Genomic DNA, 115,343 nt, shown 5'->3' on the forward strand with positions numbered 1-115,343 from the left:
AATGCGCTATCACCTAATACTCGAATTTCATAATGTGCTGTTAAGGTTTTTGGCAGAGTTTTTAGCAATCTTTGACCAAGTTTTATTGGCGCAAACTCTCCCTTGCCCCGATAGACTCGGAACCCCCAAGGTACTCGACTTCTTCCCACAAGTATGTAGAGGACTAACAGGTGCAATCCTCGTTTACCATTATAGACTCTAATTAGTTTTCCTAACCCTGAGAACTTACCAATTTTTTCGAGGGTGGTCATATCCAAAATTACCGTCAAAATTGGTCGCCTCCCAACCCCTCTTTCGGCTTTGACTTGCCTGATAATTTCGGTTCGCACAACTCGCATTACTGCCCGCACTGACCATTGGTAATGATTGAGGAAGCGACTAATCGCGCTGGCACTTACGGTTTGAGAGAGAAACGGTAAACTTTGTCCTGTTGCTTCCAGAAATAGACCTAGCAAGGCTCGCAGACTTTTTTGTTGATATTTGCTTGGCATTACATCCATCAAGGTATAGACTAATGCTTGAGCGTAATTAAGGATGGTTAACATTAACTTATCACATTGTTTATACGTCCTTTCTTTTACATTTTGGCACAAAATGCAAGGGCTAATTGAGAATGGTGCAAGATCTCAGTTGAAACCGACTGAAGAATGGTGACAAATAATCGATTATGGTGACAAATACTTGATTGTTGATTTAATTTGCTTTTCAGTCCTCTTGAGAGGACTTTCGCTATGAGACGGGGGTTGAAACCCCCGGCGGACTTGTGGGGTAGCGTCGGGGATTTTGGTGGCGGGGATTTTGGTAGCCCGAATGTGCGATCGACTTTTGGTAAAATTAGGGTTAGGGGCGATCTAATGTTTGTCCTTGGGTGGAGGCGGGTTTATTTATATTGTCAACGATCGCGATTATTCCTCTTTCGCCCGAAACACCTTTTCTACCGACTTCACCAAAAGTTCTCGCGGCATCAATCGAGGCAGATTGGCGATGATTTGATTGGGAATTCCCCCTGTCACAACATTAGACTCATTTTTCTCTAAAGCTTTCAAAGCATCTCGCACTACTTCCGCTGCGGGAACGAGTTTTTGCCCGCTGCTGGATGCCATAGCTTTCGGAAATTCAGCTACTGCAAAAAAGTCCGATTCTGTGGGCCCTGGACAAAGGCACAAAACGCCAATTCCTAAATCTTTGTTTTCCGCCCAAAGTGCCTCGCTGAAACTCAAAACAAAGGCTTTAGTAGCTGCATACATTGACAAGTACGGCATGGGTTGAAAAGCTGCGATGGAGGCAACATTGATAATACTTCCTGATTTTCGCTGCCGCATTCCCTGCAAAAATAAGTGCGAGAGTTCTACTAATGCTACAATATTTAGTTGCACCATTGTTAGTTGTTTCGCAAGCGGGCGATCGGCAAAAACTCCGTAATCTCCAAATCCCGCATTGTTAACCAACAAATCCACCGTCCAACCTTTTTTAACAACCGTATCAAATACAGCAGTTCCAGCGCCCGGTGCGCTCAAATCTTGCACGATTACTTCTACCAGAACATTGAATTGTTGTTGCAGTGTAGCAGCTAGCTGGTGCAATTTGTCTTCGGAACGAGCTACCAAAATTAGATTGTGCTGGCGTTTGGCTAATTCGGCGGCAAAGGCTGCACCAATTCCGCCAGAAGCACCGGTGATTAAAGCAGTCGGCATGAAATTAATTCGGATATTTGATGTGGGCTTTATATATTTTAACAATTATTTTGAGGGGAACCTGTAAAATAATTAAAAGGGAATAGGTGAGTTTTATGGCGCGTCTTACCGATCGAGCTTTTGAAATTTTGCGGGCCGAAGTTGACAAGTGCGCGGCGGCTGATAGTCTAGCCGGTGATGTCTACCGACGGATGGTAATCAAGCGGTTAGAGAAATTACGATCGCAAAACGGTACTTTCGCCTCAAGAGAAGAAATCCGCGATACCTTCAAAGACGAATTTCCCAACTTCAGCGAACAAGCTCTCAAAGCTGCAGTCAAAGCCAATCGCCCGCCCGGATTGTTCGGTAAAATCATCTTTGCTGGGAGTTTGCTGGGAAGTGCTGCGGGAATAATTTGGCTGATTAATCTACCTTTTCCGATGATTCGTTGGCCCGTGGCGAAAACAATGCCGATATTATTGCTGCCGAGTTTTATCAGTATGGATCACAATTACCGGCAGGCGATCGCCCTTGTGGAACAATCCGATCAACTGGTGAATAAAGCCACGGCTGTCGCTGATTTTGACTTGGGCGAAATTAAAGCAAAAGAGGCCCAAAAACACCTCGACGCCTTGCCAGTGTGGTTCCTAGGCTATTACCCACAAACTTACTGCAATTTTTTTGGCTGCAGTTGGCGGTTTACAGTCGATGAATTTCAAGCCGCCCGCAAAAATGTGGGGCGGATGGAGGCTCAGATTTTCCAGCAAAAAAATGCTTTTACTCAGTTAAATCAAGTCGAACAAACTCTCAACGCGGCGAAACAGCAGTACCAGCAAGCCAAAACTGCCGCAGATAGACAAAAAGCGACGGTAAATTGGCAAAGTGCGATCGACCAACTCAATCAAATTCCCGCCGAAACCCTCGCGGGAGAAACGGCTAAGAAAACACTCCAAGCAGCAGAAAGAGACTTTCAAGCAATGGGTGGCGTCGCCACTGGTTCCGTGCGCGCCGACAACTTAATCGAAGCAGCCAAAGAATTTGCCTTAACTGCCGCCGTCGCATCCCAGAAACCGCCCCATTCAGCAGAAAGTTGGCAAAAAATAGCAGATTTGTGGCAAGCTGCCATTGAGAGACTCAGCCAAATTACATTTGATAATCCGGGCTATCTTGACGCTCAAACAAAACTAGCTGAATATCAAAATAATTTAGGCACTACAAAGATTCGACTGACAGCAGAGAGAGAGTCAGTGGAAGCTTTGAACCAGGCTAAGAGCTTGTTTGCTTCCTTGCAAAATAATGTAAATTCTCCCCGTCAAAATCCCGGTTACGCCCTCGGCCAATTGCAAGAAATTATCAATCAATTAGAATCCGTCAAACCAGGCACAACTGTTTATCCCGAGTCCCAAAAATGGCTGCAATCTGCTCGCAAGAAACAGCAAGAATGGCAAAAAACTTAGCTGTTGACGGTTGACGGTTGACTGTTGACTGTTAACTAATGACTAATGACTAATGCCAACAACCAACTGCCAACTGGCAACTGCTAAGTGACAAATTACCAAGTGGGGTCAACATACAGATTAATTGTCACTTGCTTCTTCCCCGAAGGGATGGCGGAAATACAAGCACAAATCGTATCTCCGCCATCAATTTCTACTTCGCAAGCGTGACAAGAACCCATGAGGCAGCCAGTAGGAATAGAAACCCCTGCACGTTTGGCTACATCTAATAAAAGCTCTCCCGGTTCAGCTTCAACTGTCACGTTATCGGGTAAAAAACACACTTTTGGCATTGAATGTGAACCTCAACTCTAATAAACAATAATCAACAGTCAACAGTCAACAGTTAACTAATTAACCTAAAATATGCTTGATATCTAAATGCTTTTCCACTGTATCTGCTAGAGAGTCTAACAGAGCTTCTCGGTGTTCTCGGTAATTAGGAATACCTGTAGGCAATGCGCGAAGTCCCCGCTGCTGCCGCAAGTGATTTAACCAAGCTCGGCGCCAAGCTCCGTTGTCAAATATGCCGTGCAGGTATGTACCCCAAATTGATTGAGAAGTATTGACAATTCCTAAACTAGCATCGTCAAATAGCGGTTGAGTCAACTCTGACTCTAGGATTTGCGTTTTTCCTTGATGAATTTCGTAACCGGAAACGGGCAAACCCGGTTGAGGATAGTTAGATGTTACGATGCGTTGGCGGGCAATTTTGTTCGGTGCCATCGCAGTTTTCAAAGGTAGCAATCCCAATCCTGGAAATTCTCCCTTTTCTCCCTCAATGCCTTCTCTATCGGTGATACTTTCTCCCAGCATCTGAAAGCCACCGCAAACTCCCATAACTGTACCGCCAGCTACTAAATAATTTTGAATAGCTTTTGCCATACCTGTTTGGCGCAGCACCTGCAAATCGGAAATTGTAGTTTTAGAGCCTGGTAAAATCACGGCGTCTGGATGGCCTAAATTGTCTTTTGGGCTGACATATTTGACAGTGACGGAAGTTTCCGACTCTAGGGGGTCAAAGTCTGTAAAATTGGAAATTCGGGGCAGGCGGATGACTGAAATATTGATGTCGGTTTGAGAATTGGGAGAACGCCGATCGAGCAAATCGAGAGAATCTTCTGAGGGAAACACTTCGTCTATCCAAGGAATCACCCCAACTACCGGGATTCCCGTCCTTTCTTCTAGCCAAGTCAGGCCCGGATCTAAGATCGATTTTTGCCCTCGGAACTTATTAATAATGAATCCTTTAATTAAAGCTCGTTCGTCGGGATCGAGCAATTCCAAAGTACCGATGATGTGAGCAAAAGCACCGCCGCGATCGATATCAACTACTAGCAAAGTTCGAGCCTTTAAATATTTAGCTACCCGCATATTTGTTAAATCGCGGTGTTTGAGATTAATCTCAGCAGGGCTGCCGGCTCCCTCACACACAATCATGTCAAATTCTTGCTTGAGAAATTCTAAAGATTCCCGAATAGCTTGCCAGCCGATATCGAAATACTGTTCATAATATTGAGATGCTCGCACATTGGCGATCGCCCGACCCTTGACAATTAATTGAGAAGTCATGTCTCCTTGTGGCTTGAGCAAAATCGGATTCATTTCTACCCAAGGTGCCACGCCCGCAGCCCAAGCTTGCACTGCTTGAGCGTAACCAATCTCTCCGCCGGCCGCTGTGACATAGGAATTCAGTGCCATATTCTGACCTTTAAACGGAGTTACCCGCCAGCCCCGCCGAGAAAAGATTCGACACAAAGCTGCCACGAGTAAAGATTTCCCTGCGTGAGATGTTGTTCCCACGACCATAATTGCTTTCATAATATTAAGGGAGAAGGAAGAAGGAAGAGGGAAGAAGGAAGAAGGAAGAGGGAAGAGGGAAGAAGGCAGAAGTAAAAAGTAAGAGGGAAGAGGGAAGAAGAAAGAAGTAAAAAGTAAGAAGTAAAAAGTAAGAAGAAAGAAGTAAAAAGTAAGAAGGCAGAAGGCAGAATCAAAAAAAATTCTGGTTTCTACCTTTTGCTTTTTGGGTCAAGATGACGGGTTATCTTCGCCGGATACCTTCTCCGACTTGGATTCAGTGGCCGGTTTAGCAGTTTCGACTAGATTCGGATCGGGGTGATTCGGGGGACTCAATTCAGTTTGTTCTGCCTCAGAAGAGAGTTCTTCACCTGTAGATTCGATCGAGATCACTGATACTGAAACCGTTTCCACCTGCACGCTCAACCCAGGTTCTCCCGGTACTTCTATCTCTACAGGCGCTGCCATTTCCACCACAGTCATTTCCAGAGATACAGCAGGGGCTTCTGCTTCCGTTACGCCTGCTGCAGCTTCCGGTTCACCAACGGCAGCCAGCGGTGTCTGGGTTTCCAGAGACACAGCAGGGGCTTCTGCTTCTGGTAGGCCTGCTGCAGCTTCCGGTTCACCAACGGCAGCCAGAGGTGTCTGGGTGTCAGCGGACGATCGATCTTCGATCGGAGTTTCCCCTATTTTGTCAAAACTCGCGATGTCTGCCGCCATCAACTCGGCCATTGCTTCAACATCGGTGGGAAACGGCACTCCCAGGCTTGTTTCAACAGCAGTGTTGCTGCTTTCGGCTGCCACTTCCGCAGCCGCCTCGGCTAATTCGGATTCGAGAATTTGGTCTATACCCGGTGCAGGAGTTGCCGTTATTTTAGATTCAGGTGCGATCGATTCTGGAGTCGCTGAAGGTTTTGGCGTCTGGGGAGTTGCATCAGACTTGTTTTTACCCGCACCGAGTCCCAACATACCGCCGAGACTATTTTTGAAATTACCGAACAGACTTCCGAAACCGCCGGATTTTTTAGCTGCTTTAGGAGGAGTAGGGGCCGCCGCCGCTGCCGCCGCTTGCGACTCTTTAACGGCTGTCCTCCATTCTGTTTCCTCGTCAAAATCATCTGCTTCTGCCTGCTGTGGAAGCTCTGGCTGAGCCTCTGCTGGCTCCACAATTGGTGGAACGGCAATTTCTGAAATTTCTAGAGGTAAAGGTAGAGGAGTGAAGCTGCTGGCTAATTCGGCTGGGGTTGGTGAAGTCTCAGCTGCAGGAGTTTCGACTGAAAACACTGGTATTTCTGCAATGGCAGGTGGTTTCGAGTCGGGAATTCTCCACTCAGGGGCGATCGCACTTTCAGTCATCGAAGCGATCGAACTTTCAGGAATACTTTCAGCTATGGGGGGAATCGTCGGCTGTTCCTCTAGCTTTACCTCGCCCTTATCTAGAGTGGGTGCTGAAACCACATCAGTTTTCGGTTTGGGCGATCGAACAAACTTAGGTTTTTTGGCTGCGGGTTCTTTTTTCTTGGCAAACAAGCCAGCAAACGGCACGCCTGCTGCAGCCAAACTCGCCGACTGAGGAATCGGCGTTTGCTCCGCAACGGGCGTCAACTGCCGGCGCAAAGTCAGAGTTTCCCAGGCAAACCAGCCCAACATCGCCACGCCCGCCATTTGACCAAGCAGGAGAGCACCAGTAATTCGTCCCGCACAAGCCCATAAAATTAACGCATAAAAAAGCCCTACCCCGCTCCACGTAAAATCACTTTTGCGGTGCACTTCTGGAAAAAAGAAGGCTGCCATGTAAATACTGAAGCTGCCTAGACCGACCGCCAACGCCAGAATGTATGCAAGCATATTGTCGGTACCTCCGCTGTGTCAAATAACTTCTACGCGCTAATTCTACCTTTGAGAGAGACTCAACGGCTTCTTTCTCTCGGATCATTCTCGATTTGTAGGGAAGTTTGGCAACGAACCAGTGTAAGGAATTTAACACGTTCAACGGATGTTGACGGTAGAAGTGCGAGGAAAGATTTCCCACTCTCCCCACTTCCCTAGGGCCCATCACCCCCTATCCCCACACCCCCTATCCCCATCACCCCCTTCTCAGTGGTGATAGATGTCACTTAAACTATGCCCGTGCGATCGCACCAAGCGACTGAGGATGTTTATATGTTGTAGGTGTAAGAGGAATTATGCCCTAGGGCGTATGTATTGGAGACAGTGCCATGTTAGAAAAACTATTGTTAGCTGCCGGCTTAACCTTATCGCTTCACATATTTCCCGGACTCAGCACTTCCGCGCCGTTACCGAAAAATTTGGTATTGCGATCGAGCGATCGGCCGGCTCAAACCCAGAAACTTCCCATCGTTGCAGTACCGGCAGACGCCAAGCCGAACGTCGAATCCTAATGATACCTGCCAGATCATACGTGCAAGTGCGATCGAACTTAGGCAGAGTCTGTCTAATATTTTTTTCGAGCTCTTCTTTTTTCTATGTGACTGTTCACAACTCATCAGTTTGTAGTCAGGGCTTTAGTTCTCATTAATATCAGCTAATAAGGACTAAAGCCCTTACTACAAACCGTAGGCCAATAATTAGTAGTAGATAGAACATTAATTCCCATAAAATACTAAACAAATCTCAACATCAGGCTGTCTTATAGAGACATTCAAACCTTAAAAAACTTCGGAAACCTTGAGTAAAGGCTCAAAATAGATATATGATGTCAGATTGAGCTTAAAGCTAATAAGCACATTGACTATTAAATCAAGGAAAGTAAAAATGGGACTTAGTGATATTCTCTTGAATGAAAACCACAGAGAAACTTTTGTGGATGACTGTGTGAAGTTGATAGACCAACAAGTTGCGGCAGCGCCAGGATTGAGTGGTATGGCTCTTAAAGCTGCCTACTCTACTGTCAAGGGGATACGGGCTGACTATTGCGCCCAAGTCGTCGATCAACTTCTGCCAGAAATCTCGATCGCACTCGATCCGATGTGGACTGAAGCCGTAAACAATGGCAACCCAGTAGAATATCTCGCCCAAAGAAAAGGTGAAGTAGCAGACGAATTGCTCCAGATAAGTGACAAAAGGGTCGAGAAAAGCACAAGAGCGATGGTTAAAGGCGCCTATGCCAAACTCCGCCCCTCAGCTAAGACTTACGTGGAAAAGGGAGTACCGGATTTAGCCGAAATTATTAATAAATATAGTGCGGCCTGATAAGTGAGCAACGGCTAAAAAACACAATACCCAGATACCCGGCTTGTTCAAAAAATCGGGTATCTAAAATCCGACTTATTCGTAAGTTTGTAGTTAGGAGAGAGATTCCTAATTTTATGCTTATCCATTGCCAATTACCCATTGATTTGCAGCCAATATTTTCAACATCGCTTGTCCGGTAATTCCCAACCCCAAAAACATTACAAACATCGCACTAATCGCCGGCATAAATTTGACTGCTGTGATCTGTTTGGGCAGTTTATCAAAATTCCGTTTGGCATAAACTAAGATTAATCCGATCGCACTCAGCACTAAAGCCAATCCCAAACTAAACGCTACCACTAGCGTCATCCCCAAACCAATATTGCCCAAAGCAGACGCGCTCAGCAACATTACCAAAGCGGAAGGACAAGGCAACAAACCCCCGGAAATTCCCAACGCTAATAAGCTTTTCCAAGTAATAGGATCACCGTCAGCACCGGGCGGCAAATGTGAGTGAATCCGGCCGTCTCCGTGATGGTGGTAGTGGTGAGATATATCGGGTTTTACAGGCTTAAATTCTCGCTCCCAACTTCCTCTACTCAAAAGGTTTACTGGCTCTTCACATTCCGCAGTAAAGACTTTACTCCTTAAAAACCAGTTTTTATTAAAAATTTTAGTTTTAATTTTTTTGAGAACTTCAGTCCGCACTACCAACCTAGTCTTAATTTTTGATAAGAGTAAGTTAAACCCGATTAAGGCTACTAATAAACCTGAGATTAAACTGAGCCAAGGATCTAATTTGTCGGGAGCGATTAAGTTAGAAGCAAACAAAGTAATTCCGCCCACAGCAAACACGCCGGCGGTGTGAGTAATTGTAGTCGTCGCTGCTAAAAACAAAGCGTGTAGGGGAGTCGCCCGCGAACCTACTAAATAAGCGCCTACTATTGTTTTTCCGTGTCCGGGGGACATCGAGTGCACGCATCCCCAAGCAAATGCTCCCGCTACTGCTAGCAGCAAACTCCAACCTGAATCCCAGATAGATTCATTTCCTGCCAACAAAAACTCCCGGTTTTGCGTCGTAAACATAAAGCTTTTTACAGCACCGGCTTGCACAATAGTAGCTTGACAGGTAGCTGTTACCACTCCGGGCAAAAACAGATTGTAATTAATCCGCAATTGGTCGTGTTTTGATATGGGAATTGAATCAGGTAAACCGCGGGTTTTATCTTGAGGAGGTGCGGGCCAGGTGTAGTCTAAAATTAAGGTGCTGTGGGTATTTGGCTGCTGGATTAAGCTGGCGGTTTTAGCTGCTATTTCTAGCGGGTGTACTGTTAGGGAGCCTTGAATCTTGCTACTGTTGGTGATGCGAATTTGTTGGCTGAAAAACTTTTCTAGCTGTGTTTTGTGGCTGCGAACTTCAGCAGGTTGTAGCTGGCCGTCTCGATTGTCGTCGGCGAAGCTTGTTAAGCCAGTTGGGAAAGTTAATGCTACTTCGGTTTGCAAATCGTTGACTACTATTTCTGCTACGGATAAGTCTGACCAGTGCGAGTAAACGGGTCTGGTTGAGGTTGTTAATAAGAAGGAAATTGTCAGAAAAAATAGGATAAATGATTTTGAAATTCGGTTCAGTTTGTACTGCATAAATACATTTTTTTCGGTATTTTGTTTGGTGGTTTGTGATTTTTTAGGCGCGCGATATTTTGGTGAGTCCCACAGTCCGCCGGGGATTGAAATCCCCGTCTCATAGCGAAACTCGGTTGAAACCAACTGAATAGCTAATCAAATTCAACAATTGGGGATTTCAGTCCTATGGAAGAGCACTTAAGCTTTGAGGCAGGGTTTTCAACCCCTGGCGGATTGACGGAGTGCCGAACTTGGCCGAGTTGCAGCTATTAGCTAATCTCAAAATTCATAGCTTCCCAAGCCCAATGCTTGGCGAGCTCGATCGTCAAAACTCGGGTCAATTTCCTTGGACTTTTGAAAATAAGCGTGAGATTCGGTATCCTTACCCAAAGTACGGGCGATCGCACCAGCCCGGTAAAACATACCCGCATCGCGAATCCCCGATCGCACTATTTCGGCCATCACTAGATCGGCCTTTTGCCATTCCCCAGAGGCGGAAAGGGCCCAGGCTAAAGTATCCAGCGTCACCGCATCCCGCCGAATTTTCACCTCATCCTGCATTAACGCCAGCGCTTCGGCGACATCCTGCGATCGACCTTTTTCTAGCAGCAAACTCGCCAAATCCCTGCGGTGTCCAAAACCCCCAGCAGCCTGTTCCTGTCGCAGCCCCGCTTCTGCTTTGTCGCGAAGTCGCCGGGATTCGATCGCATCTCCCTGCAAATCCTTCACCCTCGCCATACCGCGATCGACAATGCGATCGAACACAGTCGCAACCCCGCCCGAATACGCAGAAACCTTGCTGTAATAGCCTTCTGCCTCCCGATAATTACCCTGCCGCGTCTCCAAATCCGCCAAATAAATCAGCGCTAGCGGGTATCGCGGAAGCAACCGCAGCGCCTCCAAAAACAGCGCTTTCGCCTGCACAAACTGCCCGCGACGCGCGTAAAATCGACCCAAGAGCGATCGGGCCCGCGCCGAACCCGCCACCTCTCCCGGTTCCTCCGCCACCATTGCTTGCTGGTAATCCTGCAAAACCTCAGCATCTCGGCCCTGAGACTCTCTCACCAAAGCTCTCAAAGTGAGAGAACCCAAGTTAGGAATCCGGTTAACTAAGACTTCTGCGGCTGCATTTGCCTCGCTCACTTTACCCATCGCTAAGTGAGATGTAACTGAAAGGGCGATCGCATCTTCATTATCAGAACCCACCTGTTTAGCCAAGCGCAAAGCAGTAGCAAAATCGTGTCTGGCCTCGGCAATGCGAGCTAAAACTAACAGCGCACCTTTGTTGTCAAAAGGTAAATCGGCGATCGACCTTTCAGCCGCCTGTTCTGCCAATAAAAACCAACCTCCCTCCCCAGTAGCGCGAGCCATTTTCAAATAACATCCCGCCAGTGCCGCCCGATTCAAACCGCTGCGGGAATCTACAGCCAATCGCTGCTGGTAAAAAGCAATCTCTTGCTGAATAGCTTCCTTTTGATTAGGATTATTTCTCAAGGTTTCCGAGAAATTATAGCGGTAATTAGCATCGAGATTTTCGGGGCTTCTGTTAGAAAATTTATCGGCAATAAAACGCCAATTAGGAGATAAATTTACTACTCCCATCCCAACTAAAGGAACCACTATCAGCAGCCACCACCAGAAAATATCCGATTTTATTTCATGTTTAGTTTTAGTTTTCATACATCCGCGTTAATCAGCGTTCATCTGCGGTTAAAAAAAGTATTTTACATCTGTCATTAGTCAATAAGCCATAACTAATGACAGATGACTAATGACTAATTAGGCAAAGCCAAATAAGGAAAATTCGGTTCTAAAGGTTTGTGTCCCTGAGCCGGATTTCCCGGAGTTCCGTTATATGAAACGTTATCGCCAACCGGAGAACCCACCAAAGCTCCCAGAGTGATATCAATAACGTCGTCCATCAGCATACGACCTCCGATCAAACTTCCTTGAGAATTTGTAGCGCTAGCGTAGCCGCTGGTTTTTGTGGTATCGATCCGCATAACATCGGGCAAGAAAGCTCCGGCGATCGCATTTGGATCGACATTATCCTTGCCATCCAAAAGATCCACAGCATTCAGAGTAGCAACAGCTTCCTGCCGCACCGGAGCAGCAGCAGCGCTCAAATCCAATCTCGGAGGAATATTATTAAATGCCTCCAGATAAGCGGGAGAAACTATCAAACCCTCATTAATTGCAGGTCTCGCCAAACGCTCGAATTGTTTGAAACCGCCAGCTCCATCCCGGATCGAAACAGTTGACCAAACATCAAAAGTATTCGCCCCAGTTCCTGCTTGCAAAAATGCTTTCGGAACGCGCACAGCAATTGTATTGACGTTGTAACCTTTTGTAAAGTCGATCGCTTGATTCGGTTGCTTGAAACCTACTTTCGGCCCCGTTCCCAAAGCTCCAGCGCGGACTCGGAAAAATTGTTCCACATCAAAGAAAAACGGGTCTTCCCGCAAACCTGCAAATACAGTCAAGTTAGAACCGCCCACAGGTACTGTATTCAAAACAGCATTAGAATTCAACGGAGTTGTGGCAATTAGCCCGCCATTAACTGTAGTCTTAGTAGTTGTCTCCGAGCCGCCGCGAACAACAGTTACAGCTACCGCTTGCATACCTTGATTGTTAGGCGGACTGAAGGCAAACCGCAAGATAATATCAGCGCGTCCAGTCGGGGTAGAATTCACGTCACCCACCTGCGTGATGTGAAATTGGTAGAGGGCTGTAGTGCTGAAATAATATTGATAGCGGGCTACAGACCGGGGATTTGAATTCATTGTAAAGACTAAATCCCCGTCCGCAGCACTGGAGTTTTGGTCTTTTTCTCGATATACGTAGAGGTCGGTTAAATTGACAGCGCGACCTTTGATATCCACTTCGCCGTCGTCGTGGTCGGAAGCGGCAATTATCCCGGGAGTTAATACAACAATTAGAGCTACTTCAATAGCTAGTATGGTTCGGCGAATTTTTTTTGTGAGCTTCACTCTTAGCACCTTTATTTCAATGATATTTTTGCACAAATCAATGGTAAATAACCTGCATTCGCGGGTTTTACTTTTGTAGCAACAGGTTGAAATCTGTCAACCTGTCGGGCTTTTGCGCTGTTGCTGAGCCTTCTCCTATTGGTGGTATACGAAGGTTTGGCAATTTTGGATCTGTGCTGCCAGATTAATTTATGTAAAAAAGTGCGTTATTGAGGATTTATTCGTTCCGGGAGTATTCTTGGGAATGCCTGCTCAAAGACAGAGCCTGCCTCGATCTAGTGGAGCCAGAGCCTTGCTTATATGATGAATTTCCCGGCTCTTCTTGGGAGCGAGCGAACAGAGCTTAGGAACGAGTGCAGGGCGCAATTTTGACTGTTCAGGCTCAGGGATTTCTTGGTTCTGCATAAAGCGGATGGCTAAGTCTCAAAAAAATCACTAATTAGGTGGTAAAATTCAAGCTGACTTGGGATTTTTACAATTCAAAGCACGAGAAAATGAGCCCTAAAAGGCCTATTCTAGCTGGTACCCCCAACTTTAAACTTACAATTATGTTCTGTAGTGATATACGCCGAAATTTTAATTTTGGATCTGTGCCGTCAAAACAAAAATTTTGGGTACACTGAAATGACAGGCCAGAAGTCAGGCGATGAATCGCTGCTTTTAGTGCAGATTGCCCAGAAAGACCAAACGGCATTAGCTAAACTTTACGATCGCTACGGTCGCCCAAGTTACGCTCTCGCTTACAAAATTCTGGGTTCGGTAGAAGAAGCTGAAGAAGTTGTACTCGATGTTTTTTCCCAAATTTGGCAAAAAGCAGCAACTTACGATCCTTCTCGCAGTCGAGCAGATACCTGGTTGTTCATGCTTACGCGCAGTCGTTCCCTCGATCGCCTGCGAGCGATGCAGCGAACAGTTCGGGCTGCTGAAGCTTGTCTGGAAGATGCGAAAATACCCATCTCTAGCGTTGCAGAACCGATGGAAGATGCAATGTTTAAAGAACGCAGCGAACAAGTCAAAGCAGCCTTAGAAAAACTGCCAAAAGAACAGCAAGAGGCGATCGAACTCGCCTACTACCAAGGGCTGACTTGCACGGCGATCGCAGCTAAAACTGGTATCCCGACAGGTACAATCAAAACCAGAATTCGATTGGGTATTTCCAAATTGCGTCAAGCTTTGAGCGAACAATTTTTTTAGACTGTCAAAAAACTTAAATTTTGTTTTTTAACAATCTAAAATTCTACCATTTCCCATCATCTATCTTGAGTGCGAGGGCAGCCGACCAATCTCAAATTTAAAATCAACTTAGGCTGAATTACAATTAATGGCGGAAAACAGATGGAAATGATGCCAGACGAGGAGTATAAAATCCTTGCAGCCCTTCAAGCTCTCGATACCCTCGACGAGTCAGAACGCGGCGCATTTGCAGAGAAATTGAAAGAGTCCGCAGAACTGACAAGTGAATTAGCAGCTTTTGAAGCGGCAATTGCCGCGATCGCCTACACAGCCCTCCCAGTTCCCGTCCCACCCGACCTCAAAAACCGCCTGTTCCAGCGCATAGCCGAACAGCAGCCAACCCCGACAGAATCAGTCAATTTAAAGCCCATTGTGACCTGCCCAACGGAAAACAATGCTCCCTCTTTAATCGTGCGATCGCACGAGGTCAAATGGCAATCTTATAAAGTTCCGGGAGTTTCGTTCGGCAAGCTTTACATTGACAAAAAAAAGCGCGAACTTACCTGCTTGATGCGACTAGAACCTGGAGTAACATTTCCCCTGCACCGACACGCTGCCTCGGAGGAAGTGCTTGTATTAGAAGGAGACTTAATTGTAGAAGGGGAAATTTGCCATCAAGGCGACTACATTCGATCGGTTCCCGGTTCCACACATTCGCCCCTCACACGAGGGGGATGTTTGCTGTTAATGAAAACTTCCCTAGACAACGAAATGTTCGTCTGATATTATGTCGGTTGATTTCCCTGCAATGATTTCTTTTCGCTTAGTCGGGGCTGGTTTATGTATGCCGATTTTTAGTAGAAATTATAGAGGGTTGCTGAAACTAGCCTTTCCAAGTATTTCGGTTAATTTACCGGACACGCTCTAACTCAATAACGCCATATTGCTCCGCATTATGCGGTTAAAAATTCCCAATATATCACGTAATTCCCATGCTAAAACACTCCTGTTTAACTGCTGTTCTGTCCGCCGTTATTATACAATTTGTACCCAGCAACCAAAGCGCGATCGCCCAAGAACGCGAAGGATGTTTTCTTGTTAATTCAGCGGGCGAAGTAATTAACTTAAATTTGTTGTGTTCGCCTCAAGAATCCGACATTAAGCTGACAGGAAACGATGGGAAATTTCTCGAAGACTACAAACGCTTAGCAAAAAGCTACTCTCCCGAAGCAACGGACAATTTACTGCAAGCAATCCAAAGGGCGCCCGGTCAAAAAATTGCGGCCGCTAAAAGAATGTGTGCGGAAGCAAAATCTGGAGTTTCTCTGCCGGAAGTTAAATTAAAAGCGATCGGGCAAGCTGCCAGTATCGACAATCCAAGTCTCAAAGAAAGTTTTCTCGCCGATGCCGATATTATTACCACCCTTGCCGCCAATCATTATTGCCCGGAATTAGCCAGTAAGTAATATCATGAAATCTGTAGGGACATGGTAAGGCATATTAGTGTCAACTTAAGCTTTTAGTCCGCCATTCCTCCCGTTCACCCGGCATTCCGCCAGGGAATGAATTCCCTGTCTCATAGCTAAAGTCCTCTGAAGAGGACTAATAAGAATAAGTTTAAAAGTATTTTTCTCAGTCCTATGCAAGAGGACTTTCGCTTTGAGGTAGGGGTTTCAAGCGCTGCGAGACTGAGGGTTTAACGTGTTTGTTGACACGCCTTGGGTAAGGCTGCATCTCAGTTTGGATTTTACAGGAGTGCAAGGACGATCGCACTCCTAAAAAACCCTTTTTACAAAACTGAGATTCTCCCACGGTAATACGGCGTCTTCACTTGCAGCTACAATATGAATTGTCCTCTTGTCGCGCAACGATTAATGAAATTACCGGACATGAGATGAAACATTTAAAATCAAGTTCCGCCGACTTGCGGGATTTATTCAAAGATAGCATTACAGTTAAATACCTCGCGGAACCGTTGAAATCTGTCCCAGCTTGCGATGATGCAGCCAAATTGCGATCGTGGATGGAAGCCCGCGATTTTGACGTGATCGGGATCGAAGAAAACGGCACGGTTTGCGGCTATGTAGAACGATCGCACTTAGGTAAAGGCAGGTGCAGCGACTACCAGCAAATTTTTCACCCCTCACAATTAATCGCCGCCGCCACTCCTTTGATGGAATTGCTGCCGCTGTTGCGAGAAAAACCGAGATTATTTGTATTGGAAAGCAACAGGATCAACGGGATTGTTACCTGTGGCGATTTGCAAAAAGCACCGGTTCGGATGCTGCTGTTTGGATTAGTGACGCTTTTGGAAATGAATTTATTGCGGATCGTGCGGATTTATTTTCCCCAAGATTCTTGGCAGAAATTGCTGAAAGCCGATCGCATCTTAGCAGCAAAACACCTTTGGGAATTGGGGCGATCGCGAAATGAAGCAATTGACTTAATCGATTACCTGCAATTCTGCGACAAGCGAGATTTAATCCTGACTTCTGCTGAAATAGTCGATCGGCTGGGGCTCAAATCCAAACGCTATGGGGAGCGTTTTTTAAAGTCAGCAGAAGCATTGAGAAACAAATTAGCTCACGCTCAAGATTTAATTAACGGCTCTTCTTGGCCGGAAGTGATTTTTTTGGCTCAGGAAATAGAAGCGCTTTTGCAGCGTTGCGAAGAAATTGAAATGGCCACACCTCATGAAGCAGAGAGCATTTAATCTTAGTCTCTTAGAGAGAGATTTTGTTTGTTGAGTCCCCATTTTAATTGCCTATTTTGATACAGGAAGGTGCGCCGAAGCGCACCCTACATTTAGTTTTTAATTTTTAGTTTCCTGTTAGTATACTGAGGAACCCAACCTTGAGCAGTGGTGTAATACTGCAAGGCTTTCAAGTACAGAGACGGAGTGAGATAAAACCAATGTTCGGTATTGGCAGGAACTTTAATGTATTCTTCAGCTTGCAGCATTAATTGTACCTGAAAGCCGTTAGAATACACAAACCCAAAAACGCATTCCCCAGCTAAAATGTGAAGAACTTCTGCATCTGTGTGGGTATGAGTGCGATCGCTTTGAGTCATCAGCGCGTAAATCTGCTGCGAACCTGGATGCAGCACTTTTAAGTCGCACCACCGATATCCGCTGGCGCGCTTGAACTGTTCAAACTCGCTATTAAAGGCTGCGAGAATCTGCTGTTTTTCTGTAACATTGAGAATGTCTTGAACGAGCAGTTCTTGAAACGCCGGATTTTCGTTTGTGGGCAGGGAATCGATCTCAATATTTAAAACTGCCAGTTGACTCGCGATCGCCCGGATATCCGTATATGTTCTACCGTCTTCTAGTTGCAGAACAGCCATATTACCACCTAATGTGTTGAGCTTTGAGGGAAATTTAGTTTCCATTTTTAAGCTGCTGTTTTAAGCTTTCGTCAAAAACTAAACTCCTGCTTATTTCCAATAATAGCCGATCGCTAAAATCCTATATCTACCTTCACAATCATCAAAGAATTACCAAACATGAGATGATTTGTTGAGTTATTTAAGTTTTATTTCTAATTCTCAGAGTCTGGCTGGGAATGCAGATCCATAGGATGTGGCTATTTTTTAGGGTTCGATGTTTAAACGGGCGATCGGTAAAACAGCGCCTACAGCATGAAAAGACAGAAACACAGGCTCAATCTATAAAATTCCGGTCAGATTAGCTTACAATACAAGACTAAACCTCAAAATTACGGCGCAGCCTAATTGCTGCTACTTTTATGTCTCTACCTATAGTTGCTATTATTGGACGCCCCAATGTAGGCAAATCGACGATCGTCAACCGTTTAGCCAACACCCAAGACGCGATCGTCCACGACGAACCAGGAATCACGCGCGATCGCACTTACAGACCAGCATACTGGGGCGATCGGGAATATCAAGTCGTAGACACCGGCGGGCTAGTATTCGACGACGAGACAGAATTTTTGCCTTTAATTCGCGAACAAGCAATGGCAGCCCTCGCAGAAGCCAGCGCAGCCATTTTCGTAGTAGATGGAAAAACCGGCCTCACCGGCGGCGACGAATCGATCGCATCTTGGCTGAGACTGCAAAAAGTCCCAGTCATTCTCGCCGTCAACAAGTGCGAATCCGAAAATACAGGACTCACCCAAGCAGCAGACTTTTGGCAATTGGGACTAGGAGAACCTTACCCAATTTCAGGCATTCACGGCAACGGCACCGGCGAATTGCTTGACAAATTAATTACTTACCTTCCCACAGAAGTATTACCAGAAGTTGAGGAAATTAAAGTAGCCATTATCGGTCGTCCCAACGTCGGCAAATCGAGTTTGTTAAACGCATTTCTCGGAGAAAATCGCGCCATAGTCAGCCCGATTTCCGGCACAACCCGCGACGCGATCGACACCTTAGTAGAACGGAACGGTAAAACCTACCGCCTGATCGACACAGCAGGAATCCGCAAAAAGAAAAACGTCGAATACGGCGCAGAATTTTTCGGGATCAACCGCGCTTTCAAAGCCATCCGCCGCGCCAACGTCATACTGTTAGTAATTGACGCAATTGACGGCGTTACGGATCAAGACCAAAAATTAGCCGATCGCATCAGCCAAGAAGGTCGCGCTTGCATCATAGTCGTCAACAAATGGGATGCCGTAGAAAAAGACTCCGACACCATCTACGAGTACGAAAGAGAAGTAAGAACCAGACTTTATTTCCTCGACTGGGCAGAAATGATTTTTGTTAGCGCCATGACTGGACAGCGAGTTGAAAAAATCATTGAATTAGTAGACAAAGCCTCCGACGAACACAAGCGCCGCGTCACTACCGCCGTGATTAACGAAGTCATAGAAGAAGCCACAAGCTGGCACTCAGCCCCAGTTACCCGCCAAGGAAAACAAGGCAAAATCTATTACGGTACTCAAGTGCGATCGCAGCCACCGACAATCGCCCTATTTGTCAACGATCCCAAACGCTTCACCGAAAATTACCGCCGCTACATGGAAAGCCAATTCCGAAAACACCTAGGCTTTACCGGTACACCAATGCGGCTACTTTGGAGAGGCAAAAAAGTTCGTGCTACCGAAATGAGCACAACCAACAGAGCACTGCGCGTGAAGTAATTCTCGACTCTAGATTAAAGAAAAAACGCAGTTTAATGATATAAGCAAATTGCGTTTTTTTCTTTTCTCTTCCTTCTTTGTCTTCCTACCCTTCGGGAACGGCTTCGCCGAACGCGTCCTTAGCGTCTTCGCGGTTCAATAAATTAGAACTATTGTAGAAGTCCTTTTTTGCTACAGAAACCGCAGATGTAAGGCAGATAAACACAGACAAACGCAGATAATTTCCAGATGATTTTGGAATGAATGCAAGAGGTCTATTAATTTTATTAAAAATCTCAAATTGACCACATGGATTTACTTCGCTCGCTTCCCATAGGACTCTACCTAGAACAACCTGTAACCTGGCTTCACCGGCTAGACTCCCGCGTAAAACTCGCCTGGTTGATGACATTTCTGATTGCGCCAATACTCGCCAATCCCATTTGGCGGTTGATCCTAGTAGGAATGTTAATCGTACTGACACTAATTGCAGCAATTCCCTGGCGCGTGTGGAAACAGCAAATGGGACTGCTGCTGCTATTCTGCCTATTAGTATTTGGTCTCAGCGCGATCGCCCCCGACGGACTCTCCTCAGAACACCAGCCCCGCATCCCCGCCGACGAATTAACCTTTTCCCAACAGCCCGCAACTCTTCCACCCCCTCAAAAGCCCAAATCCTGGTACCAATCTTTTAACTTAGGCTCAAACTCCCTAATCCCCAATCCCAAAGCCCAAAGCCCAAATCAACTCCCCCAACCCACAAACTACCGTTACGTTGTATTCAAACAAGGCCCGATTAAAATCACCCGCAAATCCCTAGATTTAGCTATCAACGTCAGCACCCTATTTTTCACAGTAATTTACAGCACCAACCTCTACCTTCTCACCACAGCCAGCGAAGAAATCACCGCCGCGATTGAAAACTTAATGCAGCCCCTGCGCCGCTTGAATTGGCCTGTTACCGAAATAGCATTAACATTAACTCTATCTTTGCGATTCATTCCCCTAGTATTAGAAGAAATACAAAATTTAGTGCGATCGGTGAGTACCCGAGCGATAAACTGGAAAAAACTAGGATTTCGTCGCGCCGCTCAAGTTTGGTTGATGATAGCCGAGCGGCTGTTAGAAAACTTGCTCCTGCGAGCTGAACAAATTGCCAGCGCCATGAAAGTTCGCGGCTTCACCAGTCCCGATCGACACCGTGTAGAATGGCACCAGTTGCAATTGAAAATCCGAGACTGGATCGCCCTCGGCTGCTTGCTTGTCCTCTGGAGCGCCCGCTTGGTTTGGGGTTGGGACAGTTAAGATTTTAGATTTTAGATTTTAGATTTTAGATTGAATAATATTGAAAAATTGGGAATGACTGATTCTAGCTGGGTTTCAAGCACTGGCCTACATTTGAGTCAGTTTTGTCTGGTGGGCCACAGTCCTGCTAAAGTAATGGAGACAAATATTTAGAGAACCAAGACCTTGAACATCTATCTTGGGACAGATATCGTATACGTTCCGCGCATACAAGCGGCATTAGATCGATTTGGCGATCGCTTCCTCGAAAAAGTTTACACGCCCGCCGAACAAAGGGATTGCGGGCAACTAAATTCTCAACAGAGCAGCATTAAAGGTAAAATGAATCGAGTTTCCTGCAACCAACTAGCGGGGCGCTGGGCAGCAAAAGAAGCCGTTGTCAAAGCTTTAGGCACGGGATGGCGGGGAATACGGTATGCAGATGTGGAGATTCGGCGCTCCGCAAACGGTGCTCCCAATGTGCAACTGCACGGAACCGCAGCAGCGCACGCCTCTGTTTGGGGAAATTGCCAGTGGCAATTGAGCCTCAGCCACGACGGAGACTATTGCACGGCTACGGCGATCGCCCTTTGTAGCCCGCTGTCAAACAACGCCGTCGGGCGATCGAGCGAAACTAAAATCTAAAATCTAAATCTTTAATCTAAAATTGATCGATTGTGAGCGTGAATGACTACCGAAACTTACCTGAATCATCCAAACTTTGGCCTCCTCTTCAGGGTATCCCAGGTTGAAGACAGCCAAGAATTATTTACCACCCTATACGCCCAGCGCCTGTTTTTTTTGGTGACAAACGGCCCTGGCGGGCTGAGATTTGAACCAATCAGCCGCTCCGACGCTCGCCTCATGGTCGAAATTCGCCTGCGAACCCTGCGTCGCAGCGGTCAATATCAGGAGTACGACCAATTGCAGACCATTCACCAGCGCACATTTCAATAAGGAAAATCAGTAATTTGGTAATTGGTAACTGTCTTAATTTTCCTTCCCTCCAGTCAAGAGCGTTGAGTAACCATGACCATTGCCTCTCGAATTCACAGCATTCGCCAACACTTGCCGGAATCAGTGCGGTTAATTGCCGTTACCAAACAGGTACAGACTGATGCTATCCGCGAAGCATACGACGCCGGTATCCGGGATTTTGGCGAGAGTAAGGTTCAAGAGACAGCCGAAAAACAAAGCCAACTGCAAGATTTACCGGATATCAACTGGCACTTGATCGGGCACTTGCAAGCCAACAAAGCTGCCAAAGCCCTAGAGCATTTCCAGTGGATTCACTCTCTTGACAATTTAAAACTCGCTCAGCGACTTTCGCGCTTGGCGGGCGAAATGTCTTGCTCTCCCCAAGTCTGCCTGCAAGTCAAAATGTTGCCCGACCCGGACAAATACGGCTGGAGCGTTCCAGAACTGCTTGCCGACCTTTCAGAACTCAACAAATGTCAGCATATCAAAATTCAAGGTTTGATGACAATACCCCCACTCGGGTTAAATGACTCGCAAATCCTAGAATTATTTAACAGCACCCGCGAACTTGCTGACAAAATTCAGCAGCAAAATTTGCCCTGCATTCAAATGCAGCAGCTCTCGATGGGGATGTCGGGGGATTATCATTTGGCAATTCAAGCAGGTGCTACTATGGTACGGCTAGGACAAACCTTATTTGGCTCTAGGAGGGGATAAATAATTGAAATCTTCTAATAAAGACAATTTAGGTTAAATATAGAGTAGTCAGCCACCCGCGACTAACGCGCAACGCGAGTATAGTCGGGGCAGCCAAGTCGTGAAGGAGCGTGAATCATGAATATTTTTTCTAAACTGCGAGATTTTGTAGGCATCAACAATGAGCCTGAGTACGATGACGTGTACGACGAAACCGAAGGCGAGCGCTATCAGAACTTCTACCAAGCGCCTGAACCGAACCCCGCTGCCGTCGCAGCAGCAGAAGAAGAACGTCGTCAAAATCGTAGAATGCGGGAGCGGTCAGTAGTAGGATCGACAGGTATGGATGTCGTTGCACCAACCGGCGGAGTAGGGTCAGTAATGAATAACGTGATAGGAATGCCTGGAGCTATGAACGGGATTTCGGAAGTTGTAGTAATGGAGCCGCGCACTTTTGAAGAGATGCCGGCAGCAATTCGAGCCCTTAAGGAACGGAAGTCTGTGGTTTTGAACCTGACGGTGATGGACCCAGACCAAGCGCAAAGAGCTGTGGACTTTGTGGCGGGCGGTACTTATGCCCTTGACGGTCATCAAGAGCGAATTGGCGAAAGTATTTTCTTGTTTACGCCTAGCTGCGTGCAGGTGAGAACTCAGTCTGGTGTTGTTCACGAAGTGCCTCCTGCTCAAGGACGCCCTCGTCCTGCTGCTCCAGCACCGACAGTCTGGCCGGCAGAACAAGCTCCAATCGCTCAGTAGTCAGTAGTTAGTAGTCAGTTGACAGTGGTGAGTAGTCAGTAGTCAGTAGTCAGTAGTCAATAGTTAACAACTAATAACTGTGGAATAAACACTGCGGATTAATAACCTTAGCTAACAACTAAGTAACCAATGACAACTGACAACTGACAACTGACAACTGATAACTCAAAAGTGACAAGTGACAACTGACTAATGACAAACATAAAATTTGGTACGATCGGCGGCGGGGTAATGGGGGAAGCTCTCTTATCCCGCTTAATTGCACAAAAAGTTTATTTGCCTTCAGAAATATTGGTGAGCGACCCACAGCTTCAACGGCGCCAATTTTTGACGGAAGCCTACGGGATTGGAACAACAGCCAGCAATCTAGAAGTTGCTGTCGCTACGGAAGTGCTGTTTTTGGCGATTAAACCGCAAGTTTTTGATACGGTAGCTTTGGAGTTGGCGGTGGCGGCCGATCGCAAACATGGAAATAATGGAGAAACGGCTAATTCCGAGCCAGAAGCTGTGGTAGTGTCGATTTTGGCAGGAGTGCCACTCAGCAAGCTAGAACCAGCTTTTCCCGGGCGGGGAGTGCTGCGTGTGATGCCGAATACTCCAGCAACGGTAGGAGCGGGAATGAGCGCGATCGCCCCGGGAAAACTCGTGCAACCAGCTCATTTAGAATTGGTAAAGCGCATCTTTCAGGCAGTGGGAGAAGTGGTAGAAGTACCTGAGAGTATGCTGGATGCGGTGACTGGGCTTTCGGGTTCCGGGCCTGGTTATGTAGCAATTTTGATAGAGGCCTTGACAGATGGCGGAGTTTGTGCAGGTTTGCCACGGGCGATCGCCTCTCAATTAGCTTTGCAAACTGTATTCGGTACGGCGAAGCTAATGCAAGAAACGGGAATGCACCCGGCACAATTGAAAGATCAAGTTACAAGTCCCGGCGGCACGACTATTGCGGGAATTGCTAAATTAGAGAGTAGCGGCTTTCGATCGGCCCTAATCGAAGCAGTGAAAGCAGCTTGTGTGCGTTCTCAAGAATTGGGCAAATAAGTCAGGAATAACGCACAGAAACTATCACAAATGAGTTCAATCGCACTTTAAACCTGCCGCTTTTGCCGTCGGATATTTGACGGGAACAAAAGCTACACCAAACTGTTCTTTTCGACACTTGACAATATGCACTAACTCCGGTCGAAAATTTTGGCGCTCGCCCTTCGGATCAAACTCAATAGTTCCGGTTGCTCCTTTGGCGCTAAAATTCGGACTCGCAATAGTTTTCTGCATCCCTTCGCGGCTGGGTTGCGGTTGGCTTTCTATTGCTGTAATTAGCGTCCGAGTTGCATCGTAGGTTAAAGCTGTGCGGTGGTTGACGTTTCCTCCCCAAAGCTTTCGAGCATTTTCGGCAAATGTGGGGTTGGGAGCAGCTAAGGGGTGCCAAGAGGATGATGTCACCAGTTTCTCAAAAGACTGTAACTGGGAGGCAGTTTCTAAGGTTTTCTGGCTGTAGATTCCCCCGGTTCCCACTACCCAATTGCGATCGCCATTGGCTTTAATAAGTGCCATCGCATTTTTGACTGCATCCGGGACATGGCTCGTACTTAAGACGATCGCTGTTTTCTCCGTTCGCTCGATTTCTTGTAATGCTAGTTCAACGTTAAAATTTTTCTTACACACATCGTATTCAGTGATGCTTAAAATATTTCCTCCTGCTTGTCTAAACTGTTTTCTGAATTCTTCCCACAATGAAGAAGTAGCTTGAATCTCAGGACAGTAGAAACCCACCGCTTTTTTGGAACCTGCGTTTTCAATCAGATAGTTCTTGAAGTTTTCAGCAGTAATTTGATGTCTAGGGACAGTGCGAAAGAAAAACTTCCGACGTTGTTCTGTTAATTGTTCCGTTGTAGTCCCAGGCGAAATTAAAACTAAGTGATTTTTGTCATAAATATCGACTGCATGCACAGTCATCTCGCTCGTATAGTGACCGACGACCCCCAAAATCTCGGTTTGTTTGACGAATGAAGAGGCCCTAGCTTTTGCGTCTGCTTTCAGATTGGCATCGTCAGCGATAATGACCCTAATACCCTTGCCCTTAATGGCTTTCGCTGCTAAAAAACCTTGACCGGGAAAGTCGTTATTGCGATCGGAATTAAAGAGTCCTAGGTTGACTTCTGTTTGGGCCTGGGCAATGCCGCGCAACATTTCTCTAGCCAAATCTGAATTGACAGTACCTCCTTCGCTGTTGCTAATGGGAACGGCAACGGCAAGGGTGTAGTAATCAGCTTTTTTTGCCTTCAAAAGGGCATTATTCATGTAAATTAAAGTTTCTGGATCTTTGCGTTCTTCTTCGTTCCACGATTGTTTTAATAAAGTAAAAGCTGATTGATAATTTCCATTAAAAAAATCATTTACCCCCCCTTGTTTTAATCGAGAAGCAGATGTTTTGATGAGGATTTCCTCGCCGCAACTCACAGCATCTCCCTGGATTAAAGGACAAGTTTTAGGTGTAAAAATTTTGTGTATTAAAAATGCTGCTAGCCCGAGGAATCCTGCGCTCGCGATCGGCAAGCAGACTCTCAATTTACCTTGCCATGGGCGTTGAGGCTTCGGCAGCAGAGGTTGTTGTGAAGGGGGCGCAGGTGAGTGCAACGCTGTTAGCGATTCCCTACGGGATAGCTTCGCTTCACGCAAATCCTGCAACACTTCAGCAACAGATTGATAGCGATCGTTAAAGTGGTAGCGCACCATCTTATTTAAAACTTTTTTCAGCTTGTTGCTAATTTGTACCATCGGGCGATCGTCAGTTGAGTAGTGCCAGACGAGTTCCCCAGTTTTTTTATCATTAAAAAAGTCTTGAATATCTAAACCTGCGATCGCTTGAATGCCGATGATTCCCACAGCATAGATATCGCTGTTAAATCTTGGCTGATTTTTCCACTGTTCGGCCGGCATATAACCGTCTGTACCGATGACGCGAGTTTGAGTTATGTGACCGCCCTGAATCGCCAAATTGCTAATACCTTTGACTGCCCCAAAGTCAATCACGGCAATTTTGCCGGAGCGGTTGCACCGGATTAAGTTTGACGGTTTAATATCGCGGTGAATAATATGTTTTTTGTGGACGCAATCTAAAACTTCTAAAATGTCCTGCAATAAATCAATAACTTCTGATTCCCTAAACTGCCTGCCTGAACCGATCTCTTTGTTCAGCGGATTTCCTTCAATATATTCTTGAATTAAGTAAAATCTTCCCTGTTCTTGAAAGTGCTCGAATAACCTGGGAATGCGCGAACACTGCTCCAGAGATATCAGGGATTCAGCTTCTGTTTCAAATTGCACCTGTGCCCTGTGCAAAACCTCGGGATCGTTCGATTGAGGCGGCTCAATTTCCTTAACAACGCACGGGGAATTTTCGGGGCTGCCCAAAACATTAGCCGTATAGGTTGTGGCAAACCCTCCCTTACCTAATATATCGATAATTTGGTAGCAATCGCGCAGAATATCCCCTGGATTCAGACACATAAATTGTTCCATCCCCTTAACTCGCTGCACTCGTTGGTGCCGAGCGTACCACAAATATGACTTTTATGAACTCAAAGTTATGACTTTTATGAACTCAAAGTTATGAATATATGAATTGATTTTGAGAGTGGCTTATTTAATAATCTTGGCATCTGAGATTTTACGCGGACATTTTTTATGGCTTTAAAACCCGATCCGTCAGAACAGCGGCGATTAATTGGCGACAATACATCCGAAGTCGTTACTTTGTCGATCGCAGATGCAACTAATTTTCCTTTGGGAGGTTGGATGCTCGGAGGTGACGATCTAGTCACCGGCTCAACAGCTAATGATTTGATATTTGGCAACGAAGGGGAAGATCTTATGAGCGGGGAGTTGGGCAACGATTCTTTACTCGGAGGAAAAAGTAAAGACTTCCTGTCTGGAGATCAGGGAAATGACTCTCTCAGCGGCGGTCAAGATGCAGATTTTGTGATGGGTGGTGCGGGAAACGATATTCTCTTGGGCGGTAGAGGCAATGATTTTTTACTCAGCGGTAACGGAAATGACACTCTGGTTGGAGGTTTGGGTCGCGACATTTTACTAAGTGCGGATGATAATAATACTTCACTCAAAATCGGGGGCAGCAACTTGTACGTCCTCCAAGCAGAACCCGGAGTTACAGATGTCAATAATGCCGATTTTATTTTAGGTTTCAGACCCGCTTTCGATCGAATTGGATTGGCAGGCGGTTTGACTGCTAGCGATGTAGATTTGCAATACGTGACAAACGTGACAGTCTTATTTGGGTTTGATGCACCAGAAAGTATCAAACCATTTGTCCCGCCAGGTGCATTCGATACTCAACCGATACAGAGTCAAGGCACTCTAATTAAAGTTAGGAATTCCGGTGACATAGTAGGGTTTGTGGCAAATGTAAGAGTGGCTGAGGTTCAAGGGAGTATTATCTCGGTTCAGGGATTCTAAGCTGTATAATGGGCTGCAATGCCTCCTGCAAAAGCTTAAATCGAAGATTGGACAGAGAAATAGTAATCTGCAACCAGCGTTACAACAATAATAATTATCAATCGCTAGCTGCTGTTTCCAATTTCTCCCCAATCCTCGGTTCCGTACCCTTCAACAGTCGCTGAATATTGCTCCGATGCCGCACAATTACAAACACACCGCCCGCAATTCCAAACAATACATAAGCTAGCGGCTGATGTAAAGCAAACATCAATCCAGCAACGCTAATTGCTCCGATAATCGAACTTAAAGAAACAATTCGCGATACCGCAAATACTATCCCGAAAATTCCGAAAGTTCCCAAACCAACTGGCCAGTACAAACCGAGCAACACTCCCAAACTCGTAGCCACAGATTTACCGCCGGTAAACCCCAGCCAAATAGATTTGCTGTGACCCAAAACAGCCGAGAAACCTGCCAAAGTTGCCATCCAAGGGAGGACTGTTTCAGTATTTTCTAAACCTGCGGCGGTTGCTAGCTGCTGGGTAAAACTGAGAGAGTAAATGTAGCGGATTAGGACGATCGCACTTACCCCCTTCAACACGTCAACCAGCAACACCCCCAACCCCGGCCACTTCCCCAAAGTCCTCAGTACGTTAGTCGCACCAGTCGAACCAGAACCAACCTCTCGAATATCAATTCCCAGCATCCATTTCCCCAAGGCGTACCCAGTAGGAATCGAGCCCAGCAGATAAGCTGCTATTAACAGTGCGCCATTTAAAATTATCCAGCTAGCCATTTTTTAATTTGAGATTTCGTGTACTTTTAAAATTTGCAACCTTTTCCATAGCATAATTAGCAATTAGCAATTACTAATTAGCAATTACCAATTACCAATTACCAATTACTCAATCAAAAATCCTTAGCATTCGTCAAAGTTTGCGGATCAGCAGCAAATGCCAGCCATAGCGGAAATTGCAGGATTGACAAACTAATTAAATCCTCAGTTTCATCAATGACAATTAGCGGCAATTTGCCATCTTTCACCAGTCGATCGGCTTTTTGAGCTAAAGCTTCGGCAGACTCAAACATAATAATCCCCCGTTCCGGGCCAAAATCGCTGCGAGTAATCCCCAAACAGTCCTGCAAACCCCGGCGCCACTCTCCCAAACGTTCGGGACTGTTGGCAAGCACCAAAGTCCGCACCCGTCCACCGTATACGCTTCTGAGTACAGAAATAATAGTCGAAGTAATCAAGATATTTTGCAAGCGCGAACCCATAGTCCGCAAAGCACCCCTTCCTCCTTGGGTGAAAAACCAATTAGAAACTCGTTCCGCGTGGATGGGTTCAAAAGTGCGGCGAAGTTGCCAAGGCGGCCCGTAGTAGTCAGGAAGAGTGCGGTATTGATCGAGGGTGCGGCGAATTTGTTTGGCTTGTTCTTGAAATCCCTGTTCGGCAAATTTGGGATTTACTGGTGCTGAGGATTGAGACTCCTCAGCAGGAATTTGCTTGGGCGTCTCTTGCATCGGTGGCGTCAAATCTAAGAGTTCGGCGGTGGCTGCCAAATCTTGCAAACTGCCTACTAGATAGTCTTTGAAACCCTGGACTCGAATTGCTAAATCTTGGGAAACGCCGGCAAAAGTGGTTCGCATTTCCTTTTGAATTCGATCGCGCCGGCGTTCGAGTTTTTCTACTTCGATTTGCAGCGCTTGTTTGCGCTGATCTAGTTGAATCAAGCCGTCTTGTACCAAACGCCCGATCGAGGCTTGAGCGGAACCCAACGCTTCTATAGCATTGGCTTTGTCGGCTTCCAAGGCGGCAATTTTTTCTGTCAAAGCTTGTTCTTGCTGCTGCAATTCTTTGACTCTCTCTGCCAACTGTTCGGTAACATTTTCTGGGATGTGCGTTACCATTTCTGCGGTTGCTGTTGGCTGGGAGTCTGTTTGAAGCTCAATTTGAGCGATCGGGCTTTCTGATTCGCCATCCTCGGTGTTGGGCGGAATTTGGGCGATTGCGCCTGCTTCGTCCACGAATTGGGCGATTTCGGCATCTTCCTCGCCCAGGGGCGGGTCGGTTTCGGCTGGGATTTGGGCTTGAAGTTCATTTTGGTCGAGCCACAAATCCTCTGTTTGAGATGGAAGTTGGTACTCCGTCTCATTTACGGGTAAATCGACTTCGCCGGCACCGCTTGGGGCGGCTGGTTGTGGTTGCGGTTCTTGGGTTGGAGATTCGTCTGAATTCATGGGAAATTTGGTTCGGCGTAGGGCACGGAAAAGTTAAAAATTAAAAATTAACAACTTTTTTAGTCTTGACGGGGACAGCGCTGTTCTAAGCAGGTCTGTAGCATTTTACGATCGAACAGAACCGGCAGAAAGTGAATGCTGTTAATTTCTTTGAAATAGAACAAAATCGGCACAGCGGGCCAAAATATCCGCCAATTTTGCCATTCTCGGTAAGGAAAGCGACGGATTAAGTTGGACGATCGATAAATGTCCAAATCTGTTGGGGTAAATTGTAGCCGGATGGTGGCGGCTTGGTACATCAGAAACAAGCCGAACACAGAAAGTGGCAAACTTACCCACTTCTGCACGAAAAGCAGTGGTACGGCCGCCAGTACCAGGACTAGGGGAATCGCATAACTCGGAGCGAGTTCGATTGTACTTGTCGGCGCAGTAGCAGAGGCAGTTGTATTCACGAGTTTAAATCAAGGGTAGTAAACGAATGTTGCCAATTATTCATATTTTATCTGTTTCCTAGCTTACAAGCCTTTGAGTACGCTAGAACCCGTCCCCTGAAACATCAGCCATGTCATGAAAAAGTTCACAATAAAAATAGCCAGTAAAGCCGTCACCACCGCCGTAGTAGTCGATTGACCGACGCCTTTTGCGCCGCCGGTGGTGGTCAAACCCCAGCTAGTGCCGATTACAGCAATCAAGCCACCGAATACAAAAGCCTTAATTGCCGCGCTGCAAATATCCCACAGACTCAGGAAATTGCGGACTGATTCTAAAAACACGCTTTCAGAGATGCCGTACATCGTCGTAGCAATCAGCAGTCCGCCGAGGATGCCGGTGACGAGACACATGATGGTTAAAATTGGCAGCATCAAGCAGCAAGCAATGACTCGGGGAATGACTAAATAGTCGATCGGGTCTGTTCTGAGCATCAGCAGGGCATCTATCTGTTCTGTTACCTGCATCGTACCGATTTCCGCTGCAAAAGCCGAACCTACTCGTCCCGTCACGATGACGGCTGTTAAGACGGGGCCGAGTTCGCGAGTCAAAGACAAAGCCAAAACGCCACCGACGACATTGCCGGCCCCGAGGTTAATAAACTCCCTCGCTACCTGAATAGTAAATACCATGCCGACAAAACCCGCAGTCAGCAAAGCAATCAGCAGAGATTCCGGGCCGACTGCTGCCATTTGGTCGAGGGTGTTGCGGCGGTGAATTTTGCCCTTCAGCAAGTGCAGCATGACTTGGCCGCCCAATAAAATTGCTGCCAGCAACCGCTGACTCCATAAACTGAGGCTCGATGGTGTAGTTGTGCTCAAAGGATTTCGACTCTAGAACAACTGCCAAAAATGAAATCTCTCTACAAATCTTAAACAAGTTTTTTCTATAACATTTAAGATTTCTGACAGAACCGCCCACTGAGGGCGATCGCTGCCTATCGTAGAAAAGGACAAGTTTTGTTTGCTTGTACCTTTCGGCAGTTTAGCTGAATTTACCGACCCTTATGAGCATTTTTCCCAATTTTCTTCGCTCTGTACTGCTGACCAGCCTGTTGAGCTTTGTCGCCCCCATATTGTTAATCGGCGCGGGATTGACTAGCTTTTCGCTGATCGGCTTCGTCCCTGCTCTCCAAGGAGTTGGTCGTTCTGGAGAAGACCTGATTTTGCAGTTCTTAGCTACTTTCGGCAGCGGCTGTCCCCTCCAGGGTTTTTTCGTGATCGGTCTAACTTTTGGTTTGGTGGGTGCTTTGTTTGATACCTACGCTTCTTATCAGCATTCGCGGTGGAGTTAACCGATCTGAAATTGGAGATCTTAAATTTTAGATTTTAGGTTGGAACTTCTAGATGCAATCTAAAATCTAAAAGTGTTTGGCTGCAGTGCGATCGGATACCCGCACCTGCAATGATTTAGAAGTATCGATCGCGAATGTTCGGAAATGCGATCGGTCTTTTTGCGGAAAACCGAATCCCCCTGTTTCTGGAGCGGGAATATATTAAATACAGGTTGAGTCAAGTGTTTCTCAACCCCTAAAAACTTCAGATAGTCGAGGTATTAGTTATGGCACTTATTCGTTGGGAACCTTTGCGGGAAATGGACTCCTTGCAGCGAGAAATGAATCGGTTGTTTGATAGCTTGACTCCGGCAACCGATCGCGCATCTAACGGTGTTGCTTTTGTACCCGCCGCCGAACTCGATGAAACTCCCGAAGCCATCCACCTTAAATTAGAAGTTCCAGGCATGGAAGCTAAGGATTTGGATGTACAAGTAACCGCAGAAGCTGTTGCTATCAGCGGCGAACGCCATCAGGAAACTAAGACTGAAGATAAAGGCATGACTCGCTCTGAGTTCCGCTACGGTTCGTTCCGCCGGGTGATTCCCCTACCCGCACGGGTTCAAAATGACAGCGTACAAGCTGAGTACAAAAATGGAGTTTTGCACCTGAATTTACCCAAAGCAGAAGCTGAAAAAAACCGCGTGGTGAAAGTGCAAATCGGCGGCCAATAAGTGTTGGCTAATTGCTGATAGATAGGGATAGGGCGTGCGGTGTGCGCCCTATTTGTTTGGGGAATTGGTAATTGGTAATTGGTAATTGAGCCCAAAAGCAGGGAACCTTGGTAATTGGCTATTGCGAGTTTGAAGAATGATTCTTCCTTTTTCCTTCTTCCTTCTTCCTTCTTCCATCCATCCGTTACATCCTCAGAAAGCGAATCCGTTGCCGCACTTCCTTTTTCCCATTCTCCAACTGTCTGTGCTAAACTCGAAAATGCAATGGTTGGTGAGGAGACTTGCGTGCCGAGTCAGGGAGTTGGAGGAAATGGAATTGCATCGGAGTTTGGAGACTTAACCGGGATGAATCGCCAAGAAATCGATGATTTTTTGCGTGGCTTGGGTGCAGAAATCAGAACTACTAGAGATGGTTATGTTGAATATAAATTTTTTGATAAGTCAACAGTAATGATCCGTCCTAACGGTGAAGTGATTAGAACGCCTGCACCGAAATATGGATCAGATGGAAAAAATCTCAACAAAGGTTTGCGTCTCGATAGAGATGGTAAATTATTGCGAACGAGAGACGAATTTGGTAATTTAATTATAGGTACTCACAATACGGGAGAAAAATTAAATGAGTGATTGGAAGGATGACTATAACTTGCTTGGGTTGGGGGGTCTTACATCTTTAATCACAAAAGTCAACGTATCTTCATGGGGAAACGAAGTATTAATTGAATGCGTCTACAATCCAGAAGAAAGATTGCCTTATATCCTGGCATTCAAAGACTGTCGCGATATCAGTTGGACTGTACACGATGAAGAGGCAGTTGGCGAACTGGAAGCTGAATTCTTCGGAATTTCTTTGGGCGATGCCGAACACCGCAAGCCTGCGGTGATTACTACAGACATTTTTGAAATTTCAATTTTGTACGGCAGTTTTAGCATTCAAAAGGGAGAAAACCTAAATGCTGAAGTAGCAAATTCAGAAACAGAGAATTGGGGTATCACAATCGCCCGCAGCAGTATTGTAGAAATTGTAAACCCCCGCGCGGTTAAAATGCCAAGCGGTTAGTAATATTATGTCGGGTAAAATAACTATTACAGTCCTGGACGCACTCCGACTCCTCGAAACTGGGCTTTTCACCTAATCTGCGGGTTTTAACAAAGTATTTTCGTAAAAAACCAGGTTTCAAGGCCCCCATGCGTAAGTCCTATATTATTAGGTTTGTAGTGAGGACTTCAGTCCTCATCAAAAATCTGAGGATTGAAGTCCTCACTACAAAATAATTACCAATTTTTCAAAAAAGACAGTAGGTATTGTTGCCCGCCTCAGTTTACGATACTTAATAGAACTTTTTTCCCAGATGAGGTAAAACACAATGCCTGATATTGTTGATATTGCCGTAGGTGCGGGTTCGTTCCAAACCCTGGTAACAGCCGTGCAAGTAGCTAATTTAGTAGATGCGCTCAAAAGTCCGGGCCCTTTTACTGTCTTTGCACCCACTGACGATGCTTTTGCGAAATTGCCGCCGGGAACTATCACCACCCTAGTGCAGAACGTTCCCCAACTGACTAGGATTTTGATGTTTCATGTCGTATCGGGCAAGTTTATGAAAGCTGATTTGGCCAAACTCGGTTTTGTTAGTTCCTTGGAAGGTTCGCCGATTAAAATTGATTGTTCTGACGGTTTTGAGGTGAAAAATGCTACAGTTGTCGCTGCGGATATCGAAGCTGATAACGGCGTGATCCATGTGATCGATAACGTGATTTTAATGGGATAACTTCGCTGCCCAATCTCGCTGCGGGAGCAAACCAGGTGCCTTGCTGTGCCGCTTTGCTCCCGATCGCACGCTTTTTTTTAATCGGTTGAAGGTAATTTAAATATAAAAAAGTTGTCTTTTCGGCGGATGTATTTTAAGATCATTGTTTGAAAAAGTTTAAAAATCAATAATTATAATATAAGCAAACCAGTTTGGTGAGCACTATGCAAATCCTAGCCGCCAGCCTCAAAGCACAAGTCCGCCAGCGTACCTTGGAACTGCAAGTTCTCAACGAACTTACGGCAAAAGTTCAAGCCGCTCTCAGTGCTGATGAAATTTGGTCGGCGTGTCTGGCACATCTCGATCGCCTCATTCCCACAGATGCGATCACAATTTTGACGTTACCGGACGATCGACTATATCTCCAACACCTACAGCCGTTAAGTGCTAGCACCAGAGCCGAAATTGAAGGGCGCTTGCAAGCTGCTCGCGCTCAATGGCTTGCTGGCAATCGGGACTGGGCGCACAATATCGCTCCTCCACCAATTGCTGAGTTTCAGTCGGTCTTGATGGCACCAGCAAACCCCGATGAAAGTGAAGAATTGTTGGGAGTATTTTTCATTGGTGCACAGCAGGCTACTGCTTTTAATTTGGAGCACCTTGGTTTGCTTCACACTGTAGCTCAAATTTGTGCAAAACAGTTAATAGCTTTAGCGCGTCAAACGACCAGTGTTAAGGATAAATTTCAAAATAATTTTGCTCTGGATTCGGAAAGTCAAGAACTATTGTTGCGGGCTGTAATTGACGAGGCGCCGGATCGAGTTTTTGCGAAAGATAGAAACTTTAGATACATTTTTGTCAATCAAAGTTTTGCTGAATATGTGGGAAAAAATGTTGAGGAAATTATCGGCAAAGATGATATTGAATTAGGGTTTTCATCCGAATTAGTATTTGGCGATCGCAACAACTCAATTAGGAGCATCCGTGAGGAAGATCGAGCTGTGCTGGCTGGGGAGAGGGTTCGCAATCCCTACCAGGCGATCCTCTTTGAAGCTGGCAAACAGCACATCTTTGATACGCAAAAAGTGCCGCTATGCGATACACAGGGTAATATATTTGGGGTTTTGGGTTTTTCTAGAGAGATTGGTCAATTGCAGACCACAGATGAAGCCAGGAATCACAGCCAAGCCAAACTGCAAAAAATTACTGCTAGCGTACCGGGTACGGTATATCAAATTGACTTGCAGCCAGACGGATCGATGGCTTTCTCGTTTGTGAGCGCGGGCTGCAGAGAATTGTATGAAATAGAACCAGAGGCTGCTCAGCAGGATTTTAATGTAATTGTTGAGATGATTCATCCCGAAGATCGAGATGATTTTCTCAACTCTGTCACGCTTTCTGCTGAAAATTTGCAGCCTTGGCGGTGGGAAGGAAGAATTGTCACTCCGTCAGGAAAACTTAAATGGGTGCAAGGAGCTTCCCAGCCCGAATTTCAAGCATCGGGGGAGATAGTTTACTACGGCTTGTTCACGGATATTAGCGCCCGGAAACAAGCTGAACGGAAGCTGCAACTTTATCAACAAATCTTTTTGAAATCCAACGATGCGATCGCGATCTTAGACCCCCAAGGCTATTACTTAGAAACAAATCAAGCTCACACGGCTTTGCTGGGTCACAGCGCGTCAAAATTGTGGGGAAAAACGCCTGCCACTAACATGGGAGAACAGACATTTGCGTCGGTGCTGCAAAGCTTGGCCTCTTCCGGGAGTTACCGAGGCGAAATGACTTGTATTAAGGCTGGGCAAATGGGAACAGTTGAGGTCGAGCTTTCGGCTTTTGCGGTTCTCAATGATGCTGGGGATGTAGTTTGTTACGTAACTGTCAAAAGAGACATCACTGAACGCAAGCGAGCTGAGGAAAAACTAAAGCTTTACCGAGAAATATTTTTAAACTCCAATGATGCGATCGTCATTATCGATGCAGACGGGTTTTTCCTCGAACAAAATCTTGCTCACCAAACGCTTCTAGAATACACAGACGCGGAATTAGAAGCAGAAGCTTCGCCGCTGGTTGCCGGGGAGCGTTTTTCGGCAATTGCCCAAAGTTTAGCGAAAACAGGAAGTTTTCGGGGCGAAATTACTAACTCCACTAAAAAAGGCCAGACGCTGGCGATCGACGTTGCGGCATACTCTGTGATTAACAACGCCGACGATGTAATTTGTCATGTGTGCGTCAAACGCGACATTACCGAACGCAAAAAAGGAGAAGAAGAACGGCAAAAATTTGTGTCGCTGATTGAAAACAGCAGCGATTTTATCGGTATGGCTACTCTGAAAGGCAAAACACTGTTTGTCAACGAAGCCGGACGAAAACTGGTGGGTGTAGAGAATCTTTCGGCAGTGCTTTATACGGAGATATGGGATTATATTGGGCCCTATTTTCAACAGAAATTCAGTCAAGAGATTTTACCAACAATTATCAGTCAGGGCCAGTGGCAAGGCGAAGGTCAAATGCAGCACTTGGGCAACGGACAACCCATTGATGTTGTGATGAATGCTTTTCTGGTCAAGCACCCTCAAACCACCGAACCGCTGTGCTTTGCTGCGGTAATCCGCGATGTCACCGAACGCAAGCAAGCTGAGAGAATGCTGCGAGAACAAGCAGAACAAGAACGGCTGGTTTCGGCGATCGCCCAGCGAGTCCGGCAATCTCTCAACCTGACTCAAACTCTGAGCACTGCTGTACAAGAAGTGCGACAGTTGCTGGCAACTGACCGCACAGTAATTTATCGTTTTGAGTCCGAGGAAACAGCGCTTGTTGTGGTGGAATCTGTAGGGGATGATTGGATGCCACTGCTGGGAAGAGAAGTTCCAATGACATCCTTTGGGGAAAATTATGTATCCCTGTACAGCACCGGGAAAATTCAAGCAATGGCAGATATTTATACGGCCAGTTTGAGTGAAACACACCGAGATTTACTGGCGAGTTTGCAGGTAAGGGCTAATTTAGTGGTACCAATTTTCATAGGTGATGAAAGTCAGGATTTGGCAGCCGAATATTCGCCGGCAACGGGAATGGGGCCGGCGGGAAATAGTTTGGAAACGAGTCAAAATCGGTTGTGGGGATTGCTGATTGCCCATCAGTGCAGATCTCCGCGCGTTTGGACTGATTCTGAGGTGGATTTGCTGGGAAGGTTGAGCGTGCAGTTGGCGATCGCCATTCAGCAATCTACTCTTTTTGAACAAGCGCAGCAGGCCCGAGAAGCAGCCCTAGAAGCGTCTCGAATGAAGTCATTATTTTTAGCAAATATGAGTCACGAAATCCGTACTCCGATGAATGGAGTGATGGGGATGACTGATTTGCTGCTGAAAACGAACCTTACTCCCGAACAGGTTGACTTTGTACAGACGCTGAAACTCAGCGGTCAAAATTTACTCTCCATCATTAACGATATTCTGGATCTATCCAAACTGGAAGCCGGAGAAATGCGCTTAGAAATACTAGAATTTAACCTCAGTATCTGTGTGAATGAAGTGCTGGATTTGTTGGCAACTCCCGCACAAGAAAAAGGTATAGAAGTGGTGGCACTGATTGACAGCGACGTGCCGCTGCAAATTAAAGGTGATGCAGCGCGGTTGCGGCAAATACTCACTAATTTGATTAACAATGCTATTAAGTTTACAGAAGCAGGAGAAGTGGTAATTGAGGTGGCTAATGCTAGTAATCCTGGGTTATGGGCAGCCAGCGATAATCAGAAAATTTTCGAGAATATCGAACCCTTAAAAATAGAAAACAAGGACTCCATGCTCCTGCTGTTTAAAGTCACAGATACAGGAATTGGGATTGCTCCAGAAGACAAAAGAAAGCTGTTCCAATCTTTTACTCAAGTTGATGCCTCTACGACAAGAAAATATGGTGGTACAGGTTTGGGGCTGGCTATTTCTAAGGAGTTGGTGGAGTTAATGGGTGGCCAAATCGGTGTGGAAAGTACCCCTGGCCAAGGCTCGACTTTTTGGTTTACTGTGCCGACAGTTAAGGAAAATTTAACTGCTGTCGGGACAGCGTGCGAAGTGAATTTAGAAACGGTGCTGGCGGGGAGAAAAATGTTAATTGCTAGCGACAAGCCGACAGTGCGAAAAGTGCTAGTGAGAATGGCTGTTTTGTGGGGAATGGAGGTTGAGGAGGTTGAGAACGGTTGGATGACGATCGCATCTCTGTACAAAGCTGTCAGCCTTAATTCCCCTTACGATATTGTTTTGGTTGATATTCAGTTGCCGGAAATGGTGGCGGGAAGTCTCGAACGCTTGAGGATTTCTGAGCCGGCAATGCAGCAGACAAAGTGGGTGGTGCTGACTTCAATGACTCAGCTTGGAGAGGCGAAACGCTTGGTAGATAGCGGTTTTAGTGGCTATTTAACTAAACCTGTGAAAGCTCACCGACTATTTGATTGCTTGGCAAATGCGATCGCCCCGAGTACGCTGATTGATGAGCCGCGAGCAAATCCAACGTCCAATCGAGCCTCAGCTATTGACAACCGGGACTTAGCAAGTTTAAAGATTTTGTTAGTTGAAGATACTCCAATCAATCAAAAAGTTGGTCTGAATCAACTCAGAGTTTTGGGATGCGCGGCGGATGTTGCCAATAACGGTGCAGAGGCTGTATCTATGGTTGCTCTGAAAAAGTATGACATTGTGTTGATGGACTGTCAGATGCCGGTTTTGGACGGTTACGAAGCAACGCTGCAATTGCGCCGCCTAGAAGCGGCAGATGTTGCTGCTGGCAAGATGCAGCCGCATCAAAAGACGGTGGTGATTGCGATGACTGCGAATGCTTTGAAGGGCGATCGGGAAAAGTGTCTGGCGGCGGGCATGGACGATTATATTAGCAAACCTATTGCGATTGAAAAGTTAAAATCGGTACTAGAAAATTGGTCCGCCAAGCTAAAAATTGAAACTCCCCAGTTTAATGGTGAGGAACTTCCACACTCTGAGCCAGATCTCGAATCGGTAGTCGATATGGCACGTTTGCACGAAATTTCGGGCGCTGATTTAGAGTTTGAGCGGGAAATACTGCAAACTTTTGTGGTGGATACTGCTAGTTATTTAGAAGCTGCTAAGGAGGCGATCGCCTCGGGAGATATGGAGACACTGGCCCGCCAGGCTCATCAAATTAAAGGTGTCAGCGCTACGGCGGCGGTGCGGTTAATGCCCGAGATGGCAGATCAGGTTCAAAGTCGAGCCGAATCAAATGATTTGGAGGGGGCTACAAAAATCATCGCTGAATTAGAAATAATTCTGGCGCGGGTTCAAAAGGGGCTAGCCCCTGAGTAAGCTGCTGCTATGTTCGAGAGGGAGAGGGGGAGAGGATTTGACGAGTGGGGAATACGCCATTGAAATATATAATTTACAGCAATTTCCAGGTTTATGGAGTACGGTTGCAAGGGTTTGTCAACCATTTTGGTAAGTGCTTGGGATTAAGGTGTACTTTATTTGCCTGGAATCTGCTGTAAATTCGCTAACTGCTGTACATTCAGTAAAGTCGCAACTAAAATCCACCCAGATATGAAGCCAAAACCAAACAGTACAGAACAATCTGCACAGCATCGCACGATCAAAAAGCTGCCAGAAGTTACCATCTTTTTCTGGATTATCAAGTTGCTGACTACGGGAATGGGCGAAACAACTTCAGATTACCTAGCCCATCAGATGAACCCAATTTTTGCGGTCGCTCTGGGGGGAAGTGGATTAGTGATTGCTTTACTAATACAGTTTTTAGTACGGAAATATATTCCCTGGGTCTATTGGTTAGCTATTATTATGGTCGCTATATTCGGAACAATGGCTGCTGATGCTATCCATGTTGTATTAGGTGTTTCGTATCTCCTATCGACTGTAGGATTTTCCATCGTACTTAGTATTATTTTTGCAGTTTGGTATATGAGCGAAAAGACTTTATCGATTAATCATATTTACACACTTCGGCGCGAGTTATTTTACTGGGCAACCGTTATGGCTACATTTGCGCTTGGCACAGCCGCAGGTGATATGACAGCATCAACTTGGGGTTTGGGGAACTTCACATCAGGTGTACTGTTTGCCTTGTTATTTGCTTTACCAGCGTTCGCATACTGGCGCTCAGGACTTAATGAGGTCGGGGCTTTTTGGCTCGCATATATCCTGACTAGACCATTGGGCGCTTCCTTCGCAGATTGGATCGGTAAATCTCAGGATAGTGGTGGAGTAGGCTTTGGTACAGGGCGGATCAGCATTGTCTTAGCTATTCTGATTTTTGGTTTTGTTGCTTATGAGACATACTCGCTCAAAGACAGTTATAGCAATTAATAAATAACTAGATTATTAAGCCATAGGACTTACGCATTGACAAAATAACCAAAGAGTGAATTGATAAAGAAGGAACATCTACTAACGTGTATCGGACAATCAGAAAAATAAGTAAAACCTCGACAGCGCAATGCAATAAGGAGCTATACACCTTATTTTTACTCTCAGAACCCAAGGAGAGGGGGGTGCAGTAGGTTAGCAGAGATATTGGGAGACGTTTCCCATGATAGTATTAATCGCTTTTTGCTTAGAGAGAGATATGAACCGAAAGATGTATTCTCGATGATAGAAAAAGTTATTAACTTAGAAGGAGGTATATTAAGTGGTGACGATACAGTTATAGAAAAGCTGTATAGTGAACCTCAACATACGGAATTACTTAGCTATTTTTTGTCAGGTAAATACCATAAGCCGATCATGGGATTGAAGTTAATCACGCTATATTATAGTGATGTTTATAATAATTCATTGCCAATCAATTACATAATTGACGATAAAAGAGAGGGTCAAACCAAAAACGATTATTTTAGAGAAATGGTGAGGGAAATCAGAGAATGGGGAGTGAAACCAAGAATAGTAACGGGAGATAGTTGGTATTCAGGAGTAGAAAACTTAAAATTTCTAATCAACCAGAAACTGGGTTTTATCTTCGGAATTGAAAAAAAACAGAATTCTCTCACTCAAATGAGCGGCAAAAGTATTATCAAGTCAGCACTTTAGGAATGCTCGATGAAGGATTAGTGACTCATATAAAAGAATTTGTATTTATAAAGTTGTTGAGGAAAGACTTTAAAAAACAAGACTCTAGACATTATATTTTATATCTGCCAGAGCCGTCCATGCTTAAAGAGAAAAGTCGAAGTGAATTTATCACAATTCACGATGTTCATTGGGGCCTTGAAACCTTTCATAGAGCGTTCAAACAAGTATGTGGAATTTGGCGGTTCATGGTGATAGACATGTTCGCGAGCGAGACTCACATATTTTGCTCACTTCACGCATTTATCAAATTGGAGTTGATGCGCTCGAAAAAGATAATTAGGAATTGGTATGAAGTGCAAAGGAATCTGTTCACTTTAGTTGTCGGTGAGCATATTTTGGCGCACCTTAGCAGTGATGGCAGGAGCGAGAATACATAGATAATGTTTTTTGTCAATGCGTAAGTCCTATACGCCACAGCTTAATTAATTTTCTCGCGAACCGGGCAGGAGTGCCCGATCGCGGACAGCTCTTGGCAGCCCCCACGAACGATCGCGTGTAAAGATTTTTAATCTTTTATCAAGATGTTTATCTCAATGTGAAGGAATTGGGAACTCTTATAACATCTTGTGTGTTGTAACTTGTGACACTACTGTATTAAGTTATTGTGGTCAAATATAAAATAATCATTAAGCCGATCGACATGAGGGTGCTTTTCGTCTATCGGCTTGAGACACCAAGACCAGCTTTTCGCTATGCCCGCCCATTAAGTGCGTATTTACGCTCAACGAGGTTTTATGACTCCAGTCATGTTACGCCAACTCTGGTCATTAATTGAGACCACCCAAGCTACTCTGTTAGTCAATTTGGACGATGCGACCTTGGTACAGTGGCTGCTAAAGCAGTTAAAGACGAACTCTGCGCTTAATGGCAAAGAAGCAGATTTGTTGGACGAATACATCCAGTCTCGGCTTTCCCTAATCCGCGATTTAGCTGAGCAGCGGCTAGCACCAGAGCTACTGTGAGCGGATTCAATCAAAATCGGATAAATATTCCAGGGAAGGGCGATGCTTCCTCGCGCTGGGCAGAAATACCAGAAAAGAAACCCGGTTTCAAGGATAAATCTTGGGTTTGACGACGACACCTCCAGCCAGAAACCGGGTTTCTAACTCTGGGTTCCCAGCTTGCTCAAAAAAAACAGGCGGGTAGTCGGTGCAGTGGTCACAGTTCAGCACCGGATGCAGAATGGCTAATTTGAAGCCGGAGGCTGTTGTATATCGCAGATCGCCACAGTTCTCGACAGCTACAAGGTAGGATTGTCAGGAAAGCGTTCTATTAAAATCTATGCGTAAATGGGGATTTCTGCTGCTAGCAAGCGTGTTACTTGTGACACCGTTGGCGTCTTGTAGGGATCGATCGGCAAAAATCGGACAAACACCAGCAACAACAACTGCCGAAGGCAAATCGCAACAAGGTTCGAGCCGGATAGATACAATTGTCAGCCGCGGTAAACTGATTTGTGGCGTCAGCGGCGAACTGCCGGGTTTTAGCTTTGTAGACGAAAAGGGCAAATATTCGGGACTAGATGTGGATGTGTGCAGGGCGGTAGCGGCCGCAATATTTGACGATCCCGAAAAAGTCGAGTACCGAAAGCTCAACGCCAAAGATAGATTTACAGTTTTGCAGGCCGGAGAAATCGACATTCTCAGCCGAAATACCACCTACACCGCGAGTCGCGACAGCACTACCGGAATGGAATTTGCCCCGGTGATCTTTTATGACTCTCAAAGCATCATGGTCAAAAAAGACAGCGGCATCAAAAGTTTAAAAGATTTTGCGGGCAAATCTATCTGCGTGCAGACAGGTACTAGCACCGAACAAAATTTGTCCGACCAAATGCGAAAATTAGGAATTAAATACACTCCTGTGGTGTTTGAAGATGTGAATGCTGTCTTTGCTACCTATCAAGAAGGTCGCTGTCAAGGTGTTACTGCCGATCGATCGCAACTCGTCTCGAAGCGGACAACTCTGCCGAATTCCGAGAATAATGTTGTTTTGCCGATCGTGATGTCAAAAGAACCATTAGCCCCAGCGGTGAAAAGCGGCGATCCTAAATGGTCGGACGCGGTGAGATGGATTATTTTCGCGGCGATTGAAGCTGAAGATTTGGGAATTAATTCAGGAAATGTAGACAAAATAGTGGCAAGCACTACTGACCCCAGCGTCAAACGTTTGCTAGGAACAGAAGGAGATTTAGGTAAAGGTTTGGGACTACCGAACGACTACGCCGTCCGCGTTGTTAAGAAAGTGGGGAATTACGGGGAAATGTACGATCGCAACCTCGGCCCCAAAAGTACACTCAAGTTAGAACGGGGTCAAAACAGACTCTGGAAAGATGGCGGTTTGCTTTACTCGCCGCCGTTCCGTTAATTTTAGTTAACTGTTGACTGTTGACCGTTGACTGTTAACAGTTAACCAACCAGATATTTTAGAGAGGAAGGTACTCCGCGCTTACCCGACTTTTAAGGTGCTTGCTAGGTGTACCCTACAAGATATTTTAGGCAGGCTAAAGTTAGGTATAGTGTGCTCTACATTAAACAGTTATGAACCCAGAACCTCAACCGGGCAAATCGCAGAAATTTCCCACTTTTTTTAAAGATATATCAAAACTGCTGCGGGACGATCGCTTCTGGAAAATAGCCGGACAGGCGATCGCCCTAATTTTAGTCATAGTTGTTATCGCCATTCTCTGGGACAATCTGAGCGCCAATTACTCGCAACTGGGGATTGCGTTTGGATTTGATTTTCTCAATTCTCAAGCATCTTTTGATATCGGCGAAAGTGTAATTCCATACAGTCCCGAAAACAGTTACAGACAAGCTTATTTTGTCGGTTTAATCAACTCGCTGCGGGTGATGGGCCTCGGCATTATTTTCGCAACAGTTGCGGGTTTGACGGTAGGAATTGCGCGCCTTTCCGACAATTGGCTGCTGCGGAGTTTGGCTGGTTTGTATGTGGAAATTTTGCGAAATACGCCGTTATTGCTGCAATTATTTTTCTGGTATTTTGCAGTTTTCATTTCCCTGCCAAAACTCGAAGACCATCAGCAGATGAGGGGGCCGATTTACTTGACAAATCGCGGCATTGCTGTACCTTGGCCTCTGGCTTTGCCGGGTTTTGAGATTTGGTTGATTTTGCTAACTGTCGGAGTTTTGGCGGCGGCGGGGCTGTGGATGTGGCGGGCGCGGGTGATGTTGGAAGAAGCTAAGCCGGGAAGACAGTTGTTTTGGGCTCTAGGTGCGATCGGGCTGAGTGCAGTCTTAGCTTGGATTATCACCAAAAATCTGCCTTTTCGGCTAGATTTCCCCCGCTTGACGCCAGAATTGCAACTCGAAGGAGGATTAAAATTAACTCCTGAATTTGCAGCCTTGGTGACAGGACTCAGCTTGTATACTGGCAGTTACATTGCAGAAATTGTCCGGGCCGGAATTCAGTCAGTATCGAGAGGCCAGTGGGAAGCGGGAAAGTCTTTGGGGCTGAAGTCTGGAACAATGATGCGGATGGTAATTTTGCCGCAAGCTTTGCGGGTGATTGTGCCACCTTTAACCAGTCAGTATCTGAATTTAGCTAAGAATTCGAGTTTAGCGGTTGCGGTTGCTTATCCCGACGTTTATTTTGTTGTGGGTTCTCCGACGTTGAATCAGACCGGAAGGGCGATCGAAGCAATGTTAATTATCATGGTAACATATCTAACAATTAGTTTGATAGTTTCTCTGTTCATGAATTGGTACAATAAAACCGTACAAATCAAGGAAAGATAAATAGGGGAAATTTAATCTATTTTAATGGCAATAAAAGGATAGCGCGTCAAATGGCATACAGTGACTTTAGCTTAGACCGAGTAACTAAAAATTTTGATTTAACGATTTCCGATAAGATGGATATGTTCGCTGCTGTATCAGAATTAGAGTCGAGTACATTACTTGCCGAAATTCTTAAAGATAATATACCGTTAGCCTTGAGCAGCAACACTGAAAAAGCTCGCTCTGAAATGATTATCGCACCGATTTTGATCGAGCTTAGAAAACAGTTAAACTTGGAAATTAGTTTGTTTTCGGGAATAGACTTTACAGTAGATATTGAAAAAGGATTAAATGGAAATTGCGATTTTCTGATCAGTCATTCCCCAGAATTACTAATTGTTAGAGCGCCGATAATCATCATTGTAGAAGCCAAGAAGGAAAATATCAATGGCGGATTGGGACAGTGCGTAGCAGAAATGTTGGCTGCTAGAATATTTAATGAACGTGAAGGCAACGAAATTCCTGCGATTTATGGGACTGTTACTACAGGTACTATCTGGAAATTCCTGAAGTTGCAAGAACAAATTATTGAGATTGATTTAGGTGAATATTACTTGAGAGATGTGAATAAAATTTTAGGAATCTTAGCTAACAGTATTAGAAATTAATAACAACTCACAATCTATGGAAACAATACCTGTACTTCCCCCCCCAGCCACCGAATCGCCTACCCCTTGGAATTGGGCGCGCAAAAACCTATTTAGTACCTGGTACAACAGCATTCTGACAGTAGTTTGTCTAATTATCGCCTTCCAAACTATTAAAGGAATTATCGTTTGGGCAACAACAAAAGCTCAATGGCGCGTATTAGAAGCTAACTTACCGCTATTTTTCGCCGGCAGATTTCCCCGCGAATCCTACTGGCGACTGTGGATAGTAACGGCTATAATTACCTTGTTAGGAGGATTAACTTGGGGAAACATTCAGCGGCAAGAACGTCTTTGGAATCCGCCTTTACTAATTATACTCGGTGCTGCGGTTGTGGGTGCGGTCATTTCGCCGATCGACCTAACCTCTCGCCTCTACCTCTTAGGAATTATTATCGCAGCCGCCGCCAGCTATGCCGTCGGAAGGCAAATTCACCCAAAAATCATGGACTGGATGCCTGCAATTTGGGTTCTTTCCTTCCCAATAGTTTTATGGCTAATTAAAGGCGGGTTGGGTTTGACAGAAGTGTCAACAAATGATTGGGGCGGTTTAGTGCTGACGCTGTTTTTAGCAGTTATTAGTATTGTGCTTTCCTTTCCTTTGGGAGTATTGCTAGCACTCGGGAGACAAAGTTCTTTGCCAGTTGTGAGACTGTTATCAACATTATACATTGAAATTATTCGCGGTTTACCATTAATTGGCATTTTGTTTTTAGGTCAAGTGATGCTGCAACTCTTCTTGCCGCCCGAATATCCGAAATTGGATAGAGTGATTAGAGCGATTGCTGGATTAACCTTATTTAGTGCGGCATACTTGGCGGAAAACGTGCGCGGTGGCTTGCAAGCCGTGCCCAGGGGACAAATAGAAGCAGCTAAGTCGATCGGGCTAAATACACCCCTGCTTACAATTTTAATTGTACTGCCTCAAGCACTGCGAATAGTCATTCCTGCGATCGGGGGTCAATTCATCGGATTATTTATGGATACATCCCTGCTGTCTCTATTCGGAATGTTAGAATTAATCGGAATATCCCGCGCAGTTTTAGCAAATCCATCCTATATCGGTAGATACGCCGAAGTTTACATATTCGTCGGGATCATTTATTGGATATTTTGCTACTCAATGTCCCTAGCAAGCCGCAAAATAGAGGGAACTTTAGGCGTAGGTCAAAGGTAAAAAAATATCTGCGTTCATCCCCCTTCATCAGCGGTTAAAAAATAAAAAAATATGGAAACTAAACCCACAATCCCAGAACAAGTAATCGTAGCAGAAAACGTCCACAAATGGTACGGACAATTTCACGTACTGCGAGGTGTCAGCATGACAGTAAACCGAGGTGAAGTCGTGGTCGTTATGGGGCCATCCGGTTCGGGAAAATCGACTTTTATTCGCACATTCAACGCATTAGAAGAATACCAGCAAGGTAAAATTACGATCGACGGAATCGAACTTTCCCACGACTTACGCAACATCGAGACAATTCGCCGCGAAGTAGGAATGGTGTTTCAGCAATTCAACCTGTTTCCCCACTTATCAGTCTTGCAAAACGTCATGCTAGCGCCGGTGTGGGTGCGCCGCTGGCCGAAGAAAAAAGCCGAAGAAGTGGCAATGCAACTGTTAGAAAGAGTGGGAATTTTGGAACAAGCAAAAAAATATCCCGGACAGTTGTCTGGAGGACAGCAGCAGCGGGTCGCTATTGCACGTTCTCTAGCCATGCAGCCTAAAATCATGCTGTTTGATGAACCGACATCAGCATTAGACCCGGAAATGGTGCGGGAAGTGTTAGATGTAATGCGAAATTTGGCTCAAACAGGAATTACAATGGTGGTGGTGACTCACGAAGTCGGGTTTGCGCGCGAAGTTGCCGATCGCATTGTATTGATGGATGGCGGCGTTTTAGTGGAAGAAGCGAAGCCAGAAGAGTTTTTTCAAAATCCGAAGGAAGAACGCACCCGCAAGTTTTTATCTCAGATATTGTAACTGATTTTCCAGTTTAATCGGTGGGTTTGGCGACGGTAGCAGCAGTCAAAATCGGCACAATTAAGGTAAAATAAAAGAGTGTACAATCAGTCTCTATTTTGCTGAGATAGCTTGCAATGCCATCCACAAAAACTCTGCCGTTAGTTAAAGACTCGGAACGCCTAGAAAGTCGCCTCAAAGAAATTCCGGCGGTTCCGGGTGTATATTTAATGCGAGACGAGAGCGATCGCATCCTTTACATCGGCAAATCCAAAAAACTCCGAAACCGCGTCCGTTCCTACTTCCGCGAAAGCCAAAATCTTAGTCCCCGCATCGCGATGATGGTGCAGCAAGTGCGCGAAATTGAATTCATCGCCACCGACACAGAAGCAGAAGCTTTAGCGTTAGAAGCAAACCTCGTAAAACAGCACCAACCTTACTTTAATGTCCTCCTCAAAGATGATAAAAAATATCCTTATTTGTGCATAACCTGGTCGGAGGAATACCCGCGCATTTTTATTACCCGCAAACGCCGCGCAGGTAGTGCAAAAGACCGCTACTATGGCCCCTACGTTGATACAGGGGCACTGAGGAGTACGCTGCATTTAATTAAGCGGATTTTCCCGCTGCGGCAGCGCCCTCAACCGCTATTTAAAGACCGTCCCTGTTTGAACTACGACATCGGGCGCTGCGTCGGCGTTTGTCAAGGGTTAACTTCGCCGGAGGAGTATCGAAAAATTATCCAAAAAGTAGCGATGATTTTCCAGGGGAGAACTCAGGAATTACTCGATATTTTAGAACCCCAAATGGAAGAGGCAGCCGAAGATTTAAACTTTGAAACGGCGGCGCGCATTCGCGATCAAATTAAGGGTTTGCAGTCTTTGAGTGCGGGTCAAAAAGTGTCTTTGCCCGACGATACGGTTTCCAGAGATGCGATCGCACTTGCGGCAGACACCCAGCACGCTTGCGTCCAATTGTTCCAAATTCGTGCAGGTCAATTGGTCGGAAGATTGGGATTTATGGCGGAAATAACGCCCCAACCCCCCGTTGCCAAGGAGGGGCAAGAGTTATCTCAACTTTCTCTTTCCTCCCCCCCAAGCCTTGGGGGGGAACGAGGGGGGGTAGAGGCCGGAGCGATTTTGCAGCGGGTGTTGGAAGAACACTATCAAAATGTCGAATCTGTAGAAATTCCCAGCGAAATTTCTGTGCAGTACGAATTGCCAGAAGCGGAAATATTAGCAGATTGGTTGAGCAACCGTAAGGGGCGAAAAGTTACCATTTTGACGCCGCAGCGGCAAACTAAGGCTGAGTTGATTGAGATGGTGGAACGCAATGCTGAGTATGAATTGGCGAGAATGCAAAGATTGAGCGATCGCAATTCTCAAGCAATGGAAGATTTAGCAGAAATTCTCGATTTGCCAGAAGTTCCTCGCCGCATTGAAGGTTACGATATTTCTCACATTCAAGGTTCTGACGCCGTAGCTTCCCGCGTCGTATTTATTGACGGTTTGCCCGCCAACCAGCACTACCGCCATTACAAAATTAAAAATCCTGAAATTAAATCGGGTCATTCTGATGATTTTGCTAGTTTAGCAGAAGTTATCGGTCGCAGATTCCGAGGATTGAAGGAAGAAGAAAGAGGGAAGATGGAAGATGGATTTAGCGATTTAGAAGAACCGCAAGAACTCAGCAATTTATCATCGGTTTCTCATACTATTTCCGACAAACCAGACTTAATTATGATAGATGGCGGCAAAGGTCAACTTTCAGCAGTTGTGGCTGTTTTGCGGGAGATGAATTTGCTAGAAGAGTTGCGCGTTGTCAGTTTGGCAAAGCAGCGAGAGGAGATATTTTTGCCGGGGGAATCTTTGCCGCTGCAAACTAATTCTGAGCAGCCTGGGGTACAATTATTGCGCCGGGTGCGGGATGAGGCGCACAGGTTTGCTGTGAGTTTTCACCGCGATCGAAGAAGCGAGAGAATGAAGCGATCGCGCCTTGATGAAATTCCCGGATTGGGACACCACCGACAAAAACAATTGTTGGCACATTTTCGGTCGATCGACTATCTCCGTTTAGCGACTCCCGAACAGTTGGCAGAAGTTTCTGGGATTGGCCCGCGTCTGGCGCAGCAAATTTACGATTATTTCCATCCGTAAAGTCTTACGCAGCATCGGAGACGGGGATTGTAGGCGCGATCGGGCGATCGGGCCGCAAGTCCCGATTCAGCCACTGTGAGGGAAGTATTCAAAAATTTTGCACAGGCCTATTGCAATCCCCAGAGACTTGTGGTATGTTTAGTTTCTGTGCGCGGGCATAGTTTAGTGGTAAAACTTTAGCCTTCCAAGCTAACTATGCGGGTTCGATTCCCGCTGCCCGCTTGCGCCTATAAGAACCTCAAACCAACGATAAATCAACGGTTTGAGGTTTTTTATTGCCCAGAATACGGCTGAGTCGGGGGTCAAAGTGACTATCAAATGACTATCAAATGACCACGAAATGACTACGAAATGACTATCAAATGACCTTTTTGGACACAATTTGGAGACAATGTGACTAGAATTTGACGAGAAATATCCAGCCGATAGTCAATAGCGGTAAGGTGTGTGGCAGAAGAGCACCCTACATAATTAGGTTCTCTGTAAGTCCTGTCTCTGCAAGAATAATTGGTTAACATAGAGTGCCCTGATTTGCCAAGCTTGCCAAGCGCACTCAGCTTGAGTTATGACTGATTCGGAGTTGCATCAGTCACAAGGAGAGCCCGTGAAATATTTTTCAGTTGAGGCACTAAAAATTACTAGAGAAAGTTTAGTATGTGCTTTGAAAACAGAGAAAATTCTCCGGGAAAATCAGCAATTTATCGGTCGCCGTTACGAGTTATTTGCTAATATTGAAAGTAATTTGGCTGCTTTGATGGCGGTGGATGTGAGCGATCGGGCGACTGAATACGGGCGGTTGCTGAATGAAGCTTTGGAAATTGGGATGAGCGTACACAAAGAGGTAAGAAAGTTGCAAAATGGGCGTTAGAGTTGCTGGAGAGTTCGTGGTTTATAGTAAAAATAGTAACTGAGATATTGCACCATGCTCAAGAACAGGCAGGATGCCTGTTCCACAAAATTAAATTTTCTTGTGGGGTGGGCATCCTGCCCGCCCCTGAAAGGCTTATTGAAAATGGTGCAATATAGAAGTTACTACAATTTTTTCTCACAGGAAATTTCAATCCTCAAAAATATCCAACTGTTCGCCCTCCGACTCTTTTTTACCATCTTTTTTAACACCTTTCCGCAGCCCGATCGCAATTTTGCTATGTTTCTCAATCTGCTTCATCACCTGTCTCGCCCTGTCAATCACCGACGGCGGCAAACCCGCCAATCTCCCCGCTTCAATTCCGTAAGATTTGTCAGCACCTCCCGGCTGAACTTGGTGCAAGAATACAATTTGATCCGGCAACTCTTTCACTGTCACCTGATAATTTGCGACATTATCCAAAATAGAAGCTAACTCGTTCAACTCGTGATAGTGAGTCGCAAAAATCGTCCGCGCCCGAATCTCAGTTGCTAAATATTCTGCCACAGACCAAGCAATCGACAGTCCGTCAAACGTCGCCGTTCCCCTGCCAATTTCATCTAACAAAACTAATGATTGCGGCGTCGCGTGATTAAGAATATTTGCAGTTTCGTTCATTTCCACCATAAAGGTAGATTGACCGGTTGCCAAATCATCGACGGCGCCGACGCGGGTAAAAATCCGATCGCAAATTCCCAAACTCGCAGCTTTCGCCGGCACAAAACTGCCCATCTGCGCCATTAACTGGATCAAACCCACCTGCCGCAAGTAGCAGCTTTTCCCGCTAGCATTCGGGCCGGTTAAAATAATTAAATCTGGGCGGTTTAGCGATTCTTCCCGGCCCAAAAAAGCAGAATTAGGTACAAAAAATCCCGGCGGCAAAGACTTTTCCACCACAGGATGACAACCTTCAATAATTTTAATTTCCCGACTTTCTGTCATAGTCGGGCGGCAGTAATTCTGGTAAACTGCTACTTCTGCCAAACCGCACAAAACATCCGCCGCCGCTACGGCGCGGGAAACGTTGCGAATAATTTCGGCGTGTTCTCCTACCTCCGATCGCACTTGAGCAAAAATATCGTATTCCAATTGATTTAAATCTTCCCGCGCTGTCAGAATTCGTACTTCCCTTTCTTTTAATTCTTCAGTGCTATAACGTTCTTCATTGGTGAGAGTTTGCTTGCGGGTGTAGTCCCTCGGTACTTGGTCTACTTTTGATTTGGTAATGCTGATGTAATAGCCGAAAGCTTTATTGTAGCCTACTTTTAAATTAGAAATTCCCGTCCGTTTTCTCTCAGTTGCTTCTAAATTGGCAATCCATTCTTGGTCGGCTGATGCAGTGTGGCGCATTTCATCTAGCATCGGATTGATTCCCGATCGAATCAAACCTCCTTCTTTTAAATGAATCGGCGGTTCATCAACTAAGTGCTCGTGAATTTTACTTGCTAATTCTTCTAAAATTGGCGGTACATTTTGCAGCGCTTTCAAATAGGGCGAGATCCCTTGGGCTGCGATCGAGGCTAATTCCGGCAGTTTCGAGAGAGAATCAGCTAAAGCGACCAAATCCCGCGCGCTAGCTGTTCCAGAACCCGCGCGGCCTGTCAGTCTTTCGATGTCGTAAATTTGGCGCAGCAACTGCTGAAAATCTTGGCGCAGGGCGTTATTTTCTACTAATTCTTGAATGGTATCGTGTCGGGCGGAAATGCCTTTAATGTTAAGCAAAGGTTGGAGCACCCAGCGGCGCAAAGCGCGGCCTCCCATTGCGGTGCTGGTTTTGTCTATAGCCCACAGCAGCGAACCGTGAAAAACCCCATCTCTCACTGTTTGAGTAATTTCGAGATTGCGGCGGGTTTGGTAGTCGAGTATGAGAAAATCGGTGAGAGTGTAAGTGTGCAATCTTTGCAAAGAAACTGCTTTTTCCTTTTGAGTCTCTTCGATATATTGCAGCAAACCACCTGCGGCGCGCACTGCGAGGGGCAAATGGCCGCATCCCATACCTTCAAGCGATCGCACTTTGAATTTTTGCAGGATTCTCTGTTTTGCTTCGGGCAAAGTAAACGGAATTTGCGATCGCAAAGAATAGCAAAAAGAATTCGGCAAACAATCGGGCAAATGCTCCGATTTCTCTCCGGGTCTCAACATAGTCACCAAATCCGGCGCATTAGTCGGTACCAAGACTTCCGAAGGTTGCAAACGCAGTAATTCTAAGGTTAATTGTTCTAAACTGTCTGCTTGGGTAGTGACGAATTCTCCCGTAGAAATATCTGTATAAGCTAATCCCCAATGTTCCCCAGCAATGACGACTGCTGCTAAAAAATTATTTTGTCTGGGTTTGAGCATTCCGTCATCAGTCAAAGTTCCGGGAGTGAGAATGCGGGTAATTTCTCGCTTGACTTGACGGCCTTCTTTCGCAGCAATCGAGGCATCTTCCACTTGGTCGCAAACTACCACCGCATAGCCTTTTTCTACTAACATTGAAGTGTAGCGGTCGAGGGCGTGGTGCGGCACTCCTGTCATCGGCACTCTGCCGATTTCCTTGCCGCTTTCTTTGCTAGTACAAACAAGTTCTAATTCCTGCGAAATAGTAACTGCATCTTGGAAAAAACACTCAAAAAAATCTCCGACTCGAAACAATAAAAGTGCGTGGGGATACTGTTCTTTCACTTCCACATACCGCTGCATCATCGGCGTCAGCTTGGTGAATTCTAGTAGGCGGTGGTCGGCATTGCGGATGTTGGGTTGATTGGGGTCTGTTGGGGTAGATGCAGTGTAAGGCATAAAAGGCGATCGATAAATTTTAATCTTTAACAACTTTACCGCAAGCTCGGCTTTTAGTTATAACTAATGATACAATATTTGACTATTAATCATCCTTAAGCAGGGTGCGTGATTGTCGAGATTCTGGTGGAGTGTTGAGCGATACGAAACTCACGCATCCTACTTAATAATCGATCAACCCGCTTTTACTTGAGAAGTTTTAGGTCGATCCTTATCTAATGTGAGTCAAAGCAGCCGCTACAGTGAGATTTAGGGTCGATATTTTATCTATTGTGAGAGGATAGCGATCGCCGATCGACAAAAACAACCTCATCCATCTCGTTATTAGCTGTTCTAGCCGATGTTGAACGAAGACCGAAGTTGCAATCTTCGGCAAGGATTGTAGCAATTAACAATGTCCTAACCGTCGGGCGTGGTTGCTATAAGTTTTGGCGGTTTACACAAGTATGTGAAAATTCCCGTACATTAAGGGTATAAACTTTACATTTTTGGTATTGGAAACAGCCGGAAGATAGATTTATAATCTATACCTCGGATAGAGAGAAAATTTATTTTATATGCTTAAAATTAAAAACATCCAAGCGAGTAATTGATCAGCTTAGTAAAGGTAAGATTTAGAATCAAAAATTTGCTAGCTAGTAGTTAACTAGAGGAAAAAAATAATGAAAGCTCTTTGCTGGCACGGAGCAAATGATGTGCGAGTTGATAATGTACCAGACCCAACAATTATCAACCCGCGCGATGCCATAGTTAAAATCACGTCTACAGCAATCTGCGGCTCAGATTTGCACCTCTACGATGGCTTCATCCCGACAATGCAATCGGGTGACATCATGGGGCACGAATTCATGGGGGAAGTAGTCGAACTCGGCAGCCAAGTCAAGAACTTAAAAAAGGGCGATCGCGTCGTCATTCCTTTTACTATTTCTTGCGGCAGTTGCTTCTTTTGCAACCGCGATTTGTGGTCGCTGTGCGACAACTCCAACCCCAATGCTGGGCTGGCTGAAAAAATGTTCGGTCATTCCCCGGCGGGACTGTTTGGCTACTCGCATTTAACGGGTGGCTATGCAGGAGGCCAAGCAGAATACGCGCGGGTTCCGTTTGCAGATGTCGGCCCTTTAAAAATTCCCGACGGACTTTCTGACGAACAAGTATTGTTCCTCACCGATATCTTTCCTACTGGTTACATGGCGGCCGAAAACTGTGACATTCAGCCGGGGGATACTGTAGCAGTTTGGGGATGCGGGCCAGTCGGACAATTTGCGATCAGAAGCGCGTTTATGCTGGGGGCAGAGCGAGTAATTGCGATCGACCGCATACCGGAACGCTTGCAAATGGCGGCCGCGGCGAAAGCTGAAATCATCAATTACGAAGAAATGGACGCTGGGGAAGCCGTCACCGAAATGACGGGGGGACGCGGGCCTGACTCTTGCATCGACGCGGTGGGGATGGAAGCCCACGGCACCGGTCTCGACGCTTTGTACGACAAAGCCAAGCAAGCCGTGCGGTTGGAGAGCGATCGACCTACGGCCCTGCGACAAGTAATCGTCGCGTGTCGCAAGGGTGGCACAGTGTCAATTCCCGGCGTTTACGGCGGCTTCGTAGACAAAGTGCCATTAGGTGCAGCTTTCAACAAAGGCTTGACCATGAAAATGGGACAGACGCACGTTCACCGCTATTTGCGGCCTTTGCTCGATCGCGTTCAAAAAGGCGAAATTGACCCGTCATTCGTAATTACCCACCGAATGAAATTGGATGAAGCGCCCCACGCCTACGACATTTTCAAAAACAAAAAAGACAACTGCATCAAAGTTGTCCTCAAACCCTAACTCGCATTTACCCTTCACGGAAAAACTATGCTTTTACAAGAAAAAGAATCAGGCGACTTGATAGAAATCCTCGATGTAGAGGCTTTAATCAGCCCTACAAAAAATGAAGTGCCGGGAAAAAATCAAGCTGGTCAAGAAGAGCAAGAGACAGCAACTTTTCCAAAAAGTAATTTAGTCTTTCCTTCCGGTGAAATTCTGCCGCGCTGCTGGACTGAGGAAAATTATCAAACTCATTGATTCAACTGATTCTCCCCCTCCCCTTTAACAAGGGGGGGAGGGGAAGCGAGGGGTAGGAAAAGGACACATAGGTGTCAACTTAACTCACCAAATCGCTCTGAGACTGAAGTCCCTGTCTAAAGGTTCGTACTGGGGACTTCAGTCTCCGATTGACTAATTAAATAATTGTGGACTAAAGTTTTTACTACAAAATAGTTTTTTGGAATAAGTTTAATAACTAACGGCAAATAACTTATGAAATTGCAAGCAGTAATTCTCGATGTTGACGGCACTCTCGTGCTCAGCAATGACGCCCACGCTCAAGCTTGGGTAGAGGCATTTGCTGCTTACGGCTACGAGGTACCGTTCGAGAAAGTTCGCCCGCTAATTGGCATGGGAGGCGACAAAGTTATACCCAAAATGGTATCAGGACTTTCAGACGAAGAAGGCGACGGGAAAAAGATTGCACAGCGGCGCAAAGAACTGATTATTAACCGCTTTGCTCCCGAACTTTCTCCAACCCCCGGTTCGCGCGATTTGCTGTTAAAAATGCAGCAAGAAGGACTGCGGCTAATTATTGCTACTTCAGCTACCAGCGAAGAACTTTCCGATTTGCTGAAAGCTGCACAAGTTGACGATTTATTGGATCAAGCGCAAGCGGCGACATCGAGTGATGCGGAAGCTTCTAAACCGGAACCGGATATTGTGGAAGCTGCTTTGAGCAAGTTGAAGCTGGAAGCGAGTCAGGTTGTGATGTTAGCTGATACTCCTTACGATATCGAAGCTGCGGGCAAGTGCGGGGTGCCAGTAATTGCTTTTCGGTGCGGAGGTTTCGATGATGCTTCGCTGGCAAATGCTGCGGCAATTTACGATCACCCTGCTGATTTGTTGGCGCATTATGACGATTCTATATTAGGGAAAAAGGAAGTGGTAGCGCGTTGAAGTAATACGGGCGCTAGCGGGTGGATTGCCACTATTAAACGCGATCGCTCACAATCCACTCTACCTGATGCGCTTCTGTGCGATCGGGAATATCCAGGCGCGCAGCTAATTTGCGAATGACTGCTTCCGGTACTGTTGCTGTGCGCGATCGATTCCGCTGCAATACTTCCTCCAAAGGAACTTCTAGGTAAACAATGCGAATTCGCGCTTGATAATCGGCAAAAAAATTAATTAATTGCTGGCGCATTTGTTTAGTAGTATTGGTAGCATTCCAGATGAAAGAACGCCCCAGCCTCATATATTCCCGCGCTCTATTTTTGGCTTCCATTATTACATTGCCGGGAGTTTCGTCGGGAGGGACATTCATCTCTTTCCGCAGTGCATCCAGCGAGATTACCGGCAAATGTGGAAGATTTTCCCGAATCCAATAATCTTTACCGCTTCCTGGCAATCCCGACATCAAAATTACGTCGCATTTAGTGTCGTCAAAGGCTTCGTAATCCGGGTTTCCGTTCTCTTTGCGGAAGTAGATAAATCTGCTGTGATCTGATGCGAATTGTCGAGGAGAATCCAAACAATTATTTTCTTGACAAAACTCCCGAAATAGTTCTATTTTATCGAGCAGTTCTTGTCTGTCGCTACACAGTCGGCCGCGCACGTCTGCTTTGGCTAAAAGTGCGAGGAAATCGCAGCGGACAACTTGACTGACTTTAATTACCGACTGCCGCGGGTTGGGTTTGTCGATCAGCCAGATGGGTAAACTGCCGAATTGGACGATCGCCACCACTGTTTCGCGAATCTCAAACTGCACAGGCGGCTCGAATTGAGATAAAATTTGTCTGACCATTCTCGCACCTTGGCGGGCGTGACCTTTTGAGCTAATTCTGCCGTCGGCTTCGATTTTTGTAAAGGTTGGTTTGGCGACATCGTGCAGCAAAGCGGCGGCAAAAAGTATCGATCGTTCTTTTTCGGGAAGTTGCCGCCAATTCGGGGAAGATATTAATGCTTCGCAGACCATTCTGGTATGAATTAAAACGTCTCCTTCGGCGTGATAAATCGGGTCTTGCTGGCATCCTTTTAAGTTTTGAATCCAATCGAAATGATTTTGAATGCTGTCCCAATCCAGAAACCAATCGGGCGGTTGGGGACAAAAGGGAAAAGTCCAAGTGACCGAGGGCGATAACAGTGCATTCATAAATTCACCTGCTGGTTAACTAAAATTAAATAAATTCACATCGGGACGCAGAATATTGGGTACAATTGGGCGATTGAGCCAATGTCCTTCGGCATTTTTAATGGCAGTCAAAAAACTGGCACGCACGTATTTGTAACGCGCCTTTACTATGCCATCTTCTTCGACTTTAATGTACAGACCCTCCATGCGATCGCTCTTGTCCGTCTCTTTCAAACATCGTTCTTCATCTAATCCCAATTCTCCGCAGTACAAACGCAACCGATCCAAATGTCCGGGTTGAATAAAATTAGATTTTTCCATAAACTGCATCATTTGCTTGGGAGATTTCACCACTCCAGAAAACAGCACGGGAACGGACACTAACGGCAGTCCTGTTAACAACTTCTGGCGGGATTCTGTACTCAGAAATTGACTGGTTTCTAAGTCCAGCACGTCGTATTCCATAAAATAGTGGGGCAAAAAATCATAAAAAACAGTGTGTTTTGCATACAGCCATTCGCCGTAAAGAATGTAGCGATTTCCCAGCACTTCTCCCAGGGTTCCGCTGAGACTGAAAGCCCACTGTTTGAATAAGTTAAAATGTTTTTCCCTCGGCCCGCCGGTGAGATAGTGGCCGCGACTTTGCAGCAGCATTTGTCCATCGGGTGCGAAGCTGATGCCTGTATTAGCGCCGTCTACCTTTTCTTCAATCACTGTCGGGCGATCGATCAGGGCGCTAAATGGCACGCTATCGAGGTCTTCATCGCCTGGTTGGAAACGCGAACCTTCGATGTGATAAGTTCTAGGATATTTAACAAGTTTGAGCATCAGCCCATCCATTTTAGATTTGAGATTTCAGAGGCAACCCCATCCATTTTAGATTGTAATTTTAGATTTTAGATTTTAGAGGCGACCGAATCAATTTAACGATTATAATGGAATGAGCACAAAGGAGCGTGTAAGTTGAAAAATCAAAGTTTTCAGAGCATATCATCAGCACTCGCTGGGATTCTATTAGTAGGCGCGCTACTCATCGCCTTAAACTCTTTTGTCGTCATCAATCCAGGTGAAGCAGGGGTTGTTAGTGTTTTAGGAAAAGCCACAGATGGAGCATTGTTAGAGGGGTTTCACCTCAGACCCCCGCTAATATCCAAGGTAGATGTGTACGATGTAACAGTGCAAAAATTTGAAGTTCCCGCCCAGAGTGCTACTAAAGACCTTCAGGATTTAAATGCTAGTTTTGCGATCAACTTTCGCCTCGATCCTGAGAAAATAGTGGAGATCAGAAGGACTCAAGGAACGTTGGAGAATATAGTCTCAAAAATTATTGCTCCTCAGACGCAAGAAGCCTTTAAAACAGCGGCTGCACTGAGAACCGCCGAACAATCTATTACTCAAAGAAGTGAACTGAAGCGAGACTTTGATACTGCGCTGAAGGAAAGGCTATCAAAGTATGATGTAATCGTACTCGATACGAGCGTTGTTAACATTCGATTCTCCACAGATTTTGCGAAAGCGGTTGAGGAGAAACAGGTCGCTGAACAGCGGGCCCAAAGGGCTGTTTATGTGGCTCAGGAAGCAGAACAGCAGGCTCAAGCTGACATTAACCGCGCTCAAGGTAGGGCGGAAGCTCAAAGACTTTTGGCTGAAACTTTGAAGGCTCAAGGCGGCGATTTAGTGCTGCAAAAAGAGGCGATCGAAGCTTGGAGAAGCGGCGGCGCTCAGATGCCAAAAGTGCTGGTTATGGGTTCAGGTTCGAGTCGGGTTCCTTTCATTTTTAATATGAGCGATATTCAGGAAGAACCAGATCACCCGCAAGTGACCAACAATTAAAATATGACAGAGGGTAACAAACCCGGTGTCTGGGAAAATATTGGTTTTGCTAACCCGAAATCTCGCAATAAACCGGGTTTCCTCAGAAAGCACACATAAGTCCTATGAGAGTTGCCGGAATATGCTACACTTCTGAAAGCCACAATATAACGACAGTTTGAAACCTGTCGTTATAAAAGCGAAGTCCGCAATTAACACGCAGGCAACACACTCATTTTAGGAAGCAAGGAAAAATCATGACCCGCGCTATAATGGAAACCGACAAAGGCACAATCAATTTGGAATTGTTCGATGCGGATGCGCCTAACACAGTGAAGAATTTTGTTGACTTGGCGGAAAAAGGTTTTTACGATGGATTGGCCTTTCACCGAGTCATTCCTAACTTTATGATTCAAGGTGGCTGTCCAAAAGGTAATGGAACGGGCGGCCCCGGCTACAAAATCAAGTGCGAAATCAACTCCAACAAACATTTGGCAGGAACTTTATCGATGGCTCACGCAGGTAAAGATACGGGTGGTAGCCAATTCTTTATTTGCCATTCTCCCCAGTCTCATTTAGATGGAGTTCACACAACTTTTGGCAAAACTGAGGATATGTCTGTCGTCAATGCTATCCGCCAAGGTGACAAGATTATTTCGCTCAAAATTGAGCATTAATTTTCTCTAATTAGTTGCGTTTGCAATAAGGAATTTAGTCCTTATTGCAAACAAAACGTGTGAAATTTAAGAGTTTTAAAATCTCAAATTTATGACGGTTATCAATGATTATGCTGTGGTGACTGAGTTAACTAAACTATATTTAAAATACGAAAAAGCTCTTTGTACGAATGATATTGAAACTCTTGATAATTTGTTCTGGGATGCGCTGGAAGTCGTGCGGTTTGGGGTGACGGAGAACCTCTACGGGAGCGATGAGGTGAGGGCTTTTCGCAAAGGACGATCGCCTGTAAATGTCGATCGAGAAATGTTCAACCTCAAAGTCGTGACTTTCGATGCAGACACGGCGGCTGTGACGCTGGAATTTCGCCGTGTAATGGATGGAGTGGTGCGGCTGGGGCGGCAGAGTCAGATGTGGCGGAAGTTTCCTGAAGGGTGGAAGATTGTTTCCGCTCACGTTTCTTTTTTGCCGATCGAGGGATGAGCGGTGACATACCTCAGATCAAGGTGAAATAATTTCCCCAGTCGGTATTTGAATTTGATTATTGTTGAGTCATTTAATTCCGCAGATATTCTTTTTTTCCTTTACTATTAGTGCCTCTCTCTGCCTTGTCACCTATCTTCTGCTTTCTTGCTTCTCCACTTTTGTAGTAGCTTCCTCATTACCGCTATTTTCCCTGCTCCGCTCCCCTAATACAGTTCATACTTGAGCAAAGTACACGGAATCGATCCATTAAAAACCGGAATTCGCCGCGATGTCCTGAGTCCCACCTTTTTACCCAACTCCTTATTTCCAGTCAAAATAAACGCATTCCAACCTTTAAAACGATTCTTGAAAATATCGCCCAACATCTTGTACAAATCTCCTAATTCGCTAGCATCTCCCAGGCGCTCTCCGTAGGGAGGGTTGCAAATCAGAACGCCTCTGTCTGCGGGTGCTTCCAACTGAGATAACTCGGTTTGAGCAAACTGAATCTTACCGGAAATACCAGCTTGCTGCGCGTTCGTGCGAGCTTGAGTTAACATATCGGAATCGCGATCGCACCCTGCAATCACCTCTTTAAGTTCCGGTAATTCGCTGTTTTCCGCTTCGGCCCACAATTTATCCCACAAAGGTTCGTCAAAATCCCGCCAACTCATAAATCCAAACTTTTCTCGAAACAATCCCGGTGCAATATTCAAGCCCTTTAACGTCGCTTCCAAAGGCAAAGTCCCAGAACCGCACATCGGGTCTAAAAACGGCAAATCAGGCGTCCATTCTGCCATCTCCAACAAAGCCGCAGCTAGGGTTTCTTTGAGGGGAGCAAGCCCCATCGCCGGTCGATATCCCCGGCGGTGCAAACTGCCGCCAGAACTGTCTAAACTTAAAATAGCTCTATCTTGATGGATGTGAATGTTAATTAGCAAATCGGGATTCTCTACATCGACATTAGAACGCTTGGTAAATTGAAGGCGCTGTTGGTCGGCGATCGCATTTTTGACCTGCAAAGCTGTAAAGTGAGTGTGGTTCAAATTTTCGTTGCCACCGGTGCAGTTTACTGCTAAAGTATTGTCGGGATCTAAGTATTCATCCCAAGGGATTTTTTGCACTTCGCGGTAGAGCATATCCGAGTTGTAACACCGGAATTCGGCGATCGGCATTAGCACTCTAAAAATTATTCTCGACCACAGATTGACGCGGTACAATAAAGCGCGATCGCCCGCAAAGTAAACCCCTGTAAAATCTGGCTTAACATCCTGGGCCCCTAAACGTTCTAATTCTTGGGCGGCAATAGTTTCTAAACCACGCGCAACTGTAGCAAAATATTGATTCATTGATAATTGGTAATTGCTTTTTCTCGATCGCTCTAAATTAGATAGTAGCTGGTTTAAATCCTAACTATCACAAACAATACTCTACCTTAAGCTAGATGCCTCGGTAAAAAAATTACTAATTTTCCGAACAGCTTTGTCAACAGGCGATCGCCCAAACCCGCACCCAATCTACCTTATCGGCACGAAAACTAACGCCCAGAGGGTGCGCCTCCGTGCACCTCACTGCTGCAACTCACAAACTGTCAGTAATACTCGTGAAATTAAAAGCTTTCACGCGCACTCCGGGCACGACACTACCGCCGTAACGCTTCACCGCACTAACTGCATCCACATCGCGCAACATATCAGGTAAAACTTGATTGAAACGCAGGTTTTTAATCGGGTAAGCAATTTTGCCATCCTCAATCCAAAAAGTACCGTCGCGAGTCATTCCCGTTACTTCCAATGTTTTCGGATTAACGTAGCGCACGTACCAAGCTCGACTGACGAAAATTCCTCGCTCGGTTTGAGCAACTAAATCTGCTAAACTTTGGTCGGAACCTGTCATTACGATCGGGTAATAAGCACCTTTTGCCTCTTTGCCTTTTTGTGCGGCCCAGTAGCGGGAATAAGACAAACTTTGAGGGACGCCATCTTTGATGATTTCCAAATAGTTATTGCTCAATCCGTCGCCGAAAAAAGTATTCGATCGCAACAAAGGATGAGCCGGATCGCGCTGCACTTGCACTAACGGGCTAAAAAGTTGTTCCCCCGCACGGTTTCCCGCTGGTTTTCCCTCTGCATCGGCGATCGACATAAACGATCGCCCCTCATCCGCCGCCCTCGCATCCAGCCCCCAAATCACCCACGGTAGCAAGCCCGCAAAAGCAGCACCGTCAAAGATTACCGGATAAACGCCGGGAGTGATGGGGCGCGGGTTGCGAGAAGCGATCGCCCGATCGAGCACTTGTTCCGCTAATTGGGCGATCGGCAATTCGTTGATACTCCAAGCAGTGCTCTGAGCCCAACTAGAACCGTCTTCAACGCGAGCAGTAAAGCTGAAATCCGCTTTTGTAGACTGGTTGCAGGCGCGGAGTCCGGTTGACGAGGCGATCGCGTACAGCGACGCCTCAGTGCTCAAAGTGCCCGAACCATGAGCGCCCCCCTGGGAGGATCTCGCGCACGCTTGCTGCACCATTTCGGCCCGTGCTAGAGGCGATACAGTTGCCGTTGCTGTGTCGAAGGCGGGCGATCGCAAATCGTAGGTTTGAGGCGGCAGCAGCGGCATCCATTCGGGGTCTGCCGGCGCAATTCGGGCCAATTCTTCCGATCGCTTGACTGCGGAGGCGATCGCATCTTCATCAAATTCTGTAACAGCAGCAGAGGCGCTTTTGTTACCGAAATAGCTAGTAATGCTCAGGCTAAATACAGTTTTGCTGATATTTTGGCTGATTTGGTTTTCCGAGAATCTCGAAAGAGATTCTTCGCCAGTAGAGAGACTTACAAATACTTCCTCTGCTTTGGATAATTTGACTGCTTTTTCTACTACCGATAAGGCTTGGTCTTCACTTAAACTTGCGGGCGATGTTGTTACAATCATGATTAGTAATTAGGCATTGGGAATTGGGCATTGCGAATTGGGTATTGCAAATTGGACATTGGGCATTGGGTATTCTTAGCAATTAACTAATAAACTAAGAACCGATGCCCCATGCCCCATGCCCTATTACCCAATTTGAATATCCCTCACTCGCACCGGCACACAAGCGTGAGTCATCTGAGCAACCTGCATCGGCTCGCCCTTTCCGCATATATTAGTACCGCACTGAACCAACTCCGAAGCTGGCCCAATCGCATCAATTTGATTCCAGAAATCAGTAGTCATCGCCTGATAAGTTACATCCTTCAACATACCGACAACTTTACCTTTTTCCACCTTCCAAAACGCATCACCGCCGAATTGAAAATTGCGCCGCTGCTGGTCAATCGAATAACTACCCATACCGTCGATTAAAATCCCGTCTTCCGTATCAGCAATCATCTCTGCCAAAGTAGCAGTATGACTGCCGCCATCCGGACCCGGCTCCAATCCCAAATTTGGAATTCTCACCATCGGCACGCTCGACCAACTGTCAGCGTAAGCAGAACCGTTGCTGCTACCGCGTCCGAGGCGATAAGCCGTCTCTCTGTCAGTGAGATAATCAACTAAAATTCCATCCTTGACAACGTACCACTCTTGTGATTTTACGCCCTCATCATCGTAACCCATTGTACCGCGGCCACCTGGTTGAGTGCGATCGCACTTAAAATTCACCCAAGGTGCAGCGTATTGCAGTTTATTTAACTTATCAGTAGTAGCAAAGCTCGTGCCAGCAAAATTAGATTCGTACCCGTAAACCCGGTCTAATTCAGTTGGATGTCCTACAGATTCGTGGATTGTCAAATACAAATTTGTCGGCTGGAGAATCAGGGATTTGCAAATACCAGCAGGGATTTTGGGAGCGCGGACTTTCTCAATAGCTTCGGCGGCCACTCTTTCGACTTGACTCAACAAATCATCGGGATTAATATGTTCGTAACCGATATTAAGTGGAGGGCGTTCGTAACTGCGACTTTGGGCATCGCCGCCCGCAATTGCCGTACAGCCAAAACCCGGATAGCTGCGGTAGATTGTTTGTTCGATTAGCGAGCCTTCTGTGGAAGCAAAAACCTTGTCTTCGCGGCTTGACTGCAAAAAAGAAGAAGCTTTTTTGATGCCTTGTGCCCCGTGTGCTAGTAGCTTCTCGTTGATAGTTAGCAGCAGTTCAGCTTTGTCAGCAACTGGTACAGAAAAAGGGTCAATGGCGATCGGAGTAATGTAGGTATCAACATATTTTTCGACAGGCACCAACTGCACCGGTTCCTTCTGAGTCAAGCGGCTGCCTTTAGCGATTTCTACAGCCAAAGCGACTATTCTTGCAACCTCTGCAGGTGTTTTGCTGTGACTGGCGGCAAACCCCCAAGCGCCGTCTAGAAGCACTCGCACGCCAAAACCGGAACTTACATTATCGGACAGTTGACTTAAAGATCGATCGCGCGCGTAAAGATTCTGCCTTCGGTAACTGCAAAAACGCACATCACCGTACTCGCAACCTGTTTTCCGAATCAAATCTACAGCTAAATTTGCTAACTCGTTAGCAGATATTTTTGCAGTTAATTGCACCATAGTTATGCGTCATTCGTCGTTAGTTGTTAATTATTATAGCGCTTTTTAATTATTTGAACGAACCGCGAAGACGCAAAGAGCGCGAAGGAATAAAAGAGAGAGGTTTTTCTCCTTTTCAACTAGAGTCTTTACCTGAAAACATCTACCTATCTTCTTCTTCTTGCTATTCCTTCGCGTTTTTCGCGCTTTCGCGGTTCGTTAAATCCTACTCCATCTCCTGCAAAACCCCTGTCAAAATTTCCACAATGCGATCGATATGTTCCTTCTCAATAATCAGCGGCGGCGACAAAGCAATAATATCACCCGTAGTCCGAATCAGCAACCCTTTTTCATAGCACTGCAAGAAACAATCAAAAGCCCGTTTACCCTGCTTCCCAGGGATAGATTCCAACTCAATTCCCGCCACAAGCCCCAGATTGCGAACATCAATTACGTGCCGCACCCCCTTCAAGGAATGCACCGCATCTTCCCAGTAACCAGCCATCTTATCGGCTCGTTCAAATAACCTTTCTTCCTCATAAATATCCAGCGTCGCCAAAGCAGCCGCACAAGCCAGAGGATGACCAGAATAAGTATAACCGTGAAAAAGCTCGATCGCATTTTCAGGAGCATTCATAAAAGCATCATAAATCCCCTCTTTCACAAACACCGCTCCCATCGGCACCGTACCGTTAGTTATCCCTTTCGCCGCCGTCACAATATCGGGAACCACCCCAAAATATTCCGTTGCAAAACTCGAACCTAAACGCCCGAATCCGGTAATTACCTCATCAAAAATCAGCAGAATTCCGTATTTGTCGCAAATCGCCCGCAGCCGCTCCAAATAACCTTTCGGCGGAATCAAAACCCCCGTTGAACCAGCCACCGGTTCCACAATTACCGCTGCAATATTAGACGCATCGTGCAAAGCGACAATCCGCTCCAGTTCATCGGCCAAATGCGCTCCCCATTCCGGTTGTTTGCGGCTGAAAGCATTGTGTTCGAGATTGTGAGTGTGAGGCAAATGATCGACTCCCGTTAGCAAACTGCCAAAAAACTTGCGGTTTGTACCGATACCGCCGACAGAAATTCCCCCGAAACCAACGCCGTGATAACCGCGTTCCCTCCCGATCAATCTTTGGCGAGTTCCTTCACCTTTCACCCGGTGATAAGCAATCGCAATTTTTAACGCTGTTTCTACAGATTCCGAACCCGAATTAGTAAAGAAAACGCGATCAAAATTGCCCGGAATCATCTTTACCAAACGTTCCGCTAATTCAAAAGCGCCCGGATGTCCCATCTGAAAAGCCGGGGAGTAATCCAAACGCAAAACCTGCTGTTTAACTGCTTCGGCAATTGTCTCGCGGGCGTGCCCTGCATTCACGCACCAAAGCCCCGCAGTACCATCTAAAATTGAGCGGTTATCATCGCTTGTAAAGTGCATATCTTTGGCAGAAACCAACATTCGCGGATTCGCTTTAAACTGTCGGTTGGCAGTGAAGGGCATCCAGTAAGCGTCCATATTTGTCATCGTTTTTTTATCTTTTTATATTGATGATTCTGCCTTTTAACTATAACTTGCTAGCGATTGTAGAGCGTTCGACAGTTATTATAATTTTACAAATACCTTTTTTAAACGAGCCGCGAAGACGCAAAGAGCGCGAAGGAAGAGAAGAAAGAGCTTTTTCTCATTTCCAAGTAGAGTCTTTACCTGAAAACATTTGCCTATGTTCCTCTTTATCTTCCTTCGCCCCTTCGCGGTTCATTAAATAAATATTCTTTAATTAACGATCGCCCCCACAGACTCATGCTGCAACAAACCGGTCAGCATTTTCACAGGCCGCTCCCCGTAGGGCCACGCGAAAGCATGGCGGAAAGCGGCCTCTTGACACGCTTGCAACTGCCGAAAATCAATGATATCCAAAGTTAACAAATTCTCGTACTCGAAAGGCAATCGCACGTTGTGCAATCCCGCGTTGTCGGTGCAAATGGCAATATCGACACCAGCTTCAAAACATCGATCAAACACAACCTTCAATTCGCGCATATCCTGCAACGTCCCTGTTTTGAGATAGGTAGTCGGGCAAACCTCCAAGCATTGACCCCTGCGCGCGACTTCTGGCAGCAGTTCGGGATATTTTAATGGAATTTGAATCCCGTGGCCGATACGCATCAGATAGGGCAAAAGTTCGGGATAACAGCCAGAGGTAGTTTCGTAGAGGTGGCCGGTAGTTTTGATGCCGATCGACCTCGCGTACTGGTACAATCCGACAAACTCCTCCAAACGCTCGCCAATACAATCATCGCCGCCAGCTATATCGATCGCACAAACATATTCTCCCATTTGCGCCGCCAAATCTACGATCGCCCGATTCACCTCATAGGGTAAACGCGAGTGCATACACAAAATTTGGCTGGTAACAATCGGACAATCGCTAATTTGACTTGCCTTGCCCACAACCTGTACAATTTCTGCCATCAAATCAATGCGTTCTGACTGATTCAAATGTTCTGGAGTCCGCAAATAAGGCGTATAGCGCAACTCCAAATAAGCCAGATTTTCAAACACGTAAGCCCCCCGCATCAACCGATAGATGAAATAAGGCAAAGTCTCAACAGTTTGAACGCTTTCTACCAGCGTGTGCAGTTCCAAATACTCATTGAGAGTATTGCGCGGACGAGTGTAAAACTCCTCAAACTCCGAGTATTCTTGAAATCGATTAACCATCTCAGCATTGTGGCGATCGAAATACCGCCACAGCACCCTAGGAACGACAGAACCACCCAGATGGCGGTGCAACTCAGCGTGTAAACTCATGGCAACAAAGCCTCTATTTTCTCAATGTTAACAAAAATTAATTTGACCGAAAACAATGGGGTCTGTTGCCCCCGGACTCGTCTGTGGATCGGCTCTCACTCATTTGCGTATCCGATCGACCTGTGAACCGATGTATCCGTTGCGTAGCCTCTAAAATCTCAAATCCCAAATCTAAAATCTAAAATTGATTGACATTTAGGACGCATTCATAGATAATCGGAGATTGTGTCAACCTGAACTGAACGCGAGAAACCCTTGGCTAACGTAGTTGTGATCGGCGCCCAGTGGGGCGATGAAGGAAAAGGCAAAATTACCGATTTGCTCAGCAAATCCGCAGATATCGTTGTCCGCTACCAAGGGGGCGTCAACGCCGGTCACACCGTGGTAGTAAACGGTCAGACTTTTAAGCTGCACTTAATTCCGTCCGGGATTCTCTACCCTGATAAAGAGTGTATTATCGGCTGTGGCACGGTCATCGACCCTAAAGTTTTAATTGCAGAGTTAGATCAGCTAGAGGCACTGAATATTTCGACGGCCTCCCTGATGATTTCGGAGACTGCTCACGTCACGATGCCCTATCATCGATTAATTGATGTAGCATCGGAAACGCAGCGGGGAAATTATAAAATCGGGACGACGGGACGCGGCATCGGCCCTACTTACGCCGACAAGTCGGAACGTACCGGCATTCGGATGCTCGATTTAATGGACTTGGATGGGTTGCAAGAACAACTGGAATGGACTATTAATTGTAAAAATGTCCTTCTCGAAAAACTCTACAATTTGCCGCCTTTAAATCCGCAAGACGTAATTGATGAATATCGAGTTTATGCGGAACGTTTGCGGCCTCACGTAGTAGATAGTTCTCTGAAGATTTATGAGGGAATTCACAAGCGGAAAAATATTCTGTTTGAAGGCGCGCAAGGCACTTTATTAGACTTAGATCACGGTACTTATCCTTACGTTACTTCGAGCAATCCCATCGCTGGTGGGGCTTGTGTGGGAACCGGAGTCGGCCCAACAGCGATCGATCGCGTAATTGGCGTAGCAAAAGCTTATACAACCCGCGTCGGAGAAGGCCCCTTCCCTACCGAAATGGTAGATGGAATAGGAGCAGTTTTGGGCGAGAGAGGTGCAGAATTCGGCACGACAACCGGCCGCAAACGCCGTTGCGGTTGGTTCGACGCAGTAATCGGCCGCTACGCAGTCCGCATCAACGGCCTTGACTGTCTGGCAATTACCAAACTAGATGTTTTGGATGAATTAGAAGAAATAAAAGTTTGCGTTGCTTACGAAATTGACGGCGAAAAATGTGTTGATTTCCCGAAAAGTTCCCGAATCTTTACTCGGTGCAAACCTATTTACGAAACCCTTCCCGGTTGGAAACAGTCTACGGAAGAGTGCCGGAATTTGGAAGATTTACCGCCGCAAGCATTGGATTATCTGAAGTTTTTGGCAGATTTGATGGAAGTGCCGATCGCAATTGTTTCTCTCGGTGCGAGCCGCGACCAAACTATTATTGTAGAAGACCCGATTCACGGCCCGAAACGCGCTTTGCTCTCTGCTGACGGTACGCCAGCCTAACCATTTTAGATTTTAGATTGGGAAAGAGTGATGGGGAGATTGGGAAAGTTGGAGAGGCCGAAATTCCGAGAATAGCCCAATTCCCAATTCCCAACTCCCAATTTTTATCAAATATTCAGCGAATTTAATTAAGGTCGATCGCTGTAGCATAAATTTGATAAAATGTGAAAACAATCAGCAGAAAGTCATAAAATGGAACTCGCAGTAGAATGTCAAAAGCGGGCCGAAGGCAGTAAACCTAACGCCCTCCGCCGCTCTGGATTGATTCCCGCCGTCCTCTACGGTCACAAAGGATCTGAATCCATTTCCCTTACCATCAAAGCCAAAACAGTTGAACACCTGCTCAAAAAGCACGTAGTCAACAATACCCTAATTGACCTCAGCATTCCCGATCTATCTTGGAGCGGAAAAACCTTACTGCGCGAAGTTCAAGTTCATCCTTGGAAGGGCTATCCTTACCACCTGAGCTTTTTCTCCGTAGCAACTCAAGACAGCCTGGAAGTTGGAGTGTCGCTGAATTTTGTCGGCGAAGCTGTCGGCGTCAAGTTAGAAGGCGGCATCTTGGATACCGTGCTGACGCAACTAGCAGTTAAGTGCAAACCTGACAGCATTCCTGAATCCATAGAAGTAGATATTTCTAATTTAAAGGTTGGGGATGCGCTGCACATTAACGAATTAGTTTTGCCTGCGGGAGTGGTAGCTCTCGGCGAACCAGATCAGGTGGTTGTTACCGTGCTGGGAATTCAAGCAGGTTCTGAAGCCGAAGACGCAGAAGAAGAAGCAGCCGCAGCAGCTTAATTAGTAATTGCTAATAGTTGTTAACTAATGGTTGAAAAAAAGGGCGATCGCTTTCTCCCAAAAGGGCGATCGTTTTTTGCTAAAAAGGATATTCTCGTTTGGGTTCGATCGCACATTTTGCACTGCTTGTAATATTTTTTTAGGCCTGTTCCCTTGCCAAGCCCACAAGAAAGCATCCCACAAGCAAGAATCGGCAGTGTTTACTTTTTTTTACAAAACGGGCGATCGACTAGCAGCTAAAAAAGTCGGAACTGGCGCGCAAATCCGCCAGAAACTGTGCTGATTCTTACATATTTAGCCGTAAAATCAAAAAATCAGCCGAGAATCCCGGTTCCTCGCCAGCAGCGGGAATCAAAAAAATTAAGAATTAGGGGAACAAGCCCGCTACTGTTAGTGTCAAACGCGAGTATAATTGTGAAACGTTTTGACTACCATATTTAATTCCTGCCTCTGGAGCCGCCGCCCATATGCCATCAACAGTGAATACAGAATCAACAGCGGTTCAATTTAACCAACAGGGAGAAACATACTTATCCCAAGGAAAAATAGAAGAAGCCATCGCCTCCTGCGAGCAAGCCTTAAAGATTCACCCCAATTTTGCACCAGCTTACAAGACTTTGGGTAACGCGCTACAAGCTCAAGGCAGGATGGAAGAGGCGCGGCACTGGTACGCAAAAGCGATTGAAATAGAACCGAATTTTGCGGAAGTATACGCGAATTTGGGCAGCCTGAGCGCGCAGCAGCAAAAATGGCAGGAGGCGATCGGATTTTATCAAAAGGCGATCGCGATTAAGCCGAATTTCGCGGGAGTGTACCGGAATTTAGCAAAAGTATTCGGACAAATTAGCAAACCGGAAGAAGCCCAGCAGTGCTGGTATCAAGCATTTAGTTTGGAACCGGAAAAAGTAGCGCCTGGGGAACACTTGAATATGGGCGACGCTTTTTTTCGGCAGGAAAAATTCCCTGAAGCGATCGCTTGTTACGATCGCGCCATAAAATTAAATCCTAATGTGGCGACTGCTTACCAAAATTTGGGCGAAGCGCTCAAAAAACAAGGCAAGTTAGAGGAAGCGACAGCATATTATCGCAAAGCTATTGAACTGAACGCAGCTAATGCCAGAAATGGCAGCGAGGGAGAGCAAACTTTGGCGGGTGCAACTGCGAAAAACGGTGCAGCAGTCAAGCAGCAGCCCGCAGCAACCGCAGTTAATCAGCCATTGCAGCCTCCAGTTAAGCCGCCAGTTCAGCAGGCAGTTAATTCTACAATTAATATAGAAGATCCAGAAGCATACAAAATACTGGCAGAAGGCTATTTTGCTCAGGGTAAATTGGAACAGGCGATTGCAGCTTGTAAGAAGGCGCTGCAAATTAAGCCGGAAGCGCCGCTTTACAAAATGCTGGGCAACGCGCTGCAAGCTGGCGGGAAAATTGATGAAGCTAAAAGTTGCTATGTCAAAGCAATAGAAATTAACCCTAATTTTGCCGAAGCTTATGCTAATTACGGCAGCATTTGCGCGCAGCAGGAACAGTGGCAACAAGCGGTTTCTGCTTACGAAAAGGCGATCGCCCTGAAACCGGATTTTGCCGGTGCTTTCCGCAATTTTGCGAAACTGTTGACGCAGTTAGGCAAGTCGGAGGAGGCGGCTGAGGCATGGTATCGGGCATTTGCGATCGACCCCAAGTCGGGTACCGCTGAGGAACACGAGAATTTAGCCAAAAATTTGATCGAGCAAGGTAAGGTAGATAAGGGAATTGAGTGTTACCGGCGCGCGGTTGAGTTGAACCCAAATGCTGGTGCAGCTTATCACGAATTGGGCGAAATTCTTAAGGGTCAAGAACAGTGGGAAGCGGCGGTAGATGCTTACACTAATGCCATTAGAAACAATCCTAATCTTTCTTGGTCGCACAACAATTTAGCGGAGTCGCTGGTTAAGTTGGAACGGTGGGAGGAAGCTGTAAATGCTTACCGCAATGCGATCGAATTAAATCCAGATTTTAGCTGGTCTCACAACAATTTAGCAGATGTGCTGGTTAAGTTGGAACGGTGGGAAGAAGCTGTAGAGTCTTACCGGAAAGCAACAGAGTTAAATCCTGATTTCAGTTGGTCGCACAACTATTTAGCAGACGCGCTGATTAAGCTGGGAAGGTGGGATGAGGCAATTTCGGCTTACCAAAGGTCGATCGAACTCAATCCCGACCATTTTTGGGCGCACAACAATTTAGCAGAAGCGCTAGTGAATTTGGAACGGTGGGATGAGGCGGTTGTTGCGTACCGGCGTGCTAACGAAGTTAATCCTAATTTCTTCTGGTCGCAGAGCAAGTTGGGCGACGTGCTGCTATCCATGGAAAGGTGGGAGGAAGCGATCGATGTTTATCGGCGCACGGCCGAGTTAAATCCTGATTTTCCGTGGACTTATTACAACCTGGCAACGGTTTTTGAGAAGCTGGAACGGTGGGATGAGTCGATCGCCGCTTACCGCCACGCTGCGGAGATTCAGGCGGATTTGCCGTGGCTTTCGCAAAAGTTGGCTGATGCTTTGAGGATGCGATCACAGTGGGATTTGAAGGAGGCGATGCGTTTGTACCGGCGGGCGATTCAGGAGAATCGTGATGACGTGCAGTTGTATCACAAGGCGCTGGAGATTGCCCCGAATGATGCTGACCTTTATGTTGAGTTGGCTAATGCTTTGGTGCGGCACAGTTGGCCGGATGGGGCGATCGTCTTTTATCAGATGGCGTTGCAGGTAAATCCCGAATGCGGTGAGGCGCAATTGCAGTTGGGGTTGCTTTTCGCTCAAAAGAATGATACAGAGCGGGCAATCGCTTGTTACCGGCGCGCTATTGAGGTTCAACCACATGAGTATAAACCTTACCAATTGTTAGGCGATGCTTTGAGTGCAAAAGGTCAGCGGGAGGAAGCGATGAACTGTTACCGTCGCGCGATCGAGTTAAAACCTGACGATCCGTATATCCACAACAATTTAGGGGATATGTTGCGCCATCAAGGAGATGTGGAAGGAGCGATCGCTTGTTACCGCCACGCCATAGAACTGAAGCCTGATTTCTCTTGGTTCCATTATAATTTAGGCGAAGTTTTGACTAAGAAAGGGCAAATTGATGAAGCGAGTTTTTGTTACCGTCACGCCTTAGAGTTAGAACCCAAGATTTTCTAATTTCTTGTGAAATTGAGCCTGTATTTCGTAAAGTAATACAGGCTAATAGAGCTTATTTGCCTTAAAATGATATCAACGAGATTAGAGGAACCACCATGAACCCTGAAGCAACTAAATCTTTGGAAGAATCCATTCAAAAGACTTTATCTACTCACGCTAAAAATGACAAAAGTTTTCTATGGATGGCATACAGGGTCATCTTTGATCGTCAATCAGATCCCGATGGATTAGATAGTTGGTTGGGCGAGCTCCGTGCAGGTGTGTCTCGAGCTGCTGTCATCAAAAAAATGATTGAATCAAAGGAATTTCAAGCACGCCTTCCAGGTGGTAATGGCGGAAACTCAATTCTTCATAAACTTCACAGTGCCAGAATGGAAATGGTCAAGACACTACTTCCACCTGCTAAAGTGGCGTTAGACTTAGGAGGTTATTCCGCCTCCGATCCAAAAGGAGCTTTGCTACAGCTAGGTTATTCTTATGTTCCAGAAAAACTTTACATACTAGACTTCCATCCCGATAAGATGATGTTTCCTGGACCTGAGTGGTCAAAACAGGTTAAGTACAAAGACTGCGAAATTAATTATGTCTATGGAAGTATGACTGACTTAAGTTTATTTGAAGACAATTCTTTCGATTTAATTTGGTCTGGAGAGTCAATAGAACACATCACTGTAGAAGATGCTGAAAAAGTTCTTTCAAAAGCATACAAACTATTAAAACCGGGCGGCAAGTTAGCTCTAGATACCCCTAACAGGCGAGCTACTAAGCTACAAGTTCCCGACGGTTACATACATCCCGAACACAAGCTTGAGTATTATCACAAAGATTTATGCGAACTATTAGAGAAGCATAACTTCAAAATAATTCAATCTAAGGGACTGATTGACCTCTCAAAGTCTATAGATACATCAAGTATGGAGCATTTCAACGAGGAATTTCTTAATAGTGAAAACCTCAACGATAATCCAGATAAATCCTATTGTTTTTACATATGCTGTATGCGAGGCGAAGATTCATAGAGTTTGAGGGGACTGAATGCTGTCAGCTCATCTTCAAAACAATTTGTGCGAGACTGGATGTTGCAAAATATCTAAATCTGTCTGAGCCTGTTTGGCCGCCTGTCTCCAAGCTTGAGCTTGGGATTCGTACCACTTTTTCTCTTCTATTGTCCTCATAATATATTCCAGGCGATGTCTAATTTTTTGACCGATCGCCTGGGGATTGAATAAAGACCTAATCTCCTTAGCGGCTCTCGCTCCTACTTCCTGTGCTTGTGGATAATTTTCAAAAACATACTGCATGAGCGAAACTGTATGATCAATATCCGGCTCAGCCCAGATACTACCTTTTGGGTAAAGTCCATAAGCTTCAGTAGTGGTCACTAGATCGTACTTTACCAAAAAACTATTGCCGACATTCATAAAATCGGTATTGGATGAATAGGCGGTAGCTATGACTGGCTTGCCGTAATACATTGCCTCCGCCATAGTCAAACCAAAACCCTCAGCCCGATGTAGCGATACATAGCAGTTACAATTATCTACTAAGGCATGAACCTCTTCCTTGCTCAAATGCCCTTCGATAAGTTGAATAGATGGCCAGTCTTCTGTCATCGCTTTTAGTTGAGCGTACTGATTTTGATAGTAAGGATGAGGTCTAAACTTAATAATCAGTAAAACATCTTCATTAGACTTCCCAAAAGCTTTTTTAAACGCCTCAATGGTAGCAAAAGGATTTTTTCGCTCAAAACCGCTGCCCATGTCGAACATGAACAGAAAAATAAATTTGTCTTTAGGTAATCCTAAAGCTTCTCTGCCCAATTCGTTGGGCGGCAAATAAATGCTAGGCGGTAATTTCACAACGGGAAGAGGCGAGACATCGGAAATGGTTTCAGCGGTGTAATTACTGTAAGTCCACACCTCATCAAATCGATTAAAAGCTCCCATAAAAAAATCTGGAAATACCGGAAGTTCCCAAATCCAAAAACCAATATTATAGCGATTATTAAAAAACTCAGGCTCGATACAATTCAACAAGGACTCGTGAGGGTTGGTATGGACGATATTAATCGGATAAGAGTAGTCGCTGGAAAAATTAGTGTATGTAGAATCTAAGTTGCGTTGGGAATCTTCTTTCAGATCCTTGATTGTGAAAGGAATGTTAGCTGCTTCTATGGCTCTGATTGTGCCTCGCACCCCCCCGCCCAAACCAAACTCGCCACTCACATGACCGATAATATTAACTCCAAACTTAAAATTTGTGTTATTGAACATGATTGAACTCCTAATCAAAAATATTTACAGTAAATCAAATGTGTCAAGTCTTAGTAAGCCTTTGGTATTGCGCTACTTCAGATTGAACTTGCTGTGTTGTCTGGCGCCAAACTTGGATTTGGGAGTGAGCCAAAGCCGTCTCTTGCTGCATCTGATGGATACGAGTTGACCAGTTTGTAGATTGGTTCATCCTGTTTCTAATGATTTCCAACCGATTTTTGATTTTGATGCCTTGAAGTTGAGGACTCAGTAAAGACTTGATTTCTTGAGCTGCTCTTGCTCCTACTTGTTGTGCTTCCTGGGGATTTTCAACCACATACTGCATTAATGATGCGGCATGATCTATATGGGGATCTGCCCAGTAATTACCTTTAAAGTAAGGCCCATAATCTTCTGCCAGCGTCACTATGTCATATTTTACTGGAAAACTATTGCCGACATTCATAAATTCCATATTAGATGAGTAGCCAGTCGCGATTACGGGTTTGCCGTAGTACATCGCTTCCGCCATTGTCAAACCAAAACCTTCTGCCCGGTGCAGGGAAACATAGGAGTCGCAATTGGCAACTAAAGCATGAAGTTCTTCTCTCTTTAAATGCCCATCTATAAAGTGAACTGGCCAGCCTGCTGCTTGCGCTTTGAGTTGGTCTCGCTCTTTGGGGAAAAAGTTGCCATTAGAAAACTTGAGTACCAGTAAGACATCTTCATTGGATTGAGCAAAAGCTCGCTTAAATGCCTCCAAAGTAGCAAAGGGATTTTTCCGACCTATTGTACTGTGGAAGTCAAACATGAATAAAAAAATAAATTTGTCTTGGGGTAATCCTAATGCTTCTCTCTCCAATGACGGTTCTGGAAATTCTAGGCTGGACATCATCTTAATCACAGGGACAGGAGATACGGGGGCGATCGCTTCAGCGCAGTAATTGCTATAAGTCCATATCTCGTCAAATAAAGAAAAAGCGTATAGCCACCCTGATGGAAATATCGGCAGTTCCCAAGCCCAGAAGCCAATATTGTATCGACCTTTAAAGCATTCGCGATCGACCATGTTGAAAACCATGGGTTCTGGCAGAGTGTGGATCAGGTTAATGGGATAGGGATTTTGCTCGGAAAAACTTGTGTAGCTGCTATCTAAATTTCGATGCCAATGTACCTTAATATCTTTCAGTGCAAACGGAATGCCAGCAGCTTCGATCGCTCTGAGAGTGGCCCTCGATCCTTCTCCCAGACCATATTCACCGCTCAGGTGACCAATAAAATTGATGCCGAAATTAGAATCTATTGTTTGATTTAACATGGTTCGTCTTTTACTTAAGAATTCTCTAGAATAATGCTTGAAAATTCAGCGCTATTATCGTTGAAATTAAGAGTATTTTGCTAACTCTTTTTGTACCTGTAATGCTGTCTGTCTCCAAACTTGGGCTTGGCGAGCCAATAGATCTCTTTCTGTCTGAAGTTCATGGAACCGATTTGACAACTGGGTATGATTGAGATGTGCCCTGATAAATTCAAGGCGATTTTTTATTTTTATACCTACAGCTTGAGGATTTAATAAAGACCTGATTTCCTTGGCTGCTTTTTTTCCTGTTTTCTGAGCTTCCTGATAATTCTCAAATACATACTGCATGAGAGACGCAGCATGAGCAATATCTGGTTCCGCCCAGACACTGCCTTTGGGGTAAGCTCCATAATCTTCACTTGTTGTCACCAGCTCGTATTTAACCGGAAAACTATTGCCAACATTCATAAATTCCATATTAGATGAATAGGCTGTGGCGATTACTGGTTTGCCGTAGTACATGGCTTCCGACATTGTTAAACCGAATCCTTCAGCCCGATGCAGAGAGACATAACAGTCACAACTATTAACCAAGCCGTGAATCTCTTCTTTTTTCAAATGCCCGTCTATAAACAGAAGAGATGACCAACCCTCAGCTAAATCAATTAGTTCCTGTCGCCGTTGCGGAAAAAGATGAGCATTGGCAAACTTGAGAACGAGTAAAACATCTGGATTAGATTTACCAAAAGCTCGTTTAAATGCCTCAACGGTGGCAAAGGGATTTTTTCGTTCAAAGGAACTACCAAAGTCAAACATGAAAAGAAAAATAAACTTATCTTTGGGTAAGTTTAGGTTTTGTCTTGTTAATAGAGGTTGCGGAAAGGCGAGGCTAACAGGAATTTTGAGTACAGGAACTTGGGAGACAGTCGCAAATGCTTCTGCACAAAAGTTACTGGTAGTCCAGATTTCATCAAATAAATCAAATGCCCACTGCCATTCAGAGGGAAATACGGGCAGTTCCCATAGCCAGACACCTATATTGTATTTGCCTTTGAAATATTCAGAACCAATGCCGGGAAAGTACCCGGCTAAAATCTGCTCAACCCAATTGGGGTTGGTTTGGACTATATTGATTGGATATGGATTGTCGTCGGAAAATTTTTTGTAGCTAGTATCGGAGTTTGGTAGCCAATCTATTTTTAGATCCTTAACTGCAAAGGGAATTCTGGCTGCTTCTAGGGCTCGGAGATTTCCTCTAGCTGCTTCCGCTAGCCCAAAATCACCGGTTATATGACCGGTTAAATTAACACCCAAAGAATTATTTAGTTGATGATTTAACATTGGTCTTGGTTTTGGCTGAGTAGAAATGTCTGAATATGATTGAAAAACGATTTAATCTATGAAGCCTTTTGAATGAGCAGCCCCAAGGATGTTGTGACATATTGTTCCAACTGAAGCTTTAAGTGTATCCCCGACCAGGGCGGTAGGTCTATGTGACGATCGAAGGGCCCGCTTCCAGTGTTGTAGTTGAGGACTATTTCGTGTCCTTGGCTTGTCAAATCTGCTGCGAGTCTGTCGATGTCCTGCCGTCGAAACAGTACAGTCTGTTGGTGGTCGATCGTCGCGTCATTAGAAAAAACGTTGAATTCGGTGGTATGTACTGCTATTCCGCCCGGACGCAGACACTTAAGGCTGTTTTTGACGAATTGCAGCCCCAGTTCGATTGAGCCGACGTGCTCGAAAGCGCAAGACGAATAGACAAAATCGAAGCCGACCAAATCAGGATCTATCTTGTTCATATCTGCCACGCGGTAACTCACCTTGGATGCAAAGCGTTCGGGGGGGCAGATGCCGCGATCGTTAAGTGCCTCTAGCGTGGCTGCATATTGACCGGTACCTGCCCATCCCTGCTTAGTGGCCTCCTCTGAATCTAGGTCTGTGGCCACCACTTCGCAGCCTCGCGCCGCCATTACAGCTACTAACGGTTCCTGGCCGACACCAAAACCTAGTCCGCGCCTGCCTGGTGACATCATGCCCGCCTCAGACAGACACTGGAGGATATAGGCGTACTCCCACAGTTTTCGATGAAATATTGGCTCGTGCGGCAGACGAGTTTCCTCACACCAATAGTAGAAGGCATCCGATCGACACTGGGCCTCGGTGGCCATTTGCGAGACTGGATTAGTGAGGCTCGGCTCATCGTTGATAATAACTGGCTGCTGATTGATGGCAGTTGTCGCAGCGTTTTTTTTAATCATACATAGCACCGATCCCTAAGTCCAATGGAGTTCTGAGTTTTCTGTAGTTCTCTCTTTCCGCTTCTGTCTCAAGTTCAATGCGGTTTGATAAAGTTCCATATCTTCGCTATTGATAGCTGCTAACTTAGCTAGCAGATTTTTGTCACTCAACACATTGTTAACATAACCGTGATACCCGGGGTATCTATTTTTGTTATGCCAACCAATTTCTACCTCTGGCAAACCTAGCATCTCTCTCAGGTCACTTAGGTCATCGCGGAAAAATTCTTGGATGCCGACAAAGTAAAAATCACTTAGCTTCCTTCCCAGAACGCACCTCGACATCAAGTTCTGGGTTGCGGTTAACTCAGCAAATTCCAGCAGACTCGGCTTGGTTTGACTGACATATTTCAGAAATTCATCCTCAGTAACGTCACTCCGCATACTAATAGAATCACAATACCAGGAAATTAAGCGAGTAATGGGATGCCTTAACCAAATTATCGAGGGAACGGAATGCAAAAAACATCCTCTGTACTTGACAGCCGGAAAATTGCCGTGAATTATTCTAGTTTCTCTATTAATCCAACCTTGTTGCACGATAGTAGCTAAAGACATATTTTTGTATTCTTTAACTAATTTATCGCTACCATAAACTTGTTCTAAAATCTTGCTAAACGTTACGCCTGCTGTTTTTGGTATATGTACGGAAATTAATTTTACTTCCGAAGCTAAGGGCAAAAGTCCTTCCTCCACAAGCTTCCACAAAGCCTCAAATTCCGGTGAATCCCGCATTTCACAGAGGAATTGCTGACGTGTGAACCGGCCATCACGTAAAAATTGGATGTAGGTTTCTTTGCCTTCGCGGTCGGGAGCGCGTTTTAGATAGCCGTGATAAGCTACCTCCAGAAAATCTCCATCGTTGAGGCTCTCAGTTTCTTGCAAAAATTCTGCATCGTTGATTTGAGGGAGTTGAAATTGAGATTGCTCTAATTGCCTGCGAATCCCTATTTTCATAATATGTTGCAAGCGGCTTCTAATTGTGCTGCCAACTGTCTGCGGACTCAGTAAAGACTTAATCTCCCTAGCGGCTCTGGCTCCTACTTGCTCAGCTTCTTGATAATTGTGAAAAACATACTGCATTAAGGAGGCGGCATGGTCAATATCAGGTTCTGCCCAGACACTACCTTTTGGGTAAGGCCCATAATCTTCAGTAGTTGTAACTAGGTCATATTTCACCAGAAAACTATTCCCTACATTCATAAATTCCACATTTGAGGAGTATGCAGTAGCGATCGTAGGTTTTCCATAAAACATCGCTTCAGCCATGGTCAAGCCAAAACCCTCTGAACGATGTAGCGACACATAACAATCACAACAGTTAACTAAGGAATGAATTTCTTCTTTCTTTAAATCTCCTTCTATAAACTTAATAGATGACCATTCTTTTGCCGAACTCAAAAGTTGCTCTTGCTGCTGTTTAAACTGTGGATGCGGTCGGAACTTAATCACCAATAGCACATCATTATTTAGTTTATCAAAAGCTCGTTGAAATGCCTCTACTGTAGCTATTGGATTTTTTCTTTCAAATATGCTTCCCAAGTCGAACATGAACAAAAAAATAAATTTATTTTTGGGTAATCCTAAAGCTTCTCTCCCCAATGATGATTGTGGCAGATAAATGCTAGGTGCTACTTTTAGAACTGGAATAGACGATACCTTAGCAATGGCTTCAGCCGTGTAATGGCTATAAGTCCATATCTCATCAAATAAATCAAAAGCACCTTGCCAAAAATAGGGAAATGTTGGCAGTTCCCAAGCCCAAAAGCCTATATTGTATCTACCCTGAAAGTATTCAGAACCAATTTGCTCCATATGGACTGGATTAGGATTGGCATGAACGATGTTGATTGGGTACGGATTATTTTCAGAAAAATCTGTGTATGTATAATCTAAGTTCCGCTGCGAACTTTCTTTAAGATCCTTGAGTGCGAAGGGAATGCCTGCTGCTTCTATTGCTCTAATGGTACCTCTCATGCCTTCGCCCAGACCAAATTCACCTGTCACGTGGCCTACAAGATTGACACCAAAAGTATAACTTACTGTTTGATTGAACATAGTCAATTTTATCCTCCTGATAATGGTGAATAGAACTTAAGCTTGAAATTGACAACCTACTGTTTTTATCGTCACCTTCAGGAACGAACGATTGATCGCCCTGTGAAGACAGTGTTCTAAGTTTATCAACGAAGGTCAGATTGCGATCGGCGCTCGTCGGTTGCTAGCACTCTCACTCTAGTGCTTCGGAATTACACTGTTGCCATTATGAAGACCGCGACGCATCAATTCATTCCATTCCGCTGAGTTAATCAGGGAGTTGGTATCAAGCTGATACCCCTTTTCTGAACTGAACTGGGCAAAACTCTCTAACCATTTTAATACTGTTTCTGTTGCGGAGAAAGGGGTACACTTTAATGATTGTTTGAGAAAGTGAGCCATACCTTTCATATCACCATTGTGATGAGCGTGCCAAGCCTCCCACACCAGAAGTTTGTAATCTAACTGGATTCGTAAGTCAGAATCTCCAACCATAGCTTCCTGAAACTGTAGTCTTTCCCCTTCAGCCTGAGTCTGATGCAGTTGAGCCTGAGATTGCTCCAATTCTCCTTGAGTCTGATGCAGTTGAGCCTGAGATTGCTCCAATTCTCCTTGAGTCTGATGCAGTTGAGCCTGAGATTGCTCCAATTCTCCTTGAGTCTGATGCAGTTGAGCATGAGATTGCTCCAATTCTGCCTGAGTCTGGTGCAGTTGAGCATGAGATTGCTCCAATTCTGCCTGAGTCTGGTGCAGTTGAGCATGAGATTGCTCCAATTCTGCCTGAGTCTGGTGCAGTTGAGACTGGGATTGCTCCAATTCTCCCTGAGTCTGGTGCAGTTGAGCCTGAGATTGCTCCAATTCTCCTTGAGTCTGGTGCAGTTGAGCATGAGATTGCTCCAATTCTCCCTGAGTCTGATGCAGTTGAGCATGAGATTGCTCCAATTCTCCCTGAGTCTGATGCAGTTGAGCATGAGATTGCTCCAATTCTCCCTGAGTCTGGTGCAGTTGCAACTGGGATTGCTCCAATTCTCCCTGAGTCTGGTGCAGTTGCAACTGGGATTGCTCCAATTCTCCCTGAGTCTGGTGCAGTTGCAACTGGGATTGTACCAATTCTCCCTGAGTCTGGTGCAGTTGCAACTGGGATTGTACCAATACTGCTTGAGTCTGGTGCAGTTGAGACTGGGATTGCTCCAATTCTCCCTGAGTCTGGTGCAGTTGAGACTGGGATTGCTCCAATTCTCCCTGAGTCTGATGCAGTTGAGACTGAGATTGCTCCAATTCTCCCTGAGTCTGATGCAGTTGAGACTGAGATTGCTCCAATTCTCCTTGAGTCTGATGCAGTTGAGCCTGAGATTGCTTCAATTCTCCCTGAGTCTGGTGCAGTTGAGACTGAGATTGCTCCAATTCTCCCTGAGTCTGGTGCAGTTGAGACTGAGATTGCTCCAATTCTCCCTGAGTCTGATGCAGTTGCAACTGGGATTGTGCCAATTGACTCTGTGCTTGGTGCATTAGCACTTTGTATTGCTCCAATTCTCCCTGAGTCTGGTGCATTAGCACTTTGTATTGCTCCAATTCTCCCTGAGTCTGGTGCAGTTGCACTTTGTATTGATCCAATTCTATTCGAGTCTCGTATGGCATATGATAATAAAGAGGGGTAGGATCAACTTCTAAGTTGAGCTGAAAGTTTTTTGAAAGTTTGGAAAGTTCTATAACAGCGATCGCATTTGCAAAAGGAAAAGGATGATTGTACTCTACATTACTAAGTTCTATCTCTTCTATTTCTTCCCAAAGCATTTTGACGCTATCCTTTGTGGGATCTCTATTAATTAATCTTAAGAAACTTGTACGGATTGCTTCTTGAGGAATTCCATATTTTTTCAAGAGTGCCAGATACTGCGCGCTGAACTGAATGTACCATCCTCCGTCCGTAAGGACTCCAAAGGGAACTGTAATCAATGCTTTTCCCTCACTAGCGAGCAAATCGTATATCTTGGCGATGGCCTTCAGTGGAGCTTCCAGATCGCGAATTTCGGTAGACTCACCGTAAGCACCGCGCGGATCAAGTCCCTGACCTATATGTTCGACGGTAGAAATTGAAACTATAGAATCATATTTTTCGTCTGATTCAAGTGTCATTAAATCTTCGTTATCCACGCCTATATCTATTTCAAATTTGTCTATAATTCTTCTTTTAATAACCCCCATCTGTTCGCCTAGTGAGCTTTCATAGCGAGAAAGTACGTTCCCCACTTCTAAAACACGGTCTGAATTTTGGATATTAATCAGCCAATTAAACCCTATTGAAACTTCAACCGCTCTTTCCGAGGGATTGTTATACGGTATGCGATTGTAATATAATTCTTTTCCTTGAAATAAAAATGTTTTTTTCCACTTTGTCATTTTTGCCCCTCCTTTGCCTATTATTTTCAAATCAACTTGACTATCTGGTTTTTTTGATTGACTCAATTGGTACTGAACCCGGTTCCATCCTGCTAGAATTGGCTGTAGTAAACTTAATTCTTGTCTCCGCTTTGCTCTCAAACTTAATGCTTCCTCATAAAGTTCTATATCTTGCCTATTGTTTTCTACTAACTTGCTGATAATTGTTTTGTTACTCAATACATTTTGTAAATCTTCTTGGTACTTAGGATTGGGGTTGATATTTTCCTGAACCACCGTCAATTCTGGCCACCCAAGCATGGTTTTCAGTTCTAATAAGTCCTCTCTGAAAAACTCTTGCACCCCGACAAAATAAAAATCCTTTAGCATCTTTCCACAAGTATTTTGGCATAATATATTTCTTATTTCCGGTTGATCGGCAAATTCATATATTCCAATTTTTGATTGTTGCAATTTTCCTACTATCGTGTTGTCACCCTTCTGTAATGGGAGATATCGCCAGTAAAAGTATAGGGAAACTAATAAATATATCGGATGCCTCAGCCAAATAATTCTTTTAGCTTCGGGGAAAAAGCTCTCATACTTGCTTAGAGAAAAATGACCGTTAATTACTCTGATTTGTGAAGGAATTTCATGAGGTTCATAAACTTTTGGTCTAGACGCATCTAGATAATCATAGTAAATATGTTGCGAGCCGTAAACTTGCTGTAAAGCAGATTGAAACGTTGCTCCTGCTGTTTTTGGAACGTGAACGGCAATTAATTCAACCACAATAATACCTATATACCTCTATAGATTTTGTTGAAACATTTTTTTTATGTAAGATATTTCATCTACTATCATCGGCACCACTTTGTACTTCGCCTCCTATTCTAATTCTTCCTTGTTATTCGCTAGATTGCTTCGACAGAAGGCAAGTTGCGTCATTGTGAACTGACTGGTAGCGCTCGCAAAATGTTCCCCATGTCAACCGTAAATCCTCAATTCAGTATTTTACTGTGTTTGAGTAGGGTCAGGTCAGTCCAGTGAGTTCTTGTCTTGCTCGCACACTTCAGTTAAAATCAACTACGTTGCAAGTTTATCACAAGTGGCACTTATTCAAAATTAATGCAAAAAACGGCTATAACCCATATCCACGAAGCAAATCATTTTATAGAGTCAGGCAATTTAGATGAAGCGATCGCAGCCTACCGCCGTGCCATTGAGCTAAATCCTAACCTATCTTGGTCTCACCACAATTTAGGGGAAGCTCTAGCGAAACTCGGTCAATTCGAGGAAGCGATCGCATCTTACCCCCGCGCCATAGAACTCAACCCGGATTTTTCTGGGTCTTATTATCACTTGGGGGATGCTTTAGATCGACAGCAACAGTGGGAAGAAGCAGTGGCTGCCTTTCGTAAAGCTACTGAACTCAATGCCGATCACTTTGGTTCTTAGTGTGGATTGGGGCAGAGTTTGGTGAAACTGGGCCGGTTAGATGAGGCGATCACGGCTTACCGCCAAGCAAGTATTCTCAACCCGGATGTTGATTGGATTTACGGCTGCATAGCAGATATTTTGCAGCAGCGAAGAGAGTTGGATTTGGAGGCGGCGATTGCCTCCTACCGCCGTGCAGTACAACTAAATCCAAATGACGTGCAAGCATACCGCAACCTGCTAAATATTCAACCAGATAACTTTGAAATTTATTTGGATTGGGGGAATGCTTTAGCGAAACAGGGGGATTGGCGGGGGACGATCAACTTCTAGAGTCAGGGACTCTGGAGGAGGCGATTGGCTCTCGTTTTGATGTTGTTGGGGTGTTGGACTCCATCATAAAGTTAAACTCTGTTTCTTTAGATCTAAGCGACTCCAGCCTGCTCTAGCCGATTTTTCAGGGAATCAATGTTAACAAGTGTATCTTCACAACCCTCTTTGTAGTAAACGAGTTGACGCAACTGAGGACATTGAATTCCTGAACCTACCAAATAGTAGTAATCAAGTCTCTGGTAATGGCTAATCAGTTCGCCAATTTGAACGATCTGGTGGGGCGAGAAAATTTCGATAACTTTAGTTCCCGGCTGGCAAAAAACAAGGTTGCTGACTGCTGAACCGTGCATCAGGACTACAACCTCAGCCTGAGCCATCAATGAGACTTGTTCAGCAAAGGATATTGACTCTGCGAAGATTCTTGTAAAACCCAGCTCATTCAAAAGATTTAACACTTCATATTCATTAATTGTTCTCCGTTCTCTTCCTGCATTCCGACTGATATATATACGCTTTAGCTGCCTTGATTTTGATGGTAGTGCTAGGGGAAGAAACTTGCTTCTGAGGAAATCGCACGCCCATTTTGTTGGGAAACACTGGTAACCGGGATAAGAGGGAACAACTAATTTATTAGCTTTTATATGGGCATGATTCTTGGTCTCTATGATTTTATTGACGGGAATACCCAACACCTCAAGGGTTTCTTTTTGAAAAGGTGATCGGTAACCGTTAATTAAAAATTTGTCAATACTGCCCAGCTCAATTCCACTTAGTTGTAACAATCCTATCCTCGGAAGTAAATCTAACATCCAATGGTAATAAATGAGTCCAGTATCTACGGATAAGACAGCTACAGTACCATTAATATGCTCAACAAGTGGTAAATTGGTTGCTGAGAAAATAGGATGTCGATCTATGGGTATGCCAGGGCAGGTAGAAACATCTAGCAATAACTGATTATCTGAGGTTATAACGGCAGTTTTAGTGTTATAGCCGTACTCGCAATACCGACCCTCTGGTATTGTGACTACAAATGTGGCGGGCGACTCAAATTGACTCCACCAACTACTATTCAATATCGGATAGAAAGCTCTATCTATTGTTTGCGGCGGTGCTGAGAGCGAGAAGTGATGGGGAGAGTGGAGTTCTATGTAGTTAGTTTGCTTTAATGGAGATGCAAGTACCCACTCCCGCACAGTGCCATAACACCCTTGCGGAAGTGCAGCAGGCTGTGCTTTTTGAAAATACAAGTTAGCTTCTTCCTGTTTGCCTTGCTGTTGGAGAATACTGCCTATATAACTTTGGGCGATCGAACCAAACGTGTGATGTTCTAAATCAATTAGGTCTTGGAAACACGAAATAGCTTCATCGAACTTAGATTGTGCATGAAGTAAGCCTCCCAATAGCAGATAAGCCCCAACATATTCTGGATCTATTTGGATAGATTTTTGGTAAAATTTAATTGCTTCGTCAAAATTATTTTGGTGTGACTTTGCCTGTCCTATATAAAAGTAAACTTCCGCCCATTTGGGATGCTGCTGAATAACTTTTTGATAGGAGGTAATTGCCTCATCAAGTTTGTTTTGCTGTGCTAGTGCTTGCCCGATATAAAAGTAAATTTCCGCCCATTCTGGGTGCTGCTGAATAGCTTTATGGTATGAGGTAATTGCCTCATCAAGTTGATTTTGCTGTGCTTGCGCTTTCCCTAAATCGAAGTAAATTTGAGCTGCGTCGGGGGAGTCAGATTGAATTAAGAGCGACTTTTGGTATGCCTGTATGGCCTCACCTGCCTTGCCCCTTGCTGCTAGGAGTTTCCCTAAACAAGCGTATAATTCGGCTGAGTCGGGTTGATTTAGTAAGGCTTTGAAAAATTTCGCTCTCAGAGCCACCTGTGCATCGGGTTGGTTCTGGGTGGCTAGATTGTCGGCCCAACGACTGTAGGCTAGCACGAGGTCGGATTTTGACCGAATTGCCTGGTGATAGGCGGCGATCGCCTCATCCCATTGGGCTTGTTTTGCCCATAGAGATCCCATATGCCAGTAAGTTTCCTCTTCAGAAGCTGAGGCGATCGGTTCCCACACCCCCTTAAATTCTACTGATTGTTGCATTCCGGCGAGAATTGTTCGGCGCGTAATGCTCTTGTCCCCGAGGAGCTTGATATACCACTGTTTGCCTGCTTCATCTGGATAGCGGAGCAAATATTTACGGTAAGCTGCTTGCAAAAACTCTTCATCGCTGAGTTGATAATTGGTTAGCAGAAATTGTACGTCGTTTAGTTTAAATTCTTCTGGTATTGAATCGCTGTTTAATTTTTTCGGGTTCTCCCACAAAAGAGGCTCGCTATTCCAAGGATCGAAGGGGATTAGTTTCTCGGTTGACCAGTCGGGACGAAAGAAGAACTTGCCTGTTTCGTTAAGCATACACGCTGCAAACGAAAAACTGCTATTTGATATAGCGACAACATCGCACTGGCTCAATATGTAAAAATCTGAATAAAAGTCTGCTTCGGACACATTAGCACCTAAATCTTGTGCTGTTACTGGGTTGTATTCTCCAAAATCCCCGATAACTTTTCCAATTTCGTCGCTAGCAATGAATAGTACAGGTTCGTCCAGCCTTTCCCAGAGACCCCTGAGCCACTCTTTATACCATTCGCTAGGTGCTGGTAAGAAAGGTACTGTATTAAACTGGCTGTAGTCCCCGCGGCGAAGGTGCAGACCTACAACAGTTTTGCCTAGAGAACGCAGGCAAGCGATGGCAGCTTGCATTTTTGTTTCAACTTCTGTCGCTGGTTTAAATAACGATCGCACGTAATTTTTGTAGGGAGCGTAATATTTTGTGTGGTACTGGCAGTAACCCGAAAAGTCTACATTTTTGTAAATAGTTGGCGAATTGGGGATGATAGCTTCTGCAAACCAAACAGAAAATGTTCCATCTTGTTGCCTAACTTCTTGAATTTGAGGTAATTTCTGAGAAATCGGCTGGTCTTGATGACCAAATAGATATTGTCCGATCCAAGCAGGTGTCTCGCACCGGAGATTATGCTGTTTGGCATAGATTCTTAAAAAAGCGTACTCAAATATCTGGTTTCCAAATCGATTGATGTCAAGTTCCGACATAGTAACGGCTGGCTTTTTGACATAAAACGCATCCCCCCAAGACGGGTGAAGCGGGGTTGTTGTTGCAGCACGATCGAAACCATAATTCTCCAAAAATTCGTCAATTTGGTCAATCAAGGCGCAGCCTTCGTACAGTTCTTCGTAATTTACTTCTGTGTTAATTGCTTCTACATATTTCAGTAAATTAGTCGCTCCTTGCAAAGCCAAAAGTTCTGCACCTTGGATATCTATGTTGAGGATATTAAAATCCGCAGCTTCCAGTTCCAGTTCTTGCAGCAGGGTATCTAGAGTTTTTGATTCTACTGTTACTTGGTGAGTTTCCTGAATGGTGGGATAAATCTCTGCATGAAGCTTTAACGGCAAAATCGAACTGCTTTGATCCATTGAAGTGACGTGCAAGTTGACCGTGCCATTTCTATCGCTCGCAGCACAATTAACTGCTTGCACGTTGGGGAATCCTGCTATTTTGAGCTGCAATCTTTCAAACACTTCTGGGTTAGCTTCGATATACAATACCCTTTGTATGCCCATTGCTTGGTACAATGCAGTTTCATTACCTTCGTGAGCTCCAACGTGAACCACACCGCGCGGAACGATGGAATGCTGCGTACAAACTTGCCGTAAATCAAGCATTTGGGGTGCTTCACCCAAAACTGCCGAGCGAAAGCGTTCGTTTACTGCTAAGAAAATGCTCCACTGATAGTTTTCATGATCGGGCTGAAAATAGGGAAAATACTCTAATCCATCTGGTTGAATCTTAAATATTGCATATCGCAAGTTTTGAAAATATTCAAAAACTTGTTTGAGTGTTGTTTTCGAGTCTATATAAGTACCCCCGTATTCAAATTGAATGTAATCAATTTTACCCTGGCGCAATAAATTATTAGCTCCCTCTAGTACATTTAATTCGCCACCTTCCACATCTATCTTTAAAAAATTAATGTGGTTAATTTCTTGCCTTTGACAGTAATTATCTATAGTAGTTGTCAAAACATTGATAATTTGAGGCTGCTTAATATCATATTCCTTTTCAGCCTGCAATCTGCGGTAAAATGTACTCCATTCTGGAGAGTCATGATAATAAGCAAACTTCTTTGATTCTTCTTGTTTCCCTACCGCATAGTTATTGGGAATAATTTGACTATTACAAATTCCTTCGGCTAAATTTTGTAAAAGACTTTTGTAAATTTTAGGAACTGGCTCAAACAGGTGGATTTCTGCATTAGGAAATTGATTAAATACTTCCTCACTCCAACTGCCAACATTCGCACCTACATCAAAAACTACTTGACCAGATGCGATGAATCTTTCGATACATAGCAATTCGCCGCTGTGCAAGCTTGTCTTGACTGTGGGTCTAGGCTTTGGCGGTTTTTCAGGCAATGCAGGTGCTGGCTTTTGGAGCGATCGCACTTCATCTTCCCATGCCTTTGTGCTAACTTCCTGACTATACTGAGCCACGAGGAATTTGGCTCCTTCGGGAACAGAAACTATCACATCCTCAACTATAACGGTATATCGACTTCTTCCAGAATTCAACAAACTGGTAACAGCATCAATAGTCGGCCACTGCTCTATACGGTGAGGACTCGGGGGCGGACATAAAAAAAGGCGTGCATCATCTATTAGGATAAAGTGATCGAATTCAGAATCGTTGATGATTTGCAACTCTTCCAGCAGCGGACACTCCTCAGATTCTCCATATGTTATTCCCCCGCTCCAGTGAGCGTCTAGCCAAAAAATACAAGGTTCCTTGAGCGTGGGTAAAATTCTTGCAAGCTGCTCTTTTGAGTTTCCCAATACGAAGTCGATATTTTTTAAGTGACCGTAGTTATGTACTACTGCCTCATATATTTCTTTAGCTGCTTCGATTGTTATAACTTTTGGAAAATACTGTGCAGCCCACAATGCAGTTGCACCGCAGTTGGTGCCAGTTTCAATAAAACCTTGCAAATGGTATGCTTCTTTCAAGGCTATTGCTAGCTCTGTTGGCACTCCTCCTCTGATTAAACCCATTGTAATTACTCCTTATCTAAAATTGGGAAATACGTACATCTGAAAGATGGTTACAGCTCTAGCTTGTTGTCAGAAATATCTTTGTGTAAGCTGCTTGAGCTGGAGCTTTATTGAAGACAATAAAGCTCCAGCTCAAGCAGCTTATAAGGATTGAAAGCGATCATCATTTGTTCCCGCAAATCTAATTTTACAGTTTTCCCGGCTTTTCTGTTCACAGTCGCCGCAACCACGATCCAGGCCAGTCAGTAAGGTTTTCACTTAACTCACTTTCATTAAAATACCATGCTGGTTGCTGGATAACAAAATCAGAATGTCGATTGGCAAGCTCAGCCGTCCCAGTACGATGCTTCCTGTTCCACTCAGGATGATCAGTAATTTATTTCTCCACACGTTTCACCCCCCCTGTCATGGTGTCTTGGCCCTGTTTCCGCCACTGTCACCTTAAAATCTTGCTTCTGGTGTTCTTCGTGATAGGTGATCGGATTTTGACGGCCCAAGCAAATAGTAGACTCATTATTCATCGCTTCATAATTGAGGAAAGACTCCTTAATCATGTTGCCCTGATAATCCAAATACACAAAAAAATCTTGAAATCCTTAAGGGGCATAGGTTTTCATAATATGCTAGAGAATCGGACGCCCGCCCACATCAACTAAGGGCTTGGGACGAAATTCTGTTTCTTCTCGGAGACGTGTTCCCAAACCGCCGGCTAATAGAACTATTTGCATTGTTTCACATCTTGAAAAGGGTACACAACCGCTGATAATTCACAACAGGTATTTATTGCAAACAAAGATCTATTTTTTATGAAAAAATCCTCACACCTTACCCATCCTCGCCTCTACCATCATCCGCACCACATCGGGCATTTTATATTTGGCCTCCCAGCCCAATTTTTCTTTTGCCTTACCCGGATTTCCCCTCCCAACTGCAATCTCCGTCGGTCTGTAAAGACTCGCATCGGTTACTAAATGTTCCTGCCAATCCAAACCAGCAGAAATAAACGCTGTCTGCACAAACTCCTCCAAAGGATAGCTTACACCCGTGGCAATTACATAATCGTCCGGTTCTTCCTGCTGCAACATCAAATACATCGCCTCCACATATTCCGGCGCCCAACCCCAGTCCCGCTGCACTGAAACATTACCTAAATGCAGTTTTTCCGCACTACCCGCAGCAATTCGGCACACAACAGATACAATTTTTTGGGTAACAAACCTCTCCGGCCGCAGCGACGACTCGTGATTGAACAAAATACCAGAACACGCAAACAAATTGTACGCTTCTCGATAATTCGCTACTTCCCAAAATGCCGTTGCTTTCGCCACCGCGTAAGGACTTCTGGGGCGAAAAGGCGTGTTTTCATCCGCTGCACTGCCTCCGGTATCCCCAAAACATTCGCTGGAACTGGCGTTGTAAAGTTTGATTTTTCCGCCTGTAAACCGAATTGCTTCTAAGAGATTCAATGTGCCTGTGGCAATGCTTTCGAGGGTTTCTACGGGTTGTTCAAAAGACAGACCGACGGAACTTTGACCTGCTAGATTGTACACTTCGTCGGGCTGAATTTTCGCTAGTACCTGCAAAACGCTGCGAAAATCGTTGAGAGACATGGATTCTAGTTTTACTCGGTCTCGGATGCCCAAACGGGCCAGGTTTCCGAAACTAGAAATTTGGGCGTCCCTGGAGGTGCCGCAAACTTCATAACCTTGATCGAGCAACAGTTTAGCTAAATAAGCTCCGTCCTGACCTGATATACCGCTAATTAACGCTTTTTTCATATCACATTTTGTTTTCAACAATGTACCGTAGCTGTTGCTATTTTTTCAGGTTTTTAACTTTTATAGTCGGAATTTTTATTTTTTTAATATTTGGGGTTTTCCGAGAACTTAACCAAAGCAATTTTAAGCGCTTACTACAAACAAACAACAAATTTATCATCAAGCAGACCCGAAAGCCCGATCGAAGTATGATTGCAAAAAGCTTGATCAATAGCTGAGAGTAGCAGCATAAGCATATAGTAGGGACACGCCACTGCCATGTCCCTACTATATTTCATTTTGTACTCGCCAACTATCGACTGCCAAAAGCCTCTAGCGCTCGAAAACAGAAATAACAAGTCAGCTAGAAATCGACTCAAAAGTAAAAAATATCAGGATTTTTTACCTTCTGCCGAATGACTAAGGCCTTCTGCCTTCGGGTACTAGGCTTCCCACCTTTCGGCGACTAATTCCGCCAAGTCAACAACCCGCTGACTGTAGCCCCACTCATTGTCGTACCAAGCCAAAACCTTTACCATGTCGCCATCCATCACCAGCGTTAAGCTGGAATCCAGAATCGAAGAAGCATCACTTCCGCGATAGTCGCATGAAACTAAAGGCAAATCGTTGTACTCCAAAATCCCTTTCATGGAGCCAGAGGCAGCTTCTTGGAACACTTGATTTACTTGCTCGGTAAAAGTCTTTTTCTCTACCTGAGCCACAAAATCAACTACCGACACATTAGGAGTCGGCACGCGCATGGCGATACCGTTCAACTTGCCCTTCAATTCTGGAATCACCAAAGCCACAGCTTGGGCTGCTCCGGTAGAAGTCGGCACAATATTCATTGCTGCCGCCCGGGCCCGCCGCAAGTCGCGGTGGCTGGCATCCAGCAAGCGCTGGTCGCCAGTATAGCTGTGGGTAGTGGTCATCATGCCTTTGACGATGCCAAAATTTTCGTGCAGCACTTTCAGTACAGGAGCTAGACAGTTAGTAGTACAGCTAGCATTGCTGATGACTGTGTAGTCACTGTGCTTGTAGTTGTGGTGGTTGACTCCCATCACATAAGTGCCCACTTCAGAACCCTTGCCGGGAGCGGTAATTAGCACTTTTTTAGCACCGGCAGTGATATGCTTCGATGCACCAGCTTGGTCAACGAAGACACCGGTCGATTCAATAATCAGATCAATACCCCAATCTTTCCAAGGCAAGTTTAGCGGGTTGCGATCGCTCACGCATTTAACTGTCTTGCCGTTGAGAGTAATGGAATTTTCATCCGCACTGATGTCCACATTCTTCAACGTTCCCATCATGGAATCGTATCTCAGCAAGTGAGCATTACTTCTGGGATCGGAAGTGTCATTAATAGCTACCAACTCTAGCTGGCTGTTTTCTCTGCCCAGCCAGCAGCGCGCAAAACTGCGCCCAATACGTCCAAAACCATTGATCGCGACTCGAATCACTTTAGTACCTCCTAACGATGGCAGCCCTTAGCTCAGGCTTAAATTTTGGAAAAATTTAAGAATTGACTTATGAGACAAGATCATATCGCAAAGGTCGATCCTTTCTAACTTTTTGTGTCGATCAAAAAAGCTTGAACTTTTCTAGAAGGCTGAAATTGCAAGGCAGAAGGCATTAGGCTTTCTGCCGCTGGTTAGTGGTAAAGCTGATGGGCTGCAATATAAGTCCCGACAACTTCCGGGACTAAGTAGCGGAGGTCGATCTTTTCGGCGCAGCAGCGGCGGATGTGGCTGGACGAAATCTCGATCGCAGTCATGGAAAGGACCTCCCAGCGAATTTCCACGTCCAAAAGAGCCATTTGTTCGGCAACTCGCCGGCCCACAGCATTTGTCTGAACCTGCATCCTGTCTTCCCCGGAATCGAGGGGTTTTCCACTCGGACAATCTCCCCACTCGGACAGTTCCCCCATCTCCACGCTTTCTGCTGTCTCTCGATCTCCGTGATTCGGACGTGGGGCCACCAACCAGTCGCACAACCCGGCAATTTCGGCGCACCGGTGCCATTTGGGAAGACTAAGGAGTGCGTCACTACCAATAATCCAGTACCAGCGATGATCGCCTGGATACAATTTTTGCAAATACAGCAGGGTGTCGATCGCAAAAGAACTGTCCGAGGGATTTGCCTCCGGCGGCGAAATTACGAAGTCTGGGCGATCGCCGATCGCCAGAGCCAGCATTTCCCGCCGCTGCTCAAAACTTGCCAAATCCGGGCGCCACTTGTGAGGAGGAGAGCGATCCGGTACCCAAATGACTCGATCGAGAGCAAATTGACTTGCAGCCGTCTCGGCTACCAACACGTGACCCCAGTGAACCGGATCAAAAGTCCCCCCCAAAATCGCTATTTTTCCCATATTTCCCCCAAATCAGGATTAATACAGACATCGCGCCAATTTTATGTTTCTACGCTTTTAACCATAAGCTCGTTTATTAGAAAACCCTAGGTTTACATCGGGGACAAACCCCTCGACGACCCTAGTTTCGACGAGCGTCCTGGACGCAGAAACCGGTTTTTTCAACCCCCTTAATTCCTTCAAACCTTCAATAAGGTTTAAAAAACCCGGTTCTGAGGGTCGGAGTGGGTGCGGGACTGGATGATTAACCTTGCCAATATTAATCCCAACTTGTTTTGAGTGTGCGATCGACCGCCTGAGCATTCGTTGGTTGGCGGGTCAAAAAGTTGTGACAGTAAATATACTTTTTAGCGCAGTGGTAAAAACTTTCAGGGCTGCCAAGAGGGTTCATCAGCTTCTCAATCAAGCCCATGATTTGGTTTGCTCAATGGCTATTCGACTATTCCGACTAACTACATAACTTATATATACAATATACTAAAAATATATACTATAGCTGCGATCGTGTCAATCTCTGACTTGGGCGAGAAAATGACTGTAAAGGTAGATTTATGACTATAAAAGGAGCGAAAATTGGTCATACGTGGTAGTGTTTGTAAATCCTTATGGGTTTTACCCTCAATCTTAGAAAAAAGGTTGTGGGGCTTTTGCTGCCGTATCCGAGCACAGCAGGCGGATAGAAATAGAAAGAATGCAGGAGTATGCAAGCACCCAAAATTAGTCTGTTGGGCCAGACCCCAGACCCCGTTTTCTGTTACCTGCTATTTTCGAGCTGTGACTGTTCCGGAAAAATACTCGGTACTAAGTCATATAGGATACAAGACAAACATCTCTACAAGTCCCGCAAATCTAGGGACGCGCAGAGAATTTTGTACAAAATCTCTAGCGAACTGTATCCTGAAAAAACAATTCTTGATATGATATCGCGTGTTATTGGCGTGGTGTGGTGTGTGAGGAGCGAAGATGCCGAGTTCTGTTGATTTCAACGGTAGACCATTTCATTTCATCGGCATTGGTGGGATTGGGATGTCAGCCCTTGCCTATATTTTAGCTAAACGCAAGTTGCCTGTGTACGGTTCCGACATTAAATCGAGTCACATAACCGAGCGCTTGCAAGGAATGGGAGCTCATATTTTTTGGAGTCAAGACGCCAGCAATTTTGAATTATTTCAAACGGCCCTTAACGGTAGCAGTCCCGACTGCGGGCAACAGGAAAGGGCAGTATCCTCGATAGTCGCGGGTACGGTAGGGACTTCTGTCGCGACAGCCGAAGCTCTCCAATTGAACGGCAACGGTTCAACCGCCCAAGCAATTCTGGGATTGCCTCAAGTAGTATGTTCGACGGCTATTCACCCAGCCAATGCCGAATATCGAGCTGCTTTAGATTTGGGCTGTCCGATTTTTCATCGATCGGATGTGTTGGCAGCGTTAATTCAAGATTACCAAAGCATAGCCGTAGCGGGGACTCACGGCAAAACTACTACTAGCAGCTTAATCGGCTTCATGCTGATGGCGGCGGGTCTAGACCCGACGATCGTAGTAGGAGGCGAGGTCAATGCTTGGGAAGGCAATGCCCGTTTGGGAGAAGGCCCCTACTTAGTTGCCGAGGCTGATGAATCCGATGGTTCTCTCGTCAAGCTGGTTGCCAAAATTGGCATAGTGACGAATGTGGAACTGGATCATCCAGACCATTACGATACCCTTGACCAGGTAATAGACACATTTAAGGTGTTTGCCCAAAACTGTCAAACGTTGGTGGGCTGTATTGACGACCAAATCGTCAAAGAATGCCTTCAGCCTCATGTCAGTTATAGCTTGCAGCCAGACAGCGGTGCTGACTACACGGCTTCGGGCGTGGAGTACGGAGCCGAAAGCACCAAGGCTGGCATTTGGGAGCGAGGAGCTTTCCTGGGGGAAATGGAGTTGAAGTTGCTGGGCACACACAATCTCAGCAATGCACTAGCTGCGGTAGCAGTGGGTCGATTGTTGGGGTTAGAGTTTTCGGCGATTGCCAAAGCGATTGCTGGCTTTGAAGGAGCTCGCCGCCGTTTTGAGGTGCGGGGTTTTCACAATGACATCCTGTTTGTGGACGACTACGCCCACCATCCTAGCGAAATTCGTGTCACCTTGGCGGCGGCTCGCTTGCGTATCGAAGGTAGCGAAAAAAATCCCAAATCCCGAAGAGTGGTTGCAATTTTTCAACCCCACCGTTACAGCCGGACTCTGACATTTTTGCCAGAATTTGCTCAATCTTTTGGGGATGCTGATTTGGTTGTGGCTTGCGATATTTATAGTGCTGGGGAACCAAATTTAGGAGAGATTAGCGGGCAGCAGGTTGCTGATTTGATTGCTAAAGAAGGGCGAGAGGTTGAGTTTGCGCCTTCCCTGGAGTCAGTCACTAAGTTTTTAACCAAAAATCTGCAACCGGGGGATTTGGCTCTGTTTTTGGGGGCTGGTAATCTGAATCAGATTATTCCAGAGGTTATGGCTTTTTATCAACAAGCCGATCGCCCCGATTAGCTCGCGAACTGAGTAGAGTTGATCGACATTATGGCGTTGCACTTTGTGCCGAAACTTCTGTCGGGCGGCTCGCTCAAAGGGGCGACATAAGTTAGCTAAATGGATTTTAAACCACGTCTTCGAGCGAAGGTATTTTTAAGGATTTTCAAGATGGTGACTATCTCGAATGACTCCTCTGTTAAGGACAATCGGCGAGTGTATTCTCCTATTTCTTTGCGGGGAACTGATTGTAAGATTAACTCCCAAGTTTCGCTGGCGGGCCTGACTTCCTTCCGAGTCGGTGGCCCGGCCGAGTGGTACGTTGCTCCCCGCAGTATGGAGGCTTTGCAAGCGAGTTTTGCCTGGGCACACGATGAAGGGGTGCCGGTGACTCTGCTGGGTGCGGGTTCTAATTTGTTGGTGAGCGATCGGGGTTTGTCCGGTTTGGTCGTCGGCACTCGCTACCTGAAACAGGTGAATTTTAATCCTGAAACAGGTCAAGTTACAGCCGGGGCGGGGGAGTCAATTCCCCGCCTCGCTTGGTTGGCGGCTAAACGGGGCTGGAAAGGTCTAGAATGGGCAGTCGGCATACCGGGCAGCGTGGGCGGGGCTGTGGTGATGAATGCAGGCGCTCACAGAGGCTGTACTGCTGATATCCTGGTCAACGCTCGCGTTCTATCCCCTGATGGCAAGGTGGAAATTCTGACTCCCCAAGAGTTGGAGTACCGCTACCGGACTTCGGTGCTGCAAGGGGGCGATCGGCTGGTGACTGAAGCGACTTTTCAGCTAAAGCCCGGATTCGATCGATCGCAAGTAATGGCAGAAACTAATGACCATTTCAGCCAGCGGCGGACAACTCAACCTTACCACTTACCGAGCTGTGGCTCAGTCTTCCGTAACCCCGGCCCCAAGACGGCAGGTTGGTTCATCGAACAAGCGGGACTGAAGGGATATCAGATCGGAGGCGCACAAGTGGCTCAGCGCCATGCTAATTTTATTCTTAACTGCGGGTCGGCAACGGCCAATGATATTTTTCAAGTGATCCGCCACGTTCAACAGCAAGTCGAGCAGCGGTGGTCGCTGTTGTTGGAGCCAGAAGTTAGAATACTGGGAGAGTTTCCCTTCTAAGGCATCATTGAAGTAATACGGAAACGGCAGACTGCCAGCCCACACACCATCACAAAGTAGTTATGACAAAATCAGGACAAGGATTTGGCTTCGGCCTGGGAAAAATGAAAGAACTGACTGAAGCTTTCAAAAAAGCTCAGCAGGTTCAAGAAGGAGCTAAAAAGCTCCAAGAAGAGTTGGATGTAATGGAAATTGAGGGAACTGCCGGCGGCGGCTTGGTCAAGGTTTTTCTCAGCGGCAACCAAGAACCCCGCCGCGTGGAAATCTCGCCGGATGCTCTCGGTGAAGGTGCCGATGTGGTTTCTGAACTCGTCACGGTGGCGATGCAGGATGCTTACGCTAAGTCTACGATGACGATGCGGGAGAAAATGGAAGAACTTACCGGCGGACTGAATCTCCCCGGTTTCGGTTAGTCATTAGTCATCAGTCATTAGTTATTAGCTATCTGTGTTTAAAAATGGCTCTCTAGGTAATGACTGATTGATTTCTCTCAAGCACGAAACTTTGGGAAAAAGGGGAAAGGAAAAATTTTCTTTCTTCTTTTCCATGAAAAATTACTAATTACTAATTATCAATTAAATGTCTTATAAGTTATTGTTTGTCTGCCTCGGAAACATCTGCCGATCGCCCTCAGCAGAAAATATTATGAATCACTTAATTGAACAAGCTGGTTTGAGCGATCGCATCACCTGCGATTCTGCCGGAACTGCTAGCTATCACATTGGCAGTCCCCCTGACAGGCGGATGGCATTGGCGGCGAGGAAGCGAGACATTGAATTATTAGGCGAAGCCCGCCAATTTCAAAGGAAAGATTTTGAGAATTTTGATTTGATTCTGGCGATGGATAGGGAGAATTATCGGAATATTATTGCCCTCGATAATGCGGGAAAATATAAAAATAAAGTGCGGTTGATGTGCGATTTTTGCCAGAAATACGACCTTAAAGAAGTGCCCGACCCTTACTACGGCGGTCCCGAGGGATTCGATCGAGTAATTGATTTGCTGCTGGACGCTTCCCAGGGTTTGTTGGAGTACGTTATAAATCAGGAAAAATTAACAATTACCAATTAACAATTACCAATTACCGACTAAATGGTGTTCCATCGCAAAGCGAACGAGTTCTGCACGGTTGTTACTTTGTGTTTTTCTGAACAAGCTGCTGACGTGCTTTTCGACGGTTCGGGGGCTGAGGTGGAGCCGATCGCCTATTTGAATATTAGAAAGACCTTCTGTCAGCAAATCTAGCACTTCTCGCTCTCGCTGAGTCAAACTCGGAGCATTTTGGCTGGGAGAGGGGCGATCGTCCGTTTCTGACTTTTGAGTAAAAAAATCCGCTTCAGGCTTGCCATTGGCTCTGCTGCGTGCCTCTGTTGGCGTTGGCTCGGGTTCCGGGGAACGAGAGGGGGCCTGAGCGATTAGAGCGTAGCGATCGAGCAAAGAGCGAATAACCGCCCCCAATTCCTGGAGTTCAAAAGGCTTAGCCAGATAATTGTCGCACCCCATCTGATAGCCGCGAATCCGTTCCTGCGTGCTCGTGCGTTCCGTCAAAAAAATCACTGGCAGCAAGCGGAAAGCGGGACGAGTCCGAACTCGCCGCACGAATTCGTAGCCATCCATCTCCGGCATTGTAATGTCGGTAACAATCAAGTGGGGCTGAAATTCATCTACCAAGCCTAAAGCTTCTTTGCCGTTCTCAGCAGCGATTACAGAGTATCCGGTAATTTCCAGATAATCGGTAATTGACAAGCGAGTCGCGAAATCGTCGTCAGCAACCAGAATCGTTAAGGGCATGGGGGGAAAGTTAAAATTAAACATTAAAAATTAAAAGTGAAATGAGTCACTTTTAATTTTTAATTCTACTGTTTAATTTTCTTGATAACTGGCAGTTAAAGTAGCGGGTTGCCCTAATTTTCCCTCCAAAGCTACGCCGCGCCCGTTGGCTGCCAAATGCCGCAGAGTTTTGTAAATTGTCTCGATTTGCTCGGGTTTTCCTGCTTTTTTGGCTATTTCTGCTACAGAAAGAGGTTTTTGGGCGTCTTTGAGCACTTGCAGTACCCGTTGCTGCAAGTCCAATACAGCAGCGGCTGCTTTTTTGCCTGCTTCAACCCCTGGTTGGTGATAGGCATTGACATTCACCAAGGAACCGTAAAAACCTACGGCTCTTTCGTAGAGGGCGATTAATGCTCCTACTGTCCGAGGGTTGACTTGGGGAATTGTGACAGTAATGGAATCTCGGTGATTTTCGTACAAAGCTTGTCGAGTTCCCTGCAACAAACCCGACAAATAATCTCCCGAAGTGACGCCTGTTTCTACTTCTGGGGAAATGCCTTGCCTGTCTTGCAAAACTTCGATAAATGTTAGGAAGAAATTCGGCACGCCGTCTCGCAGTTGCTGGACGTAGGCGTGTTGGTCGGTGCTACCTTTGTTGCCGTAAACTGCGATTCCTTGATGAACTGTGTTGCCGTCTAAATCTTCCTGTTTGCCGATCGATTCCATGACTAATTGCTGCAAGTAGCGACTGAACAATAGTAGTGAATCTTTATACGGCAAAACTACCATATCTTTTTCGCCCCGTCCGTTGCAGGCAAAATACCAACTCATGGCTAACAGGGCGGCGGGATTGTTTTTAACGTCGGGAATTCTGGTAGCTTCGTCCATCACTTTAGCGCCGTCGAGCATCGCCAGAATGTCGATGCCTTGCAAAGCTGCTGGCAAAAGCCCTACTGCTGAGAGTTCCGAAGTGCGCCCTCCCACCCAGTCGGCCATCGGGAAGCTGCTAATCCAGCCTTCGGATTTGGCTAAGTTGTCTAGTTTGCTGTCTGTTCCAGTGATCGCAACTGCCTGTTTGGCGAAGTCGAGTTTTTGGGCGGCGAAGGCTTTTTGAACTTCGATCATCCCGTTGCGGGGTTCGGGGGTGCCGCCGGATTTGGAGATAGTAATTACTAGGGTGCTGGCGAGTTTGTCTTTGATTTTGTTAAGGATGCGATCGATCCCAGCGGGATCTGTGTTGTCGATAAAATGAATTGCTAGGGGCGGAATGTCTGGGGATAAAGCTTCGGAGACAAATTGGGGACCCAACGCGGAACCACCGATGCCGATCGAAATTATGTCGGTAAATTGCGGAGCAAAGGGCGGTTTAATATCGCGGTTTTGAACTTTTTTGACAAATGTTTCGACTTGTGCTATGCCTTCGACTATTTCTTGTTTTAATTCTGGAGTGGGAGCTAAATCGGGGTTTCGCAACCAGTAGTGGCCCACCATGCGGTTTTCGTCGGGATTGGCGATCGCACCTGCTTCCAAAGCTGCCATGTCTTTGAAAGCTTTGTCAAATTTGGGCTTCAGTGCTGCTGCGAAAGCGTCGTCGAATCCCATGCGGCTGATATCGAGGTAAAGTCCCAATCCCTCGTGATAGTAAAGCCAGTCTTGATAGCGTTGCCAGAGTGCTGCGGCGTCCATAGGAATTCTCTACAATTTTTTTAATGTTCGATTGGCGTCGTCAGGAATCCACCAATTGTAGTTTAAAACGATCTGATGTACGGCTTTTGCAGAATCCCAATAAATTTAAGCATTAGTCGTCTGAAGGCAGCCGGAGCCGAAGGCAGCCAGAGCATTCGGCATAATTAAACAAGAAAAATAGGACTGGCGCAACACTCTTAGTAGGTAGATACCTCATTAATGGTCACAGCCCATAGAGAGATCGAAGAGGCACAGAGATTTAAGTGTAGTCGGTGTTGGCGTTTGAGTCCTGGTTTCACAATATTCAAATTCGGGCGATCGGACTCGGTAAAATAGGCATTGCGCTCAGGTTAAATATACTTTTAGCTGTCACTCAATAATCGGCTAAAAGTATATTTAACAACGGTCAACTATCTGAAGTGTAGTATAATAATATACAGATATTAGAATTAAAGTGCGATCGACTATGCTTGCTCTATCTCCAGAATTAAAAGAAAGGTTAGCAACTCCGCTCAAAATCGGCGATTTTGAAGTTAAAAGCCGCGTCCTGCAATCGCCCTTATCCGGCGTTACCGATTTGGTATTTCGCCGCCTAGTGCGCCGCTACGCGCCGGATTCGATGATGTACACGGAAATGGTGAACGCTACGGGTTTGCACTACGTGAAGCAACTGCCGAGAATTATGGAAGTTGACCCGAACGAACGACCGATTAGCATTCAATTGTTTGACTGCCGGCCGGATTTCTTGGCAGAAGCGGCGCAGAAAGCAGTGGCAGAAGGAGCGGATACAGTTGATATTAATATGGGCTGTCCGGTTAACAAAATTACTAAAAACGGCGGCGGTTCTTCCCTGCTGCGAGATCCGGAAACGGCCGAGGCAATTGTGCGGGCTGTTGTGGAAGCGGTAGATGTTCCTGTCACGGTTAAAACTAGGATTGGTTGGACGGACAAAGAAATTAATATTTTGGAATTTGCGAAGCGGATGGAAGATGCGGGAGCAAAAATGATTACCGTACACGGCCGCACTCGATCGCAAGGTTACACCGGTCCAGCAAAATGGGAGTGGATTCGCCGTGTGAAAGAAGTTTTATCGATTCCAGTTATTGCTAACGGGGATATTTTTTCAGTGGAAGCAGCGATGCGATGTCTGGAAGAAACCGGCGCCGATGGAGTGATGTGTTCGCGGGGAACTTTGGGCTATCCTTTTTTGGTTGGAGAAGTTGATTATTTCTTGAAAACTGGTGTGGAAAAGATAGCTCCGACACCAATTGAACGTCTCGAATGTGCTAAGGAACATTTGCGGGCTTTGTGGGAATATAAAGGTGAAAGCGGTGTTTGCCAAGCGCGCAAGCACTTAACCTGGTATGCTAAGGGTTTCCCCGGCGCTGGGGAATTGCGGGGCGTGTTGGCTGTGGTAGAAACGGTTGAACAAGGTTGCGATTCGATCGATCGCGCGATCGAGCAATTGCCCGCATAAACCTTACCCGCAGATGTCAACTAGGGATTACAGAAACAAAATTCACCTCTGCGGGCTAAGATTTAAGACACAGTTAAAAATTTGTGTGTGGGGGAAAGCATGGATTCCTTAAAAGGGCGAGATTTATTAAGTCTGGCAGATTTAAGCATTGACGAATTAAATTATTTGCTGGATCTAGCAGCTAGTTTAAAATCGGGAATGGTCAAGCTGAAACGCAATAAAGTTCTCGGTTTGTTATTTTCCAAAGCTTCAACGCGAACGCGGGTAAGTTTTACGGTGGCAATGTATAAATTGGGAGGGCAAGTGATTGACCTCAATCCCAACGTTACACAAGTCAGCCGCGGTGAACCTTTGGTAGATACAGCCCGGGTTTTAGACAGATATTTAGACATTTTGGCGATTCGGACTTTCGAGCAAAAGGATTTAGTAACTTTTGCCAACTATGCGAAAATTCCTGTAATTAATGCACTGACAGATGACGAACATCCATGTCAAGTGCTGGCGGATTTAATGACAGTTAAAGAGTGTTTTGGCAAGCTAGAAGGATTGACGCTGACTTATTTAGGCGACGGTAACAACATGGCAAATTCGCTGATGTTGGGCTGTGCAATGACGGGAATGAATGTAAGAATTGCTTGCCCTCAAGATTTCCAGCCGAATGCTGAGATAGTGGAAAAAGCTAAGAATATTGCTAATGGAAAAACAGAAGTTACTGTGACGGCGGACGCAGAAGCTGCAGTGAAGAATGCTCAAGTAATTTATACTGATGTTTGGGCGAGTATGGGACAGGAAGAGGAAGCAAAAATCAGGATTCCTTTGTTTGAACCCTATCAGGTAAATAAACAATTGCTGAAGTTAGCAGATAAGAATGCAATTGTATTGCACTGTTTGCCCGCACACCGGGATGAAGAGATTACGGATGACGTGATTGAGGGCAGTCAATCGCGCGTTTGGGCTCAGGCAGAAAATCGGATGCACGCTCAGCAAGCTTTGCTGGCAAGCATTCTGGAAAGCGATTAGGAATTAGCTAAAAATTAGTCTGTCGGGGGATCAAATCGACCTGCTCGCTACTTCTTGCAGACGGCTTCCGTTATCATTTCATTTGAAGCAGGATTATTTGCAACCAGCCTGTAATTATCCGTTTCAACCATGATTAATTGCAATCTCTTAAGTAAAAGAAATGAATCACATTACTACGACAGACTTACTCGAAAATCTCAAATGGCGATATGCCACCAAACAGTTCGATCCAGCCAAAACAATAGCTCCAGAAATCTGGACAGCTTTAGAAGATGCGTTAGTGTTAACACCATCTTCTTATGGGCTTCAACCTTGGAAATTTCTGATTATTACCAGCTCGGAACTTAAAGAACAGCTCAAGCCCCTCTCCTGGAATCAGTCACAGGTTACTGATTGCTCTCATTATGTGGTGTTCGCGATTAAAAAGAATCTCACTGCCGAGGATGTCGATCGCTTTATAGCTCGCACTGTCGAGCTGCGGGGCGGGACTGTAGAGGCAATGGCAGGATATCGGAGTCTAATCGTCAGTGACTTGGTTGATGGTGGCCGCAGTTTTAATATCAATGACTGGTCAACCCGCCAAACTTATATTGCACTGGGCAACTTTATGACCAGTGCTGCATTGCTTGGTGTTGACACCTGTCCAATGGAAGGAATTGAACCTGTCAATTACGATCGCCTGTTGGGTCTTTCTGCAAAAGGCTTTACTACCGTCGTAGCTTGTGCGGCTGGCTATCGCTCTGAAGCAGATAAGTATGCTTCACTCGCAAAAGTAAGATTCCCTAAGTCAGAAATCTTAGAAACTTTATAGAACCCATTTGGTGTCTTCTTGAGCGAACTATATGGTTTTGAGGGGAGCATTTTACCAGAGGATTTAATACCAGAGTCAGGACTTTAAGCTAACAGGCATCAAACCAGATACAACCTAGATACCTCAAAGGATTGTGAGACCACAAAAAGATCCTAAATGGGTTCTATAAACCCGGGATACGCTGTAAGTCGATCGCAATAACGCACCTCGGCGCACCCTAAAAAGATATTAAGAGGCTCCGAAATTCACTTTTGTGACTTCACCTGCGAGAACATTAACAGTTTGTTGAATTTGACTTCCGTCAACTTTCAACTGATAAGTTCCCGGAGAAAGCTCGATCGCCCCAAACCATCCTTTACCATCCGCGCGCAGTTGACGCACCTTGCCAGCAGCATCGATCGACTGCAATGTCAAGCTTGCACCGTCGCAAGTTCGATCGCACCGCTGCAAATTTCCGGCGATCGCACCTGTAGTCGGCCGCGACTTCCAAGGCATATCGGGAACCGCTGCTGCTGTCGCCCACACAGGCTGAGTTTCATAAGTTTTGCCCGTCGCAGCATCAACGTATTGACTCGGCTGCGAAAGCGCGGTGTAAAACAAATCGTTGCTTTGAGGAACGTATTTCCAAGGCTGACGGGGCAAATCACCGCTACCGCCCGATCGCAGTTCCACATTCGTGTACACGTTGCTGCTAGCGTAGGAATAGAGGACCGTACCTGCGACGTGATTTCCTTTCGCAGACGGCTGTTCGGCGCGACGGATCTGGCCTAGAGTGTCTTCGATGTAGTTGAGGTAATTGCCGGGGCCGATCGCAATTTGGCGGTTGTACTGGTGGTCTTTGGCGAACTCGATCCAGTGGTCATAAGCGAGTTTTTGCGATGGTTTGTACTCGCGCTGGTAAGTCATCGGCATCGCCATGTCTAAGATCCCTTCTTCCAGCCAAGCGCGCCAATCTTGCAATACTTCTTTGTAAGGCTGGGTTTGATACCATCCTGCATCGTTTTTCGGGCCGTCGCCCCAGGCGATCGTGGCGGCGGTAATTTTAACACGCGGTTTGATTGCAAGGCTTTCTACATAAAGCTTCCGCACTAAATTTGTCACCTGATCGCGCCGCCACTGCATCCACACGGGATCGGTGGGTGCGGGTTTGCCCGATCGACCTGTTTGCTGATTGAAACGGGCGATCGCAGTCGGATTGTAGCCCCAAGTCGGCCCACCGTAGCGCACATAATCCAACTGTACACCGTCCACATCGTAGCGCTTGAGCAAGTCCAAATAGACGGAAACAGTATAATCTACGGCGTCTGGATGGCCGGGATCGAGGAAACCGGGTGATTCCCCCCCGTAAGTCAGCATTGCCCAATTGTCGCGGCCCGGGGCCGAAGGCCCGTGTTGTTGCCAAACGTGACCGGCGGGAAGTTTGCTGCCCGAAACCACTGGCAGCGTCACCATCCAAGCGTATACTTCAATGCCTGCGGCGTGGGCTTTGTCAATCACATCTTGCAGTGGATCGAAACCCGCCGGAACGTTGGGATCGAGGGTGCGGGGTTCGATCGCACTCGTGTAAAAGGCATCGCCACGGCGGCGGACTTGGGCGACGATGGCGTTGGCATTTGCCCGCTGCGCGTCTGCGATCAATTTTGTGACTTCTTGAGGGGTTTTGAAGCCGGGGTTGAAGGCGTCCACCCAGAAGGCGCGAAATTCGGCGGTTTGGGTTTGCGGGGGCATAGTTGCGATTGCCCGGGAGGGGAACCAGTTTGAGAACCAACCAGGAGTCAGCAGAAAACTAATTGTTAAGCCAATCAGGAACAAGCTTGACAAAAAGAATGTTTTGGTCTTTCGCATGAGAAATGTGTGAGAGAGCGTTTAACAGTCCTTTACGGACTTTTGGTTTGAGCGTCCGCTTGACATTTTCGCACAAGGGTACATTAATTGGGCAGATCGGTAAATAGTTGAGTAATACCGCTGGGAGAGTCGAGAATGAGATTAAAAGTGACCTCGGCAAAATGGGCGATATTTTCCGATCTTTCAATATAGCGGTTGAGCCAGTAAATTGAATCCGCTACACCACTTAACATAGTTTTACAGGCTAAATACGGTTTTAATGATTTTCATTTTGGCTGTATCAATGCCGCATTCAAGTTTGGAAATTGGACTGAGGGTTTTCCACTTGCCTTTATTCGCGGTGAAGATAGCATCGGCTGTTTTTTCGGCATCAATCTTATCAAAGCCTCCTATTTTATTAGTGTATAAGTAATTGAGACGATCGAAAATTTCATCTCTTGATGCACGTTTCACGCTAACTGCTTCAGGCGGTGGCGGCGGTGGCGCGAGTGGAGCAGGCGGCGAGAGATAGAATACTTTTGCTAAAGCATCTAACTTTTTACCCTTAGTAATGGAACATTTTAAGCTGGTAACAGGGTTAAAGTTTGACCAGGTTTCTCGATCGGCTGCTGAAATGCGATTAGTCGCTACAATGACATCCAATCCCTTCAATGCACTTCCTGGTTCTGCAACCAAATATCTAAGTGCAGCAAGAATAGTATCTCTTGATGCTGTGCTAAGGTTAACTTTGGGTATTACTTCCCTTGCCAAAATTTTAGCTTGCTCAATGTTTTTAGATTCGGGTTCAATGATTATGCACCAGACTCGCTCTAGTTCAGCTTGTTGAGCGACTGCATAAATAAAGGAATTGCTGACTACTTGATATTGATAATCACCTGTTTCTTTAACAATCACAGGAATCCAATTGTGTCCACCACCTTGCAGAACTGCCTCGGCTGCGGCGGTGATGATAAACTCAGATTCAGAGCATGGTTCCCCTGGTTCAATATCAGCTAATGGCAGGTGCATCAGCTTACCGATGTCATCATACTTACTCATCCTAAGAAATACTCCTTAATTAGACCAGAATAGTGTTCTAAAGCGATCTTGTTGAGAAAGACAGCGGGAATGTGAGAGAAGGCAGCATTAGCCACACTAGCATAACTGGGAATACTGAAGATAGTTTTAATATCTTTTCCACTTGTAGATTTAGGCCAATAATATGGTAGCAGATCAAAACCATCTTTTTTAGCTTGATTAATTATTTTTCCAATTTCCTGATTTGCTGTCTGAAGGCCAGGATCTGTGAGCTTCTCTCCATTGAAAAAGATGGGTAGGGCAATTGGCCCACCATCTGCTCTTTCTTGTTTAATTTCAGGAATAAACTGCGTAATCACCCTAGCTGCATTGTGTAGTGAGGCTAATCCATTATGCTTGGTAGGGATGAGAACAACATCAGAGGCATAAACACTGCTTTGGCTGAAAAATAACCATTGGGTAGGGCAATCAATCAATATGTAATCATATTTAAAAACAAAAGGTTTAAGGATATCTCGCAATCTTTTTGGACCTTTTTGAATTTTTGATTCAGCTAGACGCTGATCGGTAAAGTCTTCCATGTCCTCACTTGATGGAATCACGTCAAAAAAATGTAGAAGTTTTCCGGGCTTGTCACTGTGAGTAAAATGAACCACTGTTTTGTTAACATCTGCTTTTGTATCAGTCAAACAGTCAGATAAAGTAATAGTTCCTACGTCTAGCCCAAGAGTTCTAGTTAAATCTCTTTGTGAATCAAAATCAACTACTAGAACCTTCTTTTTCTGTTTTCGCAAAATTGCTGCTAAATTGAGCGTTGTTGTCGTTTTGCCCACTCCTCCTTTATTGTTATAGATACAAACCGTCAATGCCTGGGGCGGGTTGTCAATCAAAGATTTGATATGTTGGACAATGGCACTAATATTACTTTTGTTAATCAGAGTGCAAGCAGTTGCTGGAATTACAACTTTCCCATGCCTCCGAAATAACTGGATATGAATGCCATTAGTAATAATGCCCCATTGAGCCGTTTGGCAGTTAGGAGATAGCAGATATCTTTTAATCTGTTCCCTAGACTCGTTATATTTGGGAGTACCTTCCGCTAAGTTAATTTTAGATCCTGTCGCTATTGCCCGTCCCTTGCCTTCAACAAGTAAGTAGGGAGCGACAGGAGAGAACAAAAACTTCTCACTCTCAGTATTTTTACGCGCTGCGAAATCTACTTTCTGAGCACCCTGACCTGTTGGAAACTGTGGAAACTGGTCATTTTTAGTGAATCCAAGTGCTTCTATTAGAACCGACACAAATTGAGAGTTGACGATCGCTTCAATGGCATTCTCTGGAATGCTATCTAAAACTTGACCCCAGTTGATAGTTGTCATCATTTACAGTTAGATACTTAAGTAAAATCATAACGCTTGGTTTCAGTTTGTGTCATCGTTAGCTACCTCCCGCTCTAGCTATATGAACAGTCAACATACTTTTGGATAAGTTATATATTTTATAGTGCGCTTGACATTTTCGCACATCGGTGCAATTTTGGGCGAAAATACACTGAACAGGCGATCCTCTTCGAGGGTTTCGCTAACGCACTTTTTGAACAAATGATAGTACCGCACTTTCAAACGCTAGCCCTTCCGGGTAACAGCTACTCAACTGCAAGCAATTTACTCGATCGAGTAGATGGCTGGCGCCAAGAAGCAACCCGAAAGTTGCAGCAAAGCCAGAGAGGAGAAAAGGGACAATTTTTAACACCTTCCTCCGTCGCAAGTTTGATGGCGGGAATGTTTGAATTTAACTGTCCCGATATATCGCTTTTAGATGCCGGTGCAGGAATTGGTTCCCTGTTAGCAGCCGTTGTTGGCGAGCTTTGTCAGCGCCCAAACAAACCGCGTAGCCTGCACATTACAGCTTATGAAATTGACATTATTTTGATTGAATACCTCAAGCAAACCTTAGAATTGTGCAGTATAGAATGTCAGCGTTGTGGGATATTTTTTACCTGTGAGGTTCGCGAAATTGATTTTATTCAAGACAGCGCCGAGATGTTGCAGCCCAATCTATTTACACAGCCAGTAAAACGGGAATTTACCCATGCAATTATCAATCCTCCCTATGCCAAAATAGACGCTAAATCCCAAGCCCGAACCTTGCTGCGTTCTATAGGACTAGAAACCAGCAATCTCTACGCTGGCTTCACAGTTGCTGCCGCTCACCTGCTAAAACCAAACGGTGAATTAGTATCGATTACTCCCCGCAGCTTTTGCAACGGTTTATACTTTCGAGATTTCCGCAAAGTATTCCTTCAAATGATGGCTTTACGCCAAGTACACATCTTTGAATCCCGACAGTTGCCATTTCGCGATGATGCGGTGCTGCAAGAAACTATTATTGTGCGCGCCACCAAACAAATAGAACAGCCAGATACTGTACTAATTACCTCAAGCAGCAGCGTGGGCGACGACCTGGTTTTGTCTCACCAACTACCCTATACCGCCCTAATTAATCCTAAAGACTCCGAGCAATTTATTCGGATTTTACCGGATTCTGTCAGCCAGAAAGTAGTCGAGCAAATGGCTCAATTTACTTGCACCCTAGAGGAATTAGGCTTAACAGTTTCTACGGGAAAAGTTGTAGATTTTCGTGTTCGCTCTGACTTGCGACTAAAACCTGAAAACGGTACAGTTCCGCTGATTTATCCCGCACACTTCTCGGCTGGCGGTGTTGAATATCCCACAGCAACGAGAAAGCATCAAGCTTTAGCGGTCACCGAAAAAACTGCTGCACTTCTCGTACCTAACGAACATTATGTTTTGAGCAAGCGCTTCTCGTCAAAGGAAGAGAAAAAGCGAATTGTTGCAGTTGTGTGGGATGCCAATAAAATTAATAGCTCTAGCGTGGGTTTTGAGAACCATTTGAATTACTTTCACCAACAGGGACGCGGATTAGACCTCACCCTGGCGCGGGGATTGGCCGTTTATCTAAATTCGAGTTTGGTAGATGCGTTTTTCCGACTGTTCAACGGACACACTCAAGTTAATGCTACGGATTTACGCAATTTGAAGTATCCTAATCTAGAGCAATTACTTTTACTTGGCGCTCACATAGGAGAAATATTTCCTACACAGCGGGAGCTCGATCAACTTGTGGAGAGACAACTGCTTAACGATCCGAATCCGTTAGAAAATAGCCCAATGACAATCAAGAACCGTATTGATGAATCTCTAGAAATACTTGCAGCGCTGGGTTTTCCAAAAGGTCAGCTTAACGAACGTTCCGCCTTAACCCTTCTGGCTTTGCTTGACCTCAAGCCAAAGGATGCTTGGGAATTGGCAAAATCTCCACTTCGGGGAATCACACCAATTATGGAATTTATGGCTCAGCAATACGGTAAAAATTATGCGCCAAATACGCGGGAAACTGTGCGCCGCCAAACGGTGCATCAGTTTCTCGATGCAGGTTTAATTGTTGTTAATCCTGACAGTCCCGAACGTCCGGTGAATAGTCCAAAAACTGCATATCAGATAGAAGAAAGTGCTTTAGAACTGCTGCGAACTTATGAGACTTCTGACTGGGACAAGAATGTTCGCGCTTACCTCGTTCATTTTAACGGAGAAAATCTTTTGCAGGCTTATTCAAAAAACAAAAATAGTTTTGACTCTGAATGATGCTAAAATGCACTATTTATATGGCAGCCGCTGGCATCGGAATGGCATATACTGTGATGCCATGGATTGAATTGACCGGAATTGTCGATCGCACTCAGTAAATCAAATAAGTAAGTAGGTAAAATATCTCTGCAATGGAAAAAAAGCATAACGCTGGATTGTGGGTATCAGTATTATACTTCGCTCAAGGTCTCCCTTACACCGTCGTTAATTTAATGTCGGTGATTTTTTTGAAAGGTATGGGAACCAGCAACGAGCTCATCGGATTGACAAGTCTTTTGTCTTTTCCCTGGGTATTAAAAGGTTTGTGGGGGCCAGTTGTTGATTTGTATTCCACCAAACGCAAATGGATTTTAGCAACCGAAATCATTTGTGCTTTTCTGTTTGCTTTCCTAGCTTTTGGCGTATTAACGCCCGCACCGATTATTATATCGCTTGTGATCTTTACGGCGATCGCCTTTGTGTCAGCTACTCACGACATCGCCATTGACGGATTTTATTTAAACACTCTCAATAAAGACCAGCAAGCCTTGTTTGTCGGGGTTCGCAACACGGCTTATAGAGGTGCTGTCATTGCGGGTAGCGGTTTATTGGTGTTCTTAGCCGGCAAACTGGCAGAACAGCATTTAGTCACCGGAAATACAGGCGACACCAAAACATATCAAAACATTCCGCTGTCACTTTTCGGTTCGGATTTTAGCGTGTCTGCGCTTAACTACGGATGGGCGACAGCCTTTGGTATTTGTGCGATTATATTTGTGCTGATATATCTCTTTCAGCGGTGGTATCTTCCCTATCCTAGAAATTACGCTCTGGAATCCGGCGCCCCCCAACAAACAACAAGCTTTATCGAAGCCTTTAAAACTTATTTTCAGCAAGATAAAATTGGTTGGATTGTTACTTATGTCTTAATTTTTAGGTTAGGCGATGCCTTGACGTTTAAAATGGCTCCGCCATTTTTAATGGATAAAGTGGAGAAAGGAGGATTAGCAGTTTCTACATCGGACATGGGTCTGTTATCCGGTACCATCGGGGTAATGTTTCTGTTAATTGGAGGGTTGCTGGGCGGCTATTTGATTGCAAAACAAGGGTTGAAAAAATGGATGTGGCCGACGGCAATTCTGCAAAATTCAACTAACGTGCTGTATTGGCTGTTGGCAATCAATCAACCGGGGATTGAATGGGCTTATGCTGTAAACTCGATCGAGCAATTTACTTACGGACTTGGCGTAGCTGCCTATACAGTGTTCTTGATGCGGACTGTCCGCCCTGAATACGAAGCATCCCACTACGCGATTACAACCGCCTTCATGGCCGCCGGAGTGCTGATTCCTGGCGTTTTTAGTGGCTACTTGCAGGCCAATCTCGGCTATCAAAATTATTTTTTGATGAGCGCGCTGGCTGTGATTCCCGGTATGATGACCATTTTCTTTTTGCCACTAGAAGATGAGAAAAAATTAGCATCCATGCCCAGACCTGGACTGGACGATTTCGATTAATATCAAGTCCGGTCGCTATAATTATCAGGTCCGGGCGGGGCGGGTTTACCCATGTCTGCACTTTTTTTTCGAGATTTCGGTGAACCCGCCCTTGGAGGAATATTGATGTTTTTAATCATGGAAGAGTATAAATTGTGCGTGTTTGTTTTCCTAAAATAAAATAAGGACACAACATTGTTATGTCCCTACGAAATATCTCTATTGCCAACGCCCAACTAAATCGCAATAAAATCAGTGGCTGTTAGCCGACTACTTAGAATGCCAGGAATACTGGCAAGAACTTCGCCATTACGGGCTAGTTCAATCGTCGTTGAAAAATCTCCTTCAGTAACTCTCACTTGGTTGAAGGTCAAACCTCCGCTCAAACCGATTAAATCTTGACCCTTTTGAAAGTCTACAAGTGTATCTGTACCGGCACCAGATCCTAACACCAATACGTCGCGTCCAGCGCCACCAATTAAGAGATCCGCACCCCCTCCGCCAATGAGCGTATCGTCTCCTTCTCCACCGTTCAAATAGTCATCCCCTTTGCCACCTAATACCAGGTCGTTGCCGATGCCAGCGCTGATAATATCGTTGCCTTTGTTGCCGTTGAGAGTGTCGTTTCCCCCATTGCCAGTGATAATATCGTCCCCTGCCAAACCTGATGCTGTATTGTTGGCATCGTCGCCGACTAAACTATTAATTTGGGATAGATCGAGAGCAGTTTGAATTGCCCTAAAATTTCCAAAAAAGCCTTTTCCGGGAGTGGTTCTCAATTGCTCTACTGTGCTGCGCGATTGCAGCGCATCTCCAAATTCTGGCAATGCAAAGTCTAAGCCAGCTAACAGTTCTAAATAATCTGAATCTGTAAAAGTGAAACCAGAGCGGTTCAACTGGTCTACAGAGATTTCTGCCTGAGTCAAGCCGGGCGGTGGAGATGTTAACAAACCGCTTTGGCCGTGCTTGTCCAGGACAAGTAGCGGGTTGATAATCGGGTTAGTAAATGTTTGAAGAACTACTTTTCCCGGTAGGAAAGCTTCTCCTCCCAAACTAACAAAATCGCCGCTAACTATGTAGTGAGTTACATTTTTTCCGGCGCCGACTTTCTGCTTAAATGTATTGACTGTACTCTGACTAACTCCGGGAGAATTGAAGGTGACAACATCTCCGATCGCAGATGTGAATTCTGTTGCGGCTAACTGCGTTAAAGCACCGCCCAAGCTGTGTCCGAGAAGGTCTGGGGGCAAGCGACGAGGGTTTTTTGCTGTGTCTTGACCGATTTGTGTCAGCCAATTTCCTAATGCTTGTTTGTTGGCTTCAAATTGGTTGAAACCGACGCCGCGCTTGTCTGCGTTGGCAAGATCGTCTGTGGGCGAGTCAGTGCCACGAAATACCAAAACAGGGGGTTTGTCTGGGGTGGTGGAAATTAAGCCGATCGCGTGAAATCCAGTTCCGGGATCGTCAAAGGTGCGATCGATTTGGTAGCCAGCAGCCGTCAAACCTGTTTGAACTAAGGTTTGAGACTGGGGGTTGTTATCTATGTAAACAATTTGCTTAGCTATAGTTTCGTAAGCGGCGGGGGAGGAGGGCATATTTTTTTATTTCCTGTCGTTAGATTGGGAATTAGTGTTTAAGCTACTTAATTAATTTTACTGTAAACTCCGGTTATTAACCATATTAATTGCTCATATTTCGTTCCTTTGTAGGGGCTGATTTAGCAGAAATTTTTTGTGAATAAAAACAATGTTGCTACCAAACCCACCCCGGTTTCGCGCCCCCACAACTACAAATTTTTCTCGCCCTAAAGCTATACAAAATCTACCCGCGTAATATCGCTTGCCATTACGCCTCTGAGACTAGCAAGAATTTCACCAGTAATCGGGATAGTAATTAAAGCTCCGTCAGCACCTTGGGTTACTCTAATTTGAGGAAAAGTTAGACCCCGCGACAGTGTAATTAAATCTTGACTATCTTGAAAATCTACAATCACATCGGCGCCGCCACCTGATTCCAATACAAAGCGATCGCGCCCCGCGCCACCCATTAAAAAATCGTTGCCAAACTCGCCGGAAATCAAATCATTTCCGTCGCCACCGTCCAAATAATCGTTATCTCTGCCGCCGTACAAGAAGTCGTCGCCCTCACCACCGATGATGCTGTCATTACCTCGATTGCCTCTGAGAGTATCGTTACCGCGGTTGCCGATAACTGTATCCTCTCCCGGGCCGCCGGTAGCAGTATTGTTGCGATCGTCCCCTGATAAATAATTGGGTTGTAAGGGAGCTAAACCATATTGCATTTGTCTGATTAACTGCACGAAAGAAAATTCGGGTGCTGTTCTCACACTCTCTGCACCGCCTCTGGTTCTGATGGCTACTGACACATTGGGCAAGGCCAAATTCATCGCAGCGATAAACTCGTTAAAATCTGAATCGTTGTTATAAATAAATTCGGGACTGTTTAATTGTTCTACGGAAATTTGTCTCTGCAAAAAACCCACGGGCGGAGTAGTTAACAAATTTTCAGTTCGATGTTTTGCCAAAACAGTTAAGGGATTAATACTCGGATCTGTAAAACTTTGGATAAATACTTTACCCGGAATA

At 45.5% G+C, this 115,343-nt stretch carries 90 protein-coding genes, 1 tRNA gene and 3 pseudogenes (1 of these 94 running past the window's edge); 53 read left to right on the forward strand and 41 right to left on the reverse strand.

The window, feature by feature from the left end; genetic code table 11:
- Window positions 1-545: pseudogene (locus QT994_RS03895) on the reverse strand (IS701 family transposase); the annotation flags it as partial.
- 360 nt (window positions 546-905) lie between these two features.
- Window positions 906-1,694 (reverse strand): SDR family oxidoreductase, encoded by a 789-nt coding sequence (locus QT994_RS03900; RefSeq protein ID WP_333171944.1) that lies wholly within the window; start codon window positions 1,692-1,694, stop codon window positions 906-908.
- A gap of 95 nt (window positions 1,695-1,789) precedes the next feature.
- On the opposite strand from QT994_RS03900, the gene QT994_RS03905 reads away from it, so the two are divergent.
- Complete coding sequence (locus QT994_RS03905; RefSeq protein WP_333171946.1) at window positions 1,790-3,130, forward strand: hypothetical protein; 1,341 nt, start codon at window positions 1,790-1,792, stop codon at window positions 3,128-3,130.
- A 95-nt stretch (window positions 3,131-3,225) separates the two neighbouring features.
- On the opposite strand, the gene QT994_RS03910 is transcribed toward QT994_RS03905, so the two are convergent.
- From QT994_RS03910 to QT994_RS03920, 3 genes are all read right to left on the reverse strand, one after another.
- Window positions 3,226-3,462 (reverse strand): 2Fe-2S iron-sulfur cluster binding domain-containing protein, encoded by a 237-nt coding sequence (locus QT994_RS03910; RefSeq protein WP_333171948.1) that lies wholly within the window; start codon window positions 3,460-3,462, stop codon window positions 3,226-3,228.
- 61 nt (window positions 3,463-3,523) lie between these two features.
- Window positions 3,524-4,990, reverse strand: a complete 1,467-nt coding sequence (gene cobQ, locus QT994_RS03915) for a cobyric acid synthase CobQ (RefSeq protein WP_333171950.1) — start codon at window positions 4,988-4,990, stop codon at window positions 3,524-3,526.
- Between the two features lie 207 nt (window positions 4,991-5,197).
- The gene (locus QT994_RS03920) at window positions 5,198-6,814 is read right to left on the reverse strand and encodes a Ycf66 family protein (RefSeq protein ID WP_333171952.1); all 1,617 of its coding nucleotides are present in this window, start codon (window positions 6,812-6,814) and stop codon (window positions 5,198-5,200) included.
- Between the two features lie 371 nt (window positions 6,815-7,185).
- Here QT994_RS03920 and QT994_RS03925 point away from each other — a divergent pair, with 371 nt between their 5' ends.
- Both QT994_RS03925 and QT994_RS03930 read left to right on the forward strand, forming a co-directional pair.
- Window positions 7,186-7,368: a hypothetical protein gene (locus QT994_RS03925; protein ID WP_333171954.1), complete on the forward strand. Its 183-nt coding sequence runs from the start codon at window positions 7,186-7,188 to the stop codon at window positions 7,366-7,368.
- 373 nt (window positions 7,369-7,741) lie between these two features.
- On the forward strand, window positions 7,742-8,179 hold the full coding sequence (locus QT994_RS03930) for a DUF6918 family protein (RefSeq protein WP_333171956.1): 438 nt from the start codon (window positions 7,742-7,744) through the stop codon (window positions 8,177-8,179).
- A gap of 120 nt (window positions 8,180-8,299) precedes the next feature.
- Here the strand turns inward: QT994_RS03930 and QT994_RS03935 are convergent, their stop codons facing one another.
- The 3 genes from QT994_RS03935 to QT994_RS03945 form a co-directional block, all read right to left on the reverse strand.
- Complete coding sequence (locus QT994_RS03935; RefSeq protein WP_333171957.1) at window positions 8,300-9,802, reverse strand: HoxN/HupN/NixA family nickel/cobalt transporter; 1,503 nt, start codon at window positions 9,800-9,802, stop codon at window positions 8,300-8,302.
- A gap of 261 nt (window positions 9,803-10,063) precedes the next feature.
- The gene (locus QT994_RS03940; protein WP_333171959.1) at window positions 10,064-11,464 is read right to left on the reverse strand and encodes a hypothetical protein; all 1,401 of its coding nucleotides are present in this window, start codon (window positions 11,462-11,464) and stop codon (window positions 10,064-10,066) included.
- A 95-nt stretch (window positions 11,465-11,559) separates the two neighbouring features.
- Complete coding sequence (locus QT994_RS03945; protein ID WP_333045121.1) at window positions 11,560-12,774, reverse strand: DUF4331 domain-containing protein; 1,215 nt, start codon at window positions 12,772-12,774, stop codon at window positions 11,560-11,562.
- Between the two features lie 624 nt (window positions 12,775-13,398).
- Between QT994_RS03945 and QT994_RS03950 the strand changes: the two genes are divergently transcribed.
- From QT994_RS03950 to QT994_RS03965, 4 genes are all read left to right on the forward strand, one after another.
- Window positions 13,399-13,968, forward strand: coding sequence for a sigma-70 family RNA polymerase sigma factor (locus tag QT994_RS03950; protein ID WP_333098499.1), 570 nt, complete (start codon window positions 13,399-13,401; stop codon window positions 13,966-13,968).
- Between the two features lie 147 nt (window positions 13,969-14,115).
- A complete protein-coding gene (locus tag QT994_RS03955) occupies window positions 14,116-14,730 on the forward strand; it encodes a cupin domain-containing protein (RefSeq protein WP_333171961.1) in 615 nt (204 codons plus the stop codon).
- A gap of 209 nt (window positions 14,731-14,939) precedes the next feature.
- Window positions 14,940-15,413 (forward strand): DUF732 domain-containing protein, encoded by a 474-nt coding sequence (locus tag QT994_RS03960; protein WP_333171963.1) that lies wholly within the window; start codon window positions 14,940-14,942, stop codon window positions 15,411-15,413.
- 428 nt (window positions 15,414-15,841) lie between these two features.
- A complete protein-coding gene (locus QT994_RS03965) occupies window positions 15,842-16,660 on the forward strand; it encodes a hypothetical protein (protein ID WP_333171965.1) in 819 nt (272 codons plus the stop codon).
- 92 nt (window positions 16,661-16,752) lie between these two features.
- Here QT994_RS03965 and QT994_RS03970 read toward each other — a convergent pair whose 3' ends face one another.
- The gene (locus QT994_RS03970; protein WP_333171966.1) at window positions 16,753-17,340 is read right to left on the reverse strand and encodes an acireductone dioxygenase; all 588 of its coding nucleotides are present in this window, start codon (window positions 17,338-17,340) and stop codon (window positions 16,753-16,755) included.
- Window positions 17,341-17,696: 356 nt separating this feature from the next.
- Here QT994_RS03970 and der point away from each other — a divergent pair, with 356 nt between their 5' ends.
- The 7 genes from der (at window position 17,697) to proC (ending at window position 23,789) form a co-directional block, all read left to right on the forward strand.
- On the forward strand, window positions 17,697-19,058 hold the full coding sequence (gene der / locus QT994_RS03975) for a ribosome biogenesis GTPase Der (protein WP_333171968.1): 1,362 nt from the start codon (window positions 17,697-17,699) through the stop codon (window positions 19,056-19,058).
- Between the two features lie 288 nt (window positions 19,059-19,346).
- Window positions 19,347-20,342, forward strand: a complete 996-nt coding sequence (locus QT994_RS03980; protein WP_333171970.1) for an energy-coupling factor transporter transmembrane protein EcfT — start codon at window positions 19,347-19,349, stop codon at window positions 20,340-20,342.
- Window positions 20,343-20,507: 165 nt separating this feature from the next.
- Window positions 20,508-20,966 carry a holo-ACP synthase gene (gene acpS, locus QT994_RS03985; RefSeq protein ID WP_333045111.1) on the forward strand — a complete coding sequence of 153 codons (459 nt, stop codon included), beginning with the start codon at window positions 20,508-20,510 and terminating at the stop codon, window positions 20,964-20,966.
- 42 nt (window positions 20,967-21,008) lie between these two features.
- A complete protein-coding gene (gene pipX / locus QT994_RS03990) occupies window positions 21,009-21,278 on the forward strand; it encodes a transcriptional coactivator PipX (protein ID WP_006634205.1) in 270 nt (89 codons plus the stop codon).
- Window positions 21,279-21,350: 72 nt separating this feature from the next.
- Window positions 21,351-22,016 (forward strand): YggS family pyridoxal phosphate-dependent enzyme, encoded by a 666-nt coding sequence (locus tag QT994_RS03995; RefSeq protein ID WP_333045110.1) that lies wholly within the window; start codon window positions 21,351-21,353, stop codon window positions 22,014-22,016.
- Window positions 22,017-22,133: 117 nt separating this feature from the next.
- A complete protein-coding gene (locus QT994_RS04000; protein ID WP_006634207.1) occupies window positions 22,134-22,751 on the forward strand; it encodes a cell division protein SepF in 618 nt (205 codons plus the stop codon).
- Window positions 22,752-22,943: 192 nt separating this feature from the next.
- On the forward strand, window positions 22,944-23,789 hold the full coding sequence (gene proC / locus QT994_RS04005) for a pyrroline-5-carboxylate reductase (protein ID WP_333171972.1): 846 nt from the start codon (window positions 22,944-22,946) through the stop codon (window positions 23,787-23,789).
- A 36-nt stretch (window positions 23,790-23,825) separates the two neighbouring features.
- Here proC and QT994_RS04010 read toward each other — a convergent pair whose 3' ends face one another.
- A complete protein-coding gene (locus tag QT994_RS04010; protein ID WP_333171974.1) occupies window positions 23,826-26,270 on the reverse strand; it encodes a bifunctional serine/threonine-protein kinase/ABC transporter substrate-binding protein in 2,445 nt (814 codons plus the stop codon).
- Between the two features lie 165 nt (window positions 26,271-26,435).
- On the opposite strand from QT994_RS04010, the gene QT994_RS04015 reads away from it, so the two are divergent.
- The gene (locus tag QT994_RS04015; protein ID WP_333171976.1) at window positions 26,436-27,224 is read left to right on the forward strand and encodes a calcium-binding protein; all 789 of its coding nucleotides are present in this window, start codon (window positions 26,436-26,438) and stop codon (window positions 27,222-27,224) included.
- A gap of 97 nt (window positions 27,225-27,321) precedes the next feature.
- Here QT994_RS04015 and plsY read toward each other — a convergent pair whose 3' ends face one another.
- The 4 genes from plsY to QT994_RS04035 all read right to left on the reverse strand — a co-directional run bounded on the left by plsY (window position 27,322) and on the right by QT994_RS04035 (window position 30,757).
- On the reverse strand, window positions 27,322-28,002 hold the full coding sequence (gene plsY, locus QT994_RS04020; protein ID WP_333171978.1) for a glycerol-3-phosphate 1-O-acyltransferase PlsY: 681 nt from the start codon (window positions 28,000-28,002) through the stop codon (window positions 27,322-27,324).
- 113 nt (window positions 28,003-28,115) lie between these two features.
- Window positions 28,116-29,447 (reverse strand): DUF3086 domain-containing protein, encoded by a 1,332-nt coding sequence (locus QT994_RS04025; protein WP_333171980.1) that lies wholly within the window; start codon window positions 29,445-29,447, stop codon window positions 28,116-28,118.
- A 59-nt stretch (window positions 29,448-29,506) separates the two neighbouring features.
- Window positions 29,507-29,899 carry a DUF3119 family protein gene (locus QT994_RS04030; RefSeq protein ID WP_333045098.1) on the reverse strand — a complete coding sequence of 131 codons (393 nt, stop codon included), beginning with the start codon at window positions 29,897-29,899 and terminating at the stop codon, window positions 29,507-29,509.
- A 63-nt stretch (window positions 29,900-29,962) separates the two neighbouring features.
- Window positions 29,963-30,757, reverse strand: a complete 795-nt coding sequence (locus QT994_RS04035) for an MlaE family lipid ABC transporter permease subunit (RefSeq protein WP_333045097.1) — start codon at window positions 30,755-30,757, stop codon at window positions 29,963-29,965.
- A 185-nt stretch (window positions 30,758-30,942) separates the two neighbouring features.
- Between QT994_RS04035 and QT994_RS04040 the strand changes: the two genes are divergently transcribed.
- The 17 genes and pseudogenes from QT994_RS04040 to QT994_RS04120 all read left to right on the forward strand — a co-directional run bounded on the left by QT994_RS04040 (window position 30,943) and on the right by QT994_RS04120 (window position 50,225).
- Complete coding sequence (locus QT994_RS04040) at window positions 30,943-31,230, forward strand: hypothetical protein (protein ID WP_333045095.1); 288 nt, start codon at window positions 30,943-30,945, stop codon at window positions 31,228-31,230.
- Between the two features lie 266 nt (window positions 31,231-31,496).
- A complete protein-coding gene (locus QT994_RS04045) occupies window positions 31,497-31,943 on the forward strand; it encodes an Hsp20/alpha crystallin family protein (protein WP_333045094.1) in 447 nt (148 codons plus the stop codon).
- 114 nt (window positions 31,944-32,057) lie between these two features.
- Entirely contained in the window at window positions 32,058-32,570 is a 513-nt protein-coding gene (locus QT994_RS04050; protein ID WP_333171982.1) for a hypothetical protein, read from the forward strand.
- Window positions 32,563-33,003, forward strand: a complete 441-nt coding sequence (locus QT994_RS04055) for a hypothetical protein (protein WP_333171984.1) — start codon at window positions 32,563-32,565, stop codon at window positions 33,001-33,003. Before QT994_RS04050 ends, QT994_RS04055 begins: the two co-directional genes overlap by 8 nt.
- Window positions 33,004-33,310: 307 nt before the next feature.
- Entirely contained in the window at window positions 33,311-33,712 is a 402-nt protein-coding gene (locus tag QT994_RS04060; protein ID WP_333171986.1) for a fasciclin domain-containing protein, read from the forward strand.
- 203 nt (window positions 33,713-33,915) lie between these two features.
- The gene (locus QT994_RS04065) at window positions 33,916-39,021 is read left to right on the forward strand and encodes a PAS domain S-box protein (RefSeq protein WP_333171988.1); all 5,106 of its coding nucleotides are present in this window, start codon (window positions 33,916-33,918) and stop codon (window positions 39,019-39,021) included.
- A gap of 231 nt (window positions 39,022-39,252) precedes the next feature.
- Window positions 39,253-40,032 carry a hypothetical protein gene (locus QT994_RS04070; protein WP_333171990.1) on the forward strand — a complete coding sequence of 260 codons (780 nt, stop codon included), beginning with the start codon at window positions 39,253-39,255 and terminating at the stop codon, window positions 40,030-40,032.
- A 98-nt stretch (window positions 40,033-40,130) separates the two neighbouring features.
- A pseudogene (locus QT994_RS04075) lies at window positions 40,131-41,171 on the forward strand (IS701 family transposase).
- Between the two features lie 357 nt (window positions 41,172-41,528).
- Window positions 41,529-41,756: a hypothetical protein gene (locus tag QT994_RS04080; RefSeq protein WP_015178453.1), complete on the forward strand. Its 228-nt coding sequence runs from the start codon at window positions 41,529-41,531 to the stop codon at window positions 41,754-41,756.
- A gap of 319 nt (window positions 41,757-42,075) precedes the next feature.
- Complete coding sequence (locus QT994_RS04085; RefSeq protein WP_333171992.1) at window positions 42,076-43,161, forward strand: amino acid ABC transporter substrate-binding protein; 1,086 nt, start codon at window positions 42,076-42,078, stop codon at window positions 43,159-43,161.
- A gap of 173 nt (window positions 43,162-43,334) precedes the next feature.
- Window positions 43,335-44,552, forward strand: a complete 1,218-nt coding sequence (locus QT994_RS04090) for an ABC transporter permease subunit (protein WP_333171994.1) — start codon at window positions 43,335-43,337, stop codon at window positions 44,550-44,552.
- A 50-nt stretch (window positions 44,553-44,602) separates the two neighbouring features.
- Entirely contained in the window at window positions 44,603-45,202 is a 600-nt protein-coding gene (locus tag QT994_RS04095; RefSeq protein WP_333045084.1) for a hypothetical protein, read from the forward strand.
- A 16-nt stretch (window positions 45,203-45,218) separates the two neighbouring features.
- A complete protein-coding gene (locus tag QT994_RS04100) occupies window positions 45,219-46,418 on the forward strand; it encodes an amino acid ABC transporter permease (protein WP_333171996.1) in 1,200 nt (399 codons plus the stop codon).
- A 51-nt stretch (window positions 46,419-46,469) separates the two neighbouring features.
- Window positions 46,470-47,222, forward strand: coding sequence for an amino acid ABC transporter ATP-binding protein (locus tag QT994_RS04105; RefSeq protein WP_333171998.1), 753 nt, complete (start codon window positions 46,470-46,472; stop codon window positions 47,220-47,222).
- A 116-nt stretch (window positions 47,223-47,338) separates the two neighbouring features.
- Window positions 47,339-49,357: an excinuclease ABC subunit UvrC gene (gene uvrC / locus QT994_RS04110; RefSeq protein WP_333172000.1), complete on the forward strand. Its 2,019-nt coding sequence runs from the start codon at window positions 47,339-47,341 to the stop codon at window positions 49,355-49,357.
- A gap of 151 nt (window positions 49,358-49,508) precedes the next feature.
- Window positions 49,509-49,579, forward strand: a tRNA-Gly gene (locus QT994_RS04115).
- 382 nt (window positions 49,580-49,961) lie between these two features.
- Complete coding sequence (locus tag QT994_RS04120; protein ID WP_333172002.1) at window positions 49,962-50,225, forward strand: hypothetical protein; 264 nt, start codon at window positions 49,962-49,964, stop codon at window positions 50,223-50,225.
- 189 nt (window positions 50,226-50,414) lie between these two features.
- Here QT994_RS04120 and mutS read toward each other — a convergent pair whose 3' ends face one another.
- Window positions 50,415-53,042: a DNA mismatch repair protein MutS gene (mutS, locus tag QT994_RS04125; protein WP_333172003.1), complete on the reverse strand. Its 2,628-nt coding sequence runs from the start codon at window positions 53,040-53,042 to the stop codon at window positions 50,415-50,417.
- Window positions 53,043-53,704: 662 nt separating this feature from the next.
- Here mutS and QT994_RS04130 point away from each other — a divergent pair.
- From QT994_RS04130 to QT994_RS04140, 3 genes are all read left to right on the forward strand, one after another.
- Window positions 53,705-54,871 carry a zinc-dependent alcohol dehydrogenase gene (locus QT994_RS04130; protein WP_333172005.1) on the forward strand — a complete coding sequence of 389 codons (1,167 nt, stop codon included), beginning with the start codon at window positions 53,705-53,707 and terminating at the stop codon, window positions 54,869-54,871.
- A gap of 27 nt (window positions 54,872-54,898) precedes the next feature.
- On the forward strand, window positions 54,899-55,108 hold the full coding sequence (locus tag QT994_RS04135; protein ID WP_333045069.1) for an acetyltransferase: 210 nt from the start codon (window positions 54,899-54,901) through the stop codon (window positions 55,106-55,108).
- 234 nt (window positions 55,109-55,342) lie between these two features.
- Window positions 55,343-56,029, forward strand: a complete 687-nt coding sequence (locus QT994_RS04140; RefSeq protein ID WP_333172007.1) for an HAD family hydrolase — start codon at window positions 55,343-55,345, stop codon at window positions 56,027-56,029.
- A gap of 34 nt (window positions 56,030-56,063) precedes the next feature.
- On the opposite strand, the gene QT994_RS04145 is transcribed toward QT994_RS04140, so the two are convergent.
- Together QT994_RS04145 and QT994_RS04150 are read right to left on the reverse strand one after the other, a co-directional pair.
- A complete protein-coding gene (locus tag QT994_RS04145) occupies window positions 56,064-57,224 on the reverse strand; it encodes an AAA family ATPase (RefSeq protein WP_333172009.1) in 1,161 nt (386 codons plus the stop codon).
- Window positions 57,225-57,239: 15 nt separating this feature from the next.
- Window positions 57,240-58,031, reverse strand: a complete 792-nt coding sequence (locus QT994_RS04150) for an RNA ligase family protein (RefSeq protein ID WP_333172011.1) — start codon at window positions 58,029-58,031, stop codon at window positions 57,240-57,242.
- A 135-nt stretch (window positions 58,032-58,166) separates the two neighbouring features.
- Between QT994_RS04150 and QT994_RS04155 the strand changes: the two genes are divergently transcribed.
- The 3 genes from QT994_RS04155 to hpxZ all read left to right on the forward strand — a co-directional run bounded on the left by QT994_RS04155 (window position 58,167) and on the right by hpxZ (window position 60,176).
- A complete protein-coding gene (locus QT994_RS04155) occupies window positions 58,167-59,036 on the forward strand; it encodes a prohibitin family protein (protein WP_333172012.1) in 870 nt (289 codons plus the stop codon).
- A 236-nt stretch (window positions 59,037-59,272) separates the two neighbouring features.
- Window positions 59,273-59,692, forward strand: a complete 420-nt coding sequence (locus QT994_RS04160; protein ID WP_332982885.1) for a peptidylprolyl isomerase — start codon at window positions 59,273-59,275, stop codon at window positions 59,690-59,692.
- Window positions 59,693-59,783: 91 nt separating this feature from the next.
- A complete protein-coding gene (gene hpxZ, locus QT994_RS04165; protein ID WP_333172014.1) occupies window positions 59,784-60,176 on the forward strand; it encodes an oxalurate catabolism protein HpxZ in 393 nt (130 codons plus the stop codon).
- Window positions 60,177-60,382: 206 nt separating this feature from the next.
- Here hpxZ and QT994_RS04170 read toward each other — a convergent pair whose 3' ends face one another.
- From QT994_RS04170 to QT994_RS04190, 5 genes are all read right to left on the reverse strand, one after another.
- Window positions 60,383-61,507 (reverse strand): THUMP domain-containing protein, encoded by a 1,125-nt coding sequence (locus tag QT994_RS04170; protein WP_333172016.1) that lies wholly within the window; start codon window positions 61,505-61,507, stop codon window positions 60,383-60,385.
- A 232-nt stretch (window positions 61,508-61,739) separates the two neighbouring features.
- Window positions 61,740-63,086, reverse strand: a complete 1,347-nt coding sequence (locus QT994_RS04175) for a TldD/PmbA family protein (RefSeq protein WP_333172017.1) — start codon at window positions 63,084-63,086, stop codon at window positions 61,740-61,742.
- Between the two features lie 126 nt (window positions 63,087-63,212).
- Window positions 63,213-64,691 (reverse strand): TldD/PmbA family protein, encoded by a 1,479-nt coding sequence (locus QT994_RS04180; RefSeq protein WP_333172019.1) that lies wholly within the window; start codon window positions 64,689-64,691, stop codon window positions 63,213-63,215.
- A gap of 205 nt (window positions 64,692-64,896) precedes the next feature.
- Entirely contained in the window at window positions 64,897-66,201 is a 1,305-nt protein-coding gene (locus QT994_RS04185) for an aspartate aminotransferase family protein (RefSeq protein ID WP_333172021.1), read from the reverse strand.
- Between the two features lie 249 nt (window positions 66,202-66,450).
- Window positions 66,451-67,488, reverse strand: coding sequence for an adenosine deaminase (locus tag QT994_RS04190; RefSeq protein ID WP_333172023.1), 1,038 nt, complete (start codon window positions 67,486-67,488; stop codon window positions 66,451-66,453).
- Between the two features lie 255 nt (window positions 67,489-67,743).
- Between QT994_RS04190 and QT994_RS04195 the strand changes: the two genes are divergently transcribed.
- From QT994_RS04195 to QT994_RS04210, 4 genes are all read left to right on the forward strand, one after another.
- A complete protein-coding gene (locus QT994_RS04195; RefSeq protein WP_333172024.1) occupies window positions 67,744-69,072 on the forward strand; it encodes an adenylosuccinate synthase in 1,329 nt (442 codons plus the stop codon).
- A gap of 192 nt (window positions 69,073-69,264) precedes the next feature.
- Window positions 69,265-69,870, forward strand: a complete 606-nt coding sequence (locus QT994_RS04200) for a 50S ribosomal protein L25/general stress protein Ctc (RefSeq protein WP_333172026.1) — start codon at window positions 69,265-69,267, stop codon at window positions 69,868-69,870.
- 467 nt (window positions 69,871-70,337) lie between these two features.
- Window positions 70,338-73,043, forward strand: a complete 2,706-nt coding sequence (locus tag QT994_RS04205; RefSeq protein ID WP_333172028.1) for a tetratricopeptide repeat protein — start codon at window positions 70,338-70,340, stop codon at window positions 73,041-73,043.
- 95 nt (window positions 73,044-73,138) lie between these two features.
- Window positions 73,139-74,062 carry a methyltransferase domain-containing protein gene (locus QT994_RS04210; RefSeq protein WP_333172030.1) on the forward strand — a complete coding sequence of 308 codons (924 nt, stop codon included), beginning with the start codon at window positions 73,139-73,141 and terminating at the stop codon, window positions 74,060-74,062.
- Window positions 74,063-74,095: 33 nt separating this feature from the next.
- On the opposite strand, the gene QT994_RS04215 is transcribed toward QT994_RS04210, so the two are convergent.
- From QT994_RS04215 to QT994_RS04240, 6 genes are all read right to left on the reverse strand, one after another.
- Window positions 74,096-75,316: a glycosyltransferase gene (locus QT994_RS04215; RefSeq protein ID WP_333172032.1), complete on the reverse strand. Its 1,221-nt coding sequence runs from the start codon at window positions 75,314-75,316 to the stop codon at window positions 74,096-74,098.
- 43 nt (window positions 75,317-75,359) lie between these two features.
- On the reverse strand, window positions 75,360-76,613 hold the full coding sequence (locus QT994_RS04220; RefSeq protein ID WP_333172034.1) for a glycosyltransferase: 1,254 nt from the start codon (window positions 76,611-76,613) through the stop codon (window positions 75,360-75,362).
- Window positions 76,614-76,679: 66 nt separating this feature from the next.
- Window positions 76,680-77,936, reverse strand: coding sequence for a glycosyltransferase (locus tag QT994_RS04225; protein WP_333172036.1), 1,257 nt, complete (start codon window positions 77,934-77,936; stop codon window positions 76,680-76,682).
- A 56-nt stretch (window positions 77,937-77,992) separates the two neighbouring features.
- Window positions 77,993-78,853 (reverse strand): class I SAM-dependent methyltransferase, encoded by an 861-nt coding sequence (locus QT994_RS04230; protein ID WP_333172038.1) that lies wholly within the window; start codon window positions 78,851-78,853, stop codon window positions 77,993-77,995.
- A 15-nt stretch (window positions 78,854-78,868) separates the two neighbouring features.
- Complete coding sequence (locus QT994_RS04235) at window positions 78,869-80,950, reverse strand: glycosyltransferase (protein ID WP_333172040.1); 2,082 nt, start codon at window positions 80,948-80,950, stop codon at window positions 78,869-78,871.
- Window positions 80,951-81,127: 177 nt separating this feature from the next.
- The gene (locus tag QT994_RS04240) at window positions 81,128-84,100 is read right to left on the reverse strand and encodes a hypothetical protein (RefSeq protein WP_333172041.1); all 2,973 of its coding nucleotides are present in this window, start codon (window positions 84,098-84,100) and stop codon (window positions 81,128-81,130) included.
- A 336-nt stretch (window positions 84,101-84,436) separates the two neighbouring features.
- Here QT994_RS04240 and QT994_RS04245 point away from each other — a divergent pair, with 336 nt between their 5' ends.
- Together QT994_RS04245 and QT994_RS04250 are read left to right on the forward strand one after the other, a co-directional pair.
- Window positions 84,437-84,766, forward strand: a complete 330-nt coding sequence (locus tag QT994_RS04245) for a tetratricopeptide repeat protein (protein ID WP_333172044.1) — start codon at window positions 84,437-84,439, stop codon at window positions 84,764-84,766.
- 6 nt (window positions 84,767-84,772) lie between these two features.
- Window positions 84,773-85,078 carry a tetratricopeptide repeat protein gene (locus QT994_RS04250; RefSeq protein ID WP_333172046.1) on the forward strand — a complete coding sequence of 102 codons (306 nt, stop codon included), beginning with the start codon at window positions 84,773-84,775 and terminating at the stop codon, window positions 85,076-85,078.
- A 92-nt stretch (window positions 85,079-85,170) separates the two neighbouring features.
- Here QT994_RS04250 and QT994_RS04255 read toward each other — a convergent pair whose 3' ends face one another.
- The 5 genes and pseudogenes from QT994_RS04255 to nadD all read right to left on the reverse strand — a co-directional run bounded on the left by QT994_RS04255 (window position 85,171) and on the right by nadD (window position 94,341).
- A complete protein-coding gene (locus tag QT994_RS04255) occupies window positions 85,171-90,213 on the reverse strand; it encodes an FkbM family methyltransferase (protein ID WP_333172049.1) in 5,043 nt (1,680 codons plus the stop codon).
- 379 nt (window positions 90,214-90,592) lie between these two features.
- A pseudogene (locus QT994_RS27745) lies at window positions 90,593-90,941 on the reverse strand (sugar phosphate nucleotidyltransferase); the annotation flags it as partial.
- Between the two features lie 90 nt (window positions 90,942-91,031).
- Window positions 91,032-91,991 (reverse strand): GDP-mannose 4,6-dehydratase, encoded by a 960-nt coding sequence (locus tag QT994_RS04265; RefSeq protein WP_333172053.1) that lies wholly within the window; start codon window positions 91,989-91,991, stop codon window positions 91,032-91,034.
- Between the two features lie 422 nt (window positions 91,992-92,413).
- Complete coding sequence (locus QT994_RS04270; RefSeq protein WP_333045021.1) at window positions 92,414-93,433, reverse strand: type I glyceraldehyde-3-phosphate dehydrogenase; 1,020 nt, start codon at window positions 93,431-93,433, stop codon at window positions 92,414-92,416.
- A 191-nt stretch (window positions 93,434-93,624) separates the two neighbouring features.
- Complete coding sequence (nadD, locus tag QT994_RS04275) at window positions 93,625-94,341, reverse strand: nicotinate (nicotinamide) nucleotide adenylyltransferase (RefSeq protein WP_333172055.1); 717 nt, start codon at window positions 94,339-94,341, stop codon at window positions 93,625-93,627.
- Between the two features lie 963 nt (window positions 94,342-95,304).
- On the opposite strand from nadD, the gene murC reads away from it, so the two are divergent.
- The 4 genes from murC (at window position 95,305) to QT994_RS04295 (ending at window position 99,039) form a co-directional block, all read left to right on the forward strand.
- Complete coding sequence (gene murC / locus QT994_RS04280) at window positions 95,305-96,861, forward strand: UDP-N-acetylmuramate--L-alanine ligase (RefSeq protein WP_333172057.1); 1,557 nt, start codon at window positions 95,305-95,307, stop codon at window positions 96,859-96,861.
- 150 nt (window positions 96,862-97,011) lie between these two features.
- Window positions 97,012-97,968, forward strand: a complete 957-nt coding sequence (gene murB, locus QT994_RS04285) for a UDP-N-acetylmuramate dehydrogenase (RefSeq protein ID WP_333172059.1) — start codon at window positions 97,012-97,014, stop codon at window positions 97,966-97,968.
- A gap of 62 nt (window positions 97,969-98,030) precedes the next feature.
- Window positions 98,031-98,381, forward strand: coding sequence for a YbaB/EbfC family nucleoid-associated protein (locus QT994_RS04290; protein ID WP_006634273.1), 351 nt, complete (start codon window positions 98,031-98,033; stop codon window positions 98,379-98,381).
- A 166-nt stretch (window positions 98,382-98,547) separates the two neighbouring features.
- Window positions 98,548-99,039 carry a low molecular weight protein-tyrosine-phosphatase gene (locus QT994_RS04295; protein WP_333172061.1) on the forward strand — a complete coding sequence of 164 codons (492 nt, stop codon included), beginning with the start codon at window positions 98,548-98,550 and terminating at the stop codon, window positions 99,037-99,039.
- Window positions 99,040-99,042: 3 nt separating this feature from the next.
- Here the strand turns inward: QT994_RS04295 and QT994_RS04300 are convergent, their stop codons facing one another.
- Window positions 99,043-99,759: a response regulator transcription factor gene (locus QT994_RS04300; RefSeq protein ID WP_333172064.1), complete on the reverse strand. Its 717-nt coding sequence runs from the start codon at window positions 99,757-99,759 to the stop codon at window positions 99,043-99,045.
- Between the two features lie 72 nt (window positions 99,760-99,831).
- The gene (locus tag QT994_RS04305) at window positions 99,832-101,424 is read right to left on the reverse strand and encodes a glucose-6-phosphate isomerase (protein WP_333172066.1); all 1,593 of its coding nucleotides are present in this window, start codon (window positions 101,422-101,424) and stop codon (window positions 99,832-99,834) included.
- Window positions 101,425-101,890: 466 nt separating this feature from the next.
- Between QT994_RS04305 and dusB the strand changes: the two genes are divergently transcribed.
- The 3 genes from dusB to QT994_RS04320 all read left to right on the forward strand — a co-directional run bounded on the left by dusB (window position 101,891) and on the right by QT994_RS04320 (window position 104,732).
- Complete coding sequence (gene dusB / locus QT994_RS04310; protein ID WP_242724764.1) at window positions 101,891-102,901, forward strand: tRNA dihydrouridine synthase DusB; 1,011 nt, start codon at window positions 101,891-101,893, stop codon at window positions 102,899-102,901.
- A 99-nt stretch (window positions 102,902-103,000) separates the two neighbouring features.
- Complete coding sequence (gene argF / locus QT994_RS04315) at window positions 103,001-103,921, forward strand: ornithine carbamoyltransferase (protein WP_333172069.1); 921 nt, start codon at window positions 103,001-103,003, stop codon at window positions 103,919-103,921.
- 160 nt (window positions 103,922-104,081) lie between these two features.
- Window positions 104,082-104,732: an NAD(P)H-dependent oxidoreductase gene (locus QT994_RS04320; protein WP_333172071.1), complete on the forward strand. Its 651-nt coding sequence runs from the start codon at window positions 104,082-104,084 to the stop codon at window positions 104,730-104,732.
- 228 nt (window positions 104,733-104,960) lie between these two features.
- Here QT994_RS04320 and QT994_RS04325 read toward each other — a convergent pair whose 3' ends face one another.
- The 4 genes from QT994_RS04325 to QT994_RS04340 form a co-directional block, all read right to left on the reverse strand.
- Window positions 104,961-106,460 (reverse strand): family 10 glycosylhydrolase, encoded by a 1,500-nt coding sequence (locus QT994_RS04325; protein ID WP_333172073.1) that lies wholly within the window; start codon window positions 106,458-106,460, stop codon window positions 104,961-104,963.
- Between the two features lie 200 nt (window positions 106,461-106,660).
- Window positions 106,661-106,810 (reverse strand): alpha-E domain-containing protein, encoded by a 150-nt coding sequence (locus QT994_RS04330; protein ID WP_445243867.1) that lies wholly within the window; start codon window positions 106,808-106,810, stop codon window positions 106,661-106,663.
- Window positions 106,811-106,814: 4 nt separating this feature from the next.
- A complete protein-coding gene (locus QT994_RS04335) occupies window positions 106,815-107,615 on the reverse strand; it encodes a hypothetical protein (RefSeq protein ID WP_333045006.1) in 801 nt (266 codons plus the stop codon).
- Window positions 107,612-108,976, reverse strand: a complete 1,365-nt coding sequence (locus tag QT994_RS04340) for an AAA family ATPase (RefSeq protein WP_333045005.1) — start codon at window positions 108,974-108,976, stop codon at window positions 107,612-107,614. The genes QT994_RS04335 and QT994_RS04340 overlap by 4 nt, the downstream gene beginning before the upstream one ends.
- 219 nt (window positions 108,977-109,195) lie before the next feature.
- Between QT994_RS04340 and QT994_RS04345 the strand changes: the two genes are divergently transcribed.
- A complete protein-coding gene (locus QT994_RS04345; RefSeq protein ID WP_333172075.1) occupies window positions 109,196-111,259 on the forward strand; it encodes an Eco57I restriction-modification methylase domain-containing protein in 2,064 nt (687 codons plus the stop codon).
- Window positions 111,260-111,393: 134 nt separating this feature from the next.
- Window positions 111,394-112,758, forward strand: a complete 1,365-nt coding sequence (locus QT994_RS04350; protein WP_333172077.1) for an MFS transporter — start codon at window positions 111,394-111,396, stop codon at window positions 112,756-112,758.
- Between the two features lie 215 nt (window positions 112,759-112,973).
- Here QT994_RS04350 and QT994_RS04355 read toward each other — a convergent pair whose 3' ends face one another.
- Window positions 112,974-114,332 (reverse strand): calcium-binding protein, encoded by a 1,359-nt coding sequence (locus tag QT994_RS04355; protein WP_333172078.1) that lies wholly within the window; start codon window positions 114,330-114,332, stop codon window positions 112,974-112,976.
- Between the two features lie 215 nt (window positions 114,333-114,547).
- Window positions 114,548-115,343 carry the 3' portion of a calcium-binding protein gene (locus QT994_RS04360; RefSeq protein ID WP_333172080.1) on the reverse strand. Its footprint extends 566 nt past the window's final position, so the window shows 796 of its 1,362 coding nt (coding positions 567-1,362); the start codon falls outside the window, past its right edge — the gene reads right to left on this strand; the stop codon is at window positions 114,548-114,550.

Source organism: Microcoleus sp. S13_B4, from assembly GCF_036700885.1.
Classification (GTDB): domain Bacteria; phylum Cyanobacteriota; class Cyanobacteriia; order Cyanobacteriales; family Microcoleaceae; genus Microcoleus.

Excerpts from the sequence above, each read along its gene's own strand:
- QT994_RS03900 (WP_333171944.1), bottom strand. The coding sequence starts at position 1,694 with ATGCCGACTGCTTTAATCACCGGTGCTTCTGGCGGAATTGGTGCAGCC.
- QT994_RS03905 (WP_333171946.1), top strand. The coding sequence starts at position 1,790 with ATGGCGCGTCTTACCGATCGAGCTTTTGAAATTTTGCGGGCCGAAGTT.
- QT994_RS03910 (WP_333171948.1), bottom strand. The coding sequence starts at position 3,462 with ATGCCAAAAGTGTGTTTTTTACCCGATAACGTGACAGTTGAAGCTGAA.
- cobQ (WP_333171950.1), bottom strand. The coding sequence starts at position 4,990 with ATGAAAGCAATTATGGTCGTGGGAACAACATCTCACGCAGGGAAATCT.
- QT994_RS03920 (WP_333171952.1), bottom strand. The coding sequence starts at position 6,814 with ATGCTTGCATACATTCTGGCGTTGGCGGTCGGTCTAGGCAGCTTCAGT.
- QT994_RS03925 (WP_333171954.1), top strand. The coding sequence starts at position 7,186 with ATGTTAGAAAAACTATTGTTAGCTGCCGGCTTAACCTTATCGCTTCAC.
- QT994_RS03930 (WP_333171956.1), top strand. The coding sequence starts at position 7,742 with ATGGGACTTAGTGATATTCTCTTGAATGAAAACCACAGAGAAACTTTT.
- QT994_RS03935 (WP_333171957.1), bottom strand. The coding sequence starts at position 9,802 with ATGCAGTACAAACTGAACCGAATTTCAAAATCATTTATCCTATTTTTT.
- QT994_RS03940 (WP_333171959.1), bottom strand. The coding sequence starts at position 11,464 with ATGAAAACTAAAACTAAACATGAAATAAAATCGGATATTTTCTGGTGG.
- QT994_RS03950 (WP_333098499.1), top strand. The coding sequence starts at position 13,399 with ATGACAGGCCAGAAGTCAGGCGATGAATCGCTGCTTTTAGTGCAGATT.
- QT994_RS03955 (WP_333171961.1), top strand. The coding sequence starts at position 14,116 with ATGATGCCAGACGAGGAGTATAAAATCCTTGCAGCCCTTCAAGCTCTC.
- QT994_RS03960 (WP_333171963.1), top strand. The coding sequence starts at position 14,940 with ATGCTAAAACACTCCTGTTTAACTGCTGTTCTGTCCGCCGTTATTATA.
- QT994_RS03965 (WP_333171965.1), top strand. The coding sequence starts at position 15,842 with ATGAAACATTTAAAATCAAGTTCCGCCGACTTGCGGGATTTATTCAAA.
- QT994_RS03970 (WP_333171966.1), bottom strand. The coding sequence starts at position 17,340 with ATGGAAACTAAATTTCCCTCAAAGCTCAACACATTAGGTGGTAATATG.
- der (WP_333171968.1), top strand. The coding sequence starts at position 17,697 with ATGTCTCTACCTATAGTTGCTATTATTGGACGCCCCAATGTAGGCAAA.
- QT994_RS03980 (WP_333171970.1), top strand. The coding sequence starts at position 19,347 with ATGGATTTACTTCGCTCGCTTCCCATAGGACTCTACCTAGAACAACCT.
- pipX (WP_006634205.1), top strand. The coding sequence starts at position 21,009 with ATGACTACCGAAACTTACCTGAATCATCCAAACTTTGGCCTCCTCTTC.
- QT994_RS03995 (WP_333045110.1), top strand. The coding sequence starts at position 21,351 with ATGACCATTGCCTCTCGAATTCACAGCATTCGCCAACACTTGCCGGAA.
- QT994_RS04000 (WP_006634207.1), top strand. The coding sequence starts at position 22,134 with ATGAATATTTTTTCTAAACTGCGAGATTTTGTAGGCATCAACAATGAG.
- proC (WP_333171972.1), top strand. The coding sequence starts at position 22,944 with ATGACAAACATAAAATTTGGTACGATCGGCGGCGGGGTAATGGGGGAA.
- QT994_RS04010 (WP_333171974.1), bottom strand. The coding sequence starts at position 26,270 with ATGGAACAATTTATGTGTCTGAATCCAGGGGATATTCTGCGCGATTGC.
- QT994_RS04015 (WP_333171976.1), top strand. The coding sequence starts at position 26,436 with ATGGCTTTAAAACCCGATCCGTCAGAACAGCGGCGATTAATTGGCGAC.
- plsY (WP_333171978.1), bottom strand. The coding sequence starts at position 28,002 with ATGGCTAGCTGGATAATTTTAAATGGCGCACTGTTAATAGCAGCTTAT.
- QT994_RS04025 (WP_333171980.1), bottom strand. The coding sequence starts at position 29,447 with ATGAATTCAGACGAATCTCCAACCCAAGAACCGCAACCACAACCAGCC.
- QT994_RS04040 (WP_333045095.1), top strand. The coding sequence starts at position 30,943 with ATGAGCATTTTTCCCAATTTTCTTCGCTCTGTACTGCTGACCAGCCTG.
- QT994_RS04045 (WP_333045094.1), top strand. The coding sequence starts at position 31,497 with ATGGCACTTATTCGTTGGGAACCTTTGCGGGAAATGGACTCCTTGCAG.
- QT994_RS04055 (WP_333171984.1), top strand. The coding sequence starts at position 32,563 with ATGAGTGATTGGAAGGATGACTATAACTTGCTTGGGTTGGGGGGTCTT.
- QT994_RS04060 (WP_333171986.1), top strand. The coding sequence starts at position 33,311 with ATGCCTGATATTGTTGATATTGCCGTAGGTGCGGGTTCGTTCCAAACC.
- QT994_RS04065 (WP_333171988.1), top strand. The coding sequence starts at position 33,916 with ATGCAAATCCTAGCCGCCAGCCTCAAAGCACAAGTCCGCCAGCGTACC.
- QT994_RS04070 (WP_333171990.1), top strand. The coding sequence starts at position 39,253 with ATGAAGCCAAAACCAAACAGTACAGAACAATCTGCACAGCATCGCACG.
- QT994_RS04080 (WP_015178453.1), top strand. The coding sequence starts at position 41,529 with ATGACTCCAGTCATGTTACGCCAACTCTGGTCATTAATTGAGACCACC.
- QT994_RS04085 (WP_333171992.1), top strand. The coding sequence starts at position 42,076 with ATGCGTAAATGGGGATTTCTGCTGCTAGCAAGCGTGTTACTTGTGACA.
- QT994_RS04090 (WP_333171994.1), top strand. The coding sequence starts at position 43,335 with ATGAACCCAGAACCTCAACCGGGCAAATCGCAGAAATTTCCCACTTTT.
- QT994_RS04095 (WP_333045084.1), top strand. The coding sequence starts at position 44,603 with ATGGCATACAGTGACTTTAGCTTAGACCGAGTAACTAAAAATTTTGAT.
- QT994_RS04100 (WP_333171996.1), top strand. The coding sequence starts at position 45,219 with ATGGAAACAATACCTGTACTTCCCCCCCCAGCCACCGAATCGCCTACC.
- QT994_RS04105 (WP_333171998.1), top strand. The coding sequence starts at position 46,470 with ATGGAAACTAAACCCACAATCCCAGAACAAGTAATCGTAGCAGAAAAC.
- uvrC (WP_333172000.1), top strand. The coding sequence starts at position 47,339 with ATGCCATCCACAAAAACTCTGCCGTTAGTTAAAGACTCGGAACGCCTA.
- mutS (WP_333172003.1), bottom strand. The coding sequence starts at position 53,042 with ATGCCTTACACTGCATCTACCCCAACAGACCCCAATCAACCCAACATC.
- QT994_RS04130 (WP_333172005.1), top strand. The coding sequence starts at position 53,705 with ATGAAAGCTCTTTGCTGGCACGGAGCAAATGATGTGCGAGTTGATAAT.
- QT994_RS04135 (WP_333045069.1), top strand. The coding sequence starts at position 54,899 with ATGCTTTTACAAGAAAAAGAATCAGGCGACTTGATAGAAATCCTCGAT.
- QT994_RS04140 (WP_333172007.1), top strand. The coding sequence starts at position 55,343 with ATGAAATTGCAAGCAGTAATTCTCGATGTTGACGGCACTCTCGTGCTC.
- QT994_RS04145 (WP_333172009.1), bottom strand. The coding sequence starts at position 57,224 with ATGAATGCACTGTTATCGCCCTCGGTCACTTGGACTTTTCCCTTTTGT.
- QT994_RS04150 (WP_333172011.1), bottom strand. The coding sequence starts at position 58,031 with ATGCTCAAACTTGTTAAATATCCTAGAACTTATCACATCGAAGGTTCG.
- QT994_RS04160 (WP_332982885.1), top strand. The coding sequence starts at position 59,273 with ATGACCCGCGCTATAATGGAAACCGACAAAGGCACAATCAATTTGGAA.
- hpxZ (WP_333172014.1), top strand. The coding sequence starts at position 59,784 with ATGACGGTTATCAATGATTATGCTGTGGTGACTGAGTTAACTAAACTA.
- QT994_RS04170 (WP_333172016.1), bottom strand. The coding sequence starts at position 61,507 with ATGAATCAATATTTTGCTACAGTTGCGCGTGGTTTAGAAACTATTGCC.
- QT994_RS04175 (WP_333172017.1), bottom strand. The coding sequence starts at position 63,086 with ATGATTGTAACAACATCGCCCGCAAGTTTAAGTGAAGACCAAGCCTTA.
- QT994_RS04180 (WP_333172019.1), bottom strand. The coding sequence starts at position 64,691 with ATGGTGCAATTAACTGCAAAAATATCTGCTAACGAGTTAGCAAATTTA.
- QT994_RS04185 (WP_333172021.1), bottom strand. The coding sequence starts at position 66,201 with ATGACAAATATGGACGCTTACTGGATGCCCTTCACTGCCAACCGACAG.
- QT994_RS04190 (WP_333172023.1), bottom strand. The coding sequence starts at position 67,488 with ATGAGTTTACACGCTGAGTTGCACCGCCATCTGGGTGGTTCTGTCGTT.
- QT994_RS04200 (WP_333172026.1), top strand. The coding sequence starts at position 69,265 with ATGGAACTCGCAGTAGAATGTCAAAAGCGGGCCGAAGGCAGTAAACCT.
- QT994_RS04205 (WP_333172028.1), top strand. The coding sequence starts at position 70,338 with ATGCCATCAACAGTGAATACAGAATCAACAGCGGTTCAATTTAACCAA.
- QT994_RS04210 (WP_333172030.1), top strand. The coding sequence starts at position 73,139 with ATGAACCCTGAAGCAACTAAATCTTTGGAAGAATCCATTCAAAAGACT.
- QT994_RS04215 (WP_333172032.1), bottom strand. The coding sequence starts at position 75,316 with ATGTTCAATAACACAAATTTTAAGTTTGGAGTTAATATTATCGGTCAT.
- QT994_RS04220 (WP_333172034.1), bottom strand. The coding sequence starts at position 76,613 with ATGTTAAATCAAACAATAGATTCTAATTTCGGCATCAATTTTATTGGT.
- QT994_RS04225 (WP_333172036.1), bottom strand. The coding sequence starts at position 77,936 with ATGTTAAATCATCAACTAAATAATTCTTTGGGTGTTAATTTAACCGGT.
- QT994_RS04230 (WP_333172038.1), bottom strand. The coding sequence starts at position 78,853 with ATGATTAAAAAAAACGCTGCGACAACTGCCATCAATCAGCAGCCAGTT.
- QT994_RS04235 (WP_333172040.1), bottom strand. The coding sequence starts at position 80,950 with ATGTTCAATCAAACAGTAAGTTATACTTTTGGTGTCAATCTTGTAGGC.
- QT994_RS04245 (WP_333172044.1), top strand. The coding sequence starts at position 84,437 with ATGCAAAAAACGGCTATAACCCATATCCACGAAGCAAATCATTTTATA.
- QT994_RS04255 (WP_333172049.1), bottom strand. The coding sequence starts at position 90,213 with ATGGGTTTAATCAGAGGAGGAGTGCCAACAGAGCTAGCAATAGCCTTG.
- QT994_RS04265 (WP_333172053.1), bottom strand. The coding sequence starts at position 91,991 with ATGAAAAAAGCGTTAATTAGCGGTATATCAGGTCAGGACGGAGCTTAT.
- nadD (WP_333172055.1), bottom strand. The coding sequence starts at position 94,341 with ATGGGAAAAATAGCGATTTTGGGGGGGACTTTTGATCCGGTTCACTGG.
- murC (WP_333172057.1), top strand. The coding sequence starts at position 95,305 with ATGCCGAGTTCTGTTGATTTCAACGGTAGACCATTTCATTTCATCGGC.
- murB (WP_333172059.1), top strand. The coding sequence starts at position 97,012 with ATGGTGACTATCTCGAATGACTCCTCTGTTAAGGACAATCGGCGAGTG.
- QT994_RS04290 (WP_006634273.1), top strand. The coding sequence starts at position 98,031 with ATGACAAAATCAGGACAAGGATTTGGCTTCGGCCTGGGAAAAATGAAA.
- QT994_RS04295 (WP_333172061.1), top strand. The coding sequence starts at position 98,548 with ATGTCTTATAAGTTATTGTTTGTCTGCCTCGGAAACATCTGCCGATCG.
- QT994_RS04300 (WP_333172064.1), bottom strand. The coding sequence starts at position 99,759 with ATGCCCTTAACGATTCTGGTTGCTGACGACGATTTCGCGACTCGCTTG.
- QT994_RS04305 (WP_333172066.1), bottom strand. The coding sequence starts at position 101,424 with ATGGACGCCGCAGCACTCTGGCAACGCTATCAAGACTGGCTTTACTAT.
- dusB (WP_242724764.1), top strand. The coding sequence starts at position 101,891 with ATGCTTGCTCTATCTCCAGAATTAAAAGAAAGGTTAGCAACTCCGCTC.
- argF (WP_333172069.1), top strand. The coding sequence starts at position 103,001 with ATGGATTCCTTAAAAGGGCGAGATTTATTAAGTCTGGCAGATTTAAGC.
- QT994_RS04320 (WP_333172071.1), top strand. The coding sequence starts at position 104,082 with ATGAATCACATTACTACGACAGACTTACTCGAAAATCTCAAATGGCGA.
- QT994_RS04325 (WP_333172073.1), bottom strand. The coding sequence starts at position 106,460 with ATGCCCCCGCAAACCCAAACCGCCGAATTTCGCGCCTTCTGGGTGGAC.
- QT994_RS04330 (WP_445243867.1), bottom strand. The coding sequence starts at position 106,810 with ATGTTAAGTGGTGTAGCGGATTCAATTTACTGGCTCAACCGCTATATT.
- QT994_RS04335 (WP_333045006.1), bottom strand. The coding sequence starts at position 107,615 with ATGAGTAAGTATGATGACATCGGTAAGCTGATGCACCTGCCATTAGCT.
- QT994_RS04340 (WP_333045005.1), bottom strand. The coding sequence starts at position 108,976 with ATGATGACAACTATCAACTGGGGTCAAGTTTTAGATAGCATTCCAGAG.
- QT994_RS04345 (WP_333172075.1), top strand. The coding sequence starts at position 109,196 with ATGATAGTACCGCACTTTCAAACGCTAGCCCTTCCGGGTAACAGCTAC.
- QT994_RS04350 (WP_333172077.1), top strand. The coding sequence starts at position 111,394 with ATGGAAAAAAAGCATAACGCTGGATTGTGGGTATCAGTATTATACTTC.
- QT994_RS04355 (WP_333172078.1), bottom strand. The coding sequence starts at position 114,332 with ATGCCCTCCTCCCCCGCCGCTTACGAAACTATAGCTAAGCAAATTGTT.